Source organism: Acinetobacter calcoaceticus DSM 30006 = CIP 81.8 (assembly GCF_000368965.1).
Classification (GTDB): Bacteria; Pseudomonadota; Gammaproteobacteria; order Pseudomonadales; family Moraxellaceae; genus Acinetobacter; species Acinetobacter calcoaceticus.
In genome coordinates this window covers 1-115,343 of sequence record NZ_KB849778.1, presented here as the reverse complement: position 1 = coordinate 115,343, position 115,343 = coordinate 1, and the positions used below count along the sequence as shown (strand labels likewise).

Sequence of the window (115,343 nt, the reverse complement as noted above, 5' to 3'; positions counted from 1 at the left end):
GTGGTTTCCAACTACCTCTGTTTGGGCTTGGACGCTGTGTTTTGGTGCCCTAGTTTTTATTCTGAATGTGAGTTCAACTCGATTGTTTGCCGAGTCTGAATTTTGGTTGGCACTTGTCAAAGTTATCACGATTATCTGTTTTATTGGTTTGGGGCTGTTGGCAATTTTTGGCTTTATTCCTTATCAAGGGCATGAAACTGCACCATTGTTTAGTAATTTGACAGCCCACGGCTGGTTTCCAAACGGTTTATTCCCAATTTTTGCAACTATGCTGATCGTTAATTTCGCATTTTCGGGTACAGAGTTAATTGGTGTAGCGGCTGGTGAGACTGAAAATCCTGCGAAGACAGTCCCAAAAGCGATTAATGCAGCCATTTGGCGTCTACTAATTTTCTTTGTTGGTACCATTGTTGTGATTACTTCGCTATTGCCATTCGAGCTTGCTGGTTTGAATGCAAACGAAGTAAGTAATAGTCCTTTTGTGACTGTGTTTAATTACATTGGTATTCCTTATGCGGAAGATATTATCCGCTTTGTAATCATTACTGCTTTACTCTCAGCTGCCAATTCTGGTTTATTTGCTGCTTCACGTATGATGTGGTCACTTTCAGTAAAAAACCAATTACCAAAAATATTTTCAAAGCTTACTCCTTCAGGAACACCGATTGTTGCCATTACTGTGACGATGTTTGGTGCAATACCTGGGTTGCTTTCAGAGCAGTTTGCCCCTGAGATGATCTTTAAAAATTTATTGGGTGTTGCAGCATTTACCATGGTGGTTGTGTGGATTGCAATTTGCGTATCTCAATTCAATTTCCGTAGACAGTGGTATAAATCTGGGAAAACTGCAAAAGACTTACGTTTTGCTGCTCCTTTATTTCCTTTGACTCCAATTGTGGGTGGTCTGTTCTGTGCTGTTACTTGCATTAGTATGGTAGTTGATCCCTCTATGCGGGTTGGCTTTATCTGTTGTATTGTTTTTATTCTTTTATGTTATGCGAGCTACTTCATTTTTTATCACAAGAAAGATGTGGTACAGAGCTAAGTGTTGTATGCTTTCACCAGCGTAGTCTAAAGGTCCCATTTGGGGCCTTTTTTATGGTCTGTAGGAAATTAAGAAGGATGGATTCTGTATATTTTTTTTAAAAATGAATTTTTATTTTTAATCATGGAAACAAATGTTGTTCTATAAATTCACCATTTATCGGATTTTTATTAATATTTATTTATTATAAATATTTGATTAAGTCTATGTTTGGTCTTGTTATTTAATAAGGTGGTGTTTTTAGTTTTTTAGAATAGAGGGGTGGAATAGGGTTAATATGGATTTAATGTGGAGAATAGATAATTTTTTGATGGTTTTTGAAAAGATTTAATTTTATAACTAATTGTTATTTATGATTAAAAATATTTACATTTTTCATATTTATGGAAGTTTATTTTCTATAAATTTTTTTTATTAGAGTTAAGGTTTTTTTAATATTTGTTGTTTTTTTATTATAAAAGGCAGTGCGATTTGATTATTTTTTCTCTGCTTATTTATTTTAAAATGTTCTAAATGAGCGTGCTCTGTGCTATATTTATTGGAAGATTTTATATCTATGTTTCGGCTTAATTTTAAGCAGTATGTATGGAAATAATTAATCTGTAGCATTATTGAACAAAGTTTATTTTTAAAAAGACTAATGGAGGGATCTATCGATTAGTCAAAAATAATTTTATGGACTCATGATTTTTGTAAATCATAGTTCTTTTTAACTCCCAAACGGTTATGTCACTTCTTTTGTATTCATATTTCAGCCGGCTGGTTTAGTTGGTTGTAGTTAGTTTTTGCTTTTATAAAGCTATCTTTATAAACAGTAATTTAGACAAAAGAAAACTTGTAAAAGATATCGATATATAAAAGTAGATCATACTTTTCGTATCAACAAATGGAATTTAAAAAGTCTGATGCTTTAGAAGGGCAGAAGATTTGGTAAATAAACTAAGGCATTGTTATTGCAAAGTTTTAGTTGCTAAATAATAAAGATTGCAGATTTATCAAATCTGAATCTATGAAGGTATATAGGAAAAAAGATGGCAGATCTTTCATACGTAAATGAACACAGCGATGCTTGGCAAACTTACTTGGCACAAATTGACCGTGTTGCTCCATATTTAGGTCACTTGGAAGAGTATATCGATACTTTAAAACGCCCAAAACGTGCGCTTATTGTAGACGTGCCAATTGTAATGGACGACGGTTCTATCCAGCACTTTGAAGGCTACCGCGTACAACACAACTTGTCTCGTGGCCCTGGTAAAGGTGGTGTTCGTTACCATCCAAATGTTGATTTGAATGAAGTGATGGCGTTGTCTGCATGGATGACAATTAAAACTGCTGTTTTGAACTTGCCATTTGGCGGTGCAAAAGGTGGTATCCGTGTTGATCCGCGTAAATTATCAAATCGTGAATTAGAGCGTTTGACTCGTCGTTATACGACTGAAATCGGTCACATTATCGGGCCTCAAAAAGATATCCCTGCTCCAGACGTTGGTACAAATGCCAATATTATGGGTTGGATGATGGATACTTATTCTACGAGCCAAGGTTACACAGTAACAGGTGTTGTAACTGGTAAACCAGTTCACTTAGGTGGTTCTTTAGGTCGTGTAAAAGCGACTGGTCGTGGTGTATTTGTTACAGGCCGCGAAGTAGCTGCAAAAATCAATTTACCAATTGAAGGCGCGAAAATCGCTATTCAAGGTTTTGGTAACGTTGGTAGTGAAGCTGCTTTCTTGTTTGTTGAATCAAAAGCGAAAGTTACACACGTTCAAGACCATACAGGCACTATTTTCAATGCTGATGGTATTGATCTTGAAGCGTTACGTGATCACGTAAATGCAAATCAAGGTGGTGTTGGCGGCTTCGCTGGTGCGCAAGCAATCGCTGATGAAGATTTCTGGACAGCAGAAGTTGACATTATTGTTCCTGCTGCATTGGAAGGTCAAATCACTGTTGACCGTGCTGAAAAACTTAAAGCTAAGTTGATTTTAGAAGGTGCAAACGGCCCGACTTATCCTAAAGCTGAAGATGTGTTAGTTGAGCGTGGCATTGTTGTAGTGCCTGACGTGGTATGTAACGCCGGCGGTGTAACTGTAAGTTACTTCGAATGGGTTCAAGACATGGCGAGCTACTTCTGGACCGAAGAAGAAATCAATGAGCGTTTAGATAAATTGATGGTTCAAGCTATGGATGATGTTTGGAATGCAGCAAACAGCAATGCTTGTACTTTACGTACAGCAGCTTACATCTTGGCATGTGAGCGTATTTTAAAAGCTCGTAAAGAGCGCGGTATTTTCCCAGGCTAATCTGCGGAAATTACTTTTAGAAAAAGTGGTCTGAGCAAATACAAAGGATGTTATAGGGTTTATTTGTTCAGTCCCTTTTTCTGAATTATTAAAATTCAAGTGATATCGAATATATTAAATAAATACTGAGGTAAGCATGGAAAAGCCAATTTCTGTAACTCGAAGCAACTTTAACGACTGGATGGTTCCAGTTTTTGCACCGGCAAATTTCATTCCTGTACGTGGTGAAGGTTCACGTATATGGGATCAAGAAAATAAAGAATATATTGATTTTGCAGGCGGGATTGCAGTAAACGCATTAGGTCATGCGCATCCAGTGGCAGTAAATGCTTTAACAGAACAAGCAAAAAAACTTTGGCATGTGGGCAATGGTTATACAAATGAACCTGTTCTACGCCTTGCAAAACAACTCACTGAAAATACATTTGCAGACAAAGTTTTCTTCTGTAACTCAGGTGCAGAAGCGAACGAAGCGGCATTGAAACTAGCTCGTAAAGTCGGTCTAGACAGCGGCGTTGCTGGTAAAAGTGGCATTGTGGCATTTAAAAATGCTTTTCATGGTCGTACTTTATTTACCGTTTCAGCAGGCGGTCAACCTAAATATTCACAAGACTTTGCACCGCTTCCAAACGGCATTAACCATGTTGCCTTTAATGATTTAGACGCAGCAAAAGCGGTGATTAATGAGCAAACATGTGCAGTCATTGTTGAACCGATACAAGGTGAAGGCGGTGTTATTCCAGCTGACATCGAATTTTTAAAAGGCTTACGCGCACTGTGTGATGAGTTTGGTGCCTTACTTATTTTTGATGAAGTACAAACTGGTGTAGGCCGTACAGGTTCACTTTATGCCTACATGAACACTGGTGTTATTCCAGATGTTCTTACAACTGCAAAAGCACTAGGTGGTGGTTTCCCTGTCGGTGCAATGCTAACAACAGATAAATTTGCGCTGCATTTTTCAGTTGGTACGCACGGTACGACTTATGGTGGTAACCCATTAGCAAGTGCGGTTGCAGGTGCAGTATTCGAATTTATTAATACACCGGAAGTCCTTGAGGGTGTAAAGCATCGTCATCAGTATTTCCTTGATGCCTTGAATACTTTAAATGCTGAACATCAGATTTTTGAAGAAATTCGTGGTCAAGGTTTGCTCATTGGTTGCGTATTACAAGCTGAGTATGCAGGAAAAGCTAAAGATATTACGACTTGGGCTGGTGAGGAAGGATTACTTGCTCTAATTGCAGGTCCGGATGTCGTTCGTTTTACTCCGTCTCTCATTATTCCTGAACAAGATATTGATGAAGGGATTGCTCGTTTAAAAAGAGCATTGGCAAAATTGGCTAAATAAAAAAAAGGAAGCTAGCCATGATGATTGTCCGTCATGCCGAGTTTCGAGACCTTGAAGATATTTATAAATTAGCAGGTAAGTCGGGTGTGGGCCTGACTTCCTTGCCACAAAATATGGATACACTTTCGGCTCGAATTTCACGTACTCGCAATACTTTAAATGGCAATGTCCATAAAAGTGAACAAGGCTATTTATTTGTTCTTGAAGATACAGAAGCTCAACGTGTTATTGGTTTAAGTGCAATTGAGGTTGCTGTAGGACTCATGGAACCTTGGTACAACTTTCATGTTGGAACACAAGTACATGCTTCAAAAGCACTAAATGTTTATAAGTCATTACCGACCTTATTTTTAAGTAATGACAGAACAGGTAGCAGTGAACTCTGTACATTATTTTTAGATCCAGAGCGTCGTGAAAACCAAAACGGTAAATTCTTATCGAAAATCCGCTTTATGTTTATCGCTGCCTTTAAGCAATATTTCGAGAAAAAATTAATTGCCGAAATGCGTGGTTTCTCAGACGAAAATGGATGTTCTCCATTTTGGGATGCGATTGGTCACCATTTCTTTAATATGGATTTCTCAACTGCCGACTATTTAAGCGGAATTGGGCAAAAAGTATTTATTGCAGAGCTTATGCCACGTTTTCCGGTCTATGTAGATCTCTTGCCAAAAGATGCGCAAGAGGTGATTGGAAAAATGCATCCACAAACTTTGCCTGCCTATCATGTGCTTGAGTCGGAAGGTTTACGCTATCAAGGATATGTCGATATTTTTGATGCTGGCCCAACGGTTGAAGTCAATATTGATGAATTACGCGCAGTAAAAGAAAGTCAGTTATTAAACGTCAAAATTACAAGTGAAGCTGCGGTCGGTAAGACTCAATATCTCGTTGCAAATGATAATTATCATGACTATCGCGCAATGCTGATGAAGCTTGATCTTGTTGATAACACTATAAATTTAACGCATGAACAAGCTGAAAACCTCGGTGTACAAGAAGGTCATGTTGTTCGTGTGCTATCACTCAATCCAATGGAAGTATCCTGATGTCAAACTCTTTATTTATAAACGGTGTCTGGTTACAAGGCAGCGGCACAACATTTGAAAAAACAAATCCAGTTGATAACCAAACTGTCTGGTCGGGTGCTGAGGCTACTGCTGCTGATGTTGAGCAAGCTTGCCAAGCGGCGCGTACTGCATTTCCAGCATGGGCACGTTTACCTTTTGTAGAGCGTGTGGCGATTGTTGAAAAATTTGCAGCTTTGCTTGAAGAAAATAAAAAGCACTTAGCGGAAGTCATTAGCCAAGAAACTAGTAAACCATTTTGGGAAACGTTAACTGAAGTTCAATCAATGATTGGCAAGGTTGCAATTTCAATTCGTGCTTATCACCAGCGTACTGGTGAAAGCTCAACTGAAATGGCTGATGGCGTGGCATCTTTACGCCACCGTCCACATGGTGTGCTTGCAGTTTTCGGTCCATATAACTTTCCGGGTCATTTACCAAATGGACATATTGTTCCTGCATTACTTGCAGGCAATACCGTGGTATTTAAGCCAAGTGAATTAACGCCTTGGACTGCTGAAGAAACTGTAAAACTTTGGCAGCAAGCAGGTTTGCCAAATGGTGTGATGAACTTGGTGCAAGGTGGTCGTACCACGGGTGAAGCGTTAGCTGCTTCACATGAAATTGACGGTTTATTATTTACCGGAAGTGCGAACACAGGTTATCACCTACATAAACAAATGGCAGGTGCTCCTGAAAAAATTCTTGCGCTTGAAATGGGCGGCAATAATGCATTGATTATTGATGAAATTATCGATATTGATGCTGTGATTAATCTTACTATTCAATCTGCTTTTGTTTCGGCGGGTCAGCGTTGTACATGTGCACGCCGCATCTTGGTAAAAAATGGCCCAGAAGGTGATGCATTTATTCAACGTTTTGTTGAGGTTGCTAAAAACTTAAAAGTTGGTCGTTGGAATGATGAACAACAACCATTTATGGGTGGCGTTATCTCGTCAGTTGCCGCATCAAACATGATGTTTGCTCAGCAAAAATTGCTTGAGCTTGGCGCAAAAAGTTTATTGCCAATGACGCGTCCGCAAGAAGACAGTTCATTACTTACGCCGGGTATTGTGGATGTAACAGGTGTGACAGATATTCCAGATGAAGAGTATTTTGGTCCACTTACGACCATTCAACGTTATGACAATTTTGATGAAGCATTGAAAATTGCAAATGCAACTCGCTTTGGTTTGTCTGTTGGTCTGGTTTCTCCAAAACGTGAATTGTTTGATCAAGTACTTATTGAAGCGCGTGCCGGTATTGTGAACTGGAACAAGCCATTAACAGGTGCTTCAAGTGCTGCGCCATTTGGTGGTGTAGGGGCATCGGGTAACCATCGTGCGAGTGCCTTTTATGCCGCTGATTATTGTGCTTGGCCAATGGCTTCACTTGAAAGTGACAGCTTAACCTTGCCAGAAAAATTATCTCCAGGGATTGTGTTGCCTTAAACACTAGGGAAAGAAAAATGAAAGGATATGAAGTAAATTTCGATGGTTTAGTGGGACCAACACATCACTACGCGGGCTTGTCGTTTGGTAATGAAGCATCGACAAAAAACCGTAATAATGCCTCTAATCCAAAATTAGCAGCCAAACAAGGCTTGCTAAAGATGAAAGCCTTAGCTGATTTGGGTATGAAGCAGGGTGTACTTGCTCCACATGAACGCCCGCATGTTCCAATGTTACGCCGTTTAGGTTTTACAGGAGATGACATTAGTGTTGTTGCTCAAGCAATGCGTCATTCACCTGAACTCTTATCATCTTTAAGTTCCGCTTCGCCAATGTGGACTGCAAATGCGGCAACAGTTTCACCTTCGGCAGATAGCCAAGATGAACGTGTACATTTTACCGCAGCGAACTTAAATAATAAGTTTCACCGTTCGATTGAAGCGGAAACAACAAGCCAAGTTTTACAAGCAATCTTTAAAAATGAACGTCATTTTGTACACCATGAAGCATTGCCGCAAGTGGCTTTGTTTGGTGATGAAGGTGCAGCAAATCACAATCGTTTAGGTGGTGATTATGCTAAGCGTGGGGTTCAAGTTTTTGTTTACGGTCAACAACATTTAAATAATGGTTTGCCGGGGCCAAAACGTTATCCTGCTCGTCAGACGCGTGAAGCAAGCGAAGCAATCGCACGTTTGCATCGTTTAGATGATGCACATACAGTTTTTGTTCAACAAAATCCAGATGTGATTGATCAAGGCGTTTTTCATAATGACGTGATTGCGGTCAGCAACCAACAGGTTTTATTCCATCATCAACATGCATTTTTAAATCAAGATCAGGCTTTTGCTGAAATTCGTCAAAAAATGGCAAGCATCGGTGAAGACTTTATCTCGATTGAAGTTCCTGAAAATCGCGTTACCGTTGATGATGCAGTAGCAACATATTTATTTAATAGCCAGATTTTGACTCGTCCAGATGGTGGAATGACCATTGTTGTACCAGAAGAGTCGCGCCAGAATAAGGCAGTGTGGGGTTATTTGAACGATATGGTTCAGATGGGTACACCAATTGATGCTATTCAGGTTTATGACTTACGTGAAAGTATGCGTAATGGTGGTGGACCAGCATGTTTACGTTTACGCGTAGCTTTAAATGAAACCGAGTTAAATGCTGTAAATCCAAAAGTATTAATGAATGATCAATTGTTTGGCACACTCAATCAATGGGTAGATAAACATTATCGTGATCGTTTAACTCAAGAAGATTTAGCTGATCCGCATTTATTGATGGAAAGCCGTATGGCACTCGATGAGCTGACCAAAATTTTAGGTTTGGGTTCGGTTTATCCTTTCCAAAAATAAGGAGGAGGTGACATGCAAGATTTTCTAGCATTAACCTTACAAGGTGAGCAGCCTACAACACGTGAAGGAAAACAAGATAATTTTTCTTGGCGTTGGTTAGGTGAGGGAATTCTTGAATGTACGCCACATGCACAGTACGACAAAGCCGTCGTACTGTCAGCTGGTGTACATGGGAATGAAACAGCACCAATTGAATTGTTGTCTCATCTTTGCACAGATTTATTTGCCGGACGCTTAAACCTTGCTGTGAGGTTGTTGTTTGTATTGGGTAATCCATATGCAATGCGTCAAGGTAAACGTTATGTGCATGACGATGTGAACCGAATGTTTTGTAGTGGATATAAAACGCTGCCAGTGACTGAAGAATCAAAGCGAGCTGAGGTTTTAGAGCAAGTTGTCACGACTTTCTTTCATGAAAGTTCAAGCCAAGCAAAACGTTATCACTATGATTTGCACACAGCTATTCGGGCTTCTTTATTGCCTACTTTCGCGTTATTTCCATATCAAACGCATGCTTATGATGCGAATTTAACAGCAAGTCTTGAATCGGCTGATTTAGATGCTTTGGTGTATCACAATGCGGTAGGCAAAACGTTTACACATTTTACCAGTGAGAATTTTAAAGCAGCCAGTGTAACCTTAGAGTTGGGTAAAGCTTTGCCATTTGGACAAAATGACTTGAGCCAGTTTGCTGCAATTGATGAAGTCATTCGTCATGTTGTTTCTGAGCAAGTTTTACCAGCACGCAATAAAGCGAAAATTCGAGTGTTTAAAGTATCGGACTCTTTAATTAAAAAAGATGAAGATTTTCAGATGAACTTATCAGCTGAAGCTCCGAATTTTTCGACTTTTACAAAAGGTGAAATCATTGCGACACAACCTTCTGGTAATTATGTTGTTGAGCAAGATCAGGTCTGGATTTTATTTCCAAATCCAAATGTGAAGCTTGGTTTGCGTGCGGGCTTGGTTTTAACTGAAACGAGCTGAATGCTTGATTTTTGAGAAATAAAAAAAGGGCAATTAATTGCCCTTTTTTTATTTATAACGGATTAGTTATTACCGAAAAGACCTTTAATCCAAGATTTCTTTTCCGCTTTTTGTGTAGACGCTTGCGCATCTGCATTTACACTTGCATTAATTCCGACAGGAGCAACGTTAACACCAACATTTACACCAGTATTAGCATTGATTGCCGCTGGTTGAGCTGCATTTAACTTTGCCTGAGCATCTGCTTTACTGTCTGCAACAAACTCTTTTTGCTCAGCTTGATTTTGAGCTACGCGAGTTTTTACAGCATCTACATGCGCTTGAGCATCAGCTTGTTTTTCACCAGTAAATTCTTTTTGGTCAGCTTGTTTTTCTGCAACTTTAGTCTTTACAGCATCAAAACCTGCTTTTGTATCGGCTTTAGCTTCAACTGCTAGGTTTTTAGTACCTGTTGCAGCTTTAGTTGCTAAGTTTTTAGTGCCCACTGCAGCTTCAGTTGCTAGGTTTTTAGTACCAGTTGCTGTTTTAGTTGCAAAGTTTTTAGTACCGACTGCAGCTTCAGTAGCCAAGTGTTTAGTACCTGTTGCAGCTTCAGTCGCTAAGTGTTTAGTACCTGTTGCTGCTTTAGAAGAAAGTTCAGTCACTTTACCAGTTGTTTTTTTAGTCGCTTTAACCGTAGTGTCAGCAGCAACATGACCTGCATGTTTTGCTGTGCTGCCTACAGTATGTGCAGTATTTTTGACTGTGTTGGCTACGCCACTAACAAGACCGCCTGGTTGTACATTTACTTGGGCAGAAGCATCTGCATTAACGCCCGCACTTTGTGCAAAAATAGAGGCAGAAGCAAGAACACTTGCAGTAACGATAGCTGTTTTCATCATTTTCATTGCGATATCCTTCAAAGAATATACCCTTTTAGTGAGGTATTTCATAAACGCAAACGAATCATAGCTAACGCATTATGGGTTGGGAACTAACTTCACCAAAACGTTACAACAGTGTTACGTTGAGTAAACAGACTAGGGATAAATTGTGAAGATTAATAAAAATTAATAATAAAGTGAAAAAGAATGTTTATTTGTTAGTTATTCTAATTAAGCTGGGCTAATTTTATCTTTTTATTTTTAAAAATAAAATTTCAAATTTTCTTGAAGTTTCTCTTCTTTTCAACATGTACGTATATCTCTAATTATGATTTGAGTCTCATTATTTATTAGTGGGAACGGCATAGTTATTGCTTATTATGAGAATAAGATGCTTTCTAGCACTTTTTTGAACCACCTTCTGCCAGAAATATAAATGTACAGGGCAGAACAACATTTTTGCTTATTCGGGTGTGGATATTTCTACTTCTTTTGTGGGTATATATTTCATTCATTAGATTTTTCACATGAAATATATTTTAAGAAATACCTCTTTATTTCGAATAATCAAAAATAAAAATAGATGTCTATAAACAAAAGAACAGAGATCTTAACTGATGAAAATTATTGCTTCCTTTCTTGTATTAGTCGGCTTGGTCGCCGTTGTTCTCTATTTTAAGCCCACAAGCGGTGCATCTGATGTGTTCAATTCAGTTTTACATGAATCGAATTCGTCACAACCAGACACATCCTCTTTTCTTTCTAAACTTAAGGAGCCTACTCAAGCTAAAAATCTATCTTTAGATTCAACTCATCCTCAATCGGTGTCAGCTGATACCGTTCCTTTTTATGACACAAAAAGTGATCTTTCGATTCAACCGATTGATCCAGAAAAAGATCCAGCAAATGAAATAAAAGCGAAATAAGCAAATTGTTAGTTGAAAAAACTACGGAGAAAAATAATGCAAAGTAAAACGTTATTTCTATTAGGTCTATGTACGATATTAAGTACAACTGCATCCGCACTTCCTTTAGATTCTAAAGGTGCTAAACAGCAGTTAAATCAAGCAGCAAAACAAAAAGTATTTCAGGGCAAAATCGATTTAGATGCTTTGGTCACTAACGATTCGAATGATTTAATTGTTGAATACAATATTCCTTCGGTGAGCGTGCCTTCTGGTTTAGAGCGGCGGAGTTATATCGCAACCAATAAAAAGAATATACAGGCAAGGTTTAACCGTGCTGGCGGTGTGCAAGTACTGCGGGACTACAATAATTTGCCTTTAGCTTTTTATCGGATTAGTAACCGCGAAGCATTAGTCTCTTTATTAAATGACCCGAATGTTAAAGCGGTTTACCCAAATCGGATTAATCAAACCACGACCAATGAAAGCTTACCTTTAATTAACCAACCCCAAGCAAACACCAATGGTTTTACGAGTGAGGGTTCTAGTGTGGCAGTGATTGATACAGGTTTGAACTATTTACATTCCGATTTTGGTTGTACAGCAGTCAATACACCATCAAGCACATGTCGGGTGGTTTATTCTTTTGATAGTGCACCAGATGATGGAGCATTAGATGATGACGGACATGGTAGTAATGTTTCAGGTATTGTGTCTAAAGTCGCAACCAAAACTAAAATTATTGGTATTGATGTCTTTAGAAAGGTGCGGTCCCAAGGTAAGTGGGTCAGTACAGCCTACGATAGTGATATTCTTGCAGGGATTAACTGGGCCGTAAACAATGCACAAACCTATAATATTAAAGCGGTTAATTTAAGCCTTGGTGTTCCTGGCGTTAAATATACTTCAGAGTGTAGTGATAGCAGTTATGGAACGGCATTTGCTAATGCACGAGCTGCTGGTGTGGTGCCAGTTGTAGCCTCAGGTAATGATGCATTTGCAGATGGTATTTCATCTCCTGCCTGTGTTGCTGGTGCAGTGAGAGTCGGCGCTGTTTATGACAGTAATATTGGTGGTGTGTCATGGGGGAATCCAGTGAAATGTTCTGACCCAACCACAGCAGCAGATAAGGTAGCATGTTTTAGTAATGGTGGTAGCCTTGTGACTTTATTAGCACCAGGTGCAATGATTACTGCGGGCGGTTACACCATGGGCGGTACGTCTCAAGCAACACCACATGTGGCAGGCGCGATTGCTTTATTACGAGCAAATGGCGTGAGTCCAATTGAAAGTATTGATCAAACGATTAGCCGTTTAAAAACGACAGGTAAACCAATTACAGATTCGAGAACGGGATTAGTTTTTCCGCGAATTGATTTGCTGGCAGCAACAAATGGCTTGATCGCTAATTAAATAGCTTATTTATAATTTTTAAATCAGGTCCAAGAAATTTTAAATGGCTATAACTCGTTGCAAAAGAAAGCTTCTGCAACGAGTTTTTTATGGAAAAGCCTTAATTACACTTTGCTAAATTAGCTGCATTAAAATTATTTTGGAGTTTTTTGAAGTTATTTTGAATTTCAGGATCTTGAATATTAAAGGTCGTAGAACTCTTAGTCGTAGAGTTGGTTGCTTGATTTAATATGCCTGATTCATCAGGGTATTGTAGGGTCGAAGAAGTCGCTGAAATTAGACCTTTATTATTAAACGTCCAATGTTCGGTCACATGTCCTCCACCTAAATAACCTGTAAATTCAATCATACAAGCTTGATTATCTTGTTTAATGAGCTTGGCCACATTACCTGTCGTAGACGGATAAGCTTCGATATTGGTGTCTTGCTCTAAAACTTGAGCTTGAGAATAAGAAGAAAGGGGCGTTGATGTTGCACATGCAGTTAATGCTAAGCAGCATAGTGTTGAAAAGAGAAGTTTTTGACTATTCATAAGGCAGATTCCTAGCTCTTTATAGTGAGTGGTATTTATGTCTAGATTGATATTTGTATTTTATATTAAAGCGCGAAGTTATCGCGCTATCCAAAAAATTTAGTTAACCGTAGTGCTAGATTTACTTAACTCACCTTGTTCTATTGGGATGTTTTCACCGTTTCGGCTACTGGTAATATTTTGCTTAGCTTGATCTATTTTTGTTTCAGTAAAAGCTTTTGCTGTATCCGCTTTTTGTTGAACGACTTCTGCCTTTTCAGCAGTAAATTCTTTGGTGTTTTTCCACTTTTCACTAATTTTATTTGAGGTCTTTTCAGAAGCACCTTGAATATTGTCTCCTAAATTTTGTATGCCTTTTCCTGTTTTATATAACAGTACACGCCCTAGGCTTGGATTATCACCATAAGGTTGTGTTTTAGAAGCTATTTCATTCACTTGTTGAGGTTGCGTTGTTTCAGCAAATAAGCTTGATGAAGCCAATATAGAGGTCGCAATACATAGAGTTTTTAGGGTTTTCATTTTGGATAAAACCTCCCCAACCAGAATCAAAAGATGAAGTGCTGATCTTACTGATAAAAATACAGCTTGTACTGCAATGAGATAAAACCCATACGATTTGATTACGATAAATCATCATTTCAAATATAATTAAATACCGTATCTAAATTTCTAGAATGATCTGGAGCCTCAAGTGATACAAAACATTGAATTAAAATGGTTATATGACCTGATTGTTCTAGAAAAATACCGAAATTTTACAGTCGCTTCTGATATTAGAAATATTTCTCAGTCTTCGCTGAGTCGTCGCATTCAAGCCTTGGAAAATAGTCTTGGTTTTGAAGTGTTTGATCGAGAAACTTCTCCTTTGCAGTTAACGGAGCAGGGTAAGCTTTTTATATTGCATGCTAGAAATTTACTGGATGATTTTGAGTTCAATATAGATCAAATTAAAGGTGATAATCATGTGCGAAGCAAAGTCACGATTGCTTCTGCGCATTCTTTGGCAGGATATATTTTTCCTAAAATTTTAGGAAATTTAAAAAATTACCAAGAAAAGATTTTTCATGTTGAAGCAATCAATGTGAATGAAACCGTAGATTCTCTTAAAAATGGTCAATGTGACTTTATTGCATCTTTTTATGATGATGACTTAATGAATCCACAATTTTTGTGCCATAAGTTGTTTTCGGCAAAGCTTTATCTAGTCACGACTCCAAATCATTTAGGTCGACCTAAATTTTCACTCGAAGATACTTCAATTCCACTCATGAACTATACCGATGACAGTTACATGGGGAAAAAGGTAAATAAATTTCTACAAGATCATCATTCGGACAAGTTTGAGACAAATTTTGTGTCTTCAATGAGTCTATTACTTAAGGATATGATCAAAGGCGGTTATGGCGTAGGGTGGTTACCCGATTACAGCATTCAAGATGAGTTAAAACAAAATCAGTTGATGATCGTACCAATGAAAGAGTCAGTACTGTCTGTCGATATTTATTTATATCGCAGTAGTGTAAGGCTTAATGCAACTTCTGAAGGATTATGGAATTTTGTGAAGGCAATTGATTGGACCATTGCCTAAATTAATTATGCATAATTTGCATTAAATTTTTTAATCATGCGGCTGATGCTGTTAATGAGTTCTGATACCAAGCAATCGCATTTTTAATGAGTAAATCGGTCGCATCAACAAACAGTTCAGGATTGTCTTGGATACTGTCTTGTAAGATGAGCGGAATTTCAGTACATGCTAATAAGAATTTTGTACTTTTATTTTGTCTATAAAAATGAATAACCTCACTCATAAGTTGTTTTGATTTTTCGATATTTCCTGCTTTGTATTGATAGATACTTTGCATCACTTTGTGTTGCATCTCAACAGAAGGGGTAGAGAAACGAATATTGTTTTGGATGAACTGGCTTTGGTAAAGTTGAGTGCTTATGGTGGCGGACGTCGCAAGAATACAAACTTCAGCAATTTGGCTGTCTTGAATAAAATGAACCGCAGATTCAATAATACTAATCATTTTGGTTTGGGTGCGTTGCTGTAACTGGTTAAACCAAAAGTGGGCAGTATTGCAGGGAATAATGATACAGCCGACCTGTGCTGCTTCTAAAATTTTAAGATATTCAGCCATTTTTTCGAGTGGTTTATCATCATGATTGATAATCGATTGTGTTCTATCTGGGATGTCTGGAATAGAAACCGTGATGACAGGAATATGCTCCTGATCGCAATGTGCTGGCGTATTTTTAATAATTTTATCCATGGCATCAATTGTGGCTTGTGGACCCATACCACCTAAAATTCCAATTGCTTTATTCATGTTGAATGACTCAAAAAATACGTTATGTACTTAGCATCTGCTTCTTTTGAGTGATGTCGTTGCAAAAAGCGGATGGGTCATGCAGTTTATGTTTTTATAATTGATTCTTAATTTTTATTAGGATATTGTTTTATATCAATAAAATTAAAATATTTAAAATGTCATGATGTGTTTTATGCATCATTATTTTATGTAAAGCATAGCGTTTTACATAGATAATTTCATTCGAATGCACAGCTAAGCTATAAATTCTGACTTAATCAATTCTAAAAACATATCTCGAGCTTTATGGTTGCTCACATTTTTGTGCCAGAAAAACTGGTTTTGCATAAAGGCAAGATGTTCAAATTTATAGCCTCGAATATTGGTTAAATTTTTATATTGCTCAAAAAGACTCTTTGGTACTAAAGACACACCAGAGCCTGCACTCACGCAACCAATAATAGTGGCGTAACTGGTAATGCTGGTAATTGGAAGCGAGATATTTTTGAGCTTAAGCCATTCTTCAAGAGCAGCGCGGTAAGGACAACCTTCAGTCCACATAAAGATTTCTTTACCAATCAGGTCTTCTTGGCAGTGGATTTCACCGAAAGATTCTGGGGCAATTAAAATAATTTCTTCTTGATAAATACCGAGTTTGTTTAACATTGGAAACTCAATATTACCAGCGACAATGGCTCCGTCGAGCTTATGCTGAGAAATATCAACTAATAACTGTTTCCATGTGCCAGTAATAATTTGAATGGAAACCTCTGGATAGCGTTGATGATATTTCGCCAGTAAGTTGGGTAGGCGAGTCGTAGCAGAAGATTCAATAGCCCCAATTTTTAATGGACCAGAGGGCGGTGCATCAGGGTGAATACTACGTTTTGCTTCATCACAAAGCGCTAAAATTTTCTGGCAGTAATTAAGAAAGATTTCTCCAGATGGAGTGAGCTTTAAACTTTTCCCTTCCCGATAGAACAGAGGTGCGCCAAGCTCTTCTTCAAGTTGTTTAATGCGCGCCGTGATATTAGATGGAACGCAGTGCAACTGCAAAGATGCCTTGGTCATCGTGCCGCATTCAACCACCGTTTGAAACATTTTTAACTGAGCGATATCCATGTTTTATCATTCACTTTTAATGAATATTAGACTCAATATAAGTTAATTTTATTCAACTATCCATGCGCATATGATGAAAGAGTTCCATTTCATTAGCGTAGATTTAACATGGCAATTTCACTTGCTGTCGAAAAACAGCCTCCGGCATTTAAGCTTTATTTGTGTATTGCTATTACCGTCTTTTGTTGGGGTTATTCACCTATTGGTGTACACAGTGCTTTGCATTCATATACACCGCAGCATATAGCTCTGCTCCGCTTTGTGATTGCATCTGTTTTCTTACTGCTCTTGGTCATGAAAAAAGGAATTCAGCCGTTAAAGTGGAAAGATGTTCCTGCGCTTGGGGTATTAGGATTTTTCTCTGTGACCTTGCATCATTTGCTTATAAATACGGGGCAGCAATATGTCAGTGCGGTTGCATCTAGCATTTTAAGTCAATCTATTCCGCTATTTACATTTATCGTTTCAGCTTTGTTTTTTAAAGAGAAAATCCGTTTCAAACAGTGGTTTTGTATTTTATTAGGTCTTTGTGGCGCCGTTTTAGTAGTTAGCGGTGATCGAGGCTTTGGTGTGCCGAGCCCTTATGGTTTGTTAATTGTTTTGGCGGCAATTGCATGGGCGATTTACTTTAATTTATATAAAAAATTTGCCTTAAATTATGATGCTTTGAGCATGATGTGCTACATCATTTGGTTCGGAACCATTCCTTTACTGTTCTATAGCGCGCAGTTGTCTGCTGAAATTCTACATGCCACTTGGCAGGCCAATATGTCGATTGTGTTGTTGGGTATTTTCCCCAGTGCGATGGCTTATGTGCTTTGGGGATATGTACTTAAAAATATGCCGTTAACGATTGCGTCGAATTTTTTGTATTGCTCGCCCATTGTTGCAATGAGTTTGGCAGTTGTTTTCTTAAATGAAGAACCATCAATGATTGTGCTGTTAGGTGGTGTGATTATTGTGGGGAGTTTAGTGTGGATGAATTGGGGGAATCGGCGTACCATCGAATAAACTATAGATAAGCTATCAGTAGTTTAACCCTCCTATGTCATGTGCTACTTCCTTTAAGAGAATGAAATGATTGTTGTTACCTTGACCTATAAAAAACCATTAACCGAAGTTGATGCTGTACTCAAAGAACATATTGCATTTTTAGATCATTACTATGAGCAAAAGAAATTTCTGGCATCGGGGCGTCGAGAAAATAGGGCAGGTGGAGTGATTTTAGTTTTAAGCTCTTCGATTCAAGAAGCTGAAGAAATTATGAAAAATGATCCATTTTATATTCATGATGCGGCTGATTATGATTTTATGTGGTTTGAGCCATCGAAAAGTTTAGAAGAAATTAAAGAGTTTGTTTAAACATTAGAGAACTGCTTAAGCTTAAGTAGTTCTCTATTCTATTTATTTGATATTAATTAGTAATTTTATTATTGTTCAACGATATAAATATTATTTTGAAATACATCCCCTTTGCTTGTTTTAACTACACCAACACATAAATTGTCAGGAGTTTGAATAAAAGAAACTAAGGATGTATCTGCATTGGTTTTACAGTTCTTTTGCTTGTTCTCATCAAATGCTGTTAAATTTAATTGATGTTGTAAATCTAAAGTGAACACTTGGCTAAGAGCGCTAAATGCTTGATCTGCTTTTTGCATAAATAATAAATTATTTTGAGCTTCCCATTCAGATAAAGAAATACGTTCCTTACTCACATAGTGATATAAGCGTTTTGTATCTGCATTATTGTCTGCCGCATTTTTGAATTGGGTCTTTAAACCAAAATTTACTTTTACAATTGGTTTTTCACGGAAAGAAAGACGTGAATAAGGCACAATTTTGACTTCTGATGCCTGATTTAAACCTAGCAGTTTGAGTGTGGTATCTGCTTTATTTTGGGTGAAAGAGTCGGTAATTTTTTGTTGTATTAACTGGTCAAATTTAATAGGTTGATTAAGAGAGCTTTTTTCAATGGCTGAACTATTTGCATTTTTGTCAATTGCCATTGCAACACCTACTCCGATAAGGCCAAACATTCCAGAAACGGGGCTGGCAGAAGCACTACTTGCATCACCAACTAATATTTGACTTTCCTTTACAAAGTAATCACCTGCACCTGATTCAGTCATTGAAGAAAGTTGTTCTGAAGAAACTGAAATAGATGTTTGCTTACCCGCAGCTGGATATTGAATAGACTTTGTTGTTGCACATCCAGTAAATAATAATGTTGATATAAGTAATAAATTTAAGTTTTTCATTGCAATGGTACTTTGTTAAGTTTGGTAATTATTTGTTCTAGTTTATTGAATTATGGATTAAATGTGAAGGTGGTAAATAATTCTTATTTATTAATTGATTGCAAAATAATCGTTTATAATTTTACTGAGCGAAATTCTTCAATAAGAAATCATTAAAAAACCATGTTTCTGATTTAAATCAAAAACATGGTTTTAATAAGACTTAATTATACAAAAATTAATTTCTATATAATTTTAACCCTGCAATACACTTACATCAGCGATAGCAGTAAACAAGTTACGTAGCTGAGCCAATAAACGTAAACGGTTTGCTTTCAGGTCAGCATCATCCGCCATGACCATAACACCATCAAAGAATGCATCAATCGGGGCACGAAGTGCTGCAAGCTTAGAAAGGGCAGCTGTGTAATCTTTTGCGGCGAGTAATGGCTCAACAACAGGAGTAACTGCTTGAAGCTCAGCAAATAATGCTTTCTCAGCATCTTCAACCAAGTTCGCTTCAACTACAGAACCTTCTGGTGCTGCTTCTTTTGCAAGAATGTTAGCAACACGTTTGTTTGCAGCAGCAAGTGCAGCAGCTTCAGGTAGTGCACGGAAATGGTTTACAGCATTTACACGCTTGTCAAAATCAAGTGGAGATTTTGGTGCAAGTGCTTGAACCGCTTGAAGCACATCAACAGCAACGCCTTGGTCTTCATACTTGGCACGGTAACGACCTTCCAAGAATGCAACAGCATCAGCACGCGTTTTGTCGTGGTCTTTAACGATGTCGCCATAACCTTGAAGTGCGAGATTTACCAGTTCTTCAATCGTTACGTCCAATTCATTTTCAATGATTAAACGTAAGATACCAATTGCTGAACGACGAAGAGCAAACGGGTCTTTAGAACCTGTAGGTGCTTGTCCAATACCGAAAATACCAACAAGTGTATCTAAACGGTCAGCAAGGGCAATCGTTGTACCAGTTTTGGTTTTTGGTAAAACATCGCCAGCGAATTTTGGTAAATATTGCTCGCCTAAAGCTTCTGAAACTTCAGTGTTTTCGCCTTCAATGCGTGCATAGTAAGTACCCGCAATACCTTGAAGTTCTGGGAATTCACCTACAAGCTCAGATGTTAAGTCGCATTTAGCAAGTAACGCAGCTTTTTCAGCGTCGGCTGGGTTTGCACCAGTGATTGCAGATAATGCAACAGCAAGTTTTGCAATACGTGTTGATTTATCCCAAAGCGTACCCAGTTGTGCTTGGAATACCATGTTTGCCAATTTTTCTTTACGAGATGCAAGCGGTTGCTTTTGATCTTGTAAGAAGAAGAATTCAGCATCAGATAAACGAGGGCGAACAACTTTTTCATTACCTTCAATAATTTGAATCGGATCTTTAGACTCAATATTTGAAACAGTAATGAAGTAAGGCTGTAATTTACCTTCGCTATTGATCAAACAGAAATATTTCTGGTTGTCTTGCATTGTTGTAATAAGTGCTTCTTGAGGAACAGCAAGGAAGCGCTCTTCAAAATTTGCACGAAGAGCAACAGGCCATTCAACGAGGCTTGTTACTTCATCAAGTAAATCACTTGGAACAATCGCAGTTGCGTTAACTTCATCAGCTAACTTTTTTACTTGTTCTTGAATGGTTGCTTGACGTTTTTCAAAGTTCGCAACGACATATGCTTTTTCTAAAGCAGCTAGGTAGTCATTTGCATGCGCTAAAGTCACAGCTTCAGGTGCATGGAAACGGTGACCATAAGTCACATTACCAGCTTTATGATCTTGAATAGTCGCATCAACAATTTGGTCATCTTTAAGTAAGAGAACCCATTTAACCGGACGTACAAATTCGGTACGGCTTGCAGCAGAACGCATACGCTTAGCAATTGGTAAATTGTCTAGCGCAGTTTGCAAAATTTGTGGAAGTAAAGCATCAAGGCTTTGACCTTTTACATCTTTTAAATAGCAAACTTTTTCAACTTTACCTGCTTGGAAAGTAGAAAGCTGATCAACAGTAATACCTTGACCACGCATAAAGCCTTCGAGTGCTTTAGTCGGTTTACCTTCTGCATCGTAAGCCGCTTGAACAGCAGGGCCATCAAAACGTTTTTGTGTATCAGCTTGAGCAGCATCGATATCAACAATTTTAAGCGCTAGACGACGTGGAGCTGCATAAGCTTCGATAGATGCAAAATTTAAGCCCGCATCTTTTAAGCCTTTTACCGTTTCTGCCTGTAATGCATCACGTAAAGTTTTCAAGCTTTTCGGTGGAAGCTCTTCACAGCCAAGTTCGAATAAAACAGTATGTTTGCTCATTAGTTTTTCTCCGCCTTTGCTGCTTCACTTTCAGCTTGTGCTTTTAGCTGTGCCAATACTTCATCACGTAAGTGTGGTTCTGCCATTGGGAAGCCAAGTTCTGCACGTGCTTGTACATAACTTTGTGCAATCGCACGAGCTAAAGTACGTACACGTAAAATGTAGCGTTGACGCTCAGTCACAGAAATTGCACCGCGTGCGTCAAGCAAGTTAAAGGTATGAGACGCTTTAACGACTTGCTCATAAGCAGGAAGCGAAAGTTTTGCTTCAATTAAACGGTTTGCTTCTGATTCGTAAAAATCAAATAGTTCAAATAGTTTTTCAACTGGAGCGTATTCAAAGTTATAAGTCGATTGCTCAACTTCATTTTGATGGAATACGTCGCCGTAAGTTACAGTGCCAAATTGGCCTTTGGTCCAAACAAGGTCATAAACCGAGTCAACACCTTGAAGATACATCGCAAGACGTTCTAAACCGTAAGTGATTTCGCCTGTTACTGGGTAACATTCAACGCCACCCACTTGCTGGAAGTAAGTGAATTGAGTTACTTCCATACCGTTAAGCCAAACTTCCCAGCCTAAGCCCCAAGCCCCAAGTGTTGGAGATTCCCAGTTGTCTTCTACGAAACGAATGTCGTGAGTAAGCGTATCAATCCCGATTGCTTTTAAAGAATCAAGATAAAGCTGTTGGATATTGTCTGGGTTTGGCTTAAGCACCACTTGGAATTGGTAGTAGTGTTGCAAACGGTTCGGGTTTTCACCATAGCGACCATCTTTTGGACGACGTGAAGGTTGAACGTATGCAGCATTCCAAGTTTCTGGTCCTAAAGCACGTAAGAATGTTGCGGTGTGGAATGTTCCAGCGCCCATTTCCATGTCGTACGGTTGTAGTACGACGCAGCCTTGTTCGGCCCAATAGTTTTGTAGGGCAAGAATTAAACCCTGAAATGTATCAATATGCGATATAGCACGACTCATGGTGCATCCACTGGAATCAAACAAAAATTGTGGTTAAGTATAAGGATTTTGGTGGTGAGTGGCAAAGGCTAGTTGGGGGATTACGTCCCGTTTTTTAAATGCTGTTTGAGATCTGCTCTGAGTAGTAATATCCAATAGATGACGGCATAGGTCAACGAAAATGGACCTAATACATAGAAGAATTCAATCACAAAGAGTTCAAACTGTTCTAGTGGTGCGAATATCAACATAAGTAAGGTTGGAATGACGTACGTAAGAAACAGCGCGCTTAGAATGACGGTAAAAAAATTAATACGATGATACCTATGTAATTTAAGTTGAACAAAAATGGCAGGAAAAAATACGAAGATGTAGTAGATAAGGAGTAAGAATCCAATAAATAATCCGAATTGAAAGATGAAGTTAAAATCAGGCAGTTCAAATCTAATAATGTTGGGGTAAAACATAAAAATAAGAAAAAAAATATAAATAGTGATGGAAGCATAGAGAGGTGTAGTCAATGACAAACATCTCCAAATTTGATCTTCATTTACATTTAAATTACGAATGAGAAGTTTAAAAAAAGAAAAAATGGGATTCAGCATTGGTGTTGTACCCATACAAAAAAGCGAACCTCTTTTTATATCACAGCTTATCTGCTCAATTGCGATATTCCGTTTTATTTTTCGGGGGATTGTCACGTCACCTCATGACGCATAGCGTACTTCACTGGATTAAATTTAAGAATGCAAAATGATATTTTTTAAACGATGCCATAAATGAGTCGTTTGATATGTCTGATCGCATTCGAGAAAAACTACAAATTCTTGCTGATGCTGCTAAATATGATGTGTCTTGTTCATCAAGTGGCAGTGACCGTAAAAATAAAGATAAAGGTTTGGGTGATGCCAGTCATTCAGGTATTTGTCATAGCTATACCGAAGATGGCCGCTGTGTATCTCTCTTAAAAATTCTATTTAGCAACGTATGTATTTTTGATTGTGCCTATTGTGTTTCACGCCGTTCTAACGACGTCCAGCGTGCAGCATTTACTGTGCAAGAGGTGGTGGACTTAACCATTAATTTTTATCGACGTAATTATATCGAGGGCTTATTTTTAAGTTCAGGTATTTTTAAATCGGCCGACCATACAATGGAGCGTATGCTTCAAGTCGTGAAGAAGTTGCGCCTTGAAGAAAATTTTAATGGCTATATTCACCTAAAAACCATTCCGGGAGCATCGCCTGAACTTATTCATGAAGCAGGTTTATATGCTGACCGTATGAGTATTAATTTAGAGATGCCGACCGAAATTGGGCTAAAGACTTTTGCACCAGAAAAATCACATCAGGAAGTGCAAAAAGATTTAGGGTTAGTGCGTGACAGACTTATTCAGCTTAAAGATGAACGACAAATTATTAAGCATGTACCGAAATATGTGCCGGCAGGACAGACCACGCAAATGGTAGTGGGTGCTCATCAAGAGTCAGACCAAGATGTCTTGTTTATGGCAGATAAGCACTATAAAGAATTTAAGCTCAAGCGCGTCTATTTTTCGGGCTATATCCCAATTAATACTGAAAATAATTACTTGCCAGCAGTGGGTTCTGCTCCGCCGTTACTTCGAGAAAACCGACTCTATCAAAGCGATTGGCTGATGCGTTTTTACGGTTTTCAGGTCAATGAAATCGTCAATGAAAAATTCCCAAACTTAGATCTTGATGTAGACCCGAAATTAAGCTGGGCGTTAAGGCATCCTGAACAGTTTCCAGTAGATTTAAACCGTGCTGATTATCAAATGATTTTGCGTGTACCTGGCATTGGGGTGAAATCGGCTAAGAAAATTGTTCAGGCTCGTCGCTTTGGCAAGATCCACATCGATTTACTTAAAAAGTTAGGTGTCGCCTATCAGCGAGCAAAATTCTTTATCCACTGTGAAGACAGTCCAAAATTCCAAAAAGAATTATCTTCAAATTTTATTCGGCAACAGATTTTAACGCAGGGATCTTCGAAATATGTACAGCAACTCTCGCCACAATTAAACCTTGGGTTTTAGTCATGTTTAATGATGAAGTCGCTTACTATTTTGATGGCTCAATGGTCGGGCTGCTCAGTTGTGTGTTTCGCGCATTTCAATTCAAAGAATTACAGGTCAGACTCTGTTTGAATGATGCGGCTCAACATGGCTTATTCGCTGATAAAATTGAGGTTTCAAATAATGAGCAACATGCCGAACGTGTGTGGTCCGCGCTGCAAAAAAAGCTTTCTTCGTCTTCTTTAAGGCAATTTTATTTTGCCTATTTATCTGAGTCTTTAGATGCCTGTCAGCATTTATTTAATTACTGTATTTACGTTTTTACTAGTCACTCATCGATAGAAAAAGATTATTCGCACCCAAGTGTTTTAGCAATTTCGCAGTGGACGAAAAAGGTTGGGCGAGAGAAGCATCGGATGGAAGCTTTTATCCGTTTTAAGAAAACCAAAGATGAGCTGTTTTTAAGTTTGGTTCGGCCTGATTTTAATGTTTTACCGCTCATTCAGCCGCATTTTAAACGGCGTTATCAAGATCAGCGTTGGCTCATTTATGATGAAAAACGTAAGTTTGGACTTTATTATGATTTAAAAGGAATACATGAAGTTTCGCTCGAAGCCTCGAAAGTTGACCGTAATTTAAAAAATGGAATGAGTCAAAGCTTTCAGCTGGAGTTAGATGAGCAAGAAATCTTATATGACCAGCTTTGGAAAGATTATTTTAAGAGCGTGAACATTACGGAACGTCAAAATATAAAACTTCATGTGCAATATTTGCCGAAACGCTACTGGCGTTATTTAAATGAAAAATTGATTGAATATTAAAGTTTTAAAATAACAAAAGATAATTCAACAGGGTTTCTTATCTTTGAAAGATATAATTTAAATGCATTTTATGTGGCTTTGAGCGTATACTTTTGCCCGTTATAAATAACGGCATATCCCCAAAGGTGTACTGTGAGTGTTATACAGCGAGAATGGTTACAGATTTTAAAACCAAATTTTAAGGTTTTGCCTTTAAAAGAACGGTTGCTTTGTGGTGTTGGAGCACTGTGTGGTTTAGCAATTTCTTCCTTAATTAGCTGGTATGTTTTAGGTGGAATTAATGCCTGGTACATTGCACCCATGGGAGCTTCATCTGTTCTCTTATTTGCTGTGCCAACCAGTCCATTGGCTCAACCATGGAATGTGATTGTTGGTAATACGCTAGCTGGAATTATTGGGGTTGCCTGTGCACATTGGATTCCTGATTTAACCACTGCTTTTAGTGTGGCAGTGGGCTTTGCCATATTCTTAATGATGACCACTGACTCTTTGCATCCACCAAGTGGTGCAGTCGCGATTACGGCTGTGTTAGGTGGTGCTGCAATTCATAAATTAGGCTTTTATTTCGTTTTTTATCCAGTTCTACTCAACTCGTTACTTTTACTCGGTTTCGCCGTCTTTTTTAATAGATTAATTGGAAGACATTATCCAGTTACCGCACGTCTCAATGAGCGTAGTAAAGATCCAACACCGACTCAAAAAGTATCGATTCAACCGAAAGATATTGAGTACGCTTTAGAGCACCACACTGAACTGTTAGATATTAGCCAATATGATTTAGAAAAAATTATTTTAGATGCACAAGAACATGCCAACGAACGCATAGTCAATCAATATACCTGTCAGGATATTATGAGCCGTGATGTGATTAAGCTGCATGAAGATGATGATATTCATCAGGCGCTGGATAAGTTCAAGCATATTAATCTCATGAGCTTACCGGTGGTAAATGCTGACAATCATCTAGTAGGAACTTTAGCTTTATATGAAGTTGTGGAATGGTTTAAAGGTGCAGCGGACCCAAGAAACTCTTGGCAGCATTATGTGAAACAGATTATGAGTCGTAAAGTGGTGACAGTATTGCCAACACAGCCTATTCAAGATCTAGTGCCTTATTTTGTTGAAAAATCTTTTAATTATATTCCGGTGGTCGAAGAGCGGAAGTTGATCGGAATGATCAGCCGTGCAGATATGATTGCTGCCTTACAACAACAGTTAAGTCGTAAGTTATAGTTTTTAAGAATAAAAAAAGCTACGGTTGATTAGGGGATGCAACCGTAGCGACCAAAATTAATTAACGTGTTTGCTCTTCATGTACAGTTCGGACGGATTGTCGATAGCCTTCAATATGTTCTGGCTGTTTTTTCGGAATGACTAACCACAAAACCAGATAAACTAAGATTCCGGGAAAGGCCGCACTCATAATTGAAATCACAACAAAAATAATGCGTAGTAAAGTTACGTTCCAACCAAAACGTTCAGCAATACCACCCATTACACCGGCGATCATGCTATGTCGGTTCGAGCGATATAAACCAGAACTGGCCATCTAATTCTCCTTAAAAATAAAAAGTTACAAGGAATTGCTTATTCTCTTGCTTAATAAAAATATGGAGACGAAATAACGGTTTTAAAGTCTTCTAAAAAGTAAAATGGTTAAAATATGTAAAGGATTGGAATGAAGGAAACCAACATCAACTAAAATGCACCCTTTCAGGGCTTAAAGGTTTATGGCAGCAATTGGCTCGTGCCTGGAATGAATATAAACATGGTTGTTGCTGTTATCTGTGAATAATGTATATGTCTTTGAATCGGTCTAGGTTTTTAGTTAAGCATTTGGTTGTAGGGACTATGGTGTGCCTGACACTTAGTGCTTGCGACATAAACCATACCAGCTCAAAAGATCACTCTAGTGCTAATTCCAAAAATGAAGAAAATTTAATAAAAAGTAGCACCACCATCAAAACTTTAGATGATGTAGCTGGTCGTACTTTTTTACCTGAAGAAAATTTAGATCAAACCAAAAAATTAAGCGGAATTTCACTGCAATATGTAGGGCGATATCACACCCGAATTTCATGTGAGGATGCTTTTGCCGATTGTGAGTCTGGAGAGGCAGAGTACATTTTAAATTTATTACCCAATGGATCGGCTTATTGGAATGTTATTCATTTTGGTCGCGTGGGAAGTAAGGATGGAGCCAAAAGTACTGCTATAAATCAGTTGTGTCCTGATTTAAATTGGAAAGTAGATGAAAGAGAGCATGAGTTAACCATTCACTGTCCTTTATCTAATGTTAATTTTTATTTTACGATTGATTCAAAAAAAAGATTGATCGTGAATCTAGAAAAACTGTTTTATAGCGACTACGGTAAAAACCGTGAGTTTTTGGAACAAAACTATTTTGTTCCAAAGCAAGCTTATGTTCTGACTAAAGAATAAATATTAAATTTTTACTTGAATAAAAAAGAGCGCAATATGAATTGCGCTCTTTTCATTTCACGATTTAAAAATCATTAGTAGTCGAAGCTAAAGTGTTCAACTGGTAATGATGTTAATGTGCGAGAGGTTGTCACCATTGATTCTGCATGACCTTGAGTACGAGGTAACATACGGTCAAAGTAGAAGTCTGCAACTTTGATTTTTGCTTTATAGAATTCAGGTGTTTCTGCACCATCACCTGCTTCAAGTTTCTCAGACGCAATGACTGCTTGTTGCGCCCAGAAGTAAGCCATCATCACGTAACCTGAGAACATCAAGAAATCTACAGAAGCAGAAGATACGATGTCACGGTCTTTACGTGCAGCAAGCATGATACGAACTGTTAAAGTGTTCCATTGAGCACAAAGCTTAGTTAAATCCCAAGCAAAACGACGTAAGTATTTATTACGTGCGTGTGCAGCACAGAATTTTAAGATTTCAGCAGTGTAGTCACGAACCACTTTACCTTTTGAGCTAAGCAATACTTTACGACCAATCAAGTCAAGTGCTTGAATGCCTGTTGTACCTTCGTATAGCGTTGAGATGCGAGCATCACGAGCGATTTGTTCCATGCCCCATTCTTTGATGTAGCCATGACCGCCGTAAACTTGCATACCGTTGTTTGCAGCTTCCAAACCAAGTTCAGTCAAGAAACCTTTCAAAATTGGTGTGTAGAAACCAAGTTTATCATCGTAGTCTTCGTAAGCAGCTTGGTCACCACGTGTTAATGCATCTGTCATTTTGTCTGCAAGTTTTGCAGCATGATAGATCATTGAACGGCCACCTTCAGCAATTGCTTTTTGAGTCAACAACAGGCGACGTACGTCAGCATGATGAATGATGGCATCTGCAACTCTTTCAGGTTCTTTTTTACCAGAAAGTGCACGCATAGACATACGATCTTTCGCATAAGGTAATGCACCTTGGAACGATAACTCAGCGTGCGCAATACCTTGAACAGCAGTACCAATACGTGCTGTATTCATGAAGGTAAACATTGCATGTAAACCTTTGTTGACTTCACCAATTAAATAACCAGTGGCATTATCAAAGTTTAGTACAGCAGTTGCAGAAGCACGGATCCCCATTTTGTGTTCGATTGAACCACAGGTCACTGCATTACGTTCACCGATACCACTATCAGCAGTAGGGATGAATTTAGGTACGATAAATAATGAAATACCACGAGTACCAGTAGGCGCATCTGGAAGACGTGCAAGTACGATGTGAATAATATTTTCAGTTAAATCATGTTCACCGGCAGAAATGAAGATTTTTGTACCAGAGATTTTATAAGTGCCATCTGCTTGAGGTTCAGCTTTAGTTTTAACTTGCCCTAAGTCGGTACCACATTGAGGTTCGGTTAAGCACATTGTGCCGCTCCAAGTTCCTTCAACAAGTTTAGGCATATACGTTTGTTTTTGCTCATCGGTACCGAATTGCAAGATGGTGTTCATACAACCCGAACTTAAGCCAGGGTACATCGTAAATGACCAGTTTGCAGTACCCATCATTTCTGATTTGATGAGGTTTAAAGACATTGGTAGGCCTTGACCACCAAATTCTTCTGGATAAGAAAGACCTTGCCAACCACCCATAACGAACTGGTCGTAAGCTTCTTTAAAGCCTTTAGGTGTAGTTACTTCGCCGTTGTCAAAATGGCAACCTTCTTCATCACCAGATTGGTTAAGTGGCGATAATACGTTTTCACAATAATCTGCCGCACCTTCAAGAATCATATCAACGGTATCTGGATCTGCATTTTCACCATTTGATAAAGTTTTGTAGTGAGCAGGGTAATCTAATACTTCATTCATTAAGAAGCGAATATCGTGTAGCGGGGCTTTATATGCTGGCATGGCTTTAATCCTAATTTTGAATCATTGTGGGATTATCTGAATCGATGATTTGATTATTCACTCGCATGATAAAAATACAATGATAATCACATCCGAAAGAAATGTCAGAAAAGCGAATTTTGTCGAAAATAAATACACCTGAAAATACATTTTCTGCTACATTCAGGACTTATACTTTTATGTGAAAAAACAACTATTTTTTTATTTTTAGCAAGTTTTGCTAAAAAGATAAAGCGATAAGGTTTTAAAAAAGGTTATGCATTTAAAATATCTCAGTTTATGTTTATTCAGTTTGGGTTTGACCGCATGTGCGCAGCATAGCCTACGTCCATCAGTGGCATCTGCTCATTTAGATCAAAAAGTCATTCAGGGTATGAATGCAATGTATGAATACCCAAGCTATGACTACCGCGGGCATTTTAAAGTTAATGTTGATTCAAATCAGCCCAACAAAATAAGCACTGTAGAGAAGAGTGCTCAACTTGATGCTGAAGTGCAAAAAAAAGTAGATCAATATTTACGTGAACAAAAAATTAATTTGAATAAAAAACAGAAGCAGGCGCTTTATGCTGCAATTGCAAATGAGCAATCTGTTTCGGGTGTATCTGGCGAATCACGTTCAGAAAAAGTAAATGCCGTTTTAATCAATTTATTAAATGATCTCCAATTTAGTTACGATGGTTCAGTTCATTATCGTCAAAAAATGGGGTCTTTCAACCTCATTGCAAGATATGAAAAACCGACTTTGCTCGTGCAGGCAAAATTGCCAATGGTGCTTGATCTAAAGGATTATAAGTTTTACGTTAATTATTTCGGATTAATGCCTTATCTGGTTAATAAAGATAATCAAAACAACTTAGCCTATGTCGATTTTTCGAAATATAAAGATCTGTTTACGAACGTCGATATGAAGAAATTCGTTGAATATGCGAAGGCTTCTGGCGCCGTGTCTTATCGTTTGGCTGATCCGCAAAATTTACAACGTTTACCAATTACAGAGGCTGACCGTAAGGCAGGAATTGTAGAAAAAATTCGTTTAAAAGATACGGTTGAAGAGTTGCTGCTGCAAGTCGATCTATATGGTCAAGTCAATGAAAAATACCTGCAAAAAAGTGTTTTAGGATTTGATGATCAAAAGATTGCTGAATCTATAGCAACTGAACTTGCTGCTTCTGAAGCTAAGAAAAAGTCGGGTGGTGCTGAGGGACAGAAAGTTTCTTCTGAAGATGCAGCAGCAGTCAGCCAACAACTTTACTCACTCATTAACGCTCATTTTGGCGGTACATTGGCTTCTGAGGAAGGTGATGAAGAACAATCAAGTGCAGCTCAAGATGCAGCGGCAGCAGCAGAGGAAGCTTCTGCTTCAGGCCAAGATGAGGATGCTGCTGATGTTGCGGTAGCGGATGCCGAACAAACTACCCAAGATGAAGAAGGCCCAACCCTTACAGAAGAACAATGTGTTGAGTTACAGACCCTTAAAAAACAAGTAGTTCTAGGGGATATTAATTACTGTCAAATATATGGTGTTGATGTTCTTGATCAAAGCGTAGAGAGTACCCAAAAAACTCAGATCAAGTCTCGTCAAGCTGCTTTAAAACAAACTTTTGCCGCTTATGATCAGAACCAGTTTGTGAATGATGAAGCATTCAAAGCTTTATGGTTAAAGCATAAAGCAGAGATTGAACAAGCTTTACCAAAACAAAGAAATCCAATTACGATTGATGTTGGACTCGATGAAAAAGGCCGTGCAGTCAACGTAGATTACGATATTGCATATACACCAGCTGAATTTAACCATCGCTTTAATATTAAAGCAGACATGCAAATTCTAAATTATGGTAAAGCAACCTCAATTAATCAGCAGCAACTTAAACAAGCTAAATCAGTTGCAGAGGCAAGCAAAGGTTCTTTATTTGAAAACTTCGTAAAAGGTTTTAGTGAAAAACTTGGGCAGAGTGATGTTTCTGAACATCCAGTTGGCTCACATAGCGATGTACAAGATTTAGATTCGAATCTGGCGCTGTTGGCTAACCAAACTTATGATGCAACACGTGCCTATGACAAAACGTATAAGGCTGTATTTATTGCAAAATTGACTGCCGAAAAACCGTCATATATTAATTATTATTCAGTTCAACAGTTGCAAGAAATTGCCGAAGTTTATGCTTATTGGTTCTCTGAAGAAGAAACCTATAATCCTCAAGGTAAGGCTTTAGAGCGTATCGAGGCATTGCAGAAAAAGCATCATCTTGAACAAGAAGATCAGTTTGATAATGATTTAGGCCGTGCTGTAGACCATATTGTGACTACAACAATACAAGGTAAGTCGGGGCGTGAAGCATGGCAAAAATTACAGAAACAATATAAGCAGCCTGAGCAGCTTTTCTCGAAACAATATCAATTAGAATTTGAACAACAAAATGGTGCTTCTGCTGAAGAAAAACAATTGTTGTCACAAACAGCTGATATTTTAGGGAAGGTGTATGTTGCTGCACGTAAACAACAGCTTACGGAAAAAACAATTCAGAATTTAAAACCTGAACATAATGAATTTATTGATTATGAGATTTTCCGAGATGTTTATCAGCAAATGGTTACGACCAAAAAATAATAAATGAAGTAAAAAAAGAACCTACATCATGTAGGTTCTTTTTTTATATTTATAGAAAATCTTTTAATTCAGGTCTTACGCCATTCCAGATAGAAAAGGATTCAATAGCCTGACCGACTAACATCCCAAAACCTTCAGAAGAGGGCACATTACGTTGTTTAGCTTGTTCAAGGAAGCTAGATGGTTTGCCATATGCCATTTCATAGGCATGTTCGAATTGTAAATTTTCAGGAAGCTGTAGAGCATCGCCTGAAAGGCTTGCAGAAGTCGCATTAATTACAATATCAAACTTCCCTTCTAGCTCATTTAGAGAAATTGCTTGTAATTGAGCTTGCGGGACTGCTACTTTTAGGTCATCTACAAGTTGTTCGGCACGAGCTAGAGTACGGTTTGCAATCACAATCTTTTTTGCGCCAGCCTGTACCAGTGGGTAAATAACACCACGAGTTGCACCGCCAGCTCCTAAAATTAAAATAGTCGTATTTTCTAGGTTCCAGTCTAAAGCTTGAATCGCGGCAACCAAGCCTTGGCCATCAGTATTATCGCCGTGCAATTTGCCATTTTCCATCCATAACGTATTAACTGCTTTTGCAATCTGAGCACGCTCGGTTAGCACATCGCACAAAGCGAAAGCCTGTTCTTTAAACGGCACAGTAACGTTCATGCCACTTCCGCCATTTGCAAAGAAGCTACGCATACTCGGCTCAAAACCATCAAGAGGGGCAAGACGTTTTTGATAGTCGAGGTCAACACCTGTTTTTTGAGCGAAAGCATGATGCAATTCAGGAGAGCGTGATTGTTCGATTGGGTTGCCAATTACTGCAAACTGTTTGGTCATTCTTATATCCAAAATTTTAAGATGGCATGAAGCAGTTAAAATCTATACTGAATATTCAGCAGGCCTCACTATAAGCCAAATTGGAATAAGAAAAAATATTTGAATAGAAACAAAGAAATTGAAAATAAAAAAGGAGATTCTTTAGGGTGGAAGCTAAAGAATCTCCAAAAAGCAAAAAATTAAGCGACTTTTTCTTTTAGATTTAACCAGTCACGTGGTTTTAGGTAATAGTCAGTTAAACGTTTCTCTTGAGAGTCTTCATCCCATTCTGGACGATACGACCAACCTGCAAGGTTAGGGAGGCTGACTAAAATAGATTCGATACGTCCGCCTGTTTGTAAACCAAACAATGTCCCGCGGTCATAGACTAAGTTGTATTCGACATATCTGCCGCGACGGTAAAGCTGAAACTCTCGTTGTGCTTCGGTATAAGGTTGTTCACGGTGTTTTTCAAAAATTGGCAGAATGGCATTTAAATAGCCATTACCTACTGCTTGAATATATTTAAAGCAAGTTTCGAAATCCCAGCCATTTAGATCATCAAAAAATAAGCCACCGACACCACGTTGCTCATCGCGATGTTTTAAATAGAAGTAATCGTCACACCATTTTTTATGTTCAGCATAGACATGGTCACCAAAAGGCTGACACAGGTCGTAAGCGGCTTGATGCCAATCGATAACATCTTGTTCATCTGGATAGAACGGTGTTAAGTCAAAACCACCGCCAAACCACCAAATTGGATCTTGTCCTTCAGGCTCTGCAACGAATAAACGTACATTGGCATGAGAAGTTGGAATATTGGGGTTTTTAGGATGAATCACTAATGACACACCGAGTGCCTGCGCTTTAGCACCAGCAATTTGAGGGTGTCTTTCTGTAGCAGAAGCGGGGAGTTTACTAATGTTGATGTGAGAAAACATCACACCACCTTTTTCAATCACTGTACCATTTTGCAAAACTCGCGAACGGCCACCACCACCTTCAGGACGTTCCCAATCATCAATAATAAATTCACTCGTACCGCCGCCAGCTTTTTCTTGTTGTTCTAAACCAGCACATATACGAGCTTGTAAATCGAGGAGAAATTCGCGGACACGTTGAATATCTGTTGAAGTCGGATGTTGCATAGTGACCCTCAAAGATGATTGAGATAGGAGATAGATACATCAAAGCACAAAACCATAAAAAAAGTAAGGGATTTTTGAGGAATGTCTCGAAAATCCCTTCCAATTATTTTTAAATTTATAATTTTGGTTTAAAAATCATCTTTTTGATAAAGGTGATCCATACGTTCACGTTTGGTTTTTAAATATTGTTCATTAAAAGGGTTGCGTCCAACCGTTAATGGAACACGGCCAACGATATTAATTCCTTGATCTTTGAGTGCCTGAATTTTCAAAGGATTATTGGTAATTAATTTTACTTCTTTCACTGCTAAGTGATCTAGCATGATGCTACACATGTCATAACGACGTGCATCGGCAGGTAAATTTAAAAGTAAATTAGCATCTACTGTGTCATGCCCCTGATCTTGTAAAGCATAGGCGCGAATTTTATTAGTTAGTCCAATGCCACGGCCTTCTTGACGTAAATATAAAATAACGCCTTGGCCTGCCTCGTTGATGAGCTTTTGAGTTGCCTGCAATTGAGGGCCACAGTCGCATTTTAATGACGCAAATGCATCACCTGTTAAGCATTCTGAATGCACACGAACCAAAACAGGACCTGTGGGTGGATTTTCTAACCCTTTAGAAAGTGCCACATGTTCTTCACCTGATACTGGATCTTGAAAAACAGAAATATTGAATTCACCAAAAGCGGTCGGAAGTTTTGATGTTGCAATGAACTCTATAGGCACAGATTAACTCATCTTTTAACCGAAAACGGTTTAAAGTATAGCGTAATGCTGGGAGATTGGTCGAATTGTCATAATCATTTTGCGTATGAAGGTTTTCTTTTTTGTATAAAGAAGACGATAATAGTTGATAAATAGTCAGATTATTCAGGATAATCTGCCAACCATACCCATGATGTATGAGAGACTGCTTTGCATGACCTCGTTCGCAAATGTGGCTGATTGAAGGTGACTTCATTCGATTGTATGATCGACCCATTTTGACCCAGCTTAGGATTTGCCAGGCTTATAAAGGCTTTGCCACATATGTTGTATACCGAAATTCCAACTCAACGCCCTGTTACGCCATTGTTAGATGCAATTGATCATCCTCAACAATTACGTCAGCTCGAGCATAGCCAATTGGTTCAAGTGGCTGATGAGTTGCGTCAATATATTTTATATGCAGCAGGCCAGAGTGGTGGCCATTTCGGTGCTAATCTCGGCGTGGTTGAGCTGACGGTTGCGCTGCATTATTGCTTTAATACACCAAATGACCGATTAGTTTGGGATGTAGGACATCAGGCCTATCCGCACAAAGTCCTGACAGGTCGTCGTGAACAAATGACGACGATTCGTTCTAAAAATGGTTTAGCGGCATTTCCAGCTAGAGAAGAATCTGTTTTCGATACATTCGGCGTAGGGCATTCATCAACAGCAATTTCAGCTGGTTTAGGAATGTCGTTAGCACGTCGTTATCAAAACGACCCATGTGAAGTGGTTTGTATTGTAGGTGATGGTGCAATGACAGCGGGTATGGCATTTGAAGCCATGAACGATGCTGTTGCACATAATGCCGATTTAATTGTTGTGCTCAATGACAATGACATGTCAATTTCTTGTAGTACAGGTGGCTTTGCTAAACATTTGGCTGCAATTTGGGAAAAAGGCCATTTAGTTAACGTTAATGAAGATGGCGAAGCGTATATACAGCCACATCCAAAATGGACTTATAACTCTCGTTTGCATCAATCAGCAACAGATGCGGCCGATAATTTATTTAAAGCAATTGGTTTTGATTACTTTGGTCCATTTGATGGCCATGACGTAAATCAACTGGCCCAAGTATTTAATGCTCTAAAGAAGCGTAAAGGTCCACGTTTAGTACACGTCTATACTAAAAAAGGTAAAGGTTTTACTCCCGCAGAAGCGGATCCGATTACTTATCATGCAATTAGCAAAATTAATGCAACCTCAGCAGGTAAAACACCACCTAAATATTCTGATGTATTTGGTCAGTGGTTATGTGATGAAGCAGCACAAGATGAGCGTCTACTCGCGATTACACCTGCGATGTGTGAAGGTTCAGGCATGGTTCAGTTTGCTAAAGAATTTCCACAGAGATTCTTTGATGTTGCGATTGCTGAACAGCATGCTGTAACACTTGCAGCAGGAATGGCTTGTGAAGGCTTAAAACCTGTTGTTGCAATCTATTCAACGTTTTTGCAGCGTGGTTACGATCAGTTTATTCATGATGTTGCATTACAAAACCTTGATGTGACTTTCGGGATTGACCGTGCTGGTTTGGTTGGTGAAGATGGTCCAACTCATGCAGGTGCATATGATTATGCATACATGCGTACAGTTCCAAACATAGTCATCATGGCGCCAAAAGATGAAAATGAATGTCGTCAGATGCTTCATACAGCCTATGTCTATAATGGACCAGCTGCGGTACGTTACCCACGTGGTGCTGGTGTAGGTGTTGAAATTCAGCAAGAGTTGACCACTATTGAATTAGGGAAAGCTGAAATCGTTGCTGAAATAAAGACTAGCTGTGAAGAGCAGATTACAATTTTGGCATTCGGTAGCAGAGTGATGGTTGCTATAGAGGCTGCTGAACAATTTGCACAAAAACATGATGTGGGCGTGCGTGTTGTAAATATGAGGTTTGTGAAACCACTTGATGAAAAAATGATTCGTGATTTAGCTGAAAATACTCATTTATTTGTCACAGTTGAAGAGCATGCCGTTATGGGGGGTGCAGGTAGCGCTGTCAATGAGTTTATGGCGCAAGAACAAATTGTGAAACCCATTATTAATTTAGGCTTGCCCGATTTGTTCTTACAGCAGGCCTCACACGGACAAATGCTACAAGACTGCGGGTTGGATGCTAAAGGTATTTTGAGCTCAATTGAGAGAGTTTGGCTTAAGCTCAATCAGGTGGTTTAAGCCTCTAATAAAATTTTTGAAACATTTTCCCCCTAAAAGCGCATATATTTGCTAAAATATCTGCGCTTTTATGCATTATTCTTTGTCAAAATCTTCAAATTTGTCTAGTGGGTGTTCAATGGAACCTATGGTGGTTATGGCTGCGCGTGCGGCTCAAACAGTTGGTCAAGAGCTTTTAAAAGCGCATCAAAATCGTCATAAACTCGATTTACAAGTTGAAGAGAAAGGCATTGATGGCCCGGTAACACGTGTAGATCGTTATTTAGAACAATTAGCGATTGATACGTTACGTAAAAGTTATAAGAACCATAGCTTCTTAGGTGAAGAGTTTGGTTTGCAAGAAGGCAAAGGCCATGATGCAGAGTGGTGCTGGGTAATTGACCCGCTTGATGGCACACAAAACTTTATTAATGGTTTCCCTCATTTCTGTATTTCTATTGCAGTTCAACATAAAGGTGTTACTCAACACGGCGTAATCTACGATCCAGTACGTGATGAGTTGTTCTCTGCTAGCCGTGGTCGCGGTGCAGTTATGAATCAACGCCGTATTCGTGTAAATGTAAAAGATAGTTTAGAAAATACATTCTTGGCAGTAGGCCATCCTTACCGTGCTAAACGTGCTGGTGAAATCGTATCTTATGCAGAGCAGCACTTCGCATCGTTATTAGCGGTTACTCAAGCAGGTGCACAAATCCGTCGTGGCGGTTCAGCTGCTCTAGATTTAGCATATGTAGCTGCTGGTCGTTTTGATGGTTTCTTTGAGCTTGGTTTAAAGCCATGGGATATTGCTGCTGGTGAACTTATTCTTAAAGAAGCGGGCGGTGTAGTTGTTGATGCACGTGGTGGTAATAACTCATTTGAAAATGGTCAAGTACTCGCATGTTCGCTTAAGTTATTAAAACCTTTAATGCAAACAGTTGTTCCAGCTTGGGATAAAGCTGCAAAATAATTTAGCGTATTATAAATAAAACCCTCTTTAATCAGAGGGTTTTGTGTTTTAAGTAAAGAGTAAATTAAATTAATTCAAGAAATATAGATAAAGTTGATTAAAACAGGTGACTTTTAATTTATTTCTGCTATAATCCGCCAACGCACTTAAATTTCCGTTCATTACCTGAACATTCTGTTCTATTCATTGTAAGCGCACGCCGTCCATAGAGAGGACCATTTCTTGCGCCCCGATCGCTCAGCGATTCTTCAGGTTCGGCCGTAATCAAGCATGCGTTTAGTCCACATCGTCGTTACTCGGATTGCTGCTGAATAAAAGCTTTCAGCTAATTTTGCTTTGCCGCTTTTTGCCGATGTCTATTTTGTATTTATTAAAAATGGAGCACCCACAAGGGTGAAACTCTCTATGAGCAAATCTTTTGCCGAATTTTCTTTGCATGAAACCTTACAACAAGCGCTTGAAGGTTTAGGTTTTACTACCCCGACTACTGTACAAGAACAAGCAATTCCTGCTGCTTTAGAAGGTAAAGACCTTCTCGTATCAAGCCAAACTGGTTCTGGTAAAACTGCAGCATTCTTACTCCCAACATTAAATGCTTTAGCTGGTCAAGAGTCTGCTGTACCGTTCAAAGACCGTATGAAAGCAGTGACTCAACCGAATATCTTGGTAATTTCACCAACTCGTGAATTGGCACAGCAAGTAAGTCAAGATGCAATTGCACTTGTACGTCACATGAAAGGTGTTCGTATTGCTGCCATTATGGGTGGTATGCCATTTGCAAAACAAATTCAACAATTAAAAGGCGCGCAAGTTGTTGTTGCAACACCTGGTCGTTTACTTGACTTGGTGAATCGTCGTCAAATTAAATTAGATCAAGTAGATGCTTTAATCGTTGATGAAGCGGACCGTATGCTTGACCTAGGTTTCTCTGAAGACTTAGAAGCAATTAGCGAATTAGCAGCTAACCGTAAACAAACATTAATGTTCTCTGCAACATTTGCTGATCGTATCATTCGTCTTGCATCATGCATGATGAAAGATCCTATGCGTATCGCAATTGAAACAGGTCATTCAACCAATACAGATATTACGCAAACATTGCATTGGACTGATGGCTTCGAACATAAGAAAAAATTACTTACACATTGGTTAAGTGATGAAAACTTAGATCAAGCTGTTGTTTTTGCTAGCACGCAAGAAGATACAGATATGTTGGCAGAAGAACTTGCTGAAGCGGGTCATTCTGTTGTTGCACTTCATGGTGCAATGCCACAAACAGTTCGTAACCGTCGTTTACGTAGTATTCGTGAAGGTCGTGCAAAAATCCTAGTTGCAACTGACGTTGCTGCTCGTGGTCTTGACGTTCCGACTATTTCTCACGTAATTAACTTCGGTCTTCCGATGAAGCATGAAGATTATGTACACCGTATTGGTCGTACTGGTCGTGCTGGTCGTACTGGTCAAGCAATTACTTTAGCGACTTATCGTGAACGCGGTAAGATTCGTGCACTTGAAGAATATTTAGAAGCACGTTTGAGTGTTTCTGAAATTGAAGGCTTAGAGCCATCTCCACCTCCTGCTCGTTCAGGTCGTGATGGTGGTGGTCGTGGCCGTAGTGGTAATGGCGGCGGTGGTCGTGATGGTCGTCGTAGTGGCGGCGGTGGTGGTTTTGGTGGCGGTCGTCGTTTTGAAGGCGAAAGCAACTTTAAACGCCGTGAAGGTGGTGGTCGTGATGACCGTCCACGTCGTAGCTTCGATGATAAACCACGTGGTGAGCGTCCAGCGTTCGGCGGTGAAGATCGTCCGCGTCGCGAGTTCAATTCAGACCGTCCACGTCGTGAAGGTGGTTTTGAAGATCGTCCACGTCGTGAGTTCACTTCAGATCGTCCACGTCGCGAAGGTGGTTTCAATGATAAACCGCGTTTTGAATCGAATGATGACAACCGTGGTAATCGCGTAGATTATAAACCACGTCGCGAAGCTGGTTTTGGTGACCGTCCAAAACGTAGCTTTGGTGGTGAAGATCGTCCACGTCGTAGCTTCGATGATAAACCACGCGGTGAGCGTCCAGCGTTCGGCGGTGAAGATCGTCCGCGTCGTAGTTTTGATGACAAACCACGTGGTGAGCGTCCAGCGTTCGGCGGTGGTGATGATCGTCCAAAACGTAGCTTTGGTGGTGAAGATCGTCCGCGTCGTAGCTTCGATGATAAACCACGCGGTGAGCGTCCAGCGTTTGGTGGTGAAGATCGTCCGCGTCGTAGTTTTGATGACAAACCACGTGGTGAACGTCCAGCGTTCGGCGGCGGTGATGATCGTCCAAAACGTAGCTTTGGTGGTGAAGATCGTCCGCGTCGTAGTTTTGATGATAAACCACCGCGTCGTAAATTCGACCGCTAATCAATATTTAGTTTGAAAAAAAAGGCCAGTAAAAATACTGGCCTTTTTTATTTTTCAGTTTTGTTATAAACTAACAAAATGTGAATTGGTTCAATTTTTTATTAAATAATGCGTAAAAGTAAGCGAAAAGAAACAATAATGGCACAATTGAAGAACCTTTTGGTTCAGCATGGTTTGCCTTATCTCTTTATTGCACTCGTTTTGTGTAATGGTGTTTACTTCGCCTACGCTTTTATAAATGGAAGTTCTGTTGAGCAATTCCAAGCTTCTGAATTGACCTCTTTTTACGAACATACCTCTTCTATTTCTATAAAATAAGCTAGATTTGCTTTTGTCAAAATTACAACAAGTTTGCTAATTTTCAGTGTTATAGTATGCGTGCATAAAAGTGCAGGAACGATTGCCATTATGAATAATAAAACTCCTCTCTCGACTCAACCACTTATTGAAGTGAAAAACTTGAGTTTTAATCGAGGGGAACGCGTCATTTATGACAATATTAGTTTAAATATACGTCGAGGCCAGATTACGGCCATAATGGGACCTTCTGGTACAGGTAAAACAACTTTATTACGTCTGATTGGTGGACAACTCGTTCCAGATCAGGGGGAAGTTTTACTCGACACAAAAGATATTGCCAAAATGTCTCGTCAGGAACTTTTTTCCGCCCGCGCACGTATGGGAATGTTATTTCAGAGTGGAGCTTTATTTACGGATATGTCCGTTTATGAAAATGTGGCGTTTCCAATTCGAGCACATACTAAGCTTCCTGAAAATCTCATTGCTGAGCTGGTTGCGTTAAAACTTGAATCAGTGGGTCTACGTGGTTCTGAACAATTAATGCCGACAGAACTTTCAGGTGGTATGAATCGTCGTGTAGCCTTGGCTCGCGCGATTGCACTTGATCCAGATTTAATCATGTACGATGAACCTTTTGCTGGTCAAGATCCGATTGTAAAAGGTGTTTTAACACGTTTAATCCGTTCGTTAAGAGAAGCTTTGGATTTAACAACAATTATTGTTTCGCATGATGTCGCAGAAACATTATCGATTGCTGACTACATTTATGTGGTAGCAGAAGGAAAAATTCAGGGTGAGGGTACACCTGAAGATTTGCAAAAATATGCTTCTCCATTTGTACACCAATTCTTAACAGGTTCGGCAGAAGGACCGGTTGAATATCAATTTAGTCCTCAAGCCTATTTAAATAACGAGGTTCGTCCATGAATGCGATTGCCTGGTTAGGTAGACTCGTTATTGAGCGGATTCGAGGGATTGGTGTTGCGGCACTAATGCTCGTACAGATTGTTTTTTCTTTTCCTACAACGGGTGGTTTTGGACGATTTATTTACCAAATGCATCGTGTAGGGGTAATGTCTTTGTTGATTATTACTGTGTCAGGCCTATTTATTGGTTTGGTACTGGGTTTGCAAGGATATTCAATCTTAGTAAATATTGGCAGTGAATCAATGCTCGGCACAATGGTGTCGTTAACATTATTACGCGAGTTGGCTCCTGTGGTTGCAGCTTTATTATTTGCTGGTCGAGCAGGTTCAGCATTAACCGCAGAAATTGGTTCAATGAAGCAAAGTGAACAACTTGCCAGTATGGAAATGATTGGGGTTGACCCATTAAAACAAATCGTATCACCACGCCTTTGGGCGGGAGTGGTCAGTTTACCGATGCTAACTGTCATTTTTGCTGCGATTGGTATTGTGGGCGGTAAAATGGTCGGTGTCGATTTTCTTGGCGTCGATGAAGGCTCATTCTGGAGTGGAATGCAAAACAACGTGCAATTTGGACATGATGTCGTAAATGGCATTATCAAAAGTATTGTGTTTGCTTTGCTATGTACATGGATTGCGGTATATCAAGGATATGCGTGTGATCCAACTCCAGAAGGAATCGCAACTGCAATGACGAGAACAGTTGTATATTCTTCATTATGTGTTTTAGGTTTTGATTTCGTGTTGACTGCGGTCATGTTCGGAGGGATTTAATGAAATCACGTAGTAGTGAACTGGCCGTTGGTATATTTGTTATCATCTTCGGTATTGCGTTGTTTTTTTTAGCGATGAAAGTCAGTGGTCTTGTCGGTACGAACTTAAGTGATAGTTATACCATGAAGGCTCAGTTTGATAACGTCAATGGTCTAAAGCCTCGTGCTAAAGTGACAATGAGTGGTGTTACAATTGGTCGTGTTGATTCAATTACACTTGATCCGGTTACGCGTTTGGCTACCGTAACATTTGGTTTAGATGGAAAGTTGACAAGTTTCAATTCTGAACAATTAAAAGAAGTTCAGAAAAATGCACTGGAAGAGTTGCGTTATAGCTCAGATTATACTCAGGCTTCTCCAGAGCAACAAAAAGCAATGGAACAGCAACTGACCAGTAACATGACCTCCATCACAAGTATTGATGAAGATGCTTATATAATGGTAGCAACGAATGGTTTGTTGGGTGAGAAATATTTGAAAGTTGTACCTGGTGGTGGTGTTAACTACCTGAAACGAGGTGACACGATTTCAAACACTCAAGGAACTATGGATTTAGAAGATTTAATTAGTAAATTTATTACTGGTGGCGGGGCTGGTAAAGTTGCTGCCGGTTCAGGCTCAACAGAAGCAGATGCCCCTGCAAGCACTGATAAAGATAGTGCACAAGCATCATTTGTTGAGTAAAAGATTATTTGAAGGAGTGGTTCCTGGTGAATACGTTGTTTAAACAAACCCTGACAGCAAGTCTTTTGTCTACCTTGATTGCAGGTACAGCTTTTGCTGCACCTTCAGAAGCAGCACCTGATTTTATCAAGCGTGTTGCTGATGGTTTGATTGCTCGTTTAAAAGCTGATCATGCTAAATTGCAAGCAAACCCTGCTTTAGTGAAGGCTATCGTACGTCAGAATTTAGACCCGTATGTTGATTCACAAGCATTTACACGTATTGTAATGGGTACTTATGCGACCAATCAGTATAGTACAGCTGCACAACGTGCTCAGTTTGAAACAAACTTCCGTAATACGTTAATTGAAAATTACGGTAGTGCATTTGCTAAGTATACGAACCAAAGCTATACAATGCGTCCTTATAAAGCAACTGCGGGTAAAAATCCTGTAGTGACATTGGACTTTAATCACAATGGTGAAAAAATTCCTGTGTCTTTCCAGTTAGCTGATAAAGGTACTCAGTGGAAAATCCGTAATATCAATGTTTCTGGTATTGATTTAGGATTGCAGTTCCGTAATCAGTTTGCTGCAACAGTGAAGCGTAATGGTGGCGATTTAAATAAAGCAATTGCAACCTTCCAACCTGATGCAGACGCTGCTGTTAATCAGAACAAACAGAAATAAGTAGGTGAATAGTGGTTCAGTATCTCAACCAACAATTGGTTGTTTCGGGAAAAATTGATTTTGAAAATGCCGAACAACAGTATAAAGCTGGGTTAGATATCATTAAGAAGCAACAAAGCTTTCCTTTAGTGGTAGATTTAACACAGCTTGAGCATGGTAGTACCTTGGCATTGGCTGTTTTAGTTCAATGGCTACGTGTTACTCCGCAGAATACTGGTTTACATTTTAAAAATGTACCCGAAAAAATGCTGAAGATTATTCAAGCCTGCCATTTGCAGGAAGATCTACATCTGATTTGATCTGTAAAATATAAAAAAGCACCTAAATATAGGTGCTTTTTTATGCTTGGAATTAGCATTTTATTACAAAGCTTAGATCCATTTCTTCCAGCGGAAGTAAATAATAGGACCAATAAAGAAGCCCATAATAATGAGTAAAACAATAAAGAAACTAGTCGTACCATGTGCGAAAGGTAATACATCTGTGTTCATACCATAGATACTGGCAATGAGCATAGGTGGAGCTAACATACTTGGCAAAATCGAGAATCGACGGATCGTGTCATTCTGCTCGGTATTAATGAATCCAGACGTTGTATCAAGCAAGAATCGTACTTTTTGGAATAAGAAAGCATCATGTTCTACGAGTGAGCGAACATCTTCACTGAGTTCTCGAATATCTGCATCGTAAATATGACTGCCTAATGCGCGTGGACGTGATAAAAAAGTAAGTACACGTCGCAAATCAATTAAACAGAGCTGCGCTTTTCCTAGCATATCTTCTTGTTGAGCTAGTCGCGTAATCATGTCGTCAAGATCTAGAATTTGTTCACGCTGGTGATTATTTAGAACTTCGGTAGAGTATTTTTCTAAATCTTTGTGGATATCTTCTAAGATATCCGCTAGCTCATCGAGTTTTGCCTCAAGAAGGCCTAATAAAATCCATGTGGGATCTTTATAGTCCATGTCATAGTCATTTCGACGAGCGCGTGCCCGGAAGGCACGAAAGGCAACTAATTTTTCTCCCCGCATCGTAAAGAGACGGTCTTTATGTAAGATAAATGCGACCGTTTGCACCATCGCTAAAATGTGTGAAGAGTCTTCTGCATCACCATCAACTTGATAATTTTTATTTTTCGTTAAAAAATAGGTGCTGATATGCAAAATACCGTCATCATCACGGTAAAATCGTGCTGATGATGAAATATCTTCAAGCGACTTTAGTGTAGGTAAGTTTTGATCATAGGCATCTAAGACCCATTGTTGCTCTTCTTGCGAGGGGGCAATAAGATCAAGCCAGACTAATTCGGGATGTAGATCAAATCCACCATTGATGGTGGCATCTTCCAGACTTCCGCGTTCTGTGGCATAAAAGGCTTCAAGCATGTGTCTTTTTTCCTCACGCAGTCTGATGGAAATGGATGGGTGTATTTTAGACAAGGATTTGCCGAAAAACACTTGCTAATACGCTATTTTGCAAAAAAAAACTTTATCGATAGTTTAGTTTGTCAGCATGACAGTTCAATAAAACGGTTTTTTACACTATGAATTCAATTTGTATTTTCTGTGGTTCATCTCTTGGTTCAAACCCAATTTTCCAACAAGTTGCCCAAACTACAGGTGAGGCTATTGCAAAACAAGGTAAGACCTTGGTTTATGGTGGTGGTCGCTCAGGTTTGATGGGCGTTGTTGCTGATAGTGCCTTACGGGCAGGTGGACAAGTCATTGGAGTAATACCTCGTGCTTTGGTCGATCGTGAGTTAGCTCATCCGGGCTTAACCAAATTATATGTTGTCGAAAATATGCATGAGCGTAAGACCAAAATGGCAGATCTTTCCGATGGTTTCATTGCTTTACCTGGCGGTGCGGGTACATTGGAAGAAATCTTTGAACAATGGACGTGGGCGCAATTAGGTATTCATCAAAAGCCATGTGCCTTCTTAAATGTAGCTGGCTTTTATGAAGATTTACTTAAAATGATTCAAGGAACGGTAGATAATGGATTTAGCCAAGCACGGTTCGTTGATAAATTGATCGCATCAGACAAAATCGAAGAGATTTTTCAACAATTTGAGCAATATCAGGCTCCTGCTCCAAAATGGGCAAATGCAGATGTTCAACCATAAAGAGGTTAAATAGGTGAAAACAATTACGGTCGCTGCTGCAGTGATCTTGAACAAACAAAATCAGTTATTGCTCGTAAGAAAGCGTAATACCCATGCTTTTATGCAAGTGGGTGGTAAGCTGGAACCTAATGAGGCGCCAGAGATCACAATGCAGCGAGAAATTTTAGAAGAAGTTGGAAGTTCTTCTGTAATTGAGCAATTTCTTGGCCGTTTTGAAACAGCAGCGGCGAATGAGCCAGATCATATTCTGGTCAGTCATTTATATCTGGTTCAACTCGATCAGGCTCCTAAAATTGCTGCTGAAATTGCAGAAATGAAATGGGTTGATTTGAATGATTCAGAAACTCACCTCGCACCATTAACCCGTGAAATTGTTATTCCTTGGTGTGAGCAGCATTTATCTACGGTTTAATCATCTTAGCTCGTTAAAGTTGCCGCTAAACAGGCGGCATGAATGGTTGTACATCCTAATTGCTTTAATACCTGACTAAGGGCATAAATTGAACTTCCGGTGGTAACGACATCATCAATAATCAGAATACGGCGATAACGCCGTTTTTCTTCAGTAAGCGTAATGAATTGTTGTTCGATGTTCTCAAAGCGTTCCAGTCGAGAAAGCCCTTTTTGTGAATGCTCAGCAAGGCGTTGCACTGGCTGCCAAACAGGTATTTTTAATTGCTTGCTTAAGATATTTGCGAGTAATAGTGACTGATTAAAACCACGTTCAATTAAGCGTTGATTCGAAATCGGCATAGGTACAATAGCTTGTACCTTAGGAAATTTGAGTTGTTGTAAAATTTCACCTAATAAGATTTGATAATGTAATTTTTGTTCATATTTAAACTGCTGAATGATTCGGTTAACTGGATATGCATAATCACAGGCCACAAGAACTGATTGATCATTACGTTGAATTATTTGTTTAAGCCATGGTAACTGTTCCCAACAGTCCTTACAGAGCGAATGTTTTTCTCGCACACCTGACTCACACAACAAGCAAGGTGAGAGTGAGTGGATAAGATGCTGCGGATTTAAGAAACTAAACATATGCATAACGAGGCGCTTCTGGAAGCCAACGTTTTAATAGCGCATCTGCTTGTTCTGGATAGTCTTTTAACACTTGCTGAGCTACATAATGAGCTTGACTGAGTAAGTGGTCATCTCGCTCTAGACGAGCAACTCTAAAACCCATATCTCCAGTTTGTTTAGTACCTAGTAATTCACCCGGCCCGCGTAACTCAAGATCTTTTTCTGCAATCACAAAGCCATCATTACTTTCTCTTAAAATAGAAAGTCTCTCTTGGCCATTTTGTGAAAGAGGTATTTTATATAAAAGTACGCAAAAGCTGGCTTGAGCTCCTCGACCTACACGACCACGTAATTGGTGTAACTGAGAAAGTCCTAAACGCTCGGCATTTTCAATCACCATAATGGAGGAGTTGGGAACATCTACTCCAACTTCAATGACTGTCGTTGCAATAAGAAGCTGTAATTCATTATTCTTAAACGCTTGCATGACCGCTTGCTTTTCATCGGCTTTCATTTTGCCATGCACTAAGCCAATATTGAGCTCAGGAAAGCGCTCTTTCATTTCTTGATAAGTTGCTTCTGCTGCTTGAGCATCTAAAGTTTCAGACTGTTCAACCAGTGTACAAACCCAATATGCTTGTTTCCCATCTCTGCAATTTGAAGCAATTCGTTGAAGAACTTCCTCACGACGATCAAGTGGGATCGTAACCGTTTGAATTGGGGTACGACCCGGTGGTAACTCATCAATAATCGATGTGTCTAAATCACCATAGGCACTCATTGCCAGTGTTCGTGGAATAGGGGTGGCTGTCATGACGAGTTGGTGTGGGGTGAACTGCTCAGCACCTTTATTACGCAGAGCTAGACGCTGATCTACGCCAAAACGATGTTGTTCATCAATAATCACTAGACCTAATTTGGCGAAGCCTACATTGTCTTGAAATAACGCATGTGTACCAATAATAAGTTCAGCATGACCTTCTTTAATTTGTTGCTCTGCTTGTGCGCGAGCTTTACCTTTTTGTTTTCCAGACAACCATGCGACAGTAATGCCTAAGGGTTCAAACCAACGCTTAAAATTTAAATAGTGCTGTTCTGCAAGAATTTCAGTAGGAGCCATTAATGCAACTTGCCAATCAGCTTCTAAAGCATGGCAAGCAGCTACAGCTGCAACCAAGGTCTTTCCAGCGCCTACATCACCTTGCACTAATCGAAGCATTGGTTGGTTCTGCTTCAAATCATTCAAAATTTCTTTAGATACACGTTTTTGTGCATTGGTCATTTGAAAAGGTAAAGCTTCTAATAGTTTTTTGGCTAATATTTTGCTGCTTGAAAAAGCTGGAGAAGCAATTTGGCGAATATAAGCACGTCGATTAAGTAAACTAATTTGGTGTGCAACCAACTCTTCAAAAATAAGCCGTTGCTGTGCGGGGTGTGAACCTTGAGCCAATTGGACCATATTGGCATCAACTGGAGGCTCATGAATGTAATACAAAGCCTCTTTAAGCGCATAGCCATTGGTATATTGTTTTGGGAGTAGCTCTGGTAAGGCATCACTATGATGCTTTAAAGCTTGTTTTACATATTCGCGCAGTTTGGGTTGGGTTAGTCCATCTGTACTGGGATAAATTGCTGTAAGCTGGGTCTTGGGTAGGGGAGTATGGTCATTAATGAGTTGAATTTCAGGATGATACATCTCAAGGCCGCGAGCACCTACGCGAACTTCACCAAAAATACGTAAGCGATGACCTGGTTTTATTTTGTCAGTCAGGTTTTTATAAATATGATAAAAGCGTAAGGTGACTTTACCGAATTCATCTTGAACCAAGGCTGCCATAGATTTTCGTTTTCCCGGAGGGAAATCAATTGATCTGACCTCGCCTTCGAGTAAATAGCTACGCCCAACCACAAGTTGATTCATTGCAATAATCGTGCTGCGGTCTTCATAATCACGTGGCAGATGAAACAGTAAATCATCTGTGGTAAAAATATTTAGTTTTTCGAGCAGGGCTGCTGAAGCCGATCCAACGCCTTGTAACTGATGGACTGAAGTCATGTCCCCTCAACGAGTTTTCTATGCATATATTATTTATCGGTTATGGTAAAACATCTCAGCGTGTTGCTAAACAACTATTTGAGAAAGAACATCAAATTACCACAATCAGCCGTAGTGTAAAAACAGATAGTTACGCAACCCATCTTGTTCAAGATATCTTTAAACTCGATTTAAGTAAAATTGAACCTGTAGATGTTGTATATATTTTACTTTCCCCGACAGAAGGTACGGTTGAGGGTTATCAACATACTTATGTAGATAGTATTGAACCGATTCGAGAAGCATTAAAACTACATCCGGTCAAAAAAATAATCGTAGTCTCTTCTACGCGGGTATATGGTGAAAATGCAGGGGAGATCATTGATGATTGTAGTGAAATTCAGCCAAGCGATGCACAAGGCCATATCTTACGGAATATGGAGTTGCTTTGGCAGAAGCATTATCCAAACCAATGTGTAATTATTCGCCCAACTGGCATTTATGGAACCTCCGTTGCCCGTTTGAAGAAAATGGCTGAAAATAGTCAAAGCTATCCAAATATACATTACAGCAATCGAATACATATTGATGATTTAGCAAGATTTTTGGCTTTTATGGCTGATTATGAAAATCATCAAGCGAGCTATATTGTGACTAATAATCAACCATTGCCCTTGCATGAAATTATATTGTGGTTTCAAAAACAATTGGGATTACCAGAGTTAACTTTAGAATCAAACCAAATCTCAGGTAAAAGAATATATGCGAAACATTTGCTTCAAACAGATTTTCAATTAGAGCATCCAATTTGCTTTAATGACTATTTATTATGTTTAAATGTTCATAGTACTAAATAAAATTTTGATTAAACTTTAAATAAGAATAGAAATACCTGATGAGGCAGCCAAATTGCCGATAAAGATAAAAAGGTTGAAAGTGAAAAAAATTTGCTTAGCTCTTATTTTGAGCTTAACAGCCGTCACGAGTTGGGCAGAGGATCAGGTGTGGTGTGCATATGATCCGATTGGCTCCCAAGGGGATATCACACGTCGTTTAAATGACATTCGGTTATATGCCCAGCAATATCAAGTCAAATTTAAAGTGGTTACCTATCAAAAGGAACAACAGGCTATACAAGCATTTGACGAGGGTAAATGTTCAGGTTTGGCAGCATCTAATTTTAATACTTATCGTTATAACCAGTTTATGGGGAGCACCGCAGGTATCGGGCTTATTCCTAATAATCGTACTGCTAAAAGCTTATTACAGCTTTTGAATCATCCAACAGTCGAGAAAAGGTTAATTTCTAAGGACTATGAAGCGGTAGGGATGATTCCAATTGGCACTGCCTATATGGTCCTAAAAAATAAGAAAATCTCTAGAGTTGCTCAATTAAGAAATCAACGTATTGGCGTGTTACCCAACAACCCACCACAGCAAGCATTGGTACGAAGTGTGGGTGGTCAGCCAGTTTATGTTGATTTATCTAATGCGATTGTTCAGTTTAAACAAGACAAAATCGATATTGTTCCTGCCCCTATATATGGGTTATTACCATATAACTTACAAAAAGAATTTGGACCAGATGTCCAAGTCATTAACTTTCCTTTGGCATATTTCGGCGTCAATTTAATTATTAAACCACAAGCTTATCCTGCTAATTTTGGTCGAAAAATTCGAGGATGGTTTGTTCAAAACAGCCAATTACTGACTAACCGTGCGACCCAGTGGGAAAACCATTTACCTGCCTATTACTGGGTAGATGTCTCTTTTTATGAAAAGCAGAGCTATGATGTTATGGTTGCAAAAATACGTAATCAGTACGTTCTTTCAGGTTATTACGATGCTTATTTTGTTCAACTCATGAAGCGTCTGCGTTGCATGGATGATCCACGTTATTTTGAATGTCCAATTCGCCAATAAAATAAAAGGCAACTTTCGTTGCCTTTTATTTTGACTAAAAATTTTAAGATTTTTTACGTTTTAAACGTCGTTTTGCTTGTTGAGATGCCATAGCTTCAAGCGCATCTTTTAACTCTTCGTCGGTAAAGGTTGTGATGTGTTGCAACATTTGTAAGGTTACTTCATCAAGAACCAATTGTGCACCCGCAGCCATTTGACGGAAATTATCATCAAACTCGATTTGGCCTTGGTCATTGGTTCGAATGTAATTTTGCTGTGTAAGTACTTTTAAGAAGCTTTGAAATAAAGCTTTGTCGAAGAACTCTGGCGAATTAAATTCATATAGAACTGACAGGCGTTGTCCGAGTAAATGACTTAATTCTTCAACCTGTTTAGCAGAAATATTACCCGAACCACGTTGAGTAATTAGCGCAAGCGTCATGTAGTAACGCTCAAGGCTTTGCTTAACAGGAGTAGCTAAAACAACGAGTTGATTATGCTCTTCAGTATTTGGTGCAGAGCTAATCAAGTTACCTTCATCGTCTTGTTGAATAAGTTTCGATTGAACTAACGCATCTGCATATTGCTCAATTTGTTCTTTAAGCTCGCTACTCTTCCATTTAAGGAATAACTCTGCCTTCAAAAATGGATAAAGGGTATAGATGACATTGGTTAAATCTGAACGGCTGATTTTTCCATTGTGTTCAACAAGTGATGCAACCAATGACGGTAAAACAAAGGCGTGCAAAATGTTATTACGGAAATAGGTCAGAAGAACAGCTTGATTATCTTCAATCGCAATAATATCGCCGAGCGCATGTTGAACTCGTTTAATGAGTTTAAGCTTTAAACCATAAGCAATAATTTCTTTACCAGAAAGTGGCGTTACTTCCATACGTTGGTCATATGGGAAGTTTGATGCCAGATTGCGGTAAGCTTCAAGTTGCTTAATACAGATTTCTTCATCAAGCGTATGCTTTGGAGTTGCAAGCAAAATAATAGAAAGTAAAGAGACAGGGTTAATCACCACAGCTCGGTTAATATTTTCTAAAATTGCATGTGCAGAGCTATTTACTGCATCTGAAACTGCTTGAGGAATTGGATCGTCATTTTTCTCGATATAAACATTTTCTGCATTATGTTGCTTAAGCAGATCATCAAGGAAAACAGGCTCACCAAAGTTCACGTGGACTTTACCGAAAATACGTTCAATTTTTCGTAAGGTTTTCACAATACCAAAAATTGATTCGGCTTCTTTCGGTTTACCTTGCATTTCGCCCACGTAGGTCGAGCCTTCCATCAGTCGTTCATAACCAATATAAGTTGGTAAGAAGACGATCGGTTTAGCACGACCACGTAAATGGCTATGAACTGTCATGGCAAGCATACCAGTCTTAGGCGGTAATAGGCGTCCTGTACGCGAACGTCCACCCTCAATAAAGTATTCAAGAGGGGTGTTGCGTGACAAAATACTATATAAATATTCTTTAAATACCGTTGTATAAAGGCCATTTCCACGGAAAGAGCGACGAATAAAGAATGCACCGCCTCCACGTAAAAGTTGCCCTACAAATGGTAGATTTAAGTTATCACCCGCAGCAATATACGGAACCATTAAGCCACGTTTATAAATCACATAGGATAATAATAAATAGTCAATGTGACTGCGGTGGCAAGGTGTATAAACCACTTCATAATCTTTTGCCAGTTCACGAACAGTGCTGAAGTTATGCACTTCTACGCCGTCATAAAGTTGGGTCCATAAGCGCGTTAAAGCAAGATCGGCAAAGCGTACAGCTGAGTGTGAATAATCCGATACCACTTCATTCACATAACCAATCGCACGACGTTCAGCTTCGAGCATGCTAACTTTTCCGCGAATACTTTCACGGCGGATCGCTTCTTGCACATCGCGAGATTTTACAACTGACTGCATGACATTACGGCGATCCGATAAATCGGGGCCTAAGACCACTTCACGTTGACGATCTAAGTAATCATTTAACGTACTTACAATATATGTAGCTGGTGAAAGGTTTGGATAATGCTGTTGTGCATATTCAACCAGTTCACGTAGCGATTGCGGTTCATGAAATTCTAAATATGATTGGCGGCCATGCAAGCCAATGTTGACCAATTGCTTAACGGTGCTTGGTGTAGCCCATGTATCTGAAAATAAAAGCTTAAACCAAGAATCTTCTTTATCTGGTGTACGGCCCCATAAAACGGTAACCGGAACAAGCTCTATATCCAGTTCAGGATTTTCTTGTAAGACTTCAATTAATTTTAGTAAGCGTGGTGGAAAAGCATGAGGAGGAGGATTCAGTAAATTATTTTCATCATTGTGCTGTAAAAATAAAACCGATGCTTTTTCCTGATGAGTGCCAACGACTAATGGGTCTAACGCAGGTTTTAAATTTAAACGACGCGTTTCTCCATCAACCACCAAAGCATTGCTTCGAGAATGGTTTTGTAAGACATAGCACACCACTTTCTGGCGGTCAGTCTTTGCTTCTGTTTCTGATACTGGTTCAGTAGGAACTTCCCCAAGAACATGTGGTGTTACCACGAGGTCAAGTAGTTTACTCGAAAGCCGACGATACATTTGACCAAACCCACTCTTGGACATAAGAACTCCTACTTCTTAAAGACAAATCCCAGCACCAAATGCGGAGGGTAATTATTTTGAGGCATTTGTTGAAAAAAACAATATGCTAATAGCGTATAAATTATAATGCTTTTGGCATATTTTATCGTTAAAAATCGTATTTTTAGCTGTTATATGAGCAATGTTCGTCATAAGTTGACTGATTGTTCCATGTTCAAATAGTTTTTTATGGCACAATAGATTCTACACACCTGTCCTTTAATACGATTTTTTACCTGAAATATGAAGGTATCTCTCATGAATGCGCTAACCCAAGAACTGGTCGAGCTTCTCACTTTAGAAAAGCTAGAAGAAAATATTTACTGTGGCATGAGCCGTAATCTTGTCGGTAAACGTGTCTTTGGTGGACAGGTTTTGGGTCAGGCTTTACGTGCAGCATCTTATACAACTGATCGCCCAGCGCATTCTTTACATGCATATTTTTTGTATGGCGGCGATATTAATGCCCCGATTATCTATGAAGTAGACCGTTTACGGGATGGGAAGAGCTTTGTAAGTCGTCAAGTCCGTGCAATTCAGCATGGGCGAGTAATATTTTCAGCTATGGTTTCTTTTGCCAATCCAGAAGAAGGTTTGAACTATCAACATCAAGAACCTGAATATCCTGCACCAGAAACGCTTAAATCTGAAAATGAGCTAAAACAGGGTATTCTAAATTTTGTACCTGAAAATGTTCGTGCTAGTTTCATGCGTGAGCGTCATGTAGAAATTCGTCCAATTGATCCGGTAAACCCGTTTCAGCCGCAACCCGAAGCTCCATATAATGCGCACTACATCCGCACGCATGATCGTATTCCAAAACAATTAGATGATATTGCTCTGCATCAAGCGATTGTTGCCTTTTATTCAGACTTTACTTTAATGACAACGGCTTTAAGACCGCATGGCTTAAGTTATATTTCTCCAAGTTTGCAATGTGCAAGCATTGATCATGCGATTTATTTCCATCGTCCATTGCGTGCAGATGAGTGGATGTTGTATGACATGGAAGCCACAGTGAGCGCGGCTTCTCGCGGTTTAAACTTCGGTCGTATGTGGCAAAATGGTCAGCTTGTATGCAGTACAGTACAAGAGGGTTTAATCCGTTTGCGGGAAATTGAAACGCAATAGATTCCTCGAAAAAGCCATCTAAGCAGATGGCTTTTTTCTTTTTAATGGGATCGATGTGACAAAAAATTGCTCGAATGAAAAGCAAGCTCATGTCATATTGTAAAAAGGTATGCCAACTGAAAAAAATAATGCTGATATGAACTTAAATACACAAATTCTGATTGCCGCCATTTTAGGTTTAGCCTTTGGTTTCCTACTCACAATGTATCCAGACACTGCTTTTGTAAAGCATAGTTTATATGGGCTTGGAATATTAAGTAGCGTTTTTATTGGGCTCCTTAAAATGCTTTTAGTGCCTTTAATTTTTAGTTCGATTGTTGTAGGTGTATCAAATCTACAAGCAGGCGGACAGTTAGGGCCAGTCTGGAAAATCACATTTTTATGCTGTTTAACCACAACCACTTTAGCCTTAATTTTAGGCATCAGTTGTGCTCATTTATTTGAAGTTGGACGTGGCATAGATATTTCTATTTTCCAGACATCTATGCAAAATTATCAAGCACCAGATAGTTTAAACCCTGCAAGTTTTTTCACTAATTTTATTCAAAATACTTTAATTAACCCATTTAAAGCTTTTAGTGATGGTAACGTTTTAGCCGTCGTAGTCTTTGCTTTATTCGTCGGTGTCGCTTTGGTGCAGGGTGGGGAGCGTTTCAAAAGTATTCGTTTATTGAGTCACCAGTTCTTTGAAATGATGATGCTACTGGTTGGCTGGGTGATGAAATTAGCGCCGTTGGGTATTTTTGCTTTGTTAGCAAAGTTAATGGCAACAGAAGATATTTCAGTATTAAGTCGTTTGGCTGAGTTTGCAGTCGTTGTAACGGGCACAACTATTTTTCATGGCGCCGTTGTGTTGCCACTACTGCTTTGGATTTTTGGCCGTATGAGCCCGTGGACCTTTTTTAAAGGGACTCGTACAGCACTGATTACCGCATTTGCAACCAGTTCCAGCTCTGCCACTATGCCGCTTAGTATGAAGTGTGCGCAAGAAAACTTAGGCGTGCGCCCGCAAACAGCAGGATTTGTTATTCCATTAGGCACACAGTTAAACATGGATGGTACTGCTTTATATGAAGCAGCAGCTGCATTGTTTGTAGCAAATTTGGTGGGACTAGATTTAAATCTGACACAACAAATTATTGTGTGCTTAACAGCAATGATTGCATCACTCGGTGCGCCAGGAATACCTAGTGCGGGCATGGTCACTATGATTATGGTTTTACAGTCTGTGGGTTTGCCTGCTGAGGCGATTGCAATTTTACTTCCGATTGACCGTTTGTTAGATACAGTAAGAACAGTGGTAAATGTGCAGGGCGATATGATGATTAGTGTGGTTGTAGACCGTTATACGAAAGATAAAGATATCAGTGCCTAACTATCTATAGATCAAAAAAAGCAGGATTTAAATCCTGCTTTTTTTATTTTAAGCAGCTTGAAGTTCTGCTCTTTTTGCTGCTGGAGATTGCGATAAATAGCTAACCGCATCTTCAGTGCTGCCTTCTTTGACTGGATCATACCAAGGCATGAGGTAATCAATTTGCTGGGCAATAAGCCAGAGAGGGTTAGGTAAAACCTGATTATCTTTTCGGCTGATTTTGTACCACTCTAAAGTAACCCACACTGGAAAAAATCTAGATTTGGCTGCATCTGCAAAACGTGGATCTTGTTTCATAATATGTGCAGCGCCATCTACCCATAATCCAAGTACAAGTGTGATAACAGCAAGACTCATATAGTAACGTGGAATATAACCGCCACCAAGATGACGATATAAATCAAAGGCAACCGTGCGGTGTTCAATTTCTTCTGAACCGTGCCATTTAACCAGATCCAGCATTTCTGGATCTGCGCCTAGTTCTTCCCATCGCTCGTTATATAACGCATATTTACCCAATACGCAGGTCATATGTTCAACAGTTGCAATAACTCCTAAACGGAATAAATCCCACTGTTTTTCTAAAATTTTTGGAACTTCTCTATCAAAAGGTTTGTCTGCCAAAGCGATAGTAAATAGATAATTCATGATGTCCAGATTTCTCTGGATATCAATATTACGTGCGCTTAAATATTCTTTGTTTGCAGAAGTGTGAGCATTGGCATGCATAGCTTCCTGACGGATAAATGCCTGTACATCCTGCTTAAGTTTTTCATCTGTAATTTGCGGTAAAACCTTATTATACAAACGGCAAAACCAGAACTCTCCAGCAGGCAAGATATTATTAATTTCATTAATAAAATAACTTGCGAAAGGTTGATTAGGAATCCAGTCGACAGGGGTATCTTTCCAGTCAAATTTTACTTTACGTGGAAGAATTTTATAATCAATAGAAGAACCTAAAGCCTTGTTCTTCAAAAAAGATAACAATTTCATCATTTATTCCTGATTTTTAACTCGATGAAGTTATAACGAGTATAAAAAAAGCCCCTACATTTGTGTTTAGCAATAGGGGACAATTGAGTATAAATTTAATGAAGAAATTGTATCTGTGAGGATAATTTAGCTTTCAGCATCCTCATCTGTCACTTCAGGGATTGAATCGACATCAAATTCTGGTTGTTGATCCAGTGTGAAATGTAAACGCCCTGCCATAACACTTGCTAGCTCTTCTAAGCCTATTTTGTTAAGTGAAGAGAAAAGCTGAATAGAAAAATCAAGCTTCATTTTTTTCAGCTGTTGCTTAACTTCGAGTAGAACTTTATTTGCAGGACCGCGATTAAGTTTGTCTGCTTTTGTTAATAGAATATGAACAAAGAGATGACGTGAATAAGCCCACTCTAGCATCATCATGTCGAAATGCTGTAGAGGATGGCGAATATCCATAAGTAATACTAAGCCTTGCAAGCTTTGGCGATGAATCAGATAGTTTTCTAATTCTTTTTGCCACACCCGTTTCATATCTTCGGGAACCGCTGCATAACCGTAACCTGGAAGGTCGACCAAGCGTTGATCAGGGTTACCTAGACTAAAAAAGTTAATCATCTGGGTACGGCCTGGCTTTTTAGAAGCGCGGGCAAGTTGTTTCTGATTGGTTAATGCATTAATCGCACTCGACTTACCAGCATTTGAGCGCCCTGCAAAAGCAATCTCGTAGCCGCTATCTTCAACACAAAGTGCCAATTTAGGTGCACTCATTAGAAACTCAGCTTGGCGTAACCAGTTTAATGATTGCACAGCATAGGCTGTGATCGCCGGATCTGGTGCTTTTTCATAGCTGATCTTTTGCTTGGGTGCGAGTCTGGCTTTGGTGTCTTTCGATTTTTCACTACGACGCATAAAAAATAACTTTTTAGATGAGAGGGCTCGTGCCTAGTATAAAGGAGCTTGGTTATTCTTGCTAATTTTCAATAAATCTACTTATGAAAATCAATAGAAGTCAGATTTGTAAAAAGGCAATAGGAGAGTCAGGTGGGGCAGACTTTGACTGTTGCAAAACCTCTCCAAGCGTGTATTGGTCTAGACTTTGGTAAAAGCTTTCTAAAGCTTGGTCAAGAATACCTTTTAAACCACAGTGACTGCGTAATACACAAGGTGGCGTATTGCATTCAACGATTTGATTGTCACCCTGTAATATTCGAACAATTGAACCTAAATTTGAGTTAAGTGCATCTGGATTTAAGCGAATTCCACCGCCTTTTCCACGAATGGTAATAATCCATTCCTGCTTACCCATGAAGTGAACAACTTTAACCAGATGGTTTTGTGAAACATGCAAATCTTTCGCGATTTCTGCAATCGTGTAGGGTGCATCACTTGGGCGTGCAACATACATTAATAGTCGTAATGCATAATCGGTAAATTTATTAAGCTGCATGATCACCAAAAATGGAAGAGATTAAAAGGATGATCATCTTAGCCTGAAAGTCTAAATAAGAAAACTTTCAGGCAAGAGGTTTTTATATTAGAGCGTTAAAGGCGCTGAAACTTGAACTTGATCGCCAACTCTATAATGTTCAAGCAAGATATTCGCTACTGAGAACTCTGTATGGTTTTCTTCAGGCTGAACTTCAAAATGATATGAGTTGTTTTCCTGAGCTTCTGTAAACTTAAAAGCTTTCGGTTGTTCAAGCTGCTCATCTGGAACTTGCACTTTAACAGAGATAAAAGCATTTGCAGGTCCGCTAAGTATGTCTTCATGGTCAGTTGCTTTTAAGGTGAAACGTTTGCCAGATTCAAGAGGATCAATTTGAGTAATTTCAAATGAACGCCATCCAGCCCATCCACCATTTAAGTTTTTAAGTTGTTCATATTTTTGTTTTTCAACGCCAATCAATATATCTGCCAATTGTAAATAAGCCTGTTTCCACGCCTCAATAAGTTCTGATTCAAATGGCACGTTGAGTACTTCACTAATTGAATGAAGTAAGTTGTCGCCAACAATTGCATATTGGTCTGGTTGAATATCTAAGCTCACATGCTTAGTCGTAATACGCTCAACTGCTTTCGCTAAAACAGTAGGGTTCTCAATATTTTCTGCATATGCAAGAACGGCAGCTGCAAGAGCACGAGGTTGACGTAAGCTAGTTTGGTCATCCAAGTTAAAAACATTTTTTAATTCAGGGTTGTTATTAAGCATACGCTTATAAAAGTATGTGGTCAGCGTAACGCCGTGTTCACGTAAAACAGGTACTGTAGATTTAACGAGTTCAATTTGTTGTGGAGTCATGGCTAGACCTTATTTATCTGGCTATATAAGATGTATTTAAAATACATCTTTAAAAAAACAATCGCAATAGATTTTTTATAAAAAACCATAAAAAAATTAGGGAATATAAAATTCCCTAATTTAAAACTGATATATCGAAGAAAGTTATTTGCCAAATAGTGAACCAAGCAGGCCCCTTACTAATTTTTGACCTGTACTTCCTCCTAGACTGCGTGCAGCACTTTTTGCAAAAGTACCCACAATATCTTGCGTAAGCTTGGCTCGTTCACGTGCTGCTCGTTCTTCTTCTTTTTGCTGTTCACGTGCTAATCGTTCTTGTTCCTTTGCTTGCTGCTTTGCTAAAGTTTCTTGCTCTTTTTCTTGTTGTTTAGCAAGTTCGGTATTTTGTTGTTGTTGCTCACGTTCAGCGACTTTATTTTGTAGCATTTCATAAGCGCTATCACGATCTACAGCTTGTTCATAAATACCAGCAATAATACTTTTTGCGATTAGAGTTTGACGCTCTTCTGGAGTGATTGGTGTAAAAGCAGAGTAAGGAGGCATCACCCAGCCACGTTCTACAATTTGTGGAGTACCTTGCTCATCAAGACAACTAATTAGCGCCTCCCCAACAGCCAGTTCGGTAATGGCTTCATCAACTTTAAAGTTTGGATTGGCACGGAAAGTATCTGCTGCGGTTTTTACTGCTTTTTGATCTTTAGGGGTAAATGCACGTAGCGCATGTTGAATGCGATTGCCAAGCTGACCGAGAACACTTTCTGGTAAATCGAGTGGATTCTGAGTAATAAAATAGATGCCAATACCTTTAGAGCGAATTAAGCGTACAACTTGCTCAATCTTTTCTTGTAATGCTTGACTGGCATTGTCAAATAATAAGTGAGCCTCATCAAAGAAAAACACGAGTTTAGGTTTGTCCATGTCGCCAACTTCTGGAAGCTGTTCAAATAACTCAGAAAGCATCCATAACAAGAAAGTGGCATATAGCTTAGGCGTATTCATGAGCTTGTCAGCAGCAAGAATATTGATATAACCATGTCCATTTGCATCGGTTTGTATAAAGTCTAGAATGTTTAAAGCCGGCTCACCAAAAAATTGTTCTCCACCTTGGTCGGCAAGAGCAAGTAAGTTACGCTGAATAGCGCCTAAGCTAGCTGGAGATAAATTACCATATTCTGCTTTAAACTCTGCTGCATGTTCACTAACGAAGGTGATCATGGCTTTTAGGTCTTTAAAGTCTACTAATAGTAGGCCCTGATCATCTGCAATTCGAAAAACTGCAGCTAATACACCTTCTTGGGTATCATTTAAATTGAGCATACGAGCCAATAAAATTGGCCCTATTTCAGAAATTGTAGTGCGAATAGGGTGGCCTTGTTGGCCGAACAGATCCCAGAAAACGACAGGGTTAGCAGCAAAAGGAACGCTATCAATCTGTAATAATTTTAGACGTTCATTAAACTTATCTGAAGCCTCACCTGATTTTGCGAGACTCGAAACATCGCCTTTAGCATCGGCAAGAAATACAGGAACGCCGATTCGAGAGAAACTTTCTGCTAGAACTTTTAAAGTAACTGTTTTACCTGTACCTGTTGCACCTGCAATTAGGCCATGGCGGTTAGCAAACTGAGAAAGCAAAACAATTTCTTTTGATGTGTCATTAAGATTTTTAGCAATAACAATCGGTGTACCCATATATTTTTATCCTTTGGTTCGAGCCACTATAATGTTGTCGTTTTTACAGTTGTTTCAGTGCATTTTCGATATCTTGAATTAAATCTTGCGGATCTTCCAGTCCTATACAGAAGCGAACTAATAAACCTTGTTGTAAATGTGTATTCTCAAGTTTTCTCATCATTTTTAAATCATAAAGCATGATCAGGCTAACTGGTCCTCCCCAGCTAAAACCGAGTTTAAATAACTCTAATGCATCGCAAAAGCGACGTACTGCGGTAATGTCATAATCTGGTTTGAAAATAACGCTGACTAAGCCAGCACTTTGACCATTTGTGCAGATTTCTTGCAAATATTGATGGCCTGGGGCGGTCTCATCACTTGGATGTAGAACTTGTGCAAATTGAGATTGGTCTTTTAGCCATTTAAGTAAAGTTTGAGCATTCTCTGATTGTTGTTCATAGCGTAAAGACATATGAGCAAGGCTGCGTTGGACTTGAGCCGCATCGTCTCCTGAAACTGCAATACCTAAAATGGCATGCGTACGGAACAAACGATGATGGAGTTTATCATCACGAGTTACAATGCTACCCATTAAGATGTCACCGCCACCACTTGGATATTTGGTTAAAGCGTGGACGGTTAAGTCGACTGATAAGTGTTCATCTGAAAAATTAAAAGCATTAAACGCGAGCCCAGCTCCCCAAGTGTTATCTAGGGCTGTTAATACACCATGTTTTTTAGCTTTTTTAACTAGATTTTTAAGATCAGGGAATTCTAAAGTAACCGAACCCGCAGCCTCTAACCATAATAGTTTACTTTTTTCAGTCGGTTGAAAACTTGAAGCGTCAATAGGGTTATATACTTTAACAATAACGCCATATTGATTTTGTAGATGATTTAAATGTTCTAGATTTGGTCCATAAATGTTGTCTGGGACCCATACTTCATCATTAGTGCTTAAAAATGCTGAGTTCACAACATTAATTGCTGATAGGCCACTCGGTGCAAGTAAACAATGCAGTCCACCTTCAATTTGCGCAATATTGTCGCCTAAGGTGAAGGTAGTGGGGGTACCATGCGTGCCATAGCTATAGTCGTAATCATCAGTCCAATGGCGATCAAAAAGGTGCGAAGTTGATTTAAAAATAATAGTGGATGCACGAAATAAGGGTGGTTGCACTGTTTCGATAAATTGCGGAGCCTTTCTTGGTGCGTGGATGAGGCGAGTCTGGAAGTCGTTATGCTTTTTCATAGTGCGTTGCATTTTTGATAATAAAGTTAGATTAAGAGAAATTTAAGTTCTTCGCTAGATTTACGAAGTTTTATAAGACGTTTCGTTACAGTAGACCCATAAAATAAAAACTTGGCTTTATTTTTGCAAAGACCACTACAACATTCTAACAACAATAGGTTTAAGCGCATGAAGTCGCATTTACGAGTTCACTATTTTCAACACATTGTGGGTGAGGGATTTGGAAGTTGTTACTCATTTTTAAAAGCCCACCACGCGACCATTAGCTCTACGGAGTTCTTTGCACTTCCGGTTGATCGATCACTTGAAATAGAGGCTTTACCAAGAATCGAAGAAGTTGATTTGTTACTGGTTATGGGTGGAACGATGAGTGTAAATGATGAGGCAAATTTTCCATGGCTAAAGATAGAGAAAAGATGGCTGCGCCGTTATTTGGCAGCAGGAAAGCCTGCTATTGGTCTTTGTTTAGGGGGGCAATTGATTGCTAATGCATTGGGTGCAGCGGTGAGCCGTAATCGCTATCAGGAACTTGGCTGGTCAACGGTCCAGAGAGTTGCAAATTTACCTCAAGAAAGCTTTCCGTTACCTGAAAAGATAAATGTTATGCAGTGGCATAGTGAGACATTTGAAATACCTAAAGGCGCTATACATTTGGCGGAGAGCAGAGCTTGTCGCAATCAGATGTATCAGATTGGAAAAAATGTGCTTGGTTTTCAGTTTCATCCAGAGATGACACCAGCAGCTTTAGAGCTCTTACTTGAAGATGAAGAGGAGTTGTCTATTTTTGACGGAGAATATGTTCAATCTACGCGTGAACTACAGTATTCAGAAGCACAAAAATTTGAGCAAGGTAATCAACTCCTAAATAAAGCTATTGAGTTTGTAATAAATGCCTAGATGAGCTCTGAATGCTCGATCAAAGCAGGTTTTGTGGAGAAAATAGAAAAAGAGAATTGCATAAGACTTAAACAATCGTTATAATGAGCGACCCTCAAATAGGAGGGGCATTTACTGCGAAGAAAGTGGTAAATGTGCATTACAGTCGTGGCATCGATCATGACCTTAGTGATTTTCACTGCCTTTGACACTTACCAATGGGTGAGATGCGTCAAGGGTGATTCTTTATATGTTTGGCTTGGAGTTTACTGGTATGTCTAACCAGAGAATTCGTATCCGTTTGAAGTCTTTTGATCATCGTCTGATTGATCAATCTGCTCAAGAGATCGTAGAAACCGCTAAGCGTACTGGCGCACAAGTTTGTGGTCCAATTCCGATGCCTACTCGCATCGAACGCTTCAACGTTCTTACTTCACCGCACGTTAACAAAGATGCGCGTGACCAGTACGAAATCCGCACCTACAAACGTTTGATCGACATCGTTCAACCTACAGATAAAACTGTTGATGCATTGATGAAATTAGATCTTGCGGCTGGTGTTGATGTTCAGATCGCTTTGGGTTAAGGCTTTCGGTTGATTAACTTTTAAGTTAATTAGGCCGCTTTTTTAGAGGTTTATGCACATGGCTATTGGTTTAGTCGGTCGCAAATGTGGTATGACTCGCATCTTTACAGATGCAGGTGTTTCTGTACCTGTTACAGTCATCGAAGTCGATCCAAACCGCATTACGCAAATCAAAACACTTGAAACTGATGGTTATCAAGCTGTTCAAGTAACTACTGGTGAACGTCGCGAATCTCGCGTAACTAACGCTCAGAAAGGTCACTTTGCGAAAGCTGGTGTTGCTGCTGGTCGTTTGGTTAAAGAGTTCCGTGTTACTGAAGCTGAGCTTGAAGGTCGTGAAGTTGGCGGTACTATTGGTGTTGATTTGTTCACAGTTGGTCAAGTTGTTGACGTAACTGGTCAATCAAAAGGTAAAGGTTTCCAAGGTGGTGTTAAGCGTTGGAACTTCCGTACCCAAGACGCTACTCACGGTAACTCAGTTTCTCACCGTGTATTAGGTTCTACAGGTCAAAACCAAACTCCTGGTCGCGTGTTCAAAGGCAAAAAAATGGCTGGTCACTTAGGTGATGAACGCGTAACAGTACAAGGTCTTGAAATCGTATCTATTGACGCTGAACGTTCTGTTTTAGTTGTTAAAGGTGCAATTCCTGGTTCAACTGGCGGTGACGTGATTGTACGTCCTACCATCAAGGCCTGAGGGGAAATACCGTGAATTTGAAAACTGTTTCCGGCTCTGCTGTTGAATTGTCTGAAGTTGCTTTCGGACGTGAATTTAACGAAGCTCTTGTACACCAAGTTGTTACTGCTTATTTAGCAGGTGGTCGTCAAGGTACTCGTGCTCAGAAGTCACGTGCAGACGTTTCTGGCGGTGGTAAAAAACCATTCCGTCAAAAAGGTACTGGTCGTGCTCGTGCGGGTTCTACTCGTAGCCCTATCTGGGTTGGTGGTGGTAAAACTTTTGCTGCTCGTCCACAAGATTGGTCTCAAAAAGTAAACCGCAAAATGTACCGCGGTGCAATGCAATGTATCTTAGCTGAACTTGTTCGCCAAGATCGTCTTGTATTAGTTGAAGAGTTTGCTATTGCAGCTCCAAAAACTAAAGAATTGCTTGCTAAGCTTGGCGATTTAAATGCCGCTCGTGCATTGATCGTTACTGAAGCTGTAGATGAGAACTTATATCTTGCAGCACGCAACCTTCCACATGTAGATGTGGTGGATGCAACTGCAATCGATCCTGTAAGCTTGATCGCGTTTGATAAAGTTGTTATGTCTGTAGCTGCTGCTAAGAAAATTGAGGTAGAACTCGGATGAACAACGAACGTATCTATCAAGTCCTTAAAGGACCAGTCTTCTCAGAAAAGGCACAAGTTCTAGGTGATACTGTTGGCGTTCAAGTATTTAAAGTAGATATTAATGCTACTAAACTTGAAGTCAAAAAAGCAGTTGAAAAACTTTTTGGTGTAGAAGTTGTTAAAGTTAACACTACTATTACTAAAGGTAAAACTAAGCGCTTTGGTAAAACATTGGGACGTCGTTCTGATGTTAAAAAAGCATACGTCACCCTGAAAGCCGGCCAAGATGTTGAAATGGCTGACTTGGGCGATACCGCTGAAAGCGCAGCGGAATAAGGACGAAAATTATGCCGATTCAAAAATGTAAGCCAACGTCTCCAGGACGTCGCTTTGTAGAGAAAGTGGTTCATGATCACCTTCACAAAGGCGCGCCTTACTCACCGTTGGTTGAAGCAAAAAAACGTACTGGTGGTCGTAATAATAACGGTCACATTACAACTCGTCACGTTGGTGGTGGTCATAAGCAACACTATCGTATCGTTGACTTTAAGCGTAATAAAGACAGCATCCCAGCTGTTGTAGAGCGCATTGAATACGATCCTAACCGTACAGCACATATTGCTTTGTTGAAATATGCTGATGGTGAGCGTCGTTATATCATTGCACCTAAAGGCTTACGTGCTGGCGATAAAGTACAATCTGGTAACGATGCTCCAATTCGTCCAGGTAACTGTTTGCCACTTCGTAATATGCCGATCGGTTCTACACTTCATAACGTTGAACTTAAAATTGGTAAGGGTGCGCAATTAGCCCGTTCTGCCGGTACTTCTGTTCAGTTGTTGGGTCGTGATGGTTCTTACGCGATTGTTCGTCTTCGTTCAGGCGAAATGCGTAAAATTCATGTTGAATGCCGCGCTGTAATTGGTGAAGTTTCTAACCAAGAAAGCAACCTTCGCTCATTGGGTAAAGCTGGTGCTGCGCGCTGGCGTGGTGTTCGTCCTACCGTACGTGGTATGGCGATGAACCCAGTTGATCACCCGCACGGTGGTGGTGAAGGGCGTAATAAAGGTATTCAACCTGTAAGCCCATGGGGTCAAAAAGCTAAAGGGTACAAGACACGTACCAATAAGCGTACGACTAAGATGATTATTCGCGACCGTCGCGTCAAGTAAAGGAATCTGACTAATGCCTCGTTCTCTGAAAAAAGGCCCATTCGTCGATGCGCACTTGTTCGCTAAGGTTGAAGCGGCTGTTGCTAGTAACTCTCGCAAGCCGATTAAAACTTGGTCTCGTCGTTCGATGATCCTTCCAGATTTTGTTGGTTTAACAATTTCTGTTCATAATGGTCGTAATCACGTTCCAGTAATTGTTACTGAGCATATGGTTGGTCATAAACTCGGTGAATTCGCGCCAACTCGTACCTATCGTGGTCACGGTGTTGACAAGAAGTCTAAACGTTAATAGGTGTCATGATGGAAGTAACTGCTAAATTACGCGGTGCCGCTATCTCGGCACAAAAGGCACGTTTGGTTGCAGATCTTATTCGCGGCAAATCTGTTGCGCATGCTTTAAATATTTTAAACTTCAGCAATAAAAAAGCTGCTGTTTTAGTAAAAAAAGCATTGGAATCTGCGATTGCAAACGCTGAACACAATAACAGTTTAGATGTTGATGATCTTAAAGTTTCTACGATTTACGTTGATGAAGGCGTTAGCCTTAAACGTATTATGCCACGTGCTAAAGGCCGTGCAGATCGTATTACTAAGCGTACTTGTCACATCACCGTTAAGGTAGGGGTTTGATATGGGTCAGAAGGTTCATCCAATCGGTATCCGCCTAGGTGTTGTGAAACGTCATAACGCTAACTGGTATGCGAGTCCGAAACAATACGCTGAATACTTGCTTAAAGATCTTCAAGTTCGTGAGTTTTTAAATAAAAAACTTAAGAATGCGATGATCAGCAACATTCTTATCGAACGTCCATCAGGCGCTGCTAAAGTAACAATTAGCACAGCTCGTCCTGGTATCGTAATCGGTAAAAAAGGCGAAGATATTGAGAAATTACAGCGCGAACTTACCAGCATTATGGGTGTTCCTGCGCAAGTAAGTATCAATGAAATTGATCGCCCAGACTTAGATGCGCGTTTAGTTGCTGAAGCAATTGCTTCTCAATTAGAAAAGCGTGTAATGTTCCGTCGTGCTATGAAGCGTGCGGTTCAAAACACTATGCGTGCTGGTGCTAAAGGTATCAAAGTTGAAGTGTCTGGCCGTTTAGGTGGTGCAGAGATTGCTCGTACTGAATGGTATCGTGAAGGTCGTGTACCTTTGCATACATTGCGTGCAGACATTGACTATGCAACTGTGCGTGCAGAAACAACTTACGGTACGATTGGTGTTAAAGTTTGGATTTTCCGTGGCGAGATTTTAGGTGGCATGAAACAAGTCATGAACCCTGCTCCTGCTGAAGATCGTCCAGCTAAACGTGGTCGTGGTCGTGGTGAAGGTCAAGAGCGTCGTGGTCGTCGCGGTGACCGTGCTGCTGACAAGGGAGAATAATCCATGTTGCAACCTAAACGTACCAAATTCCGTAAGGTGCACAAAGGCCGTAATACTGGTCTAGCGCATCGTGGTAGTACAGTATCATTTGGTTCGATTGCAATTAAAGCAACTGAACGTGGTCGTATGACTGCGCGTCAGATTGAAGCTGCACGTCGTACTATTAGCCGCCGTATTAAGCGTGGTGGTAAAATCTTTATTCGCGTATTCCCGGATAAGCCAATTACTCAAAAGCCTCTTGAAGTGCGTATGGGTAAAGGTAAGGGTAGCGTGGAATACTGGGTTTGCCAGATCCAACCAGGCAAGATCCTGTACGAAATTGAAGGTGTGAACGAAGAATTAGCGCGTGAAGCATTTGCTTTAGCTGCTGCTAAACTTCCGTTTAAAACCACTATCGTGACTCGGACGGTAATGTAATGAAAACTAAAGATTTACGTGAAAAGTCGGTAGAAGAGTTGAAAGCTTTGCTTGATGAGCAACAGCTTAACCAATTCCGTCTTCGTATGGCGAAAGCAACTGGTCAGTTGGGTAAATCGCACGAAGTGCAAGTTGCTCGTAAGACAATTGCTCGTATTAAGACACTCCTTACCGAAAAACAGGGGAACGGACAATGAGTGAAAAAACAGTCCGCACGTTAACCGGCAAAGTCGTAAGTGACAAAATGGATAAATCTATTGTTGTTCTTATTGAACGCCGCGTTCAACACCCGTTGTATGGCAAGTCAATTCGCCGTTCAACTAAGTTACACGCTCATGATGAGAATAACGTCGCTAAAATTGGTGATGTTGTGACCATTAAAGAAAGCCGCCCAATTTCTAAAACTAAAGCTTGGACTTTAGTGGAAGTAGTTGAAGCAGCTGCTGAGTAATTCGACGTTCTTGTTGCATCATCGGTCAATTTCGAGTACTCTTTGAGCCTTTCGAAATTGTGACCGGTGATGCTCGGTTTTGGAGTAGGGCAATGATTCAAACCGAAACTATGCTCGACGTAGCAGACAACAGTGGTGCTCGCCGCGTACAATGTATTAAAGTACTTGGTGGTTCACATCGTCGTTATGCTTCTGTTGGCGACATTATTAAAGTTACTGTAAAAGAAGCAATCCCACGCGCACGTGTTAAAAAAGGTGACGTGATGAATGCGGTTGTAGTTCGTACTAAATTCGGCATTCGTCGTCCAGATGGTTCTGTGATCCGTTTTGATGATAATGCTGCAGTTATCCTGAACAACAACAAAGCTCCGATTGCTACTCGTATCTTCGGACCAGTGACTCGTGAACTTCGTACTGAACAGTTCATGAAAATCATTTCATTGGCTCCTGAAGTTCTATAAGAGGCAATCATGGCTAAGATTAAAAAAGGCGATCAAGTTATTGTGATCGCAGGTAAAGAAAAAGGCAAACAGGGTACTGTATTGTCTGTTTCTGAAGACCGCGTTAAGGTTGAAGGCCTTAACTTAGTGAAGAAGCATCAAAAGCCGAATCGTGTAACTGGCGCTGAAGGCGGTATTGTTACTCAAGAAGCTTCGCTTCATATTTCAAACGTGGCAATTTTAAATGCTACAACCCAGAAGGCTGACCGTGTTGGTTACCAAGTGATTGATGGCGTGAAAACTCGCGTTTATAAATCAAATGGTGAATCAGTGGCGGTAGCGAAGTAATAGGTTGAAAAGGCGATGGCCAGACTTAAAGCACGTTACAATGATGAACTTAAAGCCAAGTTAAAAGAAGAACTTAGCGTTAAGAACGTGATGGAAATTCCACGCATCACAAAAATCACCCTAAACATGGGTGTAGGCGCAGCTGCAACTGATAAGAAATTATTAGATGGTGCTGTAGTCGACATGCAATTAATTGCTGGTCAAAAACCAGTAATTACACTTGCTCGTAAATCTATCGCAGGTTTTAAAATCCGTGATGGGTGGCCGATTGGTTGTAAAGTTACTTTACGTGGCGACCAAATGTACGAATTCTTGGATCGTTTGATCTCAATCGCAATCCCTCGTATCCGTGACTTCCGTGGTTTCTCTTCGAAATCATTTGATGGTCGTGGTAACTACTCAATGGGTTTGAAAGAGCAAATCGTTTTCCCTGAAATCGATTTCGATAAGATTGATCGTATTCGTGGTATGGATATTACTATTACTACGACTGCTCGCACCGATGACGAAGGCCGTGCGCTTATGCGTGCATTCGGCTTCCCGTTCAAATAAGAGGTCGATATGGCTAAGAAAGGTATGATTAATCGCGAATTGAAACGCGAAAAAACAGTTGCTAAATACGCTGCAAAACGTGCTGAATTAAAAGCTACAATTGCAAATGTAAACGCAACTGAAGAAGAGCGTTTCGAAGCGACGTTAAAGTTACAAGCATTGCCACGTAATGCATCTCCGGTACGTCTTCGTAACCGTTGTGGTTTAACTGGTCGTCCTCATGGTTACTTCCGTAAGTTCGGTTTAAGCCGTAACAAATTACGTGACACAGTAATGCAGGGTGATGTACCAGGCGTTGTTAAGGCAAGCTGGTAAGGAGCGACTAAATGAGTATGCAAGATACCGTTGCCGACATGCTAACACGTGTTCGTAACGCACAAATGGCTAAGAAACAAACTGTTTCTATGCCTTCTTCTAAGTTGAAAGTTGCAATTGCAAACGTTCTTCAACAAGAAGGTTATGTTTCAAATGTAGAAGTTGCTCAAGAAGAGACAAAATCTACTTTGACAATTACTTTAAAATATTTCGAAGGCAAACCAGTTATCGAAGTGGTTAAACGCGTAAGCCGTCCAGGTCTTCGCCAATACCGCGGTAAAGATAAACTTCCAAGCGTTAAGCAAGGTTTAGGTATTGCAATTGTTTCTACAAGCAAAGGCATCATGACTGATCGCGCTGCACGTGCTGCGGGCGTTGGTGGTGAAGTTATTGCTTTTGTTTCTTAATAGGTGATTCCTCATGTCTCGTGTGGCTAAAGCCCCAGTAACTGTACCGAATGGTGTAACAGTTACTCAGAACGGCCGGCAGGTCGAAGTGAAAGGCAGCAAAGGTACGTTGTCTTTCAACCTGCATGCGCTGGTCGAGCTAAAACAGGAAGAAGGTAAACTTCAACTTGCTCCAGTTAAAGAATCGAAAGATGCTTGGATGCAAGCTGGTACTGCTCGCGCTGTATTGAATAACCTTGTAAAAGGGGTTAGTGAAGGCTTCGAACGTAAGTTGCAGCTAGTTGGTGTTGGTTATAAAGCTGCGGTTAAGGGTACTGTTGTAAACCTTAACCTTGGTTTTTCACACCCAATTGACTACGCTTTACCTGAAAGTGTAACAGCGGAAACTCCAACTGCAACTGAAATCATTTTGAAATCAGCAAACAAGCAGTTGTTAGGTCAAGTAGCGGCAGAAATCCGTGCGTATCGTTCTCCTGAACCATATAAAGGTAAAGGTGTTCGCTATTCGGATGAAGTCATTCTTCGTAAAGAAGCTAAGAAGAAATAAGGCGCGAGGTTCTTATGAACGAAAAGAAACAAACCCGTTTGCGTCGTGCGAAAAGCACACGCTTGCACATCCGTGCATTGGGTGCGACTCGTTTGTGTGTAAACCGCACTCCGCGTCACATCTATGCTCAAGTTATTTCAGCAGATGGTGGCAAAGTTTTAGCACAAGCTTCAACTTTGGATGCATCTTTACGTAGCGGTACTACAGGTAATGTAGATGCGGCTACTAAAGTAGGCACTTTAATCGCAGAGCGCGCGAAAGCAGCTGGTGTAACTAAAGTTGCATTTGACCGTTCTGGTTTTAAATATCATGGTCGTATCAAAGCCTTGGCTGATGCTGCTCGTGAAAACGGCTTGGAGTTCTAATCATGGCTAAAGTTGAACAAAACGAAGGTCTTGTTGAAAAGCTGGTTGCCGTTGATCGTGTAGCCAAAGTTGTTAAGGGCGGTCGTATCTTCTCTTTCACAGCATTAACTGTTGTGGGTGATGGTAATGGTCGTGTTGGTTTTGGTCGTGGTAAAGCACGTGAAGTTCCAGCTGCTATTTCTAAAGCACTTGAAGCTGCACGTCGCAACATGATTACTGTAGACCTTGCAGGTACTACTTTACAACACCCTGTGAATGCTCGTCATGGTGCAAGCCGTGTATACATGCAACCTGCTTCTGAAGGTACTGGCGTAATCGCTGGTGGCGCAATGCGTGCCGTTCTAGAAGCTGCAGGCGTGCATAACGTACTTGCTAAATGTTATGGTTCTACTAATGCTGCAAACGTAGTAAACGCAACTTTTAAAGGTTTGCGTGATATGACTTCTCCTGAGAAAGTCGCTGCGAAACGTGGTAAATCAGTAGCAGAAATTCAAGGGTAATCAATCATGAAAACGATTAAAGTTACCCAGACTAAATCTTCTTCACATCGCTTGAAAAATCACAAGCTTTGCTTACAAGGTTTAGGTCTGCGTCGTATTGGTCATACTGTAGAAGTGCAAGATACGCCTTCTAACCGCGGTATGGTCAACAAAGTCTACTATATGGTTAGTGTAGAGGAATAAGCCATGACTCTGCGTTTAAATGAGCTTGCGCCTGCAGAAGGTGCAAAACGTGAAAACCGTCGTTTAGGCCGTGGTATCGGTTCTGGCGTTGGTAAGACCGGTGGCCGTGGTGTCAAAGGTCAAAAATCACGTAAAAGTGGTGGCGTTCGTCCAGGCTTTGAAGGCGGTCAAACAGCGATTTATCGTCGTTTACCTAAATTCGGTTTCACTAGCCAAATCGCTTTAAAAACTGCTGAAGTACGTTTATCTGAGTTAAGCAAGGTTGAAGGCGACATCGTTAGCCTAGAGACTTTGAAAGCTGCGAATGTTGTTCGTCGTGACCAAATTCGTGCTCGTATCGTACTTTCTGGTGAAATCACTCGTGCATTCACTGTTCAAGGTGTTGCATTGACTAAAGGCGCTAAAGCTGCAATTGAAGCAGCTGGCGGCAAAGTCGAGGAGTAATCTCGAGTGTCTATGTCTCCTAGTTCTTCAGGTCATGTCAACATGATGAAAGGTCAGCCATTTCACGTGAAATATCGTGAAATTATTCGCCGGATGAGTTTTCTAATCGGTGCATTGCTGGTCTTTCGACTAGGAGCGCATATTCCAGTACCAGGCATTAATAATGCTGCGTTAGAAAATTTATTTCAAGCGAACCAAGGAACTATTCTTGGGCTATTCAATATGTTTTCTGGCGGTGCTTTAGAGCGAATGTCTATTCTTGCTTTAGGGATTATGCCTTACATTTCTGCATCAATTATTGTGCAGTTAATGTCTACGGTAATTCCTTCACTAGAGGCCTTGAAAAAGGAAGGTGAGCAAGGTAAGCGTAAAATTAATCAATATACGCGTCAGGGTACATTATTGCTTGCAGTGGTTCAGGCAGTTGGTATGTGCGCAGGTTTGATTGGTCAGGGTATTACTCTGTCAGTTGGTCTTGAGTTTTATATACCAGCAGTTACATCACTTGTCGCTGGAACTATGTTCTTAATGTGGCTAGGTGAACAAATCACTGAAAGAGGTATTGGTAACGGTATCTCAATGATTATTTTTGCTGGTATCGTTTCTGGTTTGCCTAACCTAATTATGCAATCAGTTTCATCAGTAGATAATGGTCAGACAAGCTTAATTGGTCTTGTGATCTTTGGTCTTTTGTCTTTAGGTGTGTTGGCTGCCATTGTGTTTATTGAAAAAGCACAACGTCGTATTCCAGTAAACTATGCACAAAAGCAGCAAGGTCGTCGTATATTTACGGCACAGCAGACACATTTGCCATTGAAAATTAATATGGCTGGTGTGATTCCTGCGATTTTTGCAAGTTCTTTACTATTGTTCCCAGCGAGTCTTGGTCAATGGGTAGGAAGTGCAGATGCAAATGCTGGATTAATTAAACGTAGCTTACAAGATTTAGCTTTAGTATTGTCGCCTGGACAGCCTTTGTATTTGGTGCTCTTTGGTGCGTTAATTATCTTTTTCTGTTACTTTTATACGGCTTTAGTATTTAGCCCTAAGGAAGTATCAGAAAATCTAAAACGCAGCGGAGCTTATGTGCCTGGTATTCGCCCAGGTGAGCAAACTGCTCGTTACTTAGATCATATTCTTAATCGTTTGACGTTTATTGGTGCGATTTATATTACGGTCATTTGTTTAATGCCAATGATTCTGCAAAGTTCTTTTGGGATCCCATTCTCTTTGGGTGGTACATCATTACTAATCGTAGTTGTCGTTGTTATGGACTTTATGGCTCAGCTACAAGCGCACTTAACATCTCATCAATATGATAATCAAACATTAATGAGAAAAACGACTGCTCATCCTAAGGGATAAGCGCACTTAGAGGTTTCATCATGAAAGTACAAGCTTCTGTAAAGAAAATTTGTGGTAGCTGTAAAGTTATCCGTCGTAATGGGGTTATTCGCGTAATTTGTAGCGCAGAACCTCGTCATAAGCAGCGTCAAGGTTAATCTAATCAAGACCTGTTGATTTCAGTAGGCGAATTGGGTTAATATCCGCCCCTCAAGATTTTGTGGGGCGGTTGATTATCTCTACTGCCTTTTTGGAGAAAGTGAATGGCTCGTATTGCCGGTGTAAACATTCCGGATAACAAGCATGCTGTTATCTCCCTCACTTACATCTTTGGTGTCGGTCGCCATACTGCTAAGAATATCTTAACTGCAGTTGGTATTACTGAAACTACTAAGATCCGTGAGTTGGACGATGCTCAGCTTGATGCGATTCGTGCAGAAGTTGCTAAGGTTCCTACCGAAGGTGACTTACGTCGCGAAATTTCCATGAACATTAAACGTTTAATGGATTTGGGTTGCTACCGCGGCCTTCGCCATCGTCGCAGCTTGCCTGTCCGTGGTCAACGCACCAAAACTAACGCACGTACCCGTAAAGGTCCGCGCAAACCGATTAAAAAGTAAGATTTCTGGAAGCTAAAAGATGGCTAAAGATACTCGCACACGCAAGAAGGTCACCCGTACCGTCTCTGAAGGTGTTGCACACATTCACGCGTCTTTTAATAACACCATTGTTACGATTACTGATCGTCAAGGTAATGCATTGGCTTGGGCCACCTCTGGTGGACAAGGCTTCCGTGGTTCACGTAAATCAACTCCGTTTGCTGCTCAGGTAGCTGCTGAAGTTGCTGGTAAAGCAGCTTTAGATTACGGTTTGAAAAATCTGGATGTCCTTGTAAAAGGTCCTGGTCCAGGTCGTGAGTCTGCGGTTCGTGCATTAGGCGCAGTGGGTTATAAAATTAACAGCATTACCGATGTGACGCCAATTCCTCACAACGGTTGCCGTCCACCTAAAAAACGTCGCGTGTAAGGAGAAACATTCATGGCTCGTTATATTGGTCCAAAATGCAAACTCTCTCGCCGCGAAGGGACAGACCTGCAACTTAAATCTGGCGTTAAACCTTTTGACGTCAAAACTAAAAAAGCTAACAAAGCACCTGGTCAACATGGTCAGGCACGCGGTGGTAAGCAATCTGAGTATTCACTACAATTACGTGAAAAACAAAAAGTCCGTCGTATTTACGGTGTGTTAGAACGTCAATTTAGTAACTACTATAAAGAAGCAGCTCGTGTAAAAGGCGCAACAGGTGAGAACTTGTTGAAATTGCTTGAAAGCCGTCTTGATAACGTTGTTTATCGCATGGGTTTTGGTTCTACACGTGCAGAAGCTCGTCAGTTAGTAAGTCACCGTAGCATTACTTTGAATGGTCGTCGTGTAAACATCGCATCTATTCAAGTTAAAGCTGGTGATGTAATTGCGGTTCACGAAGGTGCTAAACAACAATTGCGTATTAAAAACGCGATTGAGTTAGCTGCACAACGTGGTATTCCAGCTTGGATGGATGTTGATCATTCTAAGCTTGAAGGTACGTTTAAAGCTGCACCAGATCGTGCTGATTTACCTGCTGAAATCAATGAAAGCTTGATTGTAGAATTGTATTCTAAATAATCCTTGAGGTAGCAATAATGACGCGTACTGCAAACGAGTTTCTAACTCCGCAAGCGATCAAGGTCGAAGCGGTTAGCGGGACCTCGGCAAAAGTGATTCTAGAACCTTTAGAGCGTGGTTTTGGCCACACTCTAGGTAATGCTTTACGTCGCATTCTATTGTCTTCTTTACCTGGCGCTGCTGTGGTTGAAGTTGAGATAGAAGGTGTCGAGCACGAGTACAGTACTTTAGAAGGCTTGCAGCAGGACATCGTCGAGCTCTTGCTGAACCTAAAAGGATTGTCTATTAAGCTGTTCGATCAAAATGAAGCATATTTAACATTAGAGAAACAAGGTCCTGGCGAAATTACTGCTGCTGACCTTCGTTTACCTCATAATGTTGAAGTGGTTAATCCAGAACATTTAATAGGTACTTTGAGTGCTTCAGGCTCATTAAAAATGCGCTTGAAGGTTGCTCAAGGTCGTGGTTATGAAACATCTGATTCTCGTTTCCCTGAAGGTGAAACACGTCCTGTTGGTCGTTTGCAATTAGATGCTTCTTATAGCCCGATTAAGCGTGTTTCTTACACCGTTGAAAATGCGCGTGTAGAACAACGTACCGATTTAGATAAACTGGTAATCGACCTCGAGACAAATGGAACGGTTGATCCTGAAGAAGCAATCCGCAAAGCGGCAACAATCTTGCAACAACAAATTGCAATTTTTGTTGATCTTCAGAAAGACCAAACTCCAGTTGCTCAAGAGCCTCGTGAAGAAGTTGACCCAATCTTGCTTCGCCCAGTAGATGATCTAGAGCTTACTGTTCGTTCTGCTAACTGTTTGAAAGCAGAAAATATTTACTACATTGGTGATCTTGTTCAACGTACTGAAGTTGAGTTGTTAAAAACTCCTAACCTTGGTAAAAAATCGTTAACAGAGATCAAAGATGTTTTGGCATCGAAAGGCTTACAACTCGGTATGCGTCTTGAAAACTGGCCACCAGCTAGTCTTCGTATGGACGACCGTTTTGCCTATCGTAGCCGTTAATTAAGTAGGACTATCACCATGCGTCATCGTAATAGTGGTGTGAAATTAGGCCGTACAAGCAGCCATCGTAAAGCGATGTTCCAAAACTTGGCTAATTCTTTATTTGAACACGAGTTGATCAAAACAACTGTGCCTAAAGCTAAAGAATTACGTCGTGTTGCTGAGCCTTTAATCACTCTAGCAAAAAACGATACTGTAGCAAATCGTCGTTTAGCATTTGCTCGTACTCGTAATGCTGCAACTGTAGGTAAATTATTTACCGTACTCGGCCCTCGTTACAAAGAACGTAACGGCGGTTATCTACGTGTTCTTAAAGCGGGCTTCCGTGCTGGTGATGCAGCGCCGATGGCTTACGTTGAGCTTGTAGATCGTGAAGTGAATACTTCAGCTGAATAATTGATTTTATTCAAAAAAGACCGGTTTTATACCGGTCTTTTTTATTTTTGTTAATTAATAAAATTATAAAAATGTCCCCAAGTGACATAAAAAAACGGATAAACGGTCAAACTTGACATTGTGTATTGTCAAAATTGTGCTTTAATAAACTTATATTCTCAACAATGGGTATAAAAATAAAATGGAAAAGCAAGTTGATATTTTAATCATTGGCGCAGGTATCTCAGGAATTGGAATTGCTGCCCACTTATCAAAAAATTCGCCACAACGCCAATTTGAAATTTTAGAGCGTCGTGAATCTTTTGGTGGAACATGGGATCTTTTCCGTTATCCAGGTATTCGCTCAGATTCAGATATGTCCACATTTGGTTTTAATTTTAAACCATGGTGTAAAGCGAATGTATTAGCTGATGGTGCTTCTATTAAAGGGTATTTAGGCGAAGTAATTGATGAATATAAATTAAAAGAAAAAATTCACTTTGGTCATCGTGTGCTTTCTGCTAATTATGATTCTGAATCAAAGAAATGGCAGGTTGTAATTGAAGATGGTAAGAAAAAACAACAGACTTGGATTGCTAATTTTGTTGTAGGTTGTACTGGTTATTATAATTATGATCAGGGATATGCTCCATCTTTCCCAAATCAAGAAGCTTTTAAAGGGCAGTTTATTCACCCACAACATTGGCCTGAAAACTTAGATTATACAGGTAAAAAAGTCGTTATTATTGGTAGTGGCGCAACTGCAATTACTTTAGTACCGGCAATGGCTAAAGGTGGCGCTGGTCATGTCACTATGTTGCAGCGTTCACCAACGTATATTGCTAGTGTACCGTCTATCGACTTCGTTTATGAAAAAACGCGTAAATTTATGTCTGAAGAAACAGCTTATAAATTTACCCGCGCTCGTAATATTGGTATGCAGCGCGCTATTTATGCATTATCGCAGAAACATCCAAAGACTGTACGTCGTTTACTCTTAAAAGCAATTGAAGTGCAGTTGAAAGGTAAAGTTGATATGAAGCATTTTACACCTTCATATAACCCTTGGGATCAACGTTTGTGTGTGGTACCTGATGGCGATTTGTTTAAAATTTTGCGTGAAGGTAAAGCAAGCGTAGAAACTGATCAGATTGAGAAATTTACCGAAAAAGGTATTCTACTTAAATCTGGTAAACACCTTGATGCTGATATTGTTGTTTCTGCAACAGGCTTACAAGTTCAGATTATGGGTGGTGTTCAGGCGACTATTGATGGGAAAGCAGTTAATTCATCTGAGCATATGCTTTATAACGGTGTGATGTTAAGTGATGTACCAAACATGGCTATGATTATTGGTTATGTAAATGCATCGTGGACCCTTAAAGTTGATATCGCTGCGGAATATATTTGTCGCTTGTTAAATTATATGGATAAAAATCACTATGATGAAGTGATTCCATCTGGTGATAAAACTGAAATGGAAGAAGATACTGTAATGGGTAAATTGTCTTCAGGTTATATTAGCCGTGCGGCACATGAACTTCCAAAACAGGGTAAGCATGCTCCATGGCAAGTGACTAATAATTATTTAGAAGACAAAAAATCGCTGAAAAATTCGAAATTTGAAGATGGTGTTCTACATTTTCATAAACGTTCAGAAACTAATGAGCGTAAGCCAAAATTAGTATCTTAATAGATATTAGATAAAGAAAAGGGGCGTAATGCCCCTTTTCTTATGAAGGTATTAAAGTGTTCTGGAGATTAATTCTTTCATAATTTCATTAGTACCAGCATAAATTCGATTTGCTCGGTGATCTATGTACGCACGTGCAATTGGATATTCAAGCATGTAACCATAACCACCATGCAATTGAAGACACTCATCTACAATTTTTGAGAACATGTCTGAAATTTTATATTTAGCAGCTGCGGCAGCTTCCACACTCAATTTTTCTTCAAGTTGTAATTCCATACAACGATCTAAATAAGTACGGCAGAAATCTATCTCTGTTCTCAGTTCAGCAAGTTTAAAACGCGTATTTTGAAAAGCACCAATATGTTTGCCAAATGCTTTACGATCTTTCGTGTATTGAACCGTATGTGCAAATGCAGCTTCAGCTCCTGCCTGACAAATAATAGCAACTAGCATTCGTTCCCAAGCTAACTCTTTCATGAGCATAATAAAGCCCATGCCTTCCATACCTAAAAGATTTTCTTTAGGAACACGGACATTATCGAAAAACAATTCGCAGGTATCTTGGCCTTTCATTCCAATTTTATTAAGAGGCTTACCTTTGCTAAAGCCAGCTCGGTCTGCTTCAACAATAATGAGTGATAAGTTCGCTGAACCTTTGTCGTTATTACCAGTTTTACAAACGACTACGACCATGTCACATAAATAACCATTAGTAATGAAAATCTTTGAACCATTAATCACATAATCATCACCATCAAGTACGGCTGTGGTTCTTACTGCTTGTAAATCAGAACCAGTGCCTGGCTCAGTCATGGCAATAGCTGTGACCACTTCTCCTGTTGCCATCTTCGGTAGCCACTTTTGTTTTTGTTCTTCATTACCAAAGTTATTCACGTAATTGGCAACAATATCCGAATGCAAAGAAAAACCCGTGCTAGAGTCCATAGCATAGGCTTGTTCTTCAATTAAGATCATACTGTACAAGCGGTCTACTCCAGATCCACCGTATTGTTCTGGCATTGTGGTACACAAGAGGCCTAATTCTCCGGCCTTATTCCAAAGATCGCGATCAACATGTTGCTGTTTTTCATATTTTTCAATATTGGGAACAACTTCTTTTTCATAAAATTTACGAACTGTTTCGCGGAAGGCCTCATGCTCTTCGTTAAATAGTTTTCTCGGTAACATATTTGGAATGGGACGGATAGCACCAGATTGCATTTGTATTTCTTCCTTGGTTCAGGTGTGATGTTATGAACTTAAACATACGGAAGCCTTGCTTATGTAACAATGTGATGAATGCTCAATTATGAGTACAAGATGATAAATTTGGTCAATTTGATATTTTTAGCGATCTTTGGAATGTGATCAGGTAAACTAAGCGCACTATCAACGCAGATGGGGAAATAAATGTCTGACGAAATGACCTTGGAAGAACGTAAAGTAATTTATCGAGCACGCCGCGGCTTAAAAGAAATTGACGTCTATTTTGACCCTTATGTAAAAAACTATTATCTAAAAGCGGATTCGGCAGAGAAGGCCTTATTTGCAGAGTTAGTTGAACAAGAAGATCCTGATTTACTAGATTGGTTCATGGAAGTTTCTGAACCTCCACGCACAGAGTTACGTGAATTTATTCATAAATTAAAACAGTACGTACATGGCTAAACTGTTTTGATAAAAGAATTGAATTTTGAGCTGAAATATAGTCGTTTCTCGATAATATTTCAGCTTTTTATTGGCTTGAGTTTAGCCATCCTACTTTATCAATTGTTATCACCCATTTGGTGGTTGATTGCTTTCATCCTTTTATTTATTAGTTTTCTATTTTTTTTAAGACAATCACAAATTTCTCAAATTGCATATTTAGACCAAAAATCGTGGTCAATTGCATACTCCTCGCAAAAGATAATTTCTCGTGTGGAAATTTCTAAAATAATTGATTATCAATTGTTTATGATTATTCATTTTGAGGAGGCACCCATGAAAGTAGCCATAATTTGGTTTGATCAACTTCCTTTGCAGCATTGGAAAAAATTGAAAGTCTTACAGAAACTTCATTAATTGTTAGACAATTCTACATTTGTATATTTATTTAAAAATTATAAAAAACAATAATTTAATCTTTATTTTTTTGCTTGAGTTTAGGATTGTCTAATTAAAAATTAGAAAAAAGCTAAGGAAATACAATTGTCTGACAATTTTACCTATGGGTATCTAGTTGATCGGTTAAAGTACAAACACCAACGTAAAGTGTGTCGGAGGTCTCAAAATGGAGATGCCAACATGGTCGTTCTTGGTCATTGCCATCATTTTGGCAGTGGTGATCGGAAGAGCAGGAACTTTACTCAGGGAACATCTTAACAAAGTTAATTTTAACAAAGTTAAGAGACAGAGGATGCAAGGTCGTCGATCAGTCAATTATTAAATTGGTTAGTCGATTAATTTCATCAAGTGTCCAGTTTATAACTGGGTGCGATTGTAGTAAGGAGGTCTCTCATGGAGATTTCAATGTGGATGTTTCTGTTAATTGCAGTGCTTATGGCTGTGGTAGTAGGAAGAGCAGGAACTTTACTTAAGGATTATATAGAACAAAAATAATATAAGCCGTTAAAAGCTTATCTCAGTTAATAAGTAGCATGTGCTGAACCGTCGCAATGCTACTTTTTTTTGCCTAAAATTTCTGTTTTCTGAAAAAACTGTCAATTTTATCTACTGTGAAGTATGTCAAAGTATAAGCGCTACAATTAGAGTAATTACTCTTTTATTCAAGATATGCATCTGCTAATGTACATCTGAAAAGGAAAAAACAAATTACATAGAGGACAGGAAGATGTCTAAAGTCCAAAAAATAAGCCAAGGTTTGGCAGTAAGTTTGCTTGCAGCTTCAGTTTTATCAGGTTGTTCATACGTCGTGAAAACCGGAGCAAATGTTGCTTTAGGTTTTACGGAAAAGCACGTCGTTCCACCTATTTTAGCAATGCAAGATGCTGAAATGGTTTGTAATACGGGTAGTGCATTAACACCCGCAATTATGTCTACCAAAGGTATGGGTGCAGATCCAACTCGTGTTGCTGTATTAATGTATGCCGCATCAGGTGTATGTGCGGAAAACCAAGCGTTAGAACAGGAATTACGTTATTTACGTGCATCAAAAGCAGGTCAAGTAACCGAAGCTCAAGATGCTCGTATTGCTCAGAAACGTTGGGCAGCCATTGCTGCTGAGCGTCAATATACGGGCTATAAGTTGTTCGCTGACCGTTGGGAGTCTAAATATAAATATCATTTAGGTGATTCTTGTCCAACGATGCGTAGTGATACTGATCAAACTGTATATTTACTTGGAATGATTAGTGGCCTTCAGGCTGTAACCAATGATATTAACTCTGGTGGTGCAGTCAATGTTCCAAAAGATATTGCAGCTATTGTAGAGCGCGGCATGGTTTGTCTAGATAATGAAAAATTCTGGGGCGCACCTAACGCAACACGTGCTGTTATTTGGACCTTACTGCCTGGGGCTGATGAGGGGAAACCTGACCCATATCAAACTTTAAAACAGTCAGTTCAAATTGGTGAACAAAAGGGTGTTCGCCTGTCCCATGCTTTGTATGCGGTAGCTGCCCAAGCAAGTGGTGATGATGCAAAAATTCGTGATGCATTAAGATCATATGCCGCATCTCAAGCTGATGATAAGCCTGTCAATCCGAACTTTAAGTTAATCGATAGTATGGCTGGTTTGATAGTACGCGGTATTTCTGACCGTTACTGGACAGAGCATACAGGTGTGCGTACCGGAGATGATGGTATGTCACATTTCTGGGATGATAAGAATGAAGGTGCAGCAGAGTTAGATGAATTGTTTGATGGAGGGGCCGCATCTGAAGCTCCTGCAGACTCATCTGCTCCACCAGCAGCGCAGTAAAATATTTGAAAGGTTAACTTCTTGCGAGACTGTTGTTAAGTTTTACAATGGTAGCAAGAAGTTTAATTTCAAGGAGTGTGCCATGAAGGATCATGTACTGAATCATAAAGTGCTTTTGGTCGCAGTGTGCATTTCTGTGTCTGCCTGTCTACAGGTGTTTCCTGATACATTTATTTATTGGCGTGAAAGCCTACTTGGCGAATTCTGGCGTTTGTGGACAGCGCACTGGGTACACGTTGGGTGGATTCATTTCCTTTTAAATATGATGGCATTTGCCTGTTTGCCTTTTATCTTTCCTCATACAAAAGCATGGCATCTTTTAAGTCTGCTTCTGCTTTTGCCACCGTTCATTAGTCTGGTGTTCTATTTCTATTTACCTTATATCGAAGCGTATGCAGGGCTGTCTGGTGTGTTACATGGGCTCTATACAGCAGTTGCTTTAGTTTACTTGCAATATCGTAAAGAACGGAATTTTGCTTTTCTGGTTTTAGGATTAATTATTGCAAAACTGATATGGGAAAATACTTTTGGGCAAACAGGAACGGCTCAGTTAATAGGAAGCCCTGTTTTAACTGAAGCTCATCTCTATGGTGCGATTGGTGGCGCAATCTTTGGGGGATGCTATTGGCTGGTACAGAGATTAAAAAAGAAATATTGACAATACGAACTGTTAAAAAAGTGATTTTAGTCATTCTTTATTAATAAAGTTTGATGCAAATTTGATCGTTGAATAAAGGGATTGGTAGAAGGGGTATGGATTTAACCCCTGACCAAGAAAATTGCATGACTCAAGTCTTTATTTTTTAGGGACTTGAGAGAACAAAATTGGAATATTTATGCAAGAATATCAAGAAAAAAGATCTGGATTAGGTCTGCTGGGTTATATCTGGAACGAATGGATCTCAACATTCGTCATCCTCACTCTGCTATTAATGACTTTAATAATTGGTACTGGGGAGATGATCCACGGACAATTATTACGTATCGGGGAGCGTCTTTATGGTGACCCTGCTATAGGCATGCAATATTCATTTTTGCGTGCTGAACCTGAAAAGCCGACTTGTGATCGACATCCAAATATCGATGCTCAAGTAAAAGAACAAATGAAAGCGAATGCATCTGATGATTTCTCGAGTTTCTTTGGTGCAGCATCGGAAAGTGATGTCCGTGCATCACTACTCGCTGCGCAGCAACAATGTGACGAGAAATATCAGACATATGACAAGACAATTAAATATATCGAAGCTAACCCAGGGGTGCGTACTTACCGTGCTGTCGAAACAGGTTTCTTTGGTATTTTTAAATTTGGTACAGAGAATCGTGCCATTTTACTCATCTTTATGGTTCTGATCTCTGCGATTACGGCATCGTTAAAATTTCACCATATTGGCTTACGTAATCCGGCAACAAAAATAGATTACAAAGTCTATTCCATCTTTATGGTGATTGGTAATGCCTTACTCAGTACCTCTGTAATCAGTCAGTATCGTTCAGTCATCAATTCTGGTGTGACACCTACCTATGAAACAGTAACTATTTACTGGATATGGATGATTCTATTTGTTGTTCTGACTTTAATTAGTCTTTATCAACTATTTGTTTCACCACCAGCAAAGCGTGAAGGCGGTAATATTGGTTTAGCCTTATTAAGTGTGCCTTTATATGCTTACATGGCTTTGATTACGGGTATCGTATTTACATTCTTTATGGATTATCCAATGGGGCAAGGGATTTACCTTGGTTTATTGGTTGAGTTTTCAGGTATTTTCCTAAACCTTGCCTTGTTTATTTGGGCAGGTATGCTCCTAACTCAAACACGTGTTATGGATTTATTCCTTAATGTGCTTCGTCCATGGAATTTGGCACCAGAAACCCTAACATGGTTAATTCTAATTGCTGCTGCGGTACCAACGGCTTATACAGGTGCATCAGGTATTTTCGTTATTGCGGCAGGTGCAATTATTTATAAAGAAGTCTGGAATGCGGGTGCTCGCCGTCAATATGCTTTGGCTGTGTCTGCAATGTCAGGTTCTTTAGGGGTCGTTGTACGTCCATGTCTATTGGTCGTTTTAATTGCCATGCTTGATAGCCGTCATGTAACGTCCGATGAATTGTTTGGTCATGGTATTTATGTATTTTGGCTAACAGCATTTATTTTCTTGGGTGTCTCATTACTCTTGGCTGAAGAAAAATTCCGCGTGAATTCACCAAAAGTAGCGATTCCGGGTATGTTACGTGCCTTTGTACCCGTGATCCCATACATTCTGATTACTGTTGTTGTTCTTGCAATCTATAAATATGCGCTAGACACAGGAATGAATGAATTTACTGCACCAGTAATTTTGCCATTAGTCCTGATCGCAATGATCTTGTATGACAAATTGGTGTCTACAAAAGAAGCTCCTGCAATCAATATTCATGAAGCAATTGTTCGTGAACATGAACAAAAATCACCATTCTTGCAGTCACATGATCCGCATAGTTCTCAATTCCGTCTTGGTTTTGGTGGAGCACTTCGTTTTGCAACCTCAGAAACAGTCGGCCATATTGGTGCACTAATTATCTTGATGGCATTGTCTGCAAGTGTAGGTGGTTTAATTGAACGCTCTGAAGTGGTTGAATTGTTACCGACTCATTTAGGCAGTATTTATATATCACTGGCATGTATTGCACTATTGCTTGCCATTATTGGTATGTGTACAGATCCATTTGGTGCTGTAATTTTAGTTGCTGCAACCATTGCGCCTGTGGCATACGAAAATGGTATTCATCCAATTCACTTCTGGATGATTGTATTAGTTGCATTCGAGTTTGGTTATGTAACGCCACCAGTAGCCTTGAACCATCTACTCACGCGGTTGTCCGTCGGAGATGATGAAGTTAATGCGGCGGATGCTGAAGCGAAAGAGAAATATACAAGCTTCTACTACCGTTATGAGCGCTGGTTACTACCAATTATTGTCTTGTTCTCATCATTGGTATTGGTTACTTATGTACCGTATGTGTTCAAGTTATTCGATTGGTATAAATAACTTAAATTAAAATATCTGTTATACAAAAAAGCCCTCCTAAATGAAGGGCTTTTTTAGTAAGAGACTTTAGTAAATTTAGGAAAAAGATGACTGGAATTATTTTAATTAGAATAAAAAAGCTAAAGATGAATAACTTTAGCTTTTTAAGTTCCCATTGAAAAACTATTGCTGTTTGAGCTGAGCTTCAAGCAATTTAACTTGTTCTTCTTTGAGTTTTGTTAATTGATCTGCATCTGCATGCTGGGCTTTTAATGAACTTTCTTGATCTTGCAACTGACGATGGATGTCATCGAGTTTAGACACTTCTTCTTTAGCTAAAGATTCTTGAGCAGGTACAGGCTGTTTAAGCACATCTTCATTCATCAGTTGTTGTGAACTTGCAGCCTCTGCTATTGGTTCAGAACCTGATGATGGATCAGTGGTTTTAGTAGGTGCAGGTGTTGAAACAGGATGAGGATCAACCATTGGTGTGGATGACTCGGTTTTTTTGAAAAACCATTGTGCAGCGAAAAAAAGCACTACGAGAATGCTTAAGCCCCCAATTAAAACCCACAATAGTTTTGAGTTTTGTTTTCTTTGTAGTGGCATCTCTAAGACCTTTAGTCAGGACGACGAGGCTTGAACTGTATTACTCCAACTTCATCAGGTACAGCAGGTGCTTCAGGCTCATCAATATGAGTCGGACGATTTTCGCTATAACCGCATTCGATACATTCAATCCATTCGTCTTCAGCGGTGGTTAGCATGACAATCCGATCTGTTGCTTCACATTTTGGACATTTAGCCCCAGCAATGAAACGTTTTTTCATCTTTATCACCCTAACCACACGATCAATTTAGGCCCATAGTTTAAGCGGTTTTGCTGTCATTCGTCCAACCTTGATGACGTAACAATGCATCAATTTTAGGTTCACGGCCACGGAAATTAACAAATGCTTCAAGCGCAGTGTCTTTTCCGCCTACAGCTAAAATCGCCTGACGGAATTCTTTACCTGTTTGAGTATTGAAAATACCTTCATGTTCAAAACGGTCAAATGCATCGCTAGCTAACACTTCTGCCCATTTGTAAGAGTAATAACCTGCTGCATAGCCTCCTGCAAAAATATGACTAAAACTATGTTGGAAACGGTTGTATCCGACCGTAGGAACGACAGCATATTGGCTACGTATTTCATTTAAAGTCTGCTGAATTTGCTCACTGTTCAGTGCAGATGTTTTTGTATGGATGGTCAAGTCAAACAATGCAAATTCAAGCTGACGTAAAGTTTGCATACCAGACTGGAAGAAACGAGCATTTAATAAAGCATCGAGTAATTCTTGCGGTAAGGTCTGTTTACTCTCAATGTGCTCACTTAATACATCTAGACTTTCTTTATCCCAAGACCAGAATTCCATGAACTGACTTGGAAGTTCTACCGCATCCCAAGCAACACCATGAGTACCTGCAACCGAAATGTTATCTACTTCGGTCAGCATGTGATGTAAACCATGTCCAAACTCATGGAATAAGGTGATGACTTCATCATGAGTTAGTAAAGCAGGCTGATCACCTACTGGAGGTGTAAAGTTACATACCATGTAGCAAATTGGTTTTTGTAGACCGTGAAGAGTCTGCATGCGTGAGCGGAAACCGTTCATCCATGCACCACCACGTTTGCCTGTACGTGCATAGATGTCAAAGAAGAATCCACCAATTACTTGGCCTTGGTCTTCTAACTCGAAATAACGTGCATCTGAGTGCCAGACAGGTGCTTGTCGCTCAATGATGTTAATACCATATAAGCGCTGCACGATCTGGAATAATCCTTGAATGACTTTAGGTGCAGGGAAGTAAGGTTTTAACGCTTCTTGAGATAAGTTGAACTGTTGCTGTTTAAGCTTTTCAGAATAATAAGTGGTATCCCAAGGTTGAAGTTCATCGACCCCATCTCGTTTAGCAATATCTCGAAGTTCAGAAACTTCTTGGAGAGCAGGGGCACGTGCATGTTCGGCTAGATCAACCAAAAACTGATGTACTGTTTTTACATCTGGCGCCATCTTGCTTGCAAGAGAATATTCAGCATAGTTATTGAAACCGAGTAGCTTCGCCATTTCTTGACGAAGACTCAAAATTTCTTCCATAATTTTGCTGTTATCAAACTCAGCTTGCTCAGACTGATCAGAAGCACGAGTCACATAGGCTCTGTAAAGCTCTTTACGCAATGAACGGTCATCTGCATAGGTCATGATTGCAAAATAAGCGGGGAAGTCCAGAGTTGCAACAGCTTGGTCGAGTTCACGTTGTTTACCGTACTGTTTTAATAGCTCAATATTACTTTCTGGAAGGCCTTTTAGCTCAGCTTCTGTAAGTGGTTTAAAGTAAGCTTGTGTCGCATCAAGTACATGGTTAGAAAAATCAGAAGAAATTTGTGACAAACGTGCAGAAATCTCTGCATAACGTTTTTTCTCTTCGCCCTCTAAAGCCACACCTGAAAGTTTAAAATCACGTAAGGCAAGGCGAATAGCACTTTGCTGGGCTGGACTAAGAGACGTATAGCCCTGACCATCATGGATATGTTGATACGTTTGATAGAGCGCCGTGTGTTGACCAAGCTGAGTATAGTATTCACTCAACGCTGGTAATAACGATTGATAGACTTCTCTGGTTTCAGCATTGTTCATCACAGCATTTAAATGTGATAAAACACCCCATGATTCACTGAGGTTGTTTTCAAGTGTATCGACTTGTTCAAGTACGGCAAGTTGTTGAGCGGTATCGCTAGGTACAACTGTAAGCGTATTTAAAAATTCTTGACCTGCTTGAATCGCTTGTTGGATGTCTTCTTTTAAATTTTCTAATTCAATTTGATCAAAACGCGGAGTTGGTAAGGTCGCTTGTTGGAAAGTCATTGCTGTTAGCCACATTATTTTTAAACATAGTATTAGATGTAGGTCCTGTCAGGTAGGAAATCAAGTTTAATTTGCAAAATAAGCTTTTTAAAAAGAAATAAGCTCCGAATCGGAGCTTATTTCTAAATTGGCAACATCTATTGTTTAATTATTCAGCCTTTGATTTTGCATTGGCCTTTTTCTTTTTAGGCTTAGACTTTTTCTTTACTTTTTCTGGTTTACTTTCAGCTTTTGCGGAAGTTTTTTTACCAGGTTTTTTAGTATAAGAACTAGACTTGGCTTTTTCTTTCTTTTTGTGAACAGGCTTTTCGCCATCAGTACTGACAGTCGGTTTGCTGAAAACTTCTTCAGTTGCTTGTGAAGATGTTTTGGTCGTGCGCGGAGCCCGGCTACGAACTACTCGTCCTGCATGTGTGACTTGTTGAATAAGCTGGAAGTCAATTTTACGTTCTTCAAGATTTACGCCAGCAACCTGAATTTTAACTTCATCGCCTAAACCAAAAACTTGACCTCTATTTTGGCCTACCAGATTTTGACTCGCTTGGTCATAAATAAAGAAGTCATCACCGAGTTGGCTAATATGAATCATGCCATCGACATATAAGTCTTTCAGTGTCACGAACAAACCAAATTCAGTTACAGCACTTACAATACCAATGAATTCCTCGCCTAAATGCTGTTGCATATAGTGACATTTCAACCAAGTCGTTACACTACGAGATGCTTCATCTGCACGGCGTTCAGTTTTAGAGAAATGTTCACCAGCATCATCTAGTGCAGCGCCAGAAAGTGGAGAAGGTTTTTGTTTTAGATGAGCTTTAATGGCACGGTGTAACAATAGATCTGGGTAACGACGGATTGGCGAAGTGAAATGCGTATAGGCTTCATAAGCCAAACCATAGTGCCCCGCATTTTTTGCGCCATAATAAGCTTGCATCATTGAGCGTAATAACACGGCATGAATGCTTGGTGCATCAATACGATCTTTGGTTGCTTCGATGACTCGTTGATAATCTGCTTGAGTTGGCTGGTCAGGGAAGGGTAGACCAAGTAATTTAACAAAGTCTTTTACTTTCTGAATACGTGAAAACTCAGGAGCTTCATGTACGCGATACAACATTGGGATATCATGTTCTAACGCATATTCAGCAGCTGCTACGTTAGCAAGCAACATGCACTCTTCAATGAGCTTATGTGCTTCATTACGTGTACGTGGCAAAATTTCTTTAATCCCGCCTAGCTCATCAAAAGTCATATACGTTTCAATGGTTTCAAATTCCATTGCATGGCGGTCGGCACGTAAGTTTTTCAAAATTTGATAAAGCTGGAAAAGCGTATTTAAGGATTTATGAACATCGCGATCTTTTGGAATCGCATCTGTTGCGCCTTCAAAATATTGTGCTACTTGGGTATAGGTCAAACGTGCTTTTGAGTGCATCACTGATGGATAAAACTCAAATCCAGTTACACGGCCTGTACGAGAGAGTTTAAGGTCACAGACCATACATAAACGGTCTACATGCGGATTCAGAGAGCATAGACCATTTGATAAGGCCTCTGGCAGCATTGGTAATACAAAGTGTGAGAAGTATACAGAAGTACCTCGTTCCTCAGCTTCTTCATTGAGGGCTGAGTCTAAGCGGACATAATGACTTACGTCTGCAATTGCCACCACAACACGGTAACCACCACCAGGGCGTTTTTCTGCATAAACTGCATCGTCAAAATCTCGAGCGTCTTCGCCATCAATCGTAACTAATGCTAAATCTCTTAAATCAATGCGGCCTTCACGGTCTTGAGCTGATGGCTCTTTAAAACTTTCAGCTTCTTTTAATACCTGATCTGGAAACTCATATGGCAAACCAAATTCAAGAATGGTTTGTGGAATGATAATTTCTGTATCAGCTTTATCGGCCATAGACTGAATAATATGCGCCGTTGAAAACTCTTCGCGGGTCGGATAGCTATCAATTGCAACACGTAGCATATCGCCAACATTTGCTTCAGCGTGTTTTACAAGTTCTTTTTCTAAAGGAATAGGTTGGTGCTGATTAGGACTGTTGGGTTGAATAAAATATTCGCCCTCATGAACTGACAACTTACCGATCAATTGTTTGACGCGATGTTGTAAAACTTCTGTAATAAAACCCCAAGGTTTACCTTTACGGTCTACTGAAGTCTGCCGTACTCTAACTCGGTCGCCATTAAATACTAAACGTAATTCACGTTCAGGAAGTAAAAGATCAGTTTGACCATCAATATGTGCTGTACCTAAACCTTTACTATTAATATAAACAGTTGCTTCATATGTTGGTTGATCTGCCACCAACTGAAATTTAAAACCGTCTTTCATGATTTGACCATCACGAACCATAGCACTTAAACGATGACTTAACGCTTCGATACTTTTTTGGTCATGAATATTAAAATGATCGACAAGCTCTGCATGAGATTGTGGTGTTTGCACCTGCTCCAATGTATCTAAAATGAGAGTACGGCTTGGAATAGGATTGTCATAACGTTCAGCTTCAGCTTTCGCTTCAGGGTCAGCCCAGTTTTTTGTCATGTCGTTTGGTTTCACGCTTGGCAGATAAGTTTAGCATAAGCCATGCAGACCCGAACTGCACGTTTAGGTTTGCAATAATGTGTTATGCACTACAGTATTTTGATGAAGAAATAATATCTATCTTAACAAGCGTTTGATCGAAAAAGACGAAAATAATGAGTAAATTGCTTAAAAAGTAATTCATTGAACTAAAAAACAAGAAAATTTCAGTATGATGACTTGATCAATGTGGTTTTAGTTTGTATTATGGCGGCTCGTTCCGGTGAGGTGGATGAGTGGCTGAAATCACTTCCCTGCTAAGGAAGCATACCTATTACTGGTATCGAGGGTTCGAATCCCTCTCTCACCGCCATTACTTAATGCGCTCATAGCTCAGCTGGATAGAGCACTTGGCTACGAACTAAGGGGTCGGGAGTTCGAATCTCTCTGAGCGCACCAAGTAAAATAGAACGAATCGCTGAAAGGCACACAAGTTACGCGCTCATAGCTCAGCTGGATAGAGCACTTGGCTACGAACTAAGGGGTCGGGAGTTCGAATCTCTCTGAGCGCACCAACTTGAAGAATTAACCGCTTTTATAGCGGTTTTTTTGTGCTTGTTTTTTAGTAATTTTAAAAAAATCTAAATTTATAACTTTTTAATTATATTAGAGATAATCATAAATGAATCTAGCTTTATTTGATTTTGATGGCACGATCACTCACAACGACACATTTAGCTTATTTCTTAAATTTTCTTTGAATAGAAAAACTCAAATAGTCGGCGGTATCCGACTTGCGCCATATATAGCAGGTTATAAACTTGGTTGGGTAACGGATAAAACTATTCGGACTAAGCTCTGTCAGGTAGGTTATATAGGCTATGACGCGAATTCCCTAAAATATATGGGACAAGAGTTTGCAAAAAATGTGCTTCCTACATGTGTTCGTGAAAATGCTTTGGAGCGTATTCTCTGGCATAAACAGCAAGGTGATCAAATTGTTGTTGTATCTGCGTCATTAAGTGTTTATTTAGAAAGTTGGTGCCATTCTTTAGGTTTAGATGTTATATGCAATCAACTTGAAATACATAATGGTATTTTAACAGGTCATTTTATTGATGGTGATTGTGGTTATTTAGAAAAAGTAAATAGAATAAAAAATAAATATGATTTAAGCCAATATTCTACAATTTATGCCTATGGTGATACGCCTAATGATTATGCAATGTTAGAGTTAGCACATAAAAAATATTATAGATGGCAAGAGATTAATTAGTATTAATTAACATTTAAAACTATATTAAGGCAGAAAGCCACTTATAAAAGTGGCTTTCTTTTAATAATATTAAACAGTATGGAAAGAATTATCTAAGAAGTTATCAGTAAGTAATGACTGAGGTACGATAGTATGCGTTGTATTTGTTACGCTAGATACTGTAGAAGTTACTCCACCGAGTAATCCGCCACTCGTTAATCCACCAAGTAAATTAGAAATAACATCTAAACCACTTCCACCCGTAACACCGCCAGTTAAGCTGCCCACGATATCTGTTACGATACCAATTGGATTGTCACCACCCACACCGCCAGTAATCCCACCAGTTAAACCACCGAGAAGATCAGTTACTACGCCAAGAGGGCTATCACCACCAACGCTACCAGTTGCGCCACCAATAGTTCCTGTCACTCCGCCAAGGATTTCTGTTAATAAGCCCGTTGCAGTAGAGCCATTAGTAATAAGTGTACCCAGAATGCCAGTCGCTGATTCAGTCGCACCTTGAATATCACCGCCAACTAAATCAGAAACCACTTCAAGAGCACCATTTACCGTGTCACGAGAAGTTTCGAAAGTTAATGTACCAAGGTCTGCAATTTCAGAAACAGGATGCTCTACTTGTGGAAGAATACCGATAATTGTATCTGCTACTGTATCAATACCAGTGTTGATGATTTCAGTTTTTAAGCTTTCTACACCCTGAAGAATATCAATACCGCCTTGAACTACGTCAATCACTGGAGAGATTGGAGATGTCCCACCACCAATACCGCCCGTTACACCGCCGATAATATCAGTCACCACTTCAAGAGGGTTACCACCAACGCCGCCAGTTACGCCACCGATAATGTCAGTCACGACTTCAAGAGGATTGCCACCAACGCCACCTGTTACACCACCGACTACATCTGTAACACTTCCAACAACACCAGTGATAATACCGGCAGCAGTTGTACCATTAGTGATAAGCGTATCAAGAATACCTGTTGCTGATTCAGTTGCACCTTGAATATCACCACCGACTAAGTCAGAAACAGTTTCGAGAGCACCATTTACAGTGTCACGAGAAGTTTCGAAAGTTAATGTACCAAGATCTGCTAGGTCTGAAACAGGATGTTCAGTTTGTGGAAGGATGCTAATGATTGTGTCAGCAACAGTGTCGATACTTGTATTAATAATTTCAGTTTTTAAGCTTTCTACGCCCTGAAGAATATCAATACCACCTTGAACAACATCAATAACTGGAGAGATTGGGGATGTGCCACCACCGATACCACCAGTTACACCACCGATGATGTCAGTAATTACTTCAAGTGGGTTACCATCAACACCACCAGTTACGCCACCAACAACATCTGTAACACTTCCAACAACACCAGTCACAATACCTGTAGCAGTCGTACCGTTGGTGATAAGCGTATCAAGAATACCAGTAGCAGATTCAGTTGCACCTTGGATGTCGCCACCAACCAAATCAGAAACAACTTCAAGAGCGCCATTTACTGTGTCGCGAGAAGTTTCAAAAGTTAATGTACCCAAGTCAGCAATTTCAGAAACTGGGTGCTCAGTTTGAGGAAGGACGCCGATAATAGCGTCGGCTACAGTTTCAATACCTGTGTTAATAATTTCAGTTTTGAGGCTTTCTACACCTTGAAGAATATCGATACCACCTTGAACAACATCAATAACAGGAGCGATTGGTGAGGTTCCAAGATCAATGCCACCCGTTACGCCACCAATGATATTGGTTACGGTTTCAAGAGGATTACCACCACTAATACCACCAGTTACTCCGCCAATAATATTAGTGACAGTGTCTACAGGACTTGTAGAACCAATACTACCCGTAACAGTACCAACAGCATCGGAAACAAGGCCAGTTGTGGTTGTTGTAAGCGTATTTGTTGCTGTAGATAGAGTGTCTGAAAGTAGGCCAGAGGTTGATATGTGACCATCAACTGAAGAGCCACCAGTTACGTTAGTGTTCACCGATATAATATTACCTAAGTCTTGGGTAACTTTTGATATCGAAGAAACAAGAGTTTTTAGTAAGAACATGTTGGTCTATTTCCTATATAATTATGTATTTTTAAGTAAGTATTATTTATTGCGCTACATAATTAATGAGATTTGTATCTCAATAATTGGAATTTAGTATTGGTTAGATCTCAAAAGCTGTCAATGTGTATTTCTAGTCACATTTTTTGATATTAAATAATATTTAAAGAAATAATAATTTATTTAATTTAGACGTAAAAATAATAATAGTTTTTATATAATATTTTTTTAATTAATTATATTTTTACTTATATTTTCATTTATTTGAATCATTATATTAGATAAATTTTACTTAGGTCTATAATGTTAGAGCTCAACTAGAAATATTTTATTTCTATAATGTTGACTAAAATGGTCGCCTTTAACTTCTAGGTATATGACCAAATACTTCAAAAAGCCTATAAAACTTATTTGAAAAAAAATATTTCAAATACATCTTAGGTGAGAAAAACATCAATAATTTTAGTTCCTATTTTATATAAAATAGGGGCTGGCTAAGAACTAGACGGTTGATGACAGAAAGATGAAAAAAGACTTCCTAAGCTTTGAAAAATGCGTATAATGCGCAACATCAAGTACGCGCTCATAGCTCAGCTGGATAGAGCACTTGGCTACGAACTAAGGGGTCGGGAGTTCGAATCTCTCTGAGCGCACCACTTGAAGAATTAACCGCTATAATATAGCGGTTTTTTTGTGTCTGTTTTTTATCATTTATATTAAAAGCCAGTGCTCATGGCAACCAGCTTTGAAAAAAATTAAAGGTGGAAAAGATTAGCCAAATGTTTTAAAACGGCTTTCATCTTCAATAAAAGTTTTTTCTCCTGCTTCACCTTCGATTGAACCAAATACTAATTGAGCTCTTAATTTCCAATGAGCAGGAACATTAAAAGCAGCATTAATTTTCTCATCAATGATTGGATTATAGTGTTGCAATGAAGCGCCAATGCCTTGTTCGGCGAGGACGTTCCATACTGAAAATTGTGCAATTGCTGTTGAATGCTCAGACCAGATCGGAAAGTTATCGGCATATAGCTCGAATTGCTCTTGTAGACCTTTAATCACATCTTGGTCTTCAAAAAATAAAACTGTACCTGCACCTGATGCAAAACTTTGAATTTTCTGTTCAGTTCCAGTTAGGGCTTCTGCCGGAATAATCGTTTTTAATACATCTAGAACTATATTCCAGAAATTTTGGTGTGATTGATCAAATAAAACCACAACGCGAGAAGATTGGGAGTTAAAGGCAGATGGGCTATGTTTTACAGCCTCTTGAATTAGTTTTTCAATTTCAGTAGGAGAGTGTTTTAAGTTTTTTCCTATTGAATAAATAGAACGGCGTTTTTTAATTAATTCTAAAAAGCTTGTTTCATTGGGAAGATTCGTCTCTTGAGTGGTTTGGATAACCACATCTTTTGAGACAGTTGCTTTTTGATTTAAGCCAAATAATTTTGCAAAAAAAGACATGAGACATTCCACTAAGAAGGTGATGCGCTTATTGTAGAAATTTTAAAAAGTGAAATAAGCCCAATAAATATGAATCTACGTTCCATATATGCAACGAAAAATATTTTTAATCTCGCTACTAAGGCTACTTTTGAGCAAAACAAAAAATAGCCTTTGATTCATTTTAAAGCTGAAATGAATATGCTCTAATAGTTCCGATTTATTGAGTATCGATGCAGTGCAATGACCGAGCAAAAAACAGCTTTATCTTTACGTTACTATTTGAATTTAGAAGAGTCACAAGATGGATTTTCATTAGTGACATTTGGGAAAAAACAATTTACCCGTTTTCTAACACCTGCGATTAGTATCGCAATTATTATTTGGGGACTTTATTTAGGTTTCTCAGGGGTTGGTCGATATTATGTTGGGCTAGGTATTTTTTTTCTGGTGATGCAAGGGCTGATGCGTTATTGGCTTTTACCGATGTTATTTAAACGTCAATTTGTTCGTTACCAGTTTGGAAAGAGCGAGCAGGGCATCGACCTCTATCAAGATTATTTTGAGCTTTATGCCAGCGGTCGTAAACAAGTGATGCAATATTCAGATGTGCAAACCTTTGCTAAAGGCAAGCTGACTTACATGCTTGAGCTAAAAAATAAAACTGTAATTATTGTGCCAAAGCGAGCATTTGCACAGGTTTCAGATCAAACAATATTTGAAAATACATTTAAGAAATAAATTATTGGAATTATCAGCCGCAACAACAAAGGAAGCCTCATGAATACACGTCCTTCAAAAATCGTTTGCGTAGGCAGAAGTTATGCCGATCATGTCAAAGAATTAAATAATGCTATGCCTGACAGACCTATATTATTTATTAAACCACCTAGTAGCTTGATTGGTTTAAATGACGGTATTTCATGGAATCCAGCTTGGGGCAGTTGTCATTTTGAGTGTGAATTAGTTTTACGTATTGATCAGCCTTTAAAAGGTGAAACGGACCCTGAACAAGCATTAAAAGCGATTGGGGCAGTGACTTTAGGTCTTGATTTAACAATGCGTGATTTACAGAATGACCTGAAAACTAAAGGTCACCCATGGGAGCGTGCAAAAGCTTTTGATGGTGCTTGTGTTTTGGCAGACTGGGTCGATTTGAGCGAAATTACAGATTGGCAAGAAACTAAATTCACTTTCCATATTAATGATGAGTTACGTCAAGATGGGAATACTGCACTATTAATGTTTACTATTGGTGATCTATTAACTGATATTAATCAGGTTTTTTCATTAGAGCCGGGTGATGTGATTATGACAGGCTCACCTGCTGGTGTTGGACCATTACACTCGGGTGATCAGTTGAAAATGACATTAAAGGGTGCAACACAAGATTTTGTGTGGGAAACTTTTGTAAAAGCGTAATTTCATTTGCGCCGCTAGATATTTTTAACCCTATTATTTTTCAATAATAGGGTTTTTTTATGAGCTAAACATTAGAGTACAGCTAATTAAATGAGAAGCTGCTGCCTACTCATTTCTCTTCAAGAATTGTGGAGAGGGGGATAGAAAGTTTTGCAGCTAGATAGTCATTAGACTCCACTAAAGCTGGGCCAATTTTTTCCATCCATTCATCGTCATCATGCACATTTTGGACATCTTGGCGTAAAGGGAGTGGATACGGAAGAGCCGTAAAAAAGCTCCAGAAGTCGACTTGAGACAAATTGCGAACTAAAACATATTCATCTTTATCTGTACGCTTAATCAAATTTTGCTCTTCAAGTAGAAGTACATAAGAGGGCCAGCGTCCAACTTCTCCTCGGCCTAAAATTTCTAGGGCTTCTTTATCACTTACACTTTCACCCAGTTTTTGCTTTTTATAAAACAATTCAAGAATATCTAATAACATGAGCACAGGGTGTCGTTTTTGTTCTTTACCTGAATGAAAAGCAGTTAAAGCAAAACTGACTTCTACTCCGAGTAAAATAATATTCCATGAGAGAAAGATCCATAACAGGAAAATAGGCACTGCTGCAAATGCACCGTAGATCAGTTCATAGCTAGTGAAGTTTGACATTACGAAGCTGAATAAGTTTTTGAGTATTTCAAAAAGTGCAGCACTTAAGCAGGCCGCTATACCAGCTGCATAAACTGGAACTGTTCGATTCGGAATAGTCCAATACAAAATAAAAAAGCCAACAATAGTCAATACAAACGAAATCATCCAGAGAATGAATGATCCATCAAGTTGATATCCTGCAAAATTATTGCTGAGAATGTTCATGGAAGCGACAGTCGAAGAAATGACGAATGCACTTCCTAAAATAATTGGACCTAAAGAGATGATCGTCCAATAACGCATAAAGCCCATAATGCCACTACGAGTTTCTTTTACGCGCCAAATACGATTAAAGACAGTTTCAATTGATGTGAGCATTAAGACGGTTGTGACGAATAAAAACAGCACACCGATAACAGTTAAGTTGCTGGATTTTTCTGTAAAAGCATTTAGCGCTTTATCAAATGCGATAGTGCTCTTAGGTAAAAAATTACTATAAATTAAATGTTGGAGCTGTTGTCTTGCAGGTTCTAACGCTTTAATTGAAGAAATAATTACTAAAAAAACCGTTAACATCGGCACAACTGCGAATAGAGTTGTGTAAGTGAGAGAGCCAGCTTGTTCGCGGCACCGATCGGCTTCAAAACGCTTAAATACATATAAAACGAATTGAAACCAGGTTTTATTATAAAAAGGAAGCTTACTTAAAAAACGTTGTAACATGCGTCGTCTATCCCGATTTTTTTAATCATCATGTTGGGCGATTAATAGCTTATCAAAGTATGAGCTTAACAACTCAAATCATAGATTAAAGCAAAATAATAACTTATAGAATTAAAGTCGTTCTGTAAGTTTACTATGCGCTATAGAAAAAATTGTAGCCCTAATCTTTTTCAAAAAAGTTGGCTTTCTGTTGTCTGAGCATAAAATTCATCAAAGTCGATAAACCTTTTACCCAACGAATTTGAGAAATTTGCTCGTGTTACCTTTCATGCTACACAATCAATCACCTCTAGAATTTCATAAGATTGGTTTCGCCAAAAAAATAAAAAATACCGTATAGTGTTCTTTTTAACAAAATTTATGAAACCGATGCAACCTTACATTCTTGTACTCTATTACAGTAAATATGGCTCTACAAAAGAAATGGCACATTTAATTGCCAATGGTGTTGAGTCTGCGGGTATGTCAGTGAAAATTCGGACAGTGTCAAATATTGCTCCAGTCGTCACAATAGCTGAGCCAAGCATTCCGGAAGAAGGTGATATCTACTGTACGTTAGATGATCTAGCGAATTGTGCGGGTCTGGCATTAGGTTCCCCAACTCGCTTCGGTAATATGGCAAGTGAAATGAAATATTTTTGGGACCAAACGACTAGCCTTTGGCTCAATGGGGCATTACATAATAAACCTGCTTGTGTTTTTACTTCTTCTGGATCGATGCATGGTGGACAGGAGAGTACTTTACTCACGATGCTGCCGCCGTTATTTCATCACGGAATGATGATTTTGGGATTACCAAATGCAATTCCTGCTTTATCTAATACTAAAACAGGTGGAACACCGTATGGGGCAAGTCATGTAAGCGGACCCCGCCATGACCAGAATTTAAGTCAGGATGAAAAGATTTTGTGTGAAGCTCAGGGCAAACGTCTAGGTGAGGTTGTTAAGAAGCTTTCAGGAGTACTTTAAAAAAAATAAAAAAAGAGCGGATATCCGCTCTTTTTCATTTGCACAATTTATTCTTTTACAAAGGTAACTTTGCCATCTGTAAGAGAAAGAACACGTGCTAATGACTCAACTCGGTAGCCTTTTTCAAGCAATAAATCACGACCTGATTGGAATGATTTTTCAATCACAATACCTACGCCAACAACTTCTGCATTGGCTTGGTGAATTAAATCAATTAGTCCTAATGCTGCTTGACCATTCGCCAAGAAGTCATCAATAACTAATGCTTTATCAGTTGAATGAAGGTGTTTGTTTGAAATCGCAATTGTGCTTTCAGTTTGTTTAGTAAAACTAAATACTTTAGAGCGATATAAGTCATCTTTTAACGTCAATGACTGATATTTACGAGCGAAAATTACAGGTACACCAAGTTCTAAACCTGCCATGATTGCAGGTGCAATACCTGATGCTTCAATGGTAATAATCTTGGTAATCCCTGCATCTTTAAAGCGAGCGGCAAATTCTTTACCAATCTGCTGCATGAGTACAGGATCAATTTGGTGGTTTAAGAAAGCGTCGACTTTCAAGACTTGATCAGATAGAACGATACCTTCTGTTAAGATTTTCTGTTCTAGTGCGTGCACGGGAGAATCCTCTAGACGGATGCTTTTAAAGCAAATGCGTATTTTAAAAAGCATCCGAAAAAATGCAAGCTTTAATTCGTCTTACCTGTATAACTTGTTAATAACAGGCCATAAGAAGTTTTACCATCAATATGGCTGACTTTAACTGGTAAATAATCTAGTTTTGGAGCTAACCAAAAGACTGTACTGCGTTCAGGCTTGCTGTGTTGTAAAACGACTTTAATGGTATCGAATGTTCCATAAGATGTTTTAATTTTTTCATTACCTTGTTTTACAAAGCGACGATTTTCAACTTCTTTTGCATCTGCAAGTGGATAAGAGGTTTTAAGTGAACCATTTTTTAGGTCTTCACGAAGTTGTAATTCTGCATTTAACTCGTCAAGTACGCCAGCCTGCCAAGCGAATGAACGTGCTTTATCATCTTTCTTGGTAGAAATAGTTTTGCTGTTTGGATTAAAGTTAATATTCATGGTGTTGTTATGAATCAAAATTTTGCTGGTACGGCTAAAACTTTGAGATCCAATTTTACCATTAGCAAAACTAAATTTACTTGTTTCACTTGCAGAAGCAATTCCACCTGCTTTTGCAGTGAAATTATAAGTCCAATTATTACCTTGTTGGCTTAAGGCACGTGTCGCCGAACCCATACCTTTATTATTATAAGTAAACTGATAATTTGCCTGAAATGGGCTCATGGCAAGTGCATGACTTGAGAAGCCTGCAAAAAGCAAAGTTGTTGAAATACCTGTTGCGATGCCAAATGATTTCAGAAATTTTGTTGCCATAAGTAAATATCCTTGTACAGACTGAAAAGTCAGTGCTGATGCATCTATAACTTAAACATATTATGCCTGTTGATCATGGAGAAAAAATCAGGATTTATGCTAAATGTGTAATCTATTTGTGTTTTTTGGCAGTTAATTCATTTTTATTCATCACAGCTTTATACATCTTTTTGCTGGATTGGTGTGATTTCAGAATCTTCTAGGTCATCTTCAAAATCATCGTCCTGATCACGGTAAAGCAGGGCGGCTAAATTAACATTTCCAAATACGACTAACTCAGCCTCACGAACTCGTGCGTAATTTACATGCACTTTACCTAGTGTCTCGATGATACTGGCTTTTTTACCAAACCAGCGGTTGAGATCAAGAAATATGAGTTCATCACGTTCTTCTGCTACATTAAAACGTTCAAGAATCATTCCTAAAGGATCTTTTTTTAAAATTTTATGGTAGTAAAAAACTGCGGCTTTTACGGCAATCTTCTGCCAAAAGTTTTTATATTTTGCTTCAATAATTTGTGTATTACTAATTTGTTCAAAAACCAAAAGCTGTTGTTCTTTATTAAATTCCATCTGAATCAGTTTTAAATCAACAGATAATGTCGTCTCTAGGCCTTTTACATGTAAGGTTGCATATAACCTTAACCAGTCATGATAAAGATCGGCATGGAGGTCATCTAAAAAACCAACATTATTGGTGACATAACGTTGTAAAGTCGCATTCAGAAAGGTTTGTGATAGCGTAAAATCTCTTTCTTCTTCAATGAATGCTTCAGCTTTTTGGTAGACTTTTTGAAGGCGTCTGACTAATGAGGAAAATAGCGTTTGCATAAAAGAACTTCCAGAAGATAATTTACTTAAGAACCAACACAATCTTTATTATGAGAAAAACGAGTTTTGATATTGCAGTGTAACAAATTTAATTGATACATTTTGACAAAATGAAAATGGATAAAACTCTATGTTTGAAGTGAATCACACTTTTATCCAGATTTGAATATCAGTTTATATTTTATTCGGTATTAAACCGTGGGGAAAAGGCATTTACATGCTTTTAAAATTATGTTGAATAAAAGAAGTCTATCCATAGAGCCTTTTTATCATTGGTGGCAAGACCGAGTCTTTATTGCTGCGACAATATTGGCAATCTTACTGCATATTTTTGTGTTGCTCATTCACTTTGCGATGCCTAGCTCATCAGAGCAATCTACTAAAGAAATTGCAATTTCAATTCGATCAAGCAATGAGCAAGTGCAGCAGGCAGACTTTTTGGCGCAAGCTGACCAGCAAGGTTCAGGTGCATTTCGAGAAGCCCACCGTACCTCTAGTGATACTCCAAATCCTATGCCTAATGATGCTTCAACTGGAGATGCGCAGTTAGAAAGTTTGCAAAAGGTTCAGCAACAAAGAGAGCTTAAATTTGAAGAAAAAGTATTAATGACTGTTTTGAGTTGGCAAAAACAAGCTGACGCCAGTCAAAGGAAAAAAGAATTAGAACAATTACAAAGTCAATTTCAGGCAAAAGCTGCGATGGTTGCAAGTCTCGAAGCACAATATTTACAACGTAGACAAGATTTCAGTCGCCAGCAAAAAATAAAAACAGTAGATGGAATTCAGGCGAAAAAAGATGCCTCGGCTGCTTATTTAGATAAATTCCGTGAGAAAGTGGAGTTGTATGGTAATCGCTATTATCCAGAAGAAGCCAAACTGCAACAGTTGAAAGGCGAAGTTCGTTTAATGGTTATTTTAAATGCTCAAGGTGGGATTCGTGCAATTCGATTGCTTGAAAGTTCAGGGCATTCAGTATTGGATGAAGCTGCAAAGTCTTCAGTACGTCGCGGCGCACCATTTGGACATTTTGATACCAATATGAAAGATATTTCTGAATTGCGTATTGTCCGTACTTGGCGTTTCGATCCGGCTCAAGCAGAATTTGAAGTGCATTAATAAAAAATGTGGATAAGTTTTGGCTTATCCACATTGATTTTAATTAATTAGACAAAATTATATCTGAAGACAGACTAGGTTTTTAATCTAATCAATAATGATTAGATCTGTTCTTGGTAAGGATTGTCTATATTCAGCTTTGCTAAAATTTCAACTTCAAGCCCTTCCATTTCTTCAGCTTCTTCATCACTAGTTTCGTGGTCATAGCCTAATAAATGTAAAACACCATGTACTAATAAATGTGCAAAGTGTTCTTGAGCTGTTTTCTTTTGTTCAACCGCTTCTTGCAATACAACTGGAATACAAATGACTAAGTCACCCAGAGGAAAGGCATCGAGCATTGGTAAAACTTCTTCAGGAATATCACTTGGAAATGATAAAACATTGGTTGGTTTATCTTTCTCTCGATATTGCAGATTAAGTTGTTGGCTTTCTGCTAAATCGACACAAGCAACGCCAATTTCGCAATCATCTTTATAACCAACGTGGCGTAAAGTTGTCTCAATAATTTTTTTGAGTTGAGCTCGTTTGAGCTCTAACTCAGGTGATAGGAAGTCTTGTTGTAAAGTTAAGCTGATTTTCAAAATGAATCCTTAGGGTCTGTTGAACATTCACAGATGATTGCGACATCGAGTGTTTTTTAGATGATACTAGGCGTGGACTATGAAATTTAGTTATTCTAAATGAATAGTTCACAACAACGTAGCAGCAAGAAACACTCTTGTCCCGAAGGGTTGTAGCTAAAATTATCTCAGACTACGTTATGAAACTTGGAAAGGGGCTCGCCATTCCCTACATTTCATGCCTTGCCTGCTCAATTTTAGCCGACAACGCAATCCAATTTTGAATATTCAACAAACCCTAGGCATCCTGATGTTGCAAGTCTGCTGCTGTATCGTTTTCAGTCATTAACGCTTCTTGACGTGCTTTGCGTTCAGCACGTGCTTCAGCATTAAGACGATGTTGTTCTCCATCCCAACCTTCATACGCTTCAACAATTTTTTGAACAAGTTGATGACGTACAACATCGCGGGAATGGAAACGGGTAATATGAATTTCTGTAATATTTTCGAGTACACGAAGTGCGTGTGCCAGACCAGATTGTTGACCTTTAGGTAAATCGACTTGAGTAATGTCACCTGTAATTACTGCACGAGAGCCAAAACCTAAACGGGTCAAGAACATTTTCATTTGTTCAGGTGTTGTGTTTTGAGCTTCATCCAAAATTACAAATGAATGGTTAAGTGTGCGACCACGCATATATGCAAGAGGTGCAACTTCAATTACTTGACGCTCAATTAACTTGGCAACTTTTTCAAAGCCAAGCATTTCGTAAAGGGCATCGTAAAGAGGGCGTAGATATGGGTCAATTTTCTGGGTTAAATCACCAGGTAAGAAACCCAGCTTTTCTCCAGCTTCTACAGCAGGGCGTACAAGTAAAATCCGCTGGATTTCATTACGTTCTAGCATATCTACGGCGGCGGCAACTGCTAAATAGGTTTTACCTGTACCAGCAGGGCCTACACCAAAAGAAATATCGCTTTGTAAAATACGTTGTACATAACGTTTTTGATTGGCACCACGTGGATTAATGCGGCCTTTTCGTGTCTGGAAATAGACATCGAGCGGCCCATCATTTTCATCCATTTCGTCACCAACCAACTCGAAATTGCGTTCAGTTTGTGAAGATTGAATGAGGAGGTGTAATAGATCGGCACTGATTTGCTGGGATAGCTCAGACTCTTCGTAGAGTCGTTGCAATAATGCTTCGGCTCTCCCAACAGCATCAATTTCACCATCTATGTGAAAAACATCTCCACGATGAGTAATTTTGACATCTAAACGCTGTTCAATTTGCTTCAGGTGCCCATTATAGGCACCCAGAATGCTCTTTAAACGTTCCATTGAAATTTCAGGAAATGTTACGGTACGTCGAATCGCTGCAGTCAAGAGAAAACCTTTCAGTAGACTTTAGAATACCTCTACATTACGCCACGTCAGGTTCAAGATTCAAGAGCTCACCGTAAACAAAATTTAAAGTTTTAATTTCAGTAATCTCGATCTCTGCAAAACGACCAACCCAAGTCGCATCACCAACGAAAGTTACCAGACGTGTATTGTCAGCAGTACCAATTAAAATATTAGGGTCTTGATCAGATACTTTTTCAATAAGTACACGTTCAATTTTACCTAACATGGCATCTGTTTTTTCAATACTAGACTGCTTAATTACTTTTTGAACTTGAGCTAAACGCTCTTTTTTAACTTGTTCAGGCGTGGTGTCTGGCAAGTCTGATGCTGGCGTACCTGGGCGTTTTGAATAAACAAAACTATACGAATGATCGAAGTCTAAATCATTGATAAATTTTAATGTTTCTGCAAAATTTTCATCGGTTTCACCAGGGAAGCCAATAATAAAGTCACTTGATAAATGCATATCTGGACGAATTTTGCGTAGCTTCGCAATTTTATCAATATAGACATCAATCGTATGATTTCGCTTCATTGCTTTTAAAACATCATTCGAACCACTTTGTACCGGCAAGTGTAAATGTGACACCATTTGAGGTAAATCTTCATAACACTGAATAAGCTCATCAGAGAACTCAAGTGGGTGCGAAGTTGTATAGCGTAAGCGTCCAATACCCGGAATTTCTGCAACGAGTCGTAACAATTCAGGGAAAGTACAGATGCCACCTTCAAAGGTTTCACCGCGGTAACCATTTACATTTTGTCCAAGAAGAGAAATTTCACGGACACCTTTTTCAGCAAGTCCTGCAATTTCTGCAAGTACATCGTCTAATGGTCGAGAAACTTCTTCACCGCGTGTATAGGGAACTACACAGAAAGAACAGTATTTAGAACAGCCTTCCATAATAGAAACAAAGGCTTTAAAGCCTTCTACACGTGGTTCTGGTAAAAAGTCGAACTTTTCAATATCTGGGAAAGAAATATCAACCAGTTTGATTTTGTCTTTTTTTGGTTTTTCTACTTGAGCATTATGTTGATCAAGCATTTGCGGTAAACGGTGTAATGTTTGAGGGCCAAAAATCATGTCCACATAAGGCGCACGTTTTTGAATGTTGTCACCTTCTTGAGAGGCAACACACCCACCAACACCAATCACAAGATCAGGATTTTTGTCTTTTAGTTTGCGCCAGCGTCCTAATTCACTGAATACTTTTTCCTGTGCTTTTTCACGGATAGAGCATGTATTCATGAGCAGGATATCTGCTTCATTAGGGTTGCTCGTTAAAATGTAACCGTGAGAGTCCCCTAAAAGGTCTGCCATACGGTGACTGTCATACTCATTCATCTGACACCCTTGAGTTTCAATATAAAGTTTTTTTATTGAAACATCAGTGGTGTGCGTTGGCTGGGTAACAGTGTTTTCTGAGGCAGCTTTGGCACCATTGGGAATGAAGGTTTGAACCGTCATGCAGGCTCCTAACAGATCGATCTAAAAAAGAATAAATTTGCCCAAAATGGGTCAAACCATTCATTATAGCAGTATTTGGGCCGAACCGATAACAGTAAACCTTCAGAACATGACACGGTTTTTTTGAAGTAAATTATGTAAATTTTAATGATGCTGAATCAGAGAGTTACATAACACAACAAAAGAAAGTACGAAGACTAATTAAACTATGCTCTGAAGGTGAATAGTCAGGGTTTAACACATTTATGAGACCAAGTAGAAAGAGCTCATCAATCCATAGTCGTGTAATGACAAATAAATATATGCATCGTAGCTGGTTAGGAGCTATGTGTTTACTTGGTTGTTCATTTACCTATGCTGCCGAAGAGCAGTTTAATGACGCATTAAACGCTGCAAATAGTGGCAATACAGCATTATTAGACCAATATCAGCTTGCTATGCAAAATGATGTATTGGGATATTATCCGGAATATTGGAAACTTAATACCAATCTTGGCTTTCAACCTTCAGCTTCGATTGTAAGTTTTGCCCAACGTTATCCTCAATCAGCAATGGCTGAGAAATTAGCAGCCGATTATGTTGAAGAAAAAGTTAAACAAGCTGACTTCGCATCTGCACAACCTTTATTATCCTATGTAACTAATCCTGATCAGGCCGAAAATTGCGCATTGGCACAGGTGAGAGCTAAAACCGGTGATGCATTAGTTTTTGCTGAATACAAAGATGTATGGTTAGCCACCGAATCGCAACCTGAATCTTGTGTGGGCTTAGGACGCTTGATGTTATCTAGCCCATTAATGAGTCAGCAAGATAAACAACAACGTCTTTGGGTGCAGTTACGTTCTGGTTTAACAGGGCAGGCCCTTGCTACCGCACAGACTTTGGGAATGAATTTGTCGTTGGCGCAGCTTAACCAAATTCAGGCTAATCCACTCAATTATTTGTGGAGTGCACCTAAAACAAATGATACAGATTATGCGTATTTGATTTTTGCATTAGGTCGTTTGGCTAATAATGACTTAAGCAATGCTTTTTCGAATGTTCAACGTGTCGCTCAAGGTACACCAGAGAATATACAAAAGTATTTATATCGAACCGTGGCTTATATTGGTGGCACCACGGTCATGAAAAATAATTTCAATCGTGAAGTTCTTCAATATTTTGATGCAAGTTATGGTTATCCTCTAAGTCCGGAAGAAGCTGAAATTTATGCGCGTCAGGCAATTCGATTTGGTGCGTGGGAAAGTTTAATCCGTGCCATTGATAGTATGACCGTTACACAAAAACAAGAAGACCGCTGGCAATATTGGCTTGCTCGTGCAACAGAGCAGCGCGGTGATAGTGGTTCGAAAAATACTGCACAACGTATTTATAAAAAATTAGCTGAAAGTGGTGATGACTATCACAACCTTTTAGCAAAAGATCGTTTGGGTGAACGTTATAATCATCAGCCTTACGATGATCAGCCCACTTCAAGTGATTTAAGACGTTTAGATCAGAATGTTCACTTTAATCGTGCTTTTACTTTAAGACGTATTAATGCAAATCCAACCTATACTAACCGAGAATGGAACTGGGCAGTTCGACAAGCTTATCTTCAACATGATGATGGTGTGTTGTTAGCTGCGGCAAAGCGTGCCCATGACATGGGGTGGTATGACCGTGCAATTTATGCAGCAGATCGTACAACAAATAAACATAATGATACGTATCGCTATGTGACGCCTCATAAGACTAATGTTGTAAGTCATAGTTACAATGCAGGAATTGATCCAGCGTGGGCTTATGGTTTAATGCGACAAGAAAGTCGGTTTGTTACCTCCGCACGTTCTCACGTTGGAGCGGGCGGTCTTATGCAAATTATGCCTGATACGGCGAAGTTGATTGCACGTCAAATGGGTGAAACTTATAATCCAGCGGCATTAAGTGAAATGAATACCAATATTCGATATGGAACATTTTATTTGTCGATGATTCAAGGGCAGTTAAGCAATAACCCTGTTTTGGCTACGGCAGGGTATAATGCGGGACCTAATCGGGCAAGACGTTGGCAACCGGACTATCAATCAATTCCAGCTGACCAATATACAGAGACAATTCCATTGTTAGAAACCAGAGACTATGTCAAGCATGTCATGACTAATGCAACACATTACGGTGTAATATTGGGGCAAGGGGCTCAATCGTTATCACAACGTATGAAAGTCATTCCAATGCGTACATCGCCTTAAGTTTAAGGTTGTTGATGATGGATCTTCTTTTAATTGGCATATTCAAGTTTTAATTAAATGAAATATAGATATTTGGAACTTCGTTCAATTTTGCAACTTGCATGGTGGCTTATCTGTGCAGGGGTGGGATTGATGAGTTCCGTTTTGCATGCCGAACCTGTTAATTTGCAGGGGTACGTTATGCATGTACAAATGACACCTGCCGTATGTGCGTTAGATCCCTCTAAACAAAAACAGCGTAAATGTCTTGAAGGATATTCATTGACAATTACAGGCCTCATGCCAGAAACAAATCAAACCGATTGTTCAACAGAAAGTTCGGCCGCTCTCTCTCCATTACAATCTAAAGTCGTAGCTCGGGTCATGCCTGACAACAATGCCCGTGTGCAGCTTTGGAAAAGTGTAGGGGGGTGCGTTCCTATGAATGCAAGTCAATATTTCCGGACAGTCATTAACTTTGCTGAACGTTTAAAAATTCCAGCTAGCCTTACAAGTTCGACAAATGTTGAAGTTCAACAGTCCGCCTTAAAACAGCAATTTACTCGTCTTAATCCGAGCCTGCCTCAAAATGGTATTCGTTTAAGTTGTCAGTTATCTCGTTCAGATGTTGTTTTAACGGAAGTGAAGGTGTGTTACACGGTAAAAGGCCAATATAAACAATGTGCAAATCATGTGGTATCGAATTGCCCAGGTGAAATCACGATTAAAGGCAGTTACTAAAGATGACGATCATTTCGTAAAAAAATGCTGACCATGCATTGAATCTTTTTGTAAATATTAATTTGTATTTTCTATCAGACTTTTGGTGAAAATGAGTCGCTTTTACATGCATCTGCCACATCTTTAGAGTACAATCTTTGCCGTTTATGATGATTTAGTTAGATGGAATTCCTATTTAGCTAGATTAAGGACATTCATTGGAGACAATTACATGAAGCAACCCGTTCGTGTTGCCGTGACTGGCGCTGCAGGTCAAATTGGTTACAGCTTATTATTCCGTATCGCAAGCGGTGAAATGTTAGGTAAAGATCAACCTGTTATTTTACAATTGCTTGAAGTTCCAGTTGAAAAAGCTCAACAAGCGCTTAAAGGCGTAATGATGGAACTTGATGACTGTGCTTTCCCTTTATTGGCTGGCATGATCGGGACTGATGATCCGAAAGTTGCATTTAAAGATGCTGACTACGCTTTATTGGTAGGTTCTCGTCCACGTGGTCCTGGTATGGAACGTGCTGACTTGTTAAAAGTTAACGGTGAAATTTTCATCGGTCAAGGTCAAGCATTAAACGAAGTTGCTAGTCGTGATGTTAAAGTGTTAGTTGTAGGTAACCCTGCAAACACTAACGCTTACATCGCTATGAACTCTGCTCCAGACCTTCCAGCGAAAAACTTCACTGCTATGTTGCGTCTTGACCACAACCGTGCGTTGACTCAAGTTGCTCAAAAAGCTGGTGTTGCAGTTGCTGATATCGAACACTTAACAGTTTGGGGTAACCACTCTCCAACAATGTATGCTGACTACCGTTTTGCAACTGCAAATGGCGAAAGCTTAAAAGACAAAATCAACGATGTGGCATGGAACAAAGATGTGTTCCTTCCAACTGTTGGTAAACGTGGTGCTGCGATTATCGAAGCACGTGGTTTGTCTTCTGCTGCTTCTGCTGCTAACGCTGCAATTGACCATATGCGCGACTGGGCACTTGGTACAAACGGCAAATGGGTAACTATGGGTATTCCATCTGATGGTTCTTATGGTATTCCAGAAGGCGTTATGTTCGGTTTCCCTGTAACAACTGAGAACGGCGAATACAAAATCGTTCAAGGTTTAGAAATTGATGAATTCAGCCGTGAACGTATTAACTTTACGTTAAATGAGCTTGAAGAAGAACGTGCAGCGATTGCTGACATGTTGAAATAATTTATCTTTTTGATAAGTTAAAAAAGCACTCTTTTTAGAGTGCTTTTTTATATTTAATCATTCGAAACCAAACACAAAAAACAACAAGAAAATATAAACATTATCATGCATATAAAAAGGTTTTATTGTTAGATTAGTTAATAGATGATTTAAAACAAGTTATAGGAGAATAACAATGTTTGAGCAGCAACCTACTTTAGAACTTTTATTTGATCAGCTGGGTTTAGATTCGGATGAAGCAAGTATCGAGAGCTTTATCAAAACACATCAATTGCCGGCTGATCAGAAATTACATGAAGCCTCTTTTTGGTCAAACGGTCAAAGCGATTTTTTAAAGAGCCATTGGGAAAAAGATGATGAATGGATTGTGGTTATTGATGAGCTGAATGAACAACTACATGAAGATAGTGTAAAGAGATAAGTTAAAAATAAGGCCTGTTTTACATGAGATATAGAACAGGCCGATTCAAATTAAATATTTAGTGCGTTTTTGATTTTACTAAATTTTTATACCATGGTTCTTGGCGAACTGAATTAAAGACAGAATGTGCGTGAAGTAATTCTAGATCACATGTACTCGTTGATAAATATTTAGTTAACCAATGTCTGGTTAGTGCTGACTCTTCTCGCGCTGCTGATGCATAAGCCAAGAAGAAATATATATCTGCATGTTCATAGTGGGCTAATGGCTTCAAAATTTGTTGAGTAATCAACGCAAAACGTTTTTCTTTATTTAATTCAAAATAAAGCATATAGGCCTTAGCCAACTGCAAAGATAAATTTAGATATAAACTCAATGGCATCTCTTCATATTCCATACGAGCTTGTTCAAGTAAAACAATCGCTTCTTGTAAAAAATGAAGCTGCTCTTGGCGAACATGACTTAATATGACAAGTTGCAAGCGTAAATCGGCACGCTCCAAAGCAAGTTCAGGCGTATTTTCAGTCAAATAAAGTTGATCTGTCTCACCAATTCTGTTCACAATCGTTTTACTTTCAATAGACATACGCCCTAGCCCCTCTTGATCAATAGCATTTATATCGGGTTCATTTACTAAATTTAAAGAGTAGCTTTTAAACCCAGATAGAATTTCCGCTACGAAGCCAAGCCGTAATCGAGAGCCTCTGTTGCTTTGAAGCCAATACTTCATGCAATAAGTTGCTTTGAAATATCACCAGTCGATTGGGTTCCGGGTTAACAATATGCCATTTCTCATTTTTATCTTGCAGTCGTAATTGACCACTCCAATCTTCTTGCCATTCTGGATGTAAATAATAGACTGTTGAGATAATACGATCATTTTTTTGTTGAGGATTGTCTCGGTGTAAAGCATAAAACTCACCCAAATTATAACGGGCAAAATGAGCTTCAACTTCTTTAATTCCTAAATAGAATGCTTGATTTAGACTTTGCGAAAATGAAGTTAAGGTTTCAATATGTTGTTGAGCAATAGGGAGTTGATCATTAATCCAGAGAATATGGTCACTACGAATATTGCTCACCACACCATTTTGAATACCAGCTTCTCTAAATTCATCAATATGATAGCTACACTCTTTGGCGACTTGCGCGCGATATTGATCCGAATAGGCTTGATTAATTATAGCAAAGCCATGCGTATTTAAGTCATCCAGAATTTGATCCAGATCCCATGAGTCCGGAAGCAGGTGAGAGAGCATATAACCTCGAGTAGATCGTAAAAATATCAAGCTGCTCTATTTTAGATGATCACAACCTTACGAAAGAATATTTTTTTCATGTTAAACTATTTGTTGAATTGAGGAATTAAAGTCAACATGAATTACCGTCACCATTTCCATGCGGGCAACTTTGCAGATGTTATGAAGCATGTGCTTTTGCTACAGCTTCTCAACCGTTTAAATGCTAAAGATAAACCTTATCGTTATATCGATACGCATGGAGGTGCAGGAAAATATAATTTATCTCTGGCACCTTCACAAAAATCTGGAGAGTTTCTTACAGGCATTCATCGACTAGTTCAGATATCTGAAATGGAAAAGCGTCAGGCACCTGAAGCAATCCAGCAATATTTGAAGTTAGTAGAACAGTTACGTTCTGAAGAAGGTAAGGGTAGTTATCCGGGGTCACCATGGTTTGCTTTGCAAGGTATGCGTGAGATTGATAAAGCAACCGTGTTTGAAATGCAACGTGATGTTTTTGAGCAATTGCGACATAACATTTATGATAAACGTGCAGGTTTACATGAGCGTGATGCATACGAAGGCTTGCTCGGCGTTATTCCACCGAAAGAAAAACGTGGTTTGGTCATGATTGACCCGCCTTACGAATTAGAGCGTAAAGACTTTCCGCAATTAGTTGAACTTTTACAACAAGCTTATAAAAAATGGCCAACAGGTGTTTTTGCAGTTTGGTATCCAATTAAAGACCGAGCGATGATTGAGCGTTTTGAAAAGAAAATGTTCAAAACAGGTATTCGCCGTCAATTGGTTTGTGAAATCTGTGTATGGCCAGATGATACACCTGTAGGCTTAAATGGTTGTGGTCTATTGGTGATTAATCCACCTTGGCAGTTCTCTGAACAAGCTGACCAAGCCCTACAGTGGTTATTCCCGCATCTACGTATGCAAGAAATTGGTGGCCATGCTGCTGTTCGCTGGTTAGTAGGTGAATAACAGTTAACTTAAATCAATGCACATGTTTGGAATAGAAAATAATGACAAATGCGCCTAAACCAGAGCAAGATTTAACTCATAATGAACATTCATTTGATGGGATTACATTCGAAGTGGTTGAAGAAGAAGATAATCCGGAAGGACAAAAAGTGAAGCGCCGAGGAATTTATCTTTGGCCTAACTTAATTACGACAGCCGCTTTGTTGTCTGGTTTCTATTCCATCATTGCGAGTATGAATGGGGATTTTACCCAAGCTATTTATGCTATCTTTATTGCAGCTTTACTCGATGGTTTAGATGGGCGAGTTGCTCGAGCTATTGGCGCACAAAGTGCTTTTGGCGAGCAATATGACTCTCTTTCAGACTTATTGGCTTTTGGTGTAGCTCCTGCAATGCTTATGTATAGCTGGAGTTTGCATGATCTGGGTCGTATTGGCTTGGCATGTTGTTTTGTTTATACAGCATGTGCAGCTTTCCGTTTAGCACGTTTTAATGTGCAAATTGGTGTGGTTGATAAGCGCTATTTTATCGGAATTGCAAGTCCATTGGCTGCCATTATCATTATTTCACTCGTGTGGGTTGCTCGCGACTATCCTTTCATTTTTGATTTACGTGATATTGCGATTAAAACCATTAATGCTGTTCTTATGGTTGTTGTGGGATTACTCATGATCTCCAATATCAAATATTACTCTTTCAAACAAATGGACCGTAAAAGAGTTCCTTTTGTAGTTATGTTGCCAGTAGTACTGATTTTTGCAGCAATCACTTATAATATTCCAATGGGCATTTTGACCGTTTCAATAATCTATGCTCTATCTGGTTTTGTTACGACATTATTTGCACGCAAGAGTAACGAAACAATAAAAACATAAAATAGAAGAGGTTCGGTATGCCTATGTTGATGAATCAAATTAATCAATTACAGCAGCTGGGCCTTAATGCCAAAGAGGGGGTTGTCTATCAACCTTCTCGCGGCTTCTTTAAAATTGTTTATCAAGGTTTAATCCTTCCAAATCTACCGGCTCCACTGCGCTATTTTAATTACATTAGTATGGTTGGACAGCCGCGCATTCCTCTTTGCTATAACAATCACTCAATTACGACTTCGGCAATCGATACTGCAACTGTACTTGTAAGTAATAGCCAACATAGTGTAGGACATTTAAAAACTTATTCTATTCGGCGGCAATGCCAGTTTGACTCAAAACAATATCAGTTTGATAAAACAGATTTGATTGAGTGGAAAATCCCAAAGATCCATCTTCAGCGACTAGACTCGGAAATGGGATGTGATCTTACTATTCAGATTCCAGAAAATATCTCTAATACTTCTGCATTACAGTGGGGAGTCTCAGACTATTGGTCAACCTTATGTTTATGTGAGGGTGAAATTTTTTATAAAGGACAAAAGTATCAAGTTGAAGGATTAGGACGCTTTAAACATGCAAGGGCTCTACATTTACCGTTTTTATCTTTATGTTTCTATACATGCCAAATTATTAATTTAAATGAAACGACTCAGCTTACATTTACACAAATAAGAAATCAGTGGAATATCATCTTATGTTCAAGGTTAGATATTCAAGAATTTGGTAAGCCTGTTGAAAGCTTTACTGAAGATGTAAATTTACATATCCATCGCGTTTATCCAAAAGTTAGAACACCCAATGATAAAGAGATGTATTTGCCAAGAGAATTTTCTTGGCAATGTAAAAAAAATGGAAAAATTATTTTTGAACTTTATGCACAAAGCCGTGGCGACTACAAGTTTGGATTGGCTGCTGGATATGTAGGAAGCTTCCAATATCAATTAAGTTGGAATGAACAATGTCTACAAGGTGAAGGTGGATATTGTGAATATATTGATTGTCGCCCACTTAGGTGGCAGGAAAAGAATCAGGACGAAAAAATATTAGATAAATTGATGCTTTTACAACCATGTTTATATAAAAAATGACTATTTTTAGCATTTTTGATTAAAAAGCGAACTGTTGTTTTACTAATATGAAAAAAGGTATTGCCAAGGGAATTTAATAGTCTATAATGCACATCCATCGGCGGTGATGCAGATAGAAACTTGTTGAAAAACAGTTACTTGGAATTGAGTTGATTGCTTTAGGTAATGAATTTGATAAGAAGTTGGTTTTGAGAATAAGTTTTAAAAATATCGAAATTACCTGTTGACTTTTAAGAGATTAAGAGTAATATAGCCGACCTAGCTTGCTGGTGACGAACCAGTAAGAAGATCATTAAGAGATTATGAAGAACAACTTGTGTGGATTTTTACTGATTGATTGATCGAAATATTATCATTGATTGATTGGTTTAAATTACTCG

Annotated in this window: 117 protein-coding genes, 4 tRNA genes and 2 pseudogenes (1 of these 123 running past the window's edge); 83 read left to right on the top strand and 40 right to left on the bottom strand. The window is 39.3% G+C overall.

The window, feature by feature from the left end; translation table 11 throughout:
• The 7 genes from F936_RS00615 to astE all read left to right on the top strand — a co-directional run.
• Positions 1 to 1,045, top strand: the 3' portion of a protein-coding gene (locus F936_RS00615; protein WP_005043970.1) for an amino acid permease. It extends 389 nt beyond the left edge of the window; 1,045 of the gene's 1,434 nt are visible here — the last part of the coding sequence; its start codon lies beyond the left edge, outside the window; the stop codon is at positions 1,043 to 1,045.
• Positions 1,046 to 2,076: 1,031 nt separating this feature from the next.
• Entirely contained in the window at positions 2,077 to 3,351 is a 1,275-nt protein-coding gene (locus F936_RS00610; RefSeq protein WP_005043968.1) for a Glu/Leu/Phe/Val family dehydrogenase, read from the top strand.
• A gap of 136 nt (positions 3,352 to 3,487) precedes the next feature.
• On the top strand, positions 3,488 to 4,702 hold the full coding sequence (locus tag F936_RS00605; RefSeq protein ID WP_005043967.1) for an aspartate aminotransferase family protein: 1,215 nt from the start codon (positions 3,488 to 3,490) through the stop codon (positions 4,700 to 4,702).
• 17 nt (positions 4,703 to 4,719) lie between these two features.
• On the top strand, positions 4,720 to 5,751 hold the full coding sequence (gene astA / locus F936_RS00600) for an arginine N-succinyltransferase (protein ID WP_005043965.1): 1,032 nt from the start codon (positions 4,720 to 4,722) through the stop codon (positions 5,749 to 5,751).
• Positions 5,751 to 7,220 carry a succinylglutamate-semialdehyde dehydrogenase gene (astD, locus tag F936_RS00595; protein ID WP_005043963.1) on the top strand — a complete coding sequence of 490 codons (1,470 nt, stop codon included), beginning with the start codon at positions 5,751 to 5,753 and terminating at the stop codon, positions 7,218 to 7,220. Before astA ends, astD begins: the two co-directional genes overlap by 1 nt.
• A 17-nt stretch (positions 7,221 to 7,237) precedes the next feature.
• On the top strand, positions 7,238 to 8,581 hold the full coding sequence (astB, locus tag F936_RS00590) for an N-succinylarginine dihydrolase (protein WP_005043961.1): 1,344 nt from the start codon (positions 7,238 to 7,240) through the stop codon (positions 8,579 to 8,581).
• A 12-nt stretch (positions 8,582 to 8,593) separates the two neighbouring features.
• Positions 8,594 to 9,568: a succinylglutamate desuccinylase gene (gene astE / locus F936_RS00585; protein WP_005043959.1), complete on the top strand. Its 975-nt coding sequence runs from the start codon at positions 8,594 to 8,596 to the stop codon at positions 9,566 to 9,568.
• 62 nt (positions 9,569 to 9,630) lie between these two features.
• Here the strand turns inward: astE and F936_RS00580 are convergent, their stop codons facing one another.
• Positions 9,631 to 10,455, bottom strand: a complete 825-nt coding sequence (locus F936_RS00580) for a hypothetical protein (protein WP_005043957.1) — start codon at positions 10,453 to 10,455, stop codon at positions 9,631 to 9,633.
• Positions 10,456 to 11,048: 593 nt separating this feature from the next.
• Between F936_RS00580 and F936_RS00575 the strand changes: the two genes are divergently transcribed.
• Positions 11,049 to 11,357 (top strand): hypothetical protein, encoded by a 309-nt coding sequence (locus F936_RS00575; RefSeq protein ID WP_004639614.1) that lies wholly within the window; start codon positions 11,049 to 11,051, stop codon positions 11,355 to 11,357.
• A 36-nt stretch (positions 11,358 to 11,393) separates the two neighbouring features.
• Positions 11,394 to 12,749 carry a S8 family peptidase gene (locus tag F936_RS00570; protein WP_005043954.1) on the top strand — a complete coding sequence of 452 codons (1,356 nt, stop codon included), beginning with the start codon at positions 11,394 to 11,396 and terminating at the stop codon, positions 12,747 to 12,749.
• Between the two features lie 100 nt (positions 12,750 to 12,849).
• Here the strand turns inward: F936_RS00570 and F936_RS00565 are convergent, their stop codons facing one another.
• Both F936_RS00565 and F936_RS00560 read right to left on the bottom strand, forming a co-directional pair.
• Positions 12,850 to 13,281, bottom strand: a complete 432-nt coding sequence (locus tag F936_RS00565) for a hypothetical protein (RefSeq protein WP_003653725.1) — start codon at positions 13,279 to 13,281, stop codon at positions 12,850 to 12,852.
• Positions 13,282 to 13,380: 99 nt separating this feature from the next.
• On the bottom strand, positions 13,381 to 13,800 hold the full coding sequence (locus F936_RS00560) for a hypothetical protein (protein WP_005038406.1): 420 nt from the start codon (positions 13,798 to 13,800) through the stop codon (positions 13,381 to 13,383).
• Positions 13,801 to 13,972: 172 nt separating this feature from the next.
• On the opposite strand from F936_RS00560, the gene F936_RS00555 reads away from it, so the two are divergent.
• Positions 13,973 to 14,869: a LysR substrate-binding domain-containing protein gene (locus tag F936_RS00555; RefSeq protein WP_005043951.1), complete on the top strand. Its 897-nt coding sequence runs from the start codon at positions 13,973 to 13,975 to the stop codon at positions 14,867 to 14,869.
• A 34-nt stretch (positions 14,870 to 14,903) separates the two neighbouring features.
• On the opposite strand, the gene cuyB is transcribed toward F936_RS00555, so the two are convergent.
• Both cuyB and F936_RS00545 read right to left on the bottom strand, forming a co-directional pair.
• Positions 14,904 to 15,614: a cysteate racemase gene (gene cuyB / locus F936_RS00550; protein ID WP_005043949.1), complete on the bottom strand. Its 711-nt coding sequence runs from the start codon at positions 15,612 to 15,614 to the stop codon at positions 14,904 to 14,906.
• A 237-nt stretch (positions 15,615 to 15,851) separates the two neighbouring features.
• A complete protein-coding gene (locus tag F936_RS00545) occupies positions 15,852 to 16,718 on the bottom strand; it encodes a LysR family transcriptional regulator (RefSeq protein WP_005043945.1) in 867 nt (288 codons plus the stop codon).
• 108 nt (positions 16,719 to 16,826) lie between these two features.
• On the opposite strand from F936_RS00545, the gene F936_RS00540 reads away from it, so the two are divergent.
• Together F936_RS00540 and F936_RS00535 are read left to right on the top strand one after the other, a co-directional pair.
• The gene (locus tag F936_RS00540) at positions 16,827 to 17,729 is read left to right on the top strand and encodes a DMT family transporter (protein WP_005043941.1); all 903 of its coding nucleotides are present in this window, start codon (positions 16,827 to 16,829) and stop codon (positions 17,727 to 17,729) included.
• 66 nt (positions 17,730 to 17,795) lie between these two features.
• On the top strand, positions 17,796 to 18,080 hold the full coding sequence (locus tag F936_RS00535) for a YciI family protein (RefSeq protein WP_005043939.1): 285 nt from the start codon (positions 17,796 to 17,798) through the stop codon (positions 18,078 to 18,080).
• A 68-nt stretch (positions 18,081 to 18,148) separates the two neighbouring features.
• Here the strand turns inward: F936_RS00535 and F936_RS00530 are convergent, their stop codons facing one another.
• From F936_RS00530 to glyQ, 3 genes are all read right to left on the bottom strand, one after another.
• The gene (locus tag F936_RS00530) at positions 18,149 to 18,979 is read right to left on the bottom strand and encodes a hypothetical protein (protein WP_005043937.1); all 831 of its coding nucleotides are present in this window, start codon (positions 18,977 to 18,979) and stop codon (positions 18,149 to 18,151) included.
• 234 nt (positions 18,980 to 19,213) lie between these two features.
• Entirely contained in the window at positions 19,214 to 21,283 is a 2,070-nt protein-coding gene (glyS, locus tag F936_RS00525; protein ID WP_005043935.1) for a glycine--tRNA ligase subunit beta, read from the bottom strand.
• Positions 21,283 to 22,260, bottom strand: a complete 978-nt coding sequence (glyQ, locus tag F936_RS00520) for a glycine--tRNA ligase subunit alpha (RefSeq protein ID WP_002044989.1) — start codon at positions 22,258 to 22,260, stop codon at positions 21,283 to 21,285. The genes glyS and glyQ overlap by 1 nt, the downstream gene beginning before the upstream one ends.
• Before the next feature lie 772 nt (positions 22,261 to 23,032).
• Here glyQ and F936_RS00510 point away from each other — a divergent pair.
• The 3 genes from F936_RS00510 (at position 23,033) to F936_RS00500 (ending at position 26,328) form a co-directional block, all read left to right on the top strand.
• Complete coding sequence (locus tag F936_RS00510; protein ID WP_003653711.1) at positions 23,033 to 24,295, top strand: putative DNA modification/repair radical SAM protein; 1,263 nt, start codon at positions 23,033 to 23,035, stop codon at positions 24,293 to 24,295.
• 2 nt (positions 24,296 to 24,297) lie between these two features.
• Complete coding sequence (locus F936_RS00505) at positions 24,298 to 25,095, top strand: TIGR03915 family putative DNA repair protein (RefSeq protein ID WP_005043929.1); 798 nt, start codon at positions 24,298 to 24,300, stop codon at positions 25,093 to 25,095.
• 132 nt (positions 25,096 to 25,227) lie between these two features.
• Complete coding sequence (locus tag F936_RS00500; protein ID WP_005043927.1) at positions 25,228 to 26,328, top strand: HPP family protein; 1,101 nt, start codon at positions 25,228 to 25,230, stop codon at positions 26,326 to 26,328.
• 61 nt (positions 26,329 to 26,389) lie between these two features.
• On the opposite strand, the gene F936_RS00495 is transcribed toward F936_RS00500, so the two are convergent.
• On the bottom strand, positions 26,390 to 26,644 hold the full coding sequence (locus F936_RS00495; protein ID WP_004639576.1) for a PspC domain-containing protein: 255 nt from the start codon (positions 26,642 to 26,644) through the stop codon (positions 26,390 to 26,392).
• Between the two features lie 251 nt (positions 26,645 to 26,895).
• Here F936_RS00495 and F936_RS00490 point away from each other — a divergent pair, with 251 nt between their 5' ends.
• Positions 26,896 to 27,537: a hypothetical protein gene (locus F936_RS00490; RefSeq protein WP_026070296.1), complete on the top strand. Its 642-nt coding sequence runs from the start codon at positions 26,896 to 26,898 to the stop codon at positions 27,535 to 27,537.
• A 74-nt stretch (positions 27,538 to 27,611) separates the two neighbouring features.
• On the opposite strand, the gene F936_RS00485 is transcribed toward F936_RS00490, so the two are convergent.
• Complete coding sequence (locus F936_RS00485) at positions 27,612 to 29,435, bottom strand: acyl-CoA dehydrogenase C-terminal domain-containing protein (RefSeq protein ID WP_005043921.1); 1,824 nt, start codon at positions 29,433 to 29,435, stop codon at positions 27,612 to 27,614.
• A 256-nt stretch (positions 29,436 to 29,691) separates the two neighbouring features.
• On the opposite strand from F936_RS00485, the gene F936_RS00480 reads away from it, so the two are divergent.
• Positions 29,692 to 32,046, top strand: coding sequence for a hypothetical protein (locus tag F936_RS00480; protein ID WP_005043920.1), 2,355 nt, complete (start codon positions 29,692 to 29,694; stop codon positions 32,044 to 32,046).
• Between the two features lie 49 nt (positions 32,047 to 32,095).
• On the opposite strand, the gene aroE is transcribed toward F936_RS00480, so the two are convergent.
• The 3 genes from aroE to ribA all read right to left on the bottom strand — a co-directional run bounded on the left by aroE (position 32,096) and on the right by ribA (position 34,745).
• Positions 32,096 to 32,884 (bottom strand): shikimate dehydrogenase, encoded by a 789-nt coding sequence (aroE, locus tag F936_RS00475; RefSeq protein ID WP_005043918.1) that lies wholly within the window; start codon positions 32,882 to 32,884, stop codon positions 32,096 to 32,098.
• A gap of 179 nt (positions 32,885 to 33,063) precedes the next feature.
• A complete protein-coding gene (gene hemF / locus F936_RS00470; RefSeq protein ID WP_005043915.1) occupies positions 33,064 to 34,014 on the bottom strand; it encodes an oxygen-dependent coproporphyrinogen oxidase in 951 nt (316 codons plus the stop codon).
• Between the two features lie 128 nt (positions 34,015 to 34,142).
• Complete coding sequence (gene ribA / locus F936_RS00465) at positions 34,143 to 34,745, bottom strand: GTP cyclohydrolase II (protein ID WP_005043912.1); 603 nt, start codon at positions 34,743 to 34,745, stop codon at positions 34,143 to 34,145.
• Between the two features lie 303 nt (positions 34,746 to 35,048).
• On the opposite strand from ribA, the gene dxs reads away from it, so the two are divergent.
• From dxs to F936_RS00420, 9 genes are all read left to right on the top strand, one after another.
• Positions 35,049 to 36,953 carry a 1-deoxy-D-xylulose-5-phosphate synthase gene (gene dxs, locus F936_RS00460; RefSeq protein ID WP_004639565.1) on the top strand — a complete coding sequence of 635 codons (1,905 nt, stop codon included), beginning with the start codon at positions 35,049 to 35,051 and terminating at the stop codon, positions 36,951 to 36,953.
• A 118-nt stretch (positions 36,954 to 37,071) separates the two neighbouring features.
• Positions 37,072 to 37,902 carry an inositol monophosphatase family protein gene (locus F936_RS00455; RefSeq protein WP_003653693.1) on the top strand — a complete coding sequence of 277 codons (831 nt, stop codon included), beginning with the start codon at positions 37,072 to 37,074 and terminating at the stop codon, positions 37,900 to 37,902.
• A 405-nt stretch (positions 37,903 to 38,307) separates the two neighbouring features.
• Complete coding sequence (locus tag F936_RS00450; RefSeq protein WP_005043910.1) at positions 38,308 to 40,299, top strand: DEAD/DEAH box helicase; 1,992 nt, start codon at positions 38,308 to 38,310, stop codon at positions 40,297 to 40,299.
• Between the two features lie 108 nt (positions 40,300 to 40,407).
• Positions 40,408 to 40,617 (top strand): hypothetical protein, encoded by a 210-nt coding sequence (locus F936_RS00445; protein WP_026055540.1) that lies wholly within the window; start codon positions 40,408 to 40,410, stop codon positions 40,615 to 40,617.
• Positions 40,618 to 40,707: 90 nt separating this feature from the next.
• Complete coding sequence (locus F936_RS00440; RefSeq protein ID WP_005043907.1) at positions 40,708 to 41,526, top strand: ABC transporter ATP-binding protein; 819 nt, start codon at positions 40,708 to 40,710, stop codon at positions 41,524 to 41,526.
• The gene (mlaE, locus tag F936_RS00435) at positions 41,523 to 42,299 is read left to right on the top strand and encodes a lipid asymmetry maintenance ABC transporter permease subunit MlaE (RefSeq protein WP_003653688.1); all 777 of its coding nucleotides are present in this window, start codon (positions 41,523 to 41,525) and stop codon (positions 42,297 to 42,299) included. The genes F936_RS00440 and mlaE overlap by 4 nt, the downstream gene beginning before the upstream one ends.
• On the top strand, positions 42,299 to 42,982 hold the full coding sequence (gene mlaD, locus F936_RS00430) for an outer membrane lipid asymmetry maintenance protein MlaD (protein ID WP_005043903.1): 684 nt from the start codon (positions 42,299 to 42,301) through the stop codon (positions 42,980 to 42,982). The genes mlaE and mlaD overlap by 1 nt, the downstream gene beginning before the upstream one ends.
• Before the next feature lie 26 nt (positions 42,983 to 43,008).
• Positions 43,009 to 43,650, top strand: coding sequence for an MlaC/ttg2D family ABC transporter substrate-binding protein (locus tag F936_RS00425; protein WP_005043900.1), 642 nt, complete (start codon positions 43,009 to 43,011; stop codon positions 43,648 to 43,650).
• 11 nt (positions 43,651 to 43,661) lie between these two features.
• Positions 43,662 to 43,949 carry an STAS domain-containing protein gene (locus F936_RS00420; protein ID WP_003653685.1) on the top strand — a complete coding sequence of 96 codons (288 nt, stop codon included), beginning with the start codon at positions 43,662 to 43,664 and terminating at the stop codon, positions 43,947 to 43,949.
• A gap of 72 nt (positions 43,950 to 44,021) precedes the next feature.
• Here the strand turns inward: F936_RS00420 and F936_RS00415 are convergent, their stop codons facing one another.
• Entirely contained in the window at positions 44,022 to 45,035 is a 1,014-nt protein-coding gene (locus F936_RS00415; RefSeq protein ID WP_004639553.1) for a magnesium and cobalt transport protein CorA, read from the bottom strand.
• A gap of 158 nt (positions 45,036 to 45,193) precedes the next feature.
• On the opposite strand from F936_RS00415, the gene F936_RS00410 reads away from it, so the two are divergent.
• On the top strand, positions 45,194 to 45,775 hold the full coding sequence (locus tag F936_RS00410; protein ID WP_005043895.1) for an LOG family protein: 582 nt from the start codon (positions 45,194 to 45,196) through the stop codon (positions 45,773 to 45,775).
• 13 nt (positions 45,776 to 45,788) lie between these two features.
• The gene (locus tag F936_RS00405) at positions 45,789 to 46,187 is read left to right on the top strand and encodes an NUDIX hydrolase (protein ID WP_005043893.1); all 399 of its coding nucleotides are present in this window, start codon (positions 45,789 to 45,791) and stop codon (positions 46,185 to 46,187) included.
• A gap of 5 nt (positions 46,188 to 46,192) precedes the next feature.
• Here the strand turns inward: F936_RS00405 and F936_RS00400 are convergent, their stop codons facing one another.
• Complete coding sequence (locus tag F936_RS00400; protein ID WP_026055539.1) at positions 46,193 to 46,822, bottom strand: ComF family protein; 630 nt, start codon at positions 46,820 to 46,822, stop codon at positions 46,193 to 46,195.
• The gene (recG, locus tag F936_RS00395) at positions 46,815 to 48,860 is read right to left on the bottom strand and encodes an ATP-dependent DNA helicase RecG (RefSeq protein ID WP_005043886.1); all 2,046 of its coding nucleotides are present in this window, start codon (positions 48,858 to 48,860) and stop codon (positions 46,815 to 46,817) included. Before recG ends, F936_RS00400 begins: the two co-directional genes overlap by 8 nt.
• Before the next feature lie 20 nt (positions 48,861 to 48,880).
• On the opposite strand from recG, the gene F936_RS00390 reads away from it, so the two are divergent.
• Entirely contained in the window at positions 48,881 to 49,696 is an 816-nt protein-coding gene (locus F936_RS00390) for a Rossmann-fold NAD(P)-binding domain-containing protein (protein WP_005043883.1), read from the top strand.
• A 79-nt stretch (positions 49,697 to 49,775) separates the two neighbouring features.
• Entirely contained in the window at positions 49,776 to 50,762 is a 987-nt protein-coding gene (locus F936_RS00385; RefSeq protein WP_005043881.1) for a putative solute-binding protein, read from the top strand.
• A 43-nt stretch (positions 50,763 to 50,805) separates the two neighbouring features.
• Here the strand turns inward: F936_RS00385 and plsB are convergent, their stop codons facing one another.
• On the bottom strand, positions 50,806 to 53,370 hold the full coding sequence (gene plsB / locus F936_RS00380) for a glycerol-3-phosphate 1-O-acyltransferase PlsB (RefSeq protein WP_005043879.1): 2,565 nt from the start codon (positions 53,368 to 53,370) through the stop codon (positions 50,806 to 50,808).
• Positions 53,371 to 53,646: 276 nt separating this feature from the next.
• Between plsB and F936_RS00375 the strand changes: the two genes are divergently transcribed.
• Together F936_RS00375 and F936_RS00370 are read left to right on the top strand one after the other, a co-directional pair.
• On the top strand, positions 53,647 to 54,519 hold the full coding sequence (locus tag F936_RS00375) for an acyl-CoA thioesterase (RefSeq protein ID WP_005043876.1): 873 nt from the start codon (positions 53,647 to 53,649) through the stop codon (positions 54,517 to 54,519).
• A gap of 109 nt (positions 54,520 to 54,628) precedes the next feature.
• Positions 54,629 to 55,894: a dicarboxylate/amino acid:cation symporter gene (locus F936_RS00370; RefSeq protein WP_005043875.1), complete on the top strand. Its 1,266-nt coding sequence runs from the start codon at positions 54,629 to 54,631 to the stop codon at positions 55,892 to 55,894.
• Between the two features lie 48 nt (positions 55,895 to 55,942).
• On the opposite strand, the gene F936_RS00365 is transcribed toward F936_RS00370, so the two are convergent.
• From F936_RS00365 to F936_RS00340, 7 genes are all read right to left on the bottom strand, one after another.
• Positions 55,943 to 56,893: a metal-dependent hydrolase gene (locus tag F936_RS00365; RefSeq protein ID WP_080595461.1), complete on the bottom strand. Its 951-nt coding sequence runs from the start codon at positions 56,891 to 56,893 to the stop codon at positions 55,943 to 55,945.
• Between the two features lie 123 nt (positions 56,894 to 57,016).
• The gene (gene yihA, locus F936_RS00360) at positions 57,017 to 57,793 is read right to left on the bottom strand and encodes a ribosome biogenesis GTP-binding protein YihA/YsxC (protein WP_005043870.1); all 777 of its coding nucleotides are present in this window, start codon (positions 57,791 to 57,793) and stop codon (positions 57,017 to 57,019) included.
• A 100-nt stretch (positions 57,794 to 57,893) separates the two neighbouring features.
• Positions 57,894 to 58,331, bottom strand: a complete 438-nt coding sequence (locus F936_RS00355; RefSeq protein ID WP_004639536.1) for an RrF2 family transcriptional regulator — start codon at positions 58,329 to 58,331, stop codon at positions 57,894 to 57,896.
• A gap of 87 nt (positions 58,332 to 58,418) precedes the next feature.
• The gene (locus F936_RS00350; RefSeq protein WP_005043867.1) at positions 58,419 to 59,183 is read right to left on the bottom strand and encodes a globin domain-containing protein; all 765 of its coding nucleotides are present in this window, start codon (positions 59,181 to 59,183) and stop codon (positions 58,419 to 58,421) included.
• A 2-nt stretch (positions 59,184 to 59,185) separates the two neighbouring features.
• The gene (locus F936_RS19640) at positions 59,186 to 59,338 is read right to left on the bottom strand and encodes a hypothetical protein (protein WP_407640858.1); all 153 of its coding nucleotides are present in this window, start codon (positions 59,336 to 59,338) and stop codon (positions 59,186 to 59,188) included.
• Entirely contained in the window at positions 59,328 to 60,875 is a 1,548-nt protein-coding gene (locus tag F936_RS00345) for a helicase HerA-like domain-containing protein (protein WP_005043865.1), read from the bottom strand. Before F936_RS00345 ends, F936_RS19640 begins: the two co-directional genes overlap by 11 nt.
• Before the next feature lie 43 nt (positions 60,876 to 60,918).
• The gene (locus F936_RS00340; RefSeq protein ID WP_016801713.1) at positions 60,919 to 62,109 is read right to left on the bottom strand and encodes a PLP-dependent transferase; all 1,191 of its coding nucleotides are present in this window, start codon (positions 62,107 to 62,109) and stop codon (positions 60,919 to 60,921) included.
• Between the two features lie 168 nt (positions 62,110 to 62,277).
• Between F936_RS00340 and F936_RS00335 the strand changes: the two genes are divergently transcribed.
• The 30 genes and pseudogenes from F936_RS00335 (at position 62,278) to F936_RS00190 (ending at position 78,490) form a co-directional block, all read left to right on the top strand.
• Positions 62,278 to 63,006, top strand: a complete 729-nt coding sequence (locus F936_RS00335) for a type 1 glutamine amidotransferase (RefSeq protein WP_005043862.1) — start codon at positions 62,278 to 62,280, stop codon at positions 63,004 to 63,006.
• 253 nt (positions 63,007 to 63,259) lie between these two features.
• Positions 63,260 to 63,571, top strand: coding sequence for a 30S ribosomal protein S10 (rpsJ, locus tag F936_RS00330; protein ID WP_000070912.1), 312 nt, complete (start codon positions 63,260 to 63,262; stop codon positions 63,569 to 63,571).
• 58 nt (positions 63,572 to 63,629) lie between these two features.
• Positions 63,630 to 64,268: a 50S ribosomal protein L3 gene (gene rplC, locus F936_RS00325; RefSeq protein WP_004639526.1), complete on the top strand. Its 639-nt coding sequence runs from the start codon at positions 63,630 to 63,632 to the stop codon at positions 64,266 to 64,268.
• 11 nt (positions 64,269 to 64,279) lie between these two features.
• The gene (gene rplD, locus F936_RS00320; protein ID WP_003653663.1) at positions 64,280 to 64,882 is read left to right on the top strand and encodes a 50S ribosomal protein L4; all 603 of its coding nucleotides are present in this window, start codon (positions 64,280 to 64,282) and stop codon (positions 64,880 to 64,882) included.
• On the top strand, positions 64,879 to 65,199 hold the full coding sequence (gene rplW, locus F936_RS00315) for a 50S ribosomal protein L23 (protein ID WP_003653662.1): 321 nt from the start codon (positions 64,879 to 64,881) through the stop codon (positions 65,197 to 65,199). The genes rplD and rplW overlap by 4 nt, the downstream gene beginning before the upstream one ends.
• A gap of 11 nt (positions 65,200 to 65,210) precedes the next feature.
• On the top strand, positions 65,211 to 66,035 hold the full coding sequence (gene rplB, locus F936_RS00310; RefSeq protein ID WP_003653661.1) for a 50S ribosomal protein L2: 825 nt from the start codon (positions 65,211 to 65,213) through the stop codon (positions 66,033 to 66,035).
• Positions 66,036 to 66,048: 13 nt separating this feature from the next.
• Positions 66,049 to 66,324, top strand: coding sequence for a 30S ribosomal protein S19 (gene rpsS / locus F936_RS00305; protein ID WP_001138119.1), 276 nt, complete (start codon positions 66,049 to 66,051; stop codon positions 66,322 to 66,324).
• 11 nt (positions 66,325 to 66,335) lie between these two features.
• The gene (rplV, locus tag F936_RS00300; RefSeq protein WP_004639524.1) at positions 66,336 to 66,665 is read left to right on the top strand and encodes a 50S ribosomal protein L22; all 330 of its coding nucleotides are present in this window, start codon (positions 66,336 to 66,338) and stop codon (positions 66,663 to 66,665) included.
• 1 nt (position 66,666) lies between these two features.
• A pseudogene (gene rpsC / locus F936_RS00295) lies at positions 66,667 to 67,483 on the top strand (30S ribosomal protein S3).
• Positions 67,423 to 67,836 carry a 50S ribosomal protein L16 gene (gene rplP / locus F936_RS00290; protein WP_002049688.1) on the top strand — a complete coding sequence of 138 codons (414 nt, stop codon included), beginning with the start codon at positions 67,423 to 67,425 and terminating at the stop codon, positions 67,834 to 67,836. The pseudogene rpsC and the gene rplP overlap by 61 nt, the downstream one beginning before the upstream one ends.
• Positions 67,836 to 68,033 (top strand): 50S ribosomal protein L29, encoded by a 198-nt coding sequence (gene rpmC / locus F936_RS00285; RefSeq protein ID WP_000849928.1) that lies wholly within the window; start codon positions 67,836 to 67,838, stop codon positions 68,031 to 68,033. The genes rplP and rpmC overlap by 1 nt, the downstream gene beginning before the upstream one ends.
• A complete protein-coding gene (gene rpsQ, locus F936_RS00280; protein ID WP_001291845.1) occupies positions 68,030 to 68,287 on the top strand; it encodes a 30S ribosomal protein S17 in 258 nt (85 codons plus the stop codon). Before rpmC ends, rpsQ begins: the two co-directional genes overlap by 4 nt.
• A gap of 92 nt (positions 68,288 to 68,379) precedes the next feature.
• Positions 68,380 to 68,748: a 50S ribosomal protein L14 gene (gene rplN, locus F936_RS00275; RefSeq protein ID WP_001982634.1), complete on the top strand. Its 369-nt coding sequence runs from the start codon at positions 68,380 to 68,382 to the stop codon at positions 68,746 to 68,748.
• A gap of 9 nt (positions 68,749 to 68,757) precedes the next feature.
• The gene (gene rplX / locus F936_RS00270) at positions 68,758 to 69,075 is read left to right on the top strand and encodes a 50S ribosomal protein L24 (RefSeq protein WP_002116820.1); all 318 of its coding nucleotides are present in this window, start codon (positions 68,758 to 68,760) and stop codon (positions 69,073 to 69,075) included.
• Positions 69,076 to 69,090: 15 nt separating this feature from the next.
• Positions 69,091 to 69,627, top strand: coding sequence for a 50S ribosomal protein L5 (gene rplE, locus F936_RS00265; protein ID WP_003653658.1), 537 nt, complete (start codon positions 69,091 to 69,093; stop codon positions 69,625 to 69,627).
• A 9-nt stretch (positions 69,628 to 69,636) separates the two neighbouring features.
• Positions 69,637 to 69,942, top strand: coding sequence for a 30S ribosomal protein S14 (rpsN, locus tag F936_RS00260; protein WP_003653657.1), 306 nt, complete (start codon positions 69,637 to 69,639; stop codon positions 69,940 to 69,942).
• Between the two features lie 11 nt (positions 69,943 to 69,953).
• Entirely contained in the window at positions 69,954 to 70,349 is a 396-nt protein-coding gene (rpsH, locus tag F936_RS00255; RefSeq protein ID WP_003653656.1) for a 30S ribosomal protein S8, read from the top strand.
• Between the two features lie 13 nt (positions 70,350 to 70,362).
• Entirely contained in the window at positions 70,363 to 70,896 is a 534-nt protein-coding gene (gene rplF / locus F936_RS00250; RefSeq protein WP_003653655.1) for a 50S ribosomal protein L6, read from the top strand.
• Positions 70,897 to 70,910: 14 nt separating this feature from the next.
• A complete protein-coding gene (gene rplR, locus F936_RS00245) occupies positions 70,911 to 71,261 on the top strand; it encodes a 50S ribosomal protein L18 (protein ID WP_005043857.1) in 351 nt (116 codons plus the stop codon).
• A 2-nt stretch (positions 71,262 to 71,263) separates the two neighbouring features.
• On the top strand, positions 71,264 to 71,761 hold the full coding sequence (gene rpsE, locus F936_RS00240) for a 30S ribosomal protein S5 (protein WP_003653653.1): 498 nt from the start codon (positions 71,264 to 71,266) through the stop codon (positions 71,759 to 71,761).
• A 6-nt stretch (positions 71,762 to 71,767) separates the two neighbouring features.
• Positions 71,768 to 71,944 (top strand): 50S ribosomal protein L30, encoded by a 177-nt coding sequence (gene rpmD, locus F936_RS00235; RefSeq protein WP_003653652.1) that lies wholly within the window; start codon positions 71,768 to 71,770, stop codon positions 71,942 to 71,944.
• 3 nt (positions 71,945 to 71,947) lie between these two features.
• Positions 71,948 to 72,388 (top strand): 50S ribosomal protein L15, encoded by a 441-nt coding sequence (rplO, locus tag F936_RS00230; protein ID WP_003653650.1) that lies wholly within the window; start codon positions 71,948 to 71,950, stop codon positions 72,386 to 72,388.
• 45 nt (positions 72,389 to 72,433) lie between these two features.
• Positions 72,434 to 73,753, top strand: a complete 1,320-nt coding sequence (gene secY / locus F936_RS00225; protein ID WP_171056784.1) for a preprotein translocase subunit SecY — start codon at positions 72,434 to 72,436, stop codon at positions 73,751 to 73,753.
• A gap of 20 nt (positions 73,754 to 73,773) precedes the next feature.
• Positions 73,774 to 73,890 carry a 50S ribosomal protein L36 gene (rpmJ, locus tag F936_RS00220; protein ID WP_000867907.1) on the top strand — a complete coding sequence of 39 codons (117 nt, stop codon included), beginning with the start codon at positions 73,774 to 73,776 and terminating at the stop codon, positions 73,888 to 73,890.
• 105 nt (positions 73,891 to 73,995) lie between these two features.
• Complete coding sequence (gene rpsM / locus F936_RS00215; RefSeq protein ID WP_003653646.1) at positions 73,996 to 74,352, top strand: 30S ribosomal protein S13; 357 nt, start codon at positions 73,996 to 73,998, stop codon at positions 74,350 to 74,352.
• Positions 74,353 to 74,371: 19 nt separating this feature from the next.
• Positions 74,372 to 74,758, top strand: a complete 387-nt coding sequence (rpsK, locus tag F936_RS00210; RefSeq protein WP_001040166.1) for a 30S ribosomal protein S11 — start codon at positions 74,372 to 74,374, stop codon at positions 74,756 to 74,758.
• 12 nt (positions 74,759 to 74,770) lie between these two features.
• Positions 74,771 to 75,397 (top strand): 30S ribosomal protein S4, encoded by a 627-nt coding sequence (gene rpsD, locus F936_RS00205; RefSeq protein WP_003653643.1) that lies wholly within the window; start codon positions 74,771 to 74,773, stop codon positions 75,395 to 75,397.
• A 17-nt stretch (positions 75,398 to 75,414) separates the two neighbouring features.
• Positions 75,415 to 76,422 carry a DNA-directed RNA polymerase subunit alpha gene (locus F936_RS00200; RefSeq protein ID WP_003653641.1) on the top strand — a complete coding sequence of 336 codons (1,008 nt, stop codon included), beginning with the start codon at positions 75,415 to 75,417 and terminating at the stop codon, positions 76,420 to 76,422.
• Between the two features lie 18 nt (positions 76,423 to 76,440).
• Complete coding sequence (rplQ, locus tag F936_RS00195) at positions 76,441 to 76,818, top strand: 50S ribosomal protein L17 (RefSeq protein WP_002049717.1); 378 nt, start codon at positions 76,441 to 76,443, stop codon at positions 76,816 to 76,818.
• Positions 76,819 to 76,999: 181 nt separating this feature from the next.
• Complete coding sequence (locus tag F936_RS00190) at positions 77,000 to 78,490, top strand: flavin-containing monooxygenase (RefSeq protein WP_005043853.1); 1,491 nt, start codon at positions 77,000 to 77,002, stop codon at positions 78,488 to 78,490.
• Between the two features lie 51 nt (positions 78,491 to 78,541).
• Here F936_RS00190 and F936_RS00185 read toward each other — a convergent pair whose 3' ends face one another.
• A complete protein-coding gene (locus F936_RS00185) occupies positions 78,542 to 79,714 on the bottom strand; it encodes an acyl-CoA dehydrogenase family protein (protein WP_003653635.1) in 1,173 nt (390 codons plus the stop codon).
• A 189-nt stretch (positions 79,715 to 79,903) separates the two neighbouring features.
• On the opposite strand from F936_RS00185, the gene F936_RS00180 reads away from it, so the two are divergent.
• The 5 genes from F936_RS00180 (at position 79,904) to F936_RS00160 (ending at position 85,447) form a co-directional block, all read left to right on the top strand.
• The gene (locus F936_RS00180) at positions 79,904 to 80,161 is read left to right on the top strand and encodes an FAD assembly factor SdhE (protein ID WP_003653634.1); all 258 of its coding nucleotides are present in this window, start codon (positions 79,904 to 79,906) and stop codon (positions 80,159 to 80,161) included.
• Positions 80,162 to 80,167: 6 nt separating this feature from the next.
• On the top strand, positions 80,168 to 80,557 hold the full coding sequence (locus F936_RS19460) for a hypothetical protein (protein ID WP_016801711.1): 390 nt from the start codon (positions 80,168 to 80,170) through the stop codon (positions 80,555 to 80,557).
• Between the two features lie 769 nt (positions 80,558 to 81,326).
• Positions 81,327 to 82,415, top strand: coding sequence for a hypothetical protein (locus F936_RS00170; protein ID WP_003653630.1), 1,089 nt, complete (start codon positions 81,327 to 81,329; stop codon positions 82,413 to 82,415).
• Between the two features lie 82 nt (positions 82,416 to 82,497).
• Positions 82,498 to 83,073: a rhombosortase gene (gene rrtA / locus F936_RS00165; RefSeq protein ID WP_003653628.1), complete on the top strand. Its 576-nt coding sequence runs from the start codon at positions 82,498 to 82,500 to the stop codon at positions 83,071 to 83,073.
• Between the two features lie 178 nt (positions 83,074 to 83,251).
• Positions 83,252 to 85,447, top strand: a complete 2,196-nt coding sequence (locus tag F936_RS00160; RefSeq protein WP_005043850.1) for a TRAP transporter large permease subunit — start codon at positions 83,252 to 83,254, stop codon at positions 85,445 to 85,447.
• 162 nt (positions 85,448 to 85,609) lie between these two features.
• Here F936_RS00160 and F936_RS00155 read toward each other — a convergent pair whose 3' ends face one another.
• The 4 genes from F936_RS00155 to rnr form a co-directional block, all read right to left on the bottom strand.
• Positions 85,610 to 86,035, bottom strand: coding sequence for a hypothetical protein (locus tag F936_RS00155; RefSeq protein WP_005043848.1), 426 nt, complete (start codon positions 86,033 to 86,035; stop codon positions 85,610 to 85,612).
• Positions 86,036 to 86,046: 11 nt separating this feature from the next.
• On the bottom strand, positions 86,047 to 86,256 hold the full coding sequence (locus F936_RS00150) for a YheV family putative zinc ribbon protein (protein ID WP_004639498.1): 210 nt from the start codon (positions 86,254 to 86,256) through the stop codon (positions 86,047 to 86,049).
• A 40-nt stretch (positions 86,257 to 86,296) separates the two neighbouring features.
• Complete coding sequence (locus tag F936_RS00145) at positions 86,297 to 88,351, bottom strand: M3 family metallopeptidase (protein WP_035362014.1); 2,055 nt, start codon at positions 88,349 to 88,351, stop codon at positions 86,297 to 86,299.
• Positions 88,352 to 88,484: 133 nt separating this feature from the next.
• The gene (gene rnr / locus F936_RS00140; RefSeq protein ID WP_005043843.1) at positions 88,485 to 90,902 is read right to left on the bottom strand and encodes a ribonuclease R; all 2,418 of its coding nucleotides are present in this window, start codon (positions 90,900 to 90,902) and stop codon (positions 88,485 to 88,487) included.
• Positions 90,903 to 91,163: 261 nt separating this feature from the next.
• Here rnr and F936_RS00135 point away from each other — a divergent pair.
• From F936_RS00135 to F936_RS00120, 4 genes are all read left to right on the top strand, one after another.
• Positions 91,164 to 91,254 (top strand) — tRNA-Ser (locus F936_RS00135).
• A gap of 9 nt (positions 91,255 to 91,263) precedes the next feature.
• Positions 91,264 to 91,340 (top strand) — tRNA-Arg (locus tag F936_RS00130).
• A 39-nt stretch (positions 91,341 to 91,379) separates the two neighbouring features.
• Positions 91,380 to 91,456, top strand: a tRNA-Arg gene (locus F936_RS00125).
• Positions 91,457 to 91,563: 107 nt separating this feature from the next.
• Complete coding sequence (locus tag F936_RS00120; RefSeq protein ID WP_005043841.1) at positions 91,564 to 92,157, top strand: HAD family hydrolase; 594 nt, start codon at positions 91,564 to 91,566, stop codon at positions 92,155 to 92,157.
• A 69-nt stretch (positions 92,158 to 92,226) separates the two neighbouring features.
• Here F936_RS00120 and F936_RS00115 read toward each other — a convergent pair whose 3' ends face one another.
• Entirely contained in the window at positions 92,227 to 94,215 is a 1,989-nt protein-coding gene (locus F936_RS00115) for a beta strand repeat-containing protein (RefSeq protein ID WP_005043838.1), read from the bottom strand.
• 579 nt (positions 94,216 to 94,794) lie between these two features.
• On the opposite strand from F936_RS00115, the gene F936_RS00110 reads away from it, so the two are divergent.
• Positions 94,795 to 94,871: transfer RNA gene (locus F936_RS00110), tRNA-Arg, on the top strand.
• A 115-nt stretch (positions 94,872 to 94,986) separates the two neighbouring features.
• Here the strand turns inward: F936_RS00110 and F936_RS00105 are convergent.
• Positions 94,987 to 95,679, bottom strand: a complete 693-nt coding sequence (locus tag F936_RS00105) for a nitroreductase family protein (RefSeq protein ID WP_005043837.1) — start codon at positions 95,677 to 95,679, stop codon at positions 94,987 to 94,989.
• A gap of 222 nt (positions 95,680 to 95,901) precedes the next feature.
• On the opposite strand from F936_RS00105, the gene F936_RS00100 reads away from it, so the two are divergent.
• On the top strand, positions 95,902 to 96,399 hold the full coding sequence (locus F936_RS00100) for a YcxB family protein (RefSeq protein WP_003653610.1): 498 nt from the start codon (positions 95,902 to 95,904) through the stop codon (positions 96,397 to 96,399).
• Positions 96,400 to 96,438: 39 nt separating this feature from the next.
• A complete protein-coding gene (locus tag F936_RS00095) occupies positions 96,439 to 97,080 on the top strand; it encodes a fumarylacetoacetate hydrolase family protein (RefSeq protein WP_005043834.1) in 642 nt (213 codons plus the stop codon).
• Between the two features lie 109 nt (positions 97,081 to 97,189).
• Here F936_RS00095 and F936_RS00090 read toward each other — a convergent pair whose 3' ends face one another.
• Positions 97,190 to 98,437, bottom strand: coding sequence for a YihY family inner membrane protein (locus F936_RS00090; RefSeq protein ID WP_003653606.1), 1,248 nt, complete (start codon positions 98,435 to 98,437; stop codon positions 97,190 to 97,192).
• Positions 98,438 to 98,797: 360 nt separating this feature from the next.
• Between F936_RS00090 and wrbA the strand changes: the two genes are divergently transcribed.
• Positions 98,798 to 99,406, top strand: a complete 609-nt coding sequence (gene wrbA, locus F936_RS00085) for an NAD(P)H:quinone oxidoreductase (RefSeq protein WP_005043832.1) — start codon at positions 98,798 to 98,800, stop codon at positions 99,404 to 99,406.
• Between the two features lie 47 nt (positions 99,407 to 99,453).
• On the opposite strand, the gene F936_RS00080 is transcribed toward wrbA, so the two are convergent.
• The 3 genes from F936_RS00080 to F936_RS00070 form a co-directional block, all read right to left on the bottom strand.
• Positions 99,454 to 100,029: a xanthine phosphoribosyltransferase gene (locus F936_RS00080; protein WP_004639480.1), complete on the bottom strand. Its 576-nt coding sequence runs from the start codon at positions 100,027 to 100,029 to the stop codon at positions 99,454 to 99,456.
• Positions 100,030 to 100,100: 71 nt separating this feature from the next.
• On the bottom strand, positions 100,101 to 100,814 hold the full coding sequence (locus F936_RS00075) for a DUF3108 domain-containing protein (protein WP_003653602.1): 714 nt from the start codon (positions 100,812 to 100,814) through the stop codon (positions 100,101 to 100,103).
• A 158-nt stretch (positions 100,815 to 100,972) separates the two neighbouring features.
• Positions 100,973 to 101,644: a hypothetical protein gene (locus tag F936_RS00070; protein ID WP_005043829.1), complete on the bottom strand. Its 672-nt coding sequence runs from the start codon at positions 101,642 to 101,644 to the stop codon at positions 100,973 to 100,975.
• A 231-nt stretch (positions 101,645 to 101,875) separates the two neighbouring features.
• Between F936_RS00070 and F936_RS00065 the strand changes: the two genes are divergently transcribed.
• Complete coding sequence (locus F936_RS00065; RefSeq protein ID WP_005043828.1) at positions 101,876 to 102,760, top strand: energy transducer TonB; 885 nt, start codon at positions 101,876 to 101,878, stop codon at positions 102,758 to 102,760.
• A 101-nt stretch (positions 102,761 to 102,861) separates the two neighbouring features.
• Here F936_RS00065 and ybeY read toward each other — a convergent pair whose 3' ends face one another.
• From ybeY to miaB, 3 genes are all read right to left on the bottom strand, one after another.
• Positions 102,862 to 103,344 carry an rRNA maturation RNase YbeY gene (gene ybeY / locus F936_RS00060; protein WP_004639474.1) on the bottom strand — a complete coding sequence of 161 codons (483 nt, stop codon included), beginning with the start codon at positions 103,342 to 103,344 and terminating at the stop codon, positions 102,862 to 102,864.
• 277 nt (positions 103,345 to 103,621) lie between these two features.
• Entirely contained in the window at positions 103,622 to 104,710 is a 1,089-nt protein-coding gene (locus F936_RS00055; RefSeq protein ID WP_005043825.1) for a PhoH family protein, read from the bottom strand.
• A 37-nt stretch (positions 104,711 to 104,747) separates the two neighbouring features.
• A complete protein-coding gene (miaB, locus tag F936_RS00050; RefSeq protein WP_005043824.1) occupies positions 104,748 to 106,199 on the bottom strand; it encodes a tRNA (N6-isopentenyl adenosine(37)-C2)-methylthiotransferase MiaB in 1,452 nt (483 codons plus the stop codon).
• A 287-nt stretch (positions 106,200 to 106,486) separates the two neighbouring features.
• Between miaB and F936_RS00045 the strand changes: the two genes are divergently transcribed.
• From F936_RS00045 to F936_RS00030, 4 genes are all read left to right on the top strand, one after another.
• Positions 106,487 to 108,430 (top strand): lytic transglycosylase domain-containing protein, encoded by a 1,944-nt coding sequence (locus F936_RS00045; RefSeq protein ID WP_005043823.1) that lies wholly within the window; start codon positions 106,487 to 106,489, stop codon positions 108,428 to 108,430.
• Positions 108,431 to 108,487: 57 nt separating this feature from the next.
• The gene (locus F936_RS00040) at positions 108,488 to 109,150 is read left to right on the top strand and encodes a ribonuclease T2 family protein (RefSeq protein ID WP_017390098.1); all 663 of its coding nucleotides are present in this window, start codon (positions 108,488 to 108,490) and stop codon (positions 109,148 to 109,150) included.
• A 211-nt stretch (positions 109,151 to 109,361) separates the two neighbouring features.
• Positions 109,362 to 110,348: a malate dehydrogenase gene (locus F936_RS00035; protein ID WP_005043818.1), complete on the top strand. Its 987-nt coding sequence runs from the start codon at positions 109,362 to 109,364 to the stop codon at positions 110,346 to 110,348.
• Between the two features lie 175 nt (positions 110,349 to 110,523).
• The gene (locus F936_RS00030) at positions 110,524 to 110,769 is read left to right on the top strand and encodes a DUF2789 family protein (RefSeq protein ID WP_005038520.1); all 246 of its coding nucleotides are present in this window, start codon (positions 110,524 to 110,526) and stop codon (positions 110,767 to 110,769) included.
• A gap of 58 nt (positions 110,770 to 110,827) precedes the next feature.
• On the opposite strand, the gene F936_RS00025 is transcribed toward F936_RS00030, so the two are convergent.
• Positions 110,828 to 111,355 (bottom strand): hypothetical protein, encoded by a 528-nt coding sequence (locus F936_RS00025; RefSeq protein WP_005043816.1) that lies wholly within the window; start codon positions 111,353 to 111,355, stop codon positions 110,828 to 110,830.
• 67 nt (positions 111,356 to 111,422) lie between these two features.
• Positions 111,423 to 112,028 carry a 2OG-Fe(II) oxygenase gene (locus F936_RS00020; RefSeq protein ID WP_005043813.1) on the bottom strand — a complete coding sequence of 202 codons (606 nt, stop codon included), beginning with the start codon at positions 112,026 to 112,028 and terminating at the stop codon, positions 111,423 to 111,425.
• Between the two features lie 117 nt (positions 112,029 to 112,145).
• On the opposite strand from F936_RS00020, the gene F936_RS00015 reads away from it, so the two are divergent.
• From F936_RS00015 to F936_RS00005, 3 genes and pseudogenes are all read left to right on the top strand, one after another.
• Positions 112,146 to 113,003, top strand: coding sequence for a 23S rRNA (adenine(2030)-N(6))-methyltransferase RlmJ (locus F936_RS00015; protein WP_003653584.1), 858 nt, complete (start codon positions 112,146 to 112,148; stop codon positions 113,001 to 113,003).
• Between the two features lie 41 nt (positions 113,004 to 113,044).
• Complete coding sequence (gene pssA, locus F936_RS00010; RefSeq protein WP_005043810.1) at positions 113,045 to 113,878, top strand: CDP-diacylglycerol--serine O-phosphatidyltransferase; 834 nt, start codon at positions 113,045 to 113,047, stop codon at positions 113,876 to 113,878.
• 17 nt (positions 113,879 to 113,895) lie between these two features.
• Positions 113,896 to 114,973 (top strand): annotated as a pseudogene (locus tag F936_RS00005) (DUF6670 family protein).
• The last annotated feature ends 370 nt before the right edge of the window (positions 114,974 to 115,343 follow it).

Coding starts and splice junctions, on each gene's coding strand:
- F936_RS00610 (WP_005043968.1), top strand. CDS start 2,077: ATGGCAGATCTTTCATACGTAAATGAACACAGCGATGCTTGGCAAACT.
- F936_RS00605 (WP_005043967.1), top strand. CDS start 3,488: ATGGAAAAGCCAATTTCTGTAACTCGAAGCAACTTTAACGACTGGATG.
- astA (WP_005043965.1), top strand. CDS start 4,720: ATGATGATTGTCCGTCATGCCGAGTTTCGAGACCTTGAAGATATTTAT.
- astD (WP_005043963.1), top strand. CDS start 5,751: ATGTCAAACTCTTTATTTATAAACGGTGTCTGGTTACAAGGCAGCGGC.
- astB (WP_005043961.1), top strand. CDS start 7,238: ATGAAAGGATATGAAGTAAATTTCGATGGTTTAGTGGGACCAACACAT.
- astE (WP_005043959.1), top strand. CDS start 8,594: ATGCAAGATTTTCTAGCATTAACCTTACAAGGTGAGCAGCCTACAACA.
- F936_RS00580 (WP_005043957.1), bottom strand. CDS start 10,455: ATGAAAATGATGAAAACAGCTATCGTTACTGCAAGTGTTCTTGCTTCT.
- F936_RS00575 (WP_004639614.1), top strand. CDS start 11,049: ATGAAAATTATTGCTTCCTTTCTTGTATTAGTCGGCTTGGTCGCCGTT.
- F936_RS00570 (WP_005043954.1), top strand. CDS start 11,394: ATGCAAAGTAAAACGTTATTTCTATTAGGTCTATGTACGATATTAAGT.
- F936_RS00565 (WP_003653725.1), bottom strand. CDS start 13,281: ATGAATAGTCAAAAACTTCTCTTTTCAACACTATGCTGCTTAGCATTA.
- F936_RS00560 (WP_005038406.1), bottom strand. CDS start 13,800: ATGAAAACCCTAAAAACTCTATGTATTGCGACCTCTATATTGGCTTCA.
- cuyB (WP_005043949.1), bottom strand. CDS start 15,614: ATGAATAAAGCAATTGGAATTTTAGGTGGTATGGGTCCACAAGCCACA.
- F936_RS00545 (WP_005043945.1), bottom strand. CDS start 16,718: ATGGATATCGCTCAGTTAAAAATGTTTCAAACGGTGGTTGAATGCGGC.
- F936_RS00540 (WP_005043941.1), top strand. CDS start 16,827: ATGGCAATTTCACTTGCTGTCGAAAAACAGCCTCCGGCATTTAAGCTT.
- F936_RS00535 (WP_005043939.1), top strand. CDS start 17,796: ATGATTGTTGTTACCTTGACCTATAAAAAACCATTAACCGAAGTTGAT.
- F936_RS00530 (WP_005043937.1), bottom strand. CDS start 18,979: ATGAAAAACTTAAATTTATTACTTATATCAACATTATTATTTACTGGA.
- glyS (WP_005043935.1), bottom strand. CDS start 21,283: ATGAGCAAACATACTGTTTTATTCGAACTTGGCTGTGAAGAGCTTCCA.
- glyQ (WP_002044989.1), bottom strand. CDS start 22,260: ATGAGTCGTGCTATATCGCATATTGATACATTTCAGGGTTTAATTCTT.
- F936_RS00510 (WP_003653711.1), top strand. CDS start 23,033: ATGTCTGATCGCATTCGAGAAAAACTACAAATTCTTGCTGATGCTGCT.
- F936_RS00505 (WP_005043929.1), top strand. CDS start 24,298: ATGTTTAATGATGAAGTCGCTTACTATTTTGATGGCTCAATGGTCGGG.
- F936_RS00495 (WP_004639576.1), bottom strand. CDS start 26,644: ATGGCCAGTTCTGGTTTATATCGCTCGAACCGACATAGCATGATCGCC.
- F936_RS00490 (WP_026070296.1), top strand. CDS start 26,896: ATGTCTTTGAATCGGTCTAGGTTTTTAGTTAAGCATTTGGTTGTAGGG.
- F936_RS00485 (WP_005043921.1), bottom strand. CDS start 29,435: ATGCCAGCATATAAAGCCCCGCTACACGATATTCGCTTCTTAATGAAT.
- F936_RS00480 (WP_005043920.1), top strand. CDS start 29,692: ATGCATTTAAAATATCTCAGTTTATGTTTATTCAGTTTGGGTTTGACC.
- aroE (WP_005043918.1), bottom strand. CDS start 32,884: ATGACCAAACAGTTTGCAGTAATTGGCAACCCAATCGAACAATCACGC.
- hemF (WP_005043915.1), bottom strand. CDS start 34,014: ATGCAACATCCGACTTCAACAGATATTCAACGTGTCCGCGAATTTCTC.
- dxs (WP_004639565.1), top strand. CDS start 35,049: ATGTTGTATACCGAAATTCCAACTCAACGCCCTGTTACGCCATTGTTA.
- F936_RS00455 (WP_003653693.1), top strand. CDS start 37,072: ATGGAACCTATGGTGGTTATGGCTGCGCGTGCGGCTCAAACAGTTGGT.
- F936_RS00450 (WP_005043910.1), top strand. CDS start 38,308: ATGAGCAAATCTTTTGCCGAATTTTCTTTGCATGAAACCTTACAACAA.
- F936_RS00445 (WP_026055540.1), top strand. CDS start 40,408: ATGCGTAAAAGTAAGCGAAAAGAAACAATAATGGCACAATTGAAGAAC.
- F936_RS00440 (WP_005043907.1), top strand. CDS start 40,708: ATGAATAATAAAACTCCTCTCTCGACTCAACCACTTATTGAAGTGAAA.
- mlaE (WP_003653688.1), top strand. CDS start 41,523: ATGAATGCGATTGCCTGGTTAGGTAGACTCGTTATTGAGCGGATTCGA.
- mlaD (WP_005043903.1), top strand. CDS start 42,299: ATGAAATCACGTAGTAGTGAACTGGCCGTTGGTATATTTGTTATCATC.
- F936_RS00415 (WP_004639553.1), bottom strand. CDS start 45,035: ATGCTTGAAGCCTTTTATGCCACAGAACGCGGAAGTCTGGAAGATGCC.
- F936_RS00410 (WP_005043895.1), top strand. CDS start 45,194: ATGAATTCAATTTGTATTTTCTGTGGTTCATCTCTTGGTTCAAACCCA.
- F936_RS00400 (WP_026055539.1), bottom strand. CDS start 46,822: ATGTTTAGTTTCTTAAATCCGCAGCATCTTATCCACTCACTCTCACCT.
- recG (WP_005043886.1), bottom strand. CDS start 48,860: ATGACTTCAGTCCATCAGTTACAAGGCGTTGGATCGGCTTCAGCAGCC.
- F936_RS00390 (WP_005043883.1), top strand. CDS start 48,881: ATGCATATATTATTTATCGGTTATGGTAAAACATCTCAGCGTGTTGCT.
- plsB (WP_005043879.1), bottom strand. CDS start 53,370: ATGTCCAAGAGTGGGTTTGGTCAAATGTATCGTCGGCTTTCGAGTAAA.
- F936_RS00375 (WP_005043876.1), top strand. CDS start 53,647: ATGAATGCGCTAACCCAAGAACTGGTCGAGCTTCTCACTTTAGAAAAG.
- F936_RS00370 (WP_005043875.1), top strand. CDS start 54,629: ATGCCAACTGAAAAAAATAATGCTGATATGAACTTAAATACACAAATT.
- F936_RS00365 (WP_080595461.1), bottom strand. CDS start 56,893: ATGATGAAATTGTTATCTTTTTTGAAGAACAAGGCTTTAGGTTCTTCT.
- yihA (WP_005043870.1), bottom strand. CDS start 57,793: ATGCGTCGTAGTGAAAAATCGAAAGACACCAAAGCCAGACTCGCACCC.
- F936_RS00355 (WP_004639536.1), bottom strand. CDS start 58,331: ATGCAGCTTAATAAATTTACCGATTATGCATTACGACTATTAATGTAT.
- F936_RS00350 (WP_005043867.1), bottom strand. CDS start 59,183: ATGACTCCACAACAAATTGAACTCGTTAAATCTACAGTACCTGTTTTA.
- F936_RS00345 (WP_005043865.1), bottom strand. CDS start 60,875: ATGGGTACACCGATTGTTATTGCTAAAAATCTTAATGACACATCAAAA.
- F936_RS00340 (WP_016801713.1), bottom strand. CDS start 62,109: ATGAAAAAGCATAACGACTTCCAGACTCGCCTCATCCACGCACCAAGA.
- F936_RS00335 (WP_005043862.1), top strand. CDS start 62,278: ATGAAGTCGCATTTACGAGTTCACTATTTTCAACACATTGTGGGTGAG.
- rpsJ (WP_000070912.1), top strand. CDS start 63,260: ATGTCTAACCAGAGAATTCGTATCCGTTTGAAGTCTTTTGATCATCGT.
- rplC (WP_004639526.1), top strand. CDS start 63,630: ATGGCTATTGGTTTAGTCGGTCGCAAATGTGGTATGACTCGCATCTTT.
- rplW (WP_003653662.1), top strand. CDS start 64,879: ATGAACAACGAACGTATCTATCAAGTCCTTAAAGGACCAGTCTTCTCA.
- rplB (WP_003653661.1), top strand. CDS start 65,211: ATGCCGATTCAAAAATGTAAGCCAACGTCTCCAGGACGTCGCTTTGTA.
- rpsS (WP_001138119.1), top strand. CDS start 66,049: ATGCCTCGTTCTCTGAAAAAAGGCCCATTCGTCGATGCGCACTTGTTC.
- rplV (WP_004639524.1), top strand. CDS start 66,336: ATGGAAGTAACTGCTAAATTACGCGGTGCCGCTATCTCGGCACAAAAG.
- rplP (WP_002049688.1), top strand. CDS start 67,423: ATGTTGCAACCTAAACGTACCAAATTCCGTAAGGTGCACAAAGGCCGT.
- rpmC (WP_000849928.1), top strand. CDS start 67,836: ATGAAAACTAAAGATTTACGTGAAAAGTCGGTAGAAGAGTTGAAAGCT.
- rpsQ (WP_001291845.1), top strand. CDS start 68,030: ATGAGTGAAAAAACAGTCCGCACGTTAACCGGCAAAGTCGTAAGTGAC.
- rplN (WP_001982634.1), top strand. CDS start 68,380: ATGATTCAAACCGAAACTATGCTCGACGTAGCAGACAACAGTGGTGCT.
- rplX (WP_002116820.1), top strand. CDS start 68,758: ATGGCTAAGATTAAAAAAGGCGATCAAGTTATTGTGATCGCAGGTAAA.
- rplE (WP_003653658.1), top strand. CDS start 69,091: ATGGCCAGACTTAAAGCACGTTACAATGATGAACTTAAAGCCAAGTTA.
- rpsN (WP_003653657.1), top strand. CDS start 69,637: ATGGCTAAGAAAGGTATGATTAATCGCGAATTGAAACGCGAAAAAACA.
- rpsH (WP_003653656.1), top strand. CDS start 69,954: ATGAGTATGCAAGATACCGTTGCCGACATGCTAACACGTGTTCGTAAC.
- rplF (WP_003653655.1), top strand. CDS start 70,363: ATGTCTCGTGTGGCTAAAGCCCCAGTAACTGTACCGAATGGTGTAACA.
- rplR (WP_005043857.1), top strand. CDS start 70,911: ATGAACGAAAAGAAACAAACCCGTTTGCGTCGTGCGAAAAGCACACGC.
- rpsE (WP_003653653.1), top strand. CDS start 71,264: ATGGCTAAAGTTGAACAAAACGAAGGTCTTGTTGAAAAGCTGGTTGCC.
- rpmD (WP_003653652.1), top strand. CDS start 71,768: ATGAAAACGATTAAAGTTACCCAGACTAAATCTTCTTCACATCGCTTG.
- rplO (WP_003653650.1), top strand. CDS start 71,948: ATGACTCTGCGTTTAAATGAGCTTGCGCCTGCAGAAGGTGCAAAACGT.
- secY (WP_171056784.1), top strand. CDS start 72,434: ATGAAAGGTCAGCCATTTCACGTGAAATATCGTGAAATTATTCGCCGG.
- rpmJ (WP_000867907.1), top strand. CDS start 73,774: ATGAAAGTACAAGCTTCTGTAAAGAAAATTTGTGGTAGCTGTAAAGTT.
- rpsM (WP_003653646.1), top strand. CDS start 73,996: ATGGCTCGTATTGCCGGTGTAAACATTCCGGATAACAAGCATGCTGTT.
- rpsK (WP_001040166.1), top strand. CDS start 74,372: ATGGCTAAAGATACTCGCACACGCAAGAAGGTCACCCGTACCGTCTCT.
- rpsD (WP_003653643.1), top strand. CDS start 74,771: ATGGCTCGTTATATTGGTCCAAAATGCAAACTCTCTCGCCGCGAAGGG.
- F936_RS00200 (WP_003653641.1), top strand. CDS start 75,415: ATGACGCGTACTGCAAACGAGTTTCTAACTCCGCAAGCGATCAAGGTC.
- rplQ (WP_002049717.1), top strand. CDS start 76,441: ATGCGTCATCGTAATAGTGGTGTGAAATTAGGCCGTACAAGCAGCCAT.
- F936_RS00190 (WP_005043853.1), top strand. CDS start 77,000: ATGGAAAAGCAAGTTGATATTTTAATCATTGGCGCAGGTATCTCAGGA.
- F936_RS00185 (WP_003653635.1), bottom strand. CDS start 79,714: ATGCAATCTGGTGCTATCCGTCCCATTCCAAATATGTTACCGAGAAAA.
- F936_RS00180 (WP_003653634.1), top strand. CDS start 79,904: ATGTCTGACGAAATGACCTTGGAAGAACGTAAAGTAATTTATCGAGCA.
- F936_RS00170 (WP_003653630.1), top strand. CDS start 81,327: ATGTCTAAAGTCCAAAAAATAAGCCAAGGTTTGGCAGTAAGTTTGCTT.
- rrtA (WP_003653628.1), top strand. CDS start 82,498: ATGAAGGATCATGTACTGAATCATAAAGTGCTTTTGGTCGCAGTGTGC.
- F936_RS00160 (WP_005043850.1), top strand. CDS start 83,252: ATGCAAGAATATCAAGAAAAAAGATCTGGATTAGGTCTGCTGGGTTAT.
- F936_RS00155 (WP_005043848.1), bottom strand. CDS start 86,035: ATGCCACTACAAAGAAAACAAAACTCAAAACTATTGTGGGTTTTAATT.
- F936_RS00150 (WP_004639498.1), bottom strand. CDS start 86,256: ATGAAAAAACGTTTCATTGCTGGGGCTAAATGTCCAAAATGTGAAGCA.
- F936_RS00145 (WP_035362014.1), bottom strand. CDS start 88,351: ATGTGGCTAACAGCAATGACTTTCCAACAAGCGACCTTACCAACTCCG.
- rnr (WP_005043843.1), bottom strand. CDS start 90,902: ATGACAAAAAACTGGGCTGACCCTGAAGCGAAAGCTGAAGCTGAACGT.
- F936_RS00120 (WP_005043841.1), top strand. CDS start 91,564: ATGAATCTAGCTTTATTTGATTTTGATGGCACGATCACTCACAACGAC.
- F936_RS00115 (WP_005043838.1), bottom strand. CDS start 94,215: ATGTTCTTACTAAAAACTCTTGTTTCTTCGATATCAAAAGTTACCCAA.
- F936_RS00105 (WP_005043837.1), bottom strand. CDS start 95,679: ATGTCTTTTTTTGCAAAATTATTTGGCTTAAATCAAAAAGCAACTGTC.
- F936_RS00100 (WP_003653610.1), top strand. CDS start 95,902: ATGACCGAGCAAAAAACAGCTTTATCTTTACGTTACTATTTGAATTTA.
- F936_RS00095 (WP_005043834.1), top strand. CDS start 96,439: ATGAATACACGTCCTTCAAAAATCGTTTGCGTAGGCAGAAGTTATGCC.
- F936_RS00090 (WP_003653606.1), bottom strand. CDS start 98,437: ATGTTACAACGTTTTTTAAGTAAGCTTCCTTTTTATAATAAAACCTGG.
- wrbA (WP_005043832.1), top strand. CDS start 98,798: ATGAAACCGATGCAACCTTACATTCTTGTACTCTATTACAGTAAATAT.
- F936_RS00075 (WP_003653602.1), bottom strand. CDS start 100,814: ATGGCAACAAAATTTCTGAAATCATTTGGCATCGCAACAGGTATTTCA.
- F936_RS00070 (WP_005043829.1), bottom strand. CDS start 101,644: ATGCAAACGCTATTTTCCTCATTAGTCAGACGCCTTCAAAAAGTCTAC.
- F936_RS00065 (WP_005043828.1), top strand. CDS start 101,876: ATGTTGAATAAAAGAAGTCTATCCATAGAGCCTTTTTATCATTGGTGG.
- miaB (WP_005043824.1), bottom strand. CDS start 106,199: ATGACGGTTCAAACCTTCATTCCCAATGGTGCCAAAGCTGCCTCAGAA.
- F936_RS00045 (WP_005043823.1), top strand. CDS start 106,487: ATGACAAATAAATATATGCATCGTAGCTGGTTAGGAGCTATGTGTTTA.
- F936_RS00040 (WP_017390098.1), top strand. CDS start 108,488: ATGAAATATAGATATTTGGAACTTCGTTCAATTTTGCAACTTGCATGG.
- F936_RS00035 (WP_005043818.1), top strand. CDS start 109,362: ATGAAGCAACCCGTTCGTGTTGCCGTGACTGGCGCTGCAGGTCAAATT.
- F936_RS00030 (WP_005038520.1), top strand. CDS start 110,524: ATGTTTGAGCAGCAACCTACTTTAGAACTTTTATTTGATCAGCTGGGT.
- F936_RS00025 (WP_005043816.1), bottom strand. CDS start 111,355: ATGTCTATTGAAAGTAAAACGATTGTGAACAGAATTGGTGAGACAGAT.
- F936_RS00020 (WP_005043813.1), bottom strand. CDS start 112,028: ATGCTCTCTCACCTGCTTCCGGACTCATGGGATCTGGATCAAATTCTG.
- F936_RS00015 (WP_003653584.1), top strand. CDS start 112,146: ATGAATTACCGTCACCATTTCCATGCGGGCAACTTTGCAGATGTTATG.
- pssA (WP_005043810.1), top strand. CDS start 113,045: ATGACAAATGCGCCTAAACCAGAGCAAGATTTAACTCATAATGAACAT.